The sequence below is a fragment of the Acidovorax sp. GW835-FHT14G06 genome (genome assembly GCF_058793595.1).
Map to the genome: position 1 here is coordinate 167,921 of NZ_JBXAGA010000006.1, position 113,379 is coordinate 281,299.

At 65.7% G+C, this 113,379-nt stretch carries 103 protein-coding genes (2 of these 103 only partly in view); 47 read left to right on the forward strand and 56 right to left on the reverse strand.

The window, feature by feature from the left end; genetic code table 11:
* Both AC1Q64_RS12335 and AC1Q64_RS12340 read right to left on the reverse strand, forming a co-directional pair.
* Window positions 1-106, reverse strand: the 5' end (the start) of a protein-coding gene (locus tag AC1Q64_RS12335; RefSeq protein ID WP_492251520.1) for a hemerythrin domain-containing protein. 323 nt of this gene lie to the left of the window's left edge; the window shows 106 of its 429 coding nt (coding positions 1-106); its start codon is at window positions 104-106; the stop codon falls past the left edge of the window.
* A 72-nt stretch (window positions 107-178) separates the two neighbouring features.
* Window positions 179-2,476, reverse strand: coding sequence for a nitric-oxide reductase large subunit (locus AC1Q64_RS12340; protein WP_492251521.1), 2,298 nt, complete (start codon window positions 2,474-2,476; stop codon window positions 179-181).
* A 238-nt stretch (window positions 2,477-2,714) separates the two neighbouring features.
* Between AC1Q64_RS12340 and norR the strand changes: the two genes are divergently transcribed.
* The 5 genes from norR (at window position 2,715) to AC1Q64_RS12365 (ending at window position 8,791) form a co-directional block, all read left to right on the forward strand.
* Entirely contained in the window at window positions 2,715-4,280 is a 1,566-nt protein-coding gene (gene norR / locus AC1Q64_RS12345) for a nitric oxide reductase transcriptional regulator NorR (RefSeq protein WP_492251522.1), read from the forward strand.
* Window positions 4,281-4,401: 121 nt separating this feature from the next.
* The gene (locus tag AC1Q64_RS12350) at window positions 4,402-5,601 is read left to right on the forward strand and encodes a threonine ammonia-lyase (RefSeq protein ID WP_291433271.1); all 1,200 of its coding nucleotides are present in this window, start codon (window positions 4,402-4,404) and stop codon (window positions 5,599-5,601) included.
* Between the two features lie 76 nt (window positions 5,602-5,677).
* Window positions 5,678-5,824 (forward strand): hypothetical protein, encoded by a 147-nt coding sequence (locus tag AC1Q64_RS12355; protein ID WP_492251523.1) that lies wholly within the window; start codon window positions 5,678-5,680, stop codon window positions 5,822-5,824.
* Between the two features lie 90 nt (window positions 5,825-5,914).
* A complete protein-coding gene (queC, locus tag AC1Q64_RS12360) occupies window positions 5,915-6,625 on the forward strand; it encodes a 7-cyano-7-deazaguanine synthase QueC (RefSeq protein WP_291433267.1) in 711 nt (236 codons plus the stop codon).
* Window positions 6,626-6,919: 294 nt separating this feature from the next.
* Window positions 6,920-8,791: a phosphoenolpyruvate carboxykinase (GTP) gene (locus AC1Q64_RS12365; protein ID WP_492251524.1), complete on the forward strand. Its 1,872-nt coding sequence runs from the start codon at window positions 6,920-6,922 to the stop codon at window positions 8,789-8,791.
* Between the two features lie 188 nt (window positions 8,792-8,979).
* Here the strand turns inward: AC1Q64_RS12365 and AC1Q64_RS12370 are convergent, their stop codons facing one another.
* A complete protein-coding gene (locus AC1Q64_RS12370; RefSeq protein ID WP_056057089.1) occupies window positions 8,980-9,420 on the reverse strand; it encodes a hypothetical protein in 441 nt (146 codons plus the stop codon).
* Window positions 9,421-9,557: 137 nt separating this feature from the next.
* Here AC1Q64_RS12370 and AC1Q64_RS12375 point away from each other — a divergent pair, with 137 nt between their 5' ends.
* From AC1Q64_RS12375 to AC1Q64_RS12395, 5 genes are all read left to right on the forward strand, one after another.
* Complete coding sequence (locus AC1Q64_RS12375; protein WP_015012001.1) at window positions 9,558-10,535, forward strand: LysR family transcriptional regulator; 978 nt, start codon at window positions 9,558-9,560, stop codon at window positions 10,533-10,535.
* A gap of 12 nt (window positions 10,536-10,547) precedes the next feature.
* The gene (locus tag AC1Q64_RS12380; RefSeq protein ID WP_291433260.1) at window positions 10,548-11,393 is read left to right on the forward strand and encodes a metallophosphoesterase; all 846 of its coding nucleotides are present in this window, start codon (window positions 10,548-10,550) and stop codon (window positions 11,391-11,393) included.
* 113 nt (window positions 11,394-11,506) lie between these two features.
* Window positions 11,507-11,929, forward strand: a complete 423-nt coding sequence (locus AC1Q64_RS12385) for a universal stress protein (protein WP_015011999.1) — start codon at window positions 11,507-11,509, stop codon at window positions 11,927-11,929.
* A 191-nt stretch (window positions 11,930-12,120) separates the two neighbouring features.
* Entirely contained in the window at window positions 12,121-12,576 is a 456-nt protein-coding gene (locus AC1Q64_RS12390) for a fasciclin domain-containing protein (protein ID WP_291433257.1), read from the forward strand.
* Window positions 12,577-12,631: 55 nt separating this feature from the next.
* Entirely contained in the window at window positions 12,632-13,570 is a 939-nt protein-coding gene (locus AC1Q64_RS12395) for a fasciclin domain-containing protein (protein ID WP_492251525.1), read from the forward strand.
* 101 nt (window positions 13,571-13,671) lie between these two features.
* Here AC1Q64_RS12395 and AC1Q64_RS12400 read toward each other — a convergent pair whose 3' ends face one another.
* The gene (locus AC1Q64_RS12400) at window positions 13,672-14,295 is read right to left on the reverse strand and encodes a TetR/AcrR family transcriptional regulator (RefSeq protein WP_291433255.1); all 624 of its coding nucleotides are present in this window, start codon (window positions 14,293-14,295) and stop codon (window positions 13,672-13,674) included.
* Between the two features lie 115 nt (window positions 14,296-14,410).
* Window positions 14,411-15,322 carry a LysR family transcriptional regulator ArgP gene (locus tag AC1Q64_RS12405; RefSeq protein WP_291433254.1) on the reverse strand — a complete coding sequence of 304 codons (912 nt, stop codon included), beginning with the start codon at window positions 15,320-15,322 and terminating at the stop codon, window positions 14,411-14,413.
* A 176-nt stretch (window positions 15,323-15,498) separates the two neighbouring features.
* Between AC1Q64_RS12405 and AC1Q64_RS12410 the strand changes: the two genes are divergently transcribed.
* Window positions 15,499-16,836 (forward strand): D-amino acid dehydrogenase, encoded by a 1,338-nt coding sequence (locus AC1Q64_RS12410; protein WP_291433252.1) that lies wholly within the window; start codon window positions 15,499-15,501, stop codon window positions 16,834-16,836.
* A 48-nt stretch (window positions 16,837-16,884) separates the two neighbouring features.
* Window positions 16,885-17,460 carry a flavodoxin family protein gene (locus AC1Q64_RS12415; protein WP_108497655.1) on the forward strand — a complete coding sequence of 192 codons (576 nt, stop codon included), beginning with the start codon at window positions 16,885-16,887 and terminating at the stop codon, window positions 17,458-17,460.
* Window positions 17,461-17,504: 44 nt separating this feature from the next.
* Here AC1Q64_RS12415 and AC1Q64_RS12420 read toward each other — a convergent pair whose 3' ends face one another.
* Window positions 17,505-18,281 carry a YdcF family protein gene (locus AC1Q64_RS12420; RefSeq protein WP_492251526.1) on the reverse strand — a complete coding sequence of 259 codons (777 nt, stop codon included), beginning with the start codon at window positions 18,279-18,281 and terminating at the stop codon, window positions 17,505-17,507.
* 39 nt (window positions 18,282-18,320) lie between these two features.
* Window positions 18,321-19,112 (reverse strand): alpha/beta fold hydrolase, encoded by a 792-nt coding sequence (locus AC1Q64_RS12425; protein ID WP_291433246.1) that lies wholly within the window; start codon window positions 19,110-19,112, stop codon window positions 18,321-18,323.
* Between the two features lie 104 nt (window positions 19,113-19,216).
* Between AC1Q64_RS12425 and AC1Q64_RS12430 the strand changes: the two genes are divergently transcribed.
* Both AC1Q64_RS12430 and AC1Q64_RS12435 read left to right on the forward strand, forming a co-directional pair.
* Window positions 19,217-19,738 (forward strand): flavin reductase family protein, encoded by a 522-nt coding sequence (locus AC1Q64_RS12430; RefSeq protein WP_015011990.1) that lies wholly within the window; start codon window positions 19,217-19,219, stop codon window positions 19,736-19,738.
* Complete coding sequence (locus AC1Q64_RS12435) at window positions 19,735-20,325, forward strand: MOSC domain-containing protein (protein WP_291433245.1); 591 nt, start codon at window positions 19,735-19,737, stop codon at window positions 20,323-20,325. The genes AC1Q64_RS12430 and AC1Q64_RS12435 overlap by 4 nt, the downstream gene beginning before the upstream one ends.
* A 36-nt stretch (window positions 20,326-20,361) precedes the next feature.
* Here the strand turns inward: AC1Q64_RS12435 and yccS are convergent, their stop codons facing one another.
* From yccS to minC, 4 genes are all read right to left on the reverse strand, one after another.
* Window positions 20,362-22,560, reverse strand: a complete 2,199-nt coding sequence (gene yccS, locus AC1Q64_RS12440; protein WP_492251527.1) for a YccS family putative transporter — start codon at window positions 22,558-22,560, stop codon at window positions 20,362-20,364.
* 170 nt (window positions 22,561-22,730) lie between these two features.
* Entirely contained in the window at window positions 22,731-22,997 is a 267-nt protein-coding gene (minE, locus tag AC1Q64_RS12445) for a cell division topological specificity factor MinE (protein ID WP_015011987.1), read from the reverse strand.
* 3 nt (window positions 22,998-23,000) lie between these two features.
* Entirely contained in the window at window positions 23,001-23,819 is an 819-nt protein-coding gene (gene minD, locus AC1Q64_RS12450) for a septum site-determining protein MinD (protein ID WP_055397265.1), read from the reverse strand.
* A 44-nt stretch (window positions 23,820-23,863) separates the two neighbouring features.
* On the reverse strand, window positions 23,864-24,628 hold the full coding sequence (minC, locus tag AC1Q64_RS12455) for a septum site-determining protein MinC (RefSeq protein WP_492251528.1): 765 nt from the start codon (window positions 24,626-24,628) through the stop codon (window positions 23,864-23,866).
* 171 nt (window positions 24,629-24,799) lie between these two features.
* Here minC and AC1Q64_RS12460 point away from each other — a divergent pair, with 171 nt between their 5' ends.
* Window positions 24,800-25,732 carry a DMT family transporter gene (locus AC1Q64_RS12460; protein ID WP_492251529.1) on the forward strand — a complete coding sequence of 311 codons (933 nt, stop codon included), beginning with the start codon at window positions 24,800-24,802 and terminating at the stop codon, window positions 25,730-25,732.
* Window positions 25,733-25,745: 13 nt separating this feature from the next.
* On the forward strand, window positions 25,746-26,627 hold the full coding sequence (locus tag AC1Q64_RS12465; RefSeq protein WP_492251530.1) for a LysR substrate-binding domain-containing protein: 882 nt from the start codon (window positions 25,746-25,748) through the stop codon (window positions 26,625-26,627).
* Between the two features lie 124 nt (window positions 26,628-26,751).
* Here AC1Q64_RS12465 and AC1Q64_RS12470 read toward each other — a convergent pair whose 3' ends face one another.
* Both AC1Q64_RS12470 and pssA read right to left on the reverse strand, forming a co-directional pair.
* Complete coding sequence (locus AC1Q64_RS12470; protein ID WP_492251531.1) at window positions 26,752-27,594, reverse strand: PhzF family phenazine biosynthesis protein; 843 nt, start codon at window positions 27,592-27,594, stop codon at window positions 26,752-26,754.
* A gap of 52 nt (window positions 27,595-27,646) precedes the next feature.
* Complete coding sequence (gene pssA, locus AC1Q64_RS12475; protein WP_291434916.1) at window positions 27,647-28,273, reverse strand: CDP-diacylglycerol--serine O-phosphatidyltransferase; 627 nt, start codon at window positions 28,271-28,273, stop codon at window positions 27,647-27,649.
* A gap of 257 nt (window positions 28,274-28,530) precedes the next feature.
* Between pssA and AC1Q64_RS12480 the strand changes: the two genes are divergently transcribed.
* Complete coding sequence (locus tag AC1Q64_RS12480) at window positions 28,531-30,483, forward strand: AMP-binding protein (RefSeq protein WP_492251532.1); 1,953 nt, start codon at window positions 28,531-28,533, stop codon at window positions 30,481-30,483.
* Between the two features lie 89 nt (window positions 30,484-30,572).
* On the forward strand, window positions 30,573-31,577 hold the full coding sequence (locus AC1Q64_RS12485; RefSeq protein ID WP_492251533.1) for a Bug family tripartite tricarboxylate transporter substrate binding protein: 1,005 nt from the start codon (window positions 30,573-30,575) through the stop codon (window positions 31,575-31,577).
* Window positions 31,578-31,907: 330 nt separating this feature from the next.
* On the opposite strand, the gene AC1Q64_RS12490 is transcribed toward AC1Q64_RS12485, so the two are convergent.
* The gene (locus AC1Q64_RS12490) at window positions 31,908-34,427 is read right to left on the reverse strand and encodes a two-component system response regulator (protein ID WP_492251534.1); all 2,520 of its coding nucleotides are present in this window, start codon (window positions 34,425-34,427) and stop codon (window positions 31,908-31,910) included.
* A gap of 368 nt (window positions 34,428-34,795) precedes the next feature.
* On the opposite strand from AC1Q64_RS12490, the gene AC1Q64_RS12495 reads away from it, so the two are divergent.
* Window positions 34,796-39,670: a CHASE domain-containing hybrid sensor histidine kinase/response regulator gene (locus AC1Q64_RS12495; RefSeq protein ID WP_492251535.1), complete on the forward strand. Its 4,875-nt coding sequence runs from the start codon at window positions 34,796-34,798 to the stop codon at window positions 39,668-39,670.
* A 99-nt stretch (window positions 39,671-39,769) separates the two neighbouring features.
* The gene (locus AC1Q64_RS12500; RefSeq protein ID WP_492251536.1) at window positions 39,770-40,759 is read left to right on the forward strand and encodes a GGDEF domain-containing protein; all 990 of its coding nucleotides are present in this window, start codon (window positions 39,770-39,772) and stop codon (window positions 40,757-40,759) included.
* 81 nt (window positions 40,760-40,840) lie between these two features.
* Here AC1Q64_RS12500 and AC1Q64_RS12505 read toward each other — a convergent pair whose 3' ends face one another.
* The gene (locus AC1Q64_RS12505) at window positions 40,841-42,904 is read right to left on the reverse strand and encodes an acetoacetate--CoA ligase (RefSeq protein WP_492251537.1); all 2,064 of its coding nucleotides are present in this window, start codon (window positions 42,902-42,904) and stop codon (window positions 40,841-40,843) included.
* A gap of 230 nt (window positions 42,905-43,134) precedes the next feature.
* Between AC1Q64_RS12505 and AC1Q64_RS12510 the strand changes: the two genes are divergently transcribed.
* Window positions 43,135-43,566, forward strand: a complete 432-nt coding sequence (locus tag AC1Q64_RS12510) for a hypothetical protein (RefSeq protein ID WP_291434929.1) — start codon at window positions 43,135-43,137, stop codon at window positions 43,564-43,566.
* Window positions 43,567-43,745: 179 nt separating this feature from the next.
* A complete protein-coding gene (gene ubiM, locus AC1Q64_RS12515) occupies window positions 43,746-45,020 on the forward strand; it encodes a 5-demethoxyubiquinol-8 5-hydroxylase UbiM (RefSeq protein ID WP_492251538.1) in 1,275 nt (424 codons plus the stop codon).
* Between the two features lie 100 nt (window positions 45,021-45,120).
* Here ubiM and AC1Q64_RS12520 read toward each other — a convergent pair whose 3' ends face one another.
* Both AC1Q64_RS12520 and AC1Q64_RS12525 read right to left on the reverse strand, forming a co-directional pair.
* Window positions 45,121-46,035: a class I SAM-dependent methyltransferase gene (locus tag AC1Q64_RS12520; RefSeq protein ID WP_492251539.1), complete on the reverse strand. Its 915-nt coding sequence runs from the start codon at window positions 46,033-46,035 to the stop codon at window positions 45,121-45,123.
* Window positions 46,036-46,239: 204 nt separating this feature from the next.
* Window positions 46,240-46,986, reverse strand: a complete 747-nt coding sequence (locus tag AC1Q64_RS12525; RefSeq protein ID WP_056742379.1) for a zf-TFIIB domain-containing protein — start codon at window positions 46,984-46,986, stop codon at window positions 46,240-46,242.
* A gap of 131 nt (window positions 46,987-47,117) precedes the next feature.
* On the opposite strand from AC1Q64_RS12525, the gene AC1Q64_RS12530 reads away from it, so the two are divergent.
* From AC1Q64_RS12530 to AC1Q64_RS12545, 4 genes are all read left to right on the forward strand, one after another.
* Window positions 47,118-48,407 carry a solute carrier family 23 protein gene (locus tag AC1Q64_RS12530; RefSeq protein WP_056742381.1) on the forward strand — a complete coding sequence of 430 codons (1,290 nt, stop codon included), beginning with the start codon at window positions 47,118-47,120 and terminating at the stop codon, window positions 48,405-48,407.
* A 142-nt stretch (window positions 48,408-48,549) separates the two neighbouring features.
* Window positions 48,550-50,091 (forward strand): succinyl-CoA:acetate CoA-transferase ScpC, encoded by a 1,542-nt coding sequence (scpC, locus tag AC1Q64_RS12535; protein WP_492251540.1) that lies wholly within the window; start codon window positions 48,550-48,552, stop codon window positions 50,089-50,091.
* 189 nt (window positions 50,092-50,280) lie between these two features.
* Window positions 50,281-51,432, forward strand: a complete 1,152-nt coding sequence (locus tag AC1Q64_RS12540) for an ABC transporter substrate-binding protein (protein ID WP_492251541.1) — start codon at window positions 50,281-50,283, stop codon at window positions 51,430-51,432.
* Between the two features lie 251 nt (window positions 51,433-51,683).
* Entirely contained in the window at window positions 51,684-52,106 is a 423-nt protein-coding gene (locus AC1Q64_RS12545) for a hotdog fold thioesterase (RefSeq protein ID WP_492251656.1), read from the forward strand.
* 199 nt (window positions 52,107-52,305) lie between these two features.
* Here AC1Q64_RS12545 and AC1Q64_RS12550 read toward each other — a convergent pair whose 3' ends face one another.
* Both AC1Q64_RS12550 and AC1Q64_RS12555 read right to left on the reverse strand, forming a co-directional pair.
* Window positions 52,306-52,875, reverse strand: a complete 570-nt coding sequence (locus AC1Q64_RS12550; protein ID WP_108500130.1) for a cob(I)yrinic acid a,c-diamide adenosyltransferase — start codon at window positions 52,873-52,875, stop codon at window positions 52,306-52,308.
* A gap of 245 nt (window positions 52,876-53,120) precedes the next feature.
* Window positions 53,121-53,561, reverse strand: coding sequence for a hypothetical protein (locus AC1Q64_RS12555; RefSeq protein WP_492251542.1), 441 nt, complete (start codon window positions 53,559-53,561; stop codon window positions 53,121-53,123).
* Between the two features lie 316 nt (window positions 53,562-53,877).
* Here AC1Q64_RS12555 and AC1Q64_RS12560 point away from each other — a divergent pair, with 316 nt between their 5' ends.
* Window positions 53,878-54,198, forward strand: coding sequence for an EF-hand domain-containing protein (locus AC1Q64_RS12560; RefSeq protein ID WP_492251543.1), 321 nt, complete (start codon window positions 53,878-53,880; stop codon window positions 54,196-54,198).
* A 69-nt stretch (window positions 54,199-54,267) separates the two neighbouring features.
* On the opposite strand, the gene AC1Q64_RS12565 is transcribed toward AC1Q64_RS12560, so the two are convergent.
* From AC1Q64_RS12565 to AC1Q64_RS12610, 10 genes are all read right to left on the reverse strand, one after another.
* Complete coding sequence (locus AC1Q64_RS12565; protein ID WP_492251544.1) at window positions 54,268-55,071, reverse strand: amino acid ABC transporter ATP-binding protein; 804 nt, start codon at window positions 55,069-55,071, stop codon at window positions 54,268-54,270.
* The gene (locus tag AC1Q64_RS12570) at window positions 55,055-55,708 is read right to left on the reverse strand and encodes an amino acid ABC transporter permease (RefSeq protein WP_492251545.1); all 654 of its coding nucleotides are present in this window, start codon (window positions 55,706-55,708) and stop codon (window positions 55,055-55,057) included. The genes AC1Q64_RS12565 and AC1Q64_RS12570 overlap by 17 nt, the downstream gene beginning before the upstream one ends.
* A 3-nt stretch (window positions 55,709-55,711) precedes the next feature.
* On the reverse strand, window positions 55,712-56,386 hold the full coding sequence (locus AC1Q64_RS12575; RefSeq protein ID WP_492251546.1) for an amino acid ABC transporter permease: 675 nt from the start codon (window positions 56,384-56,386) through the stop codon (window positions 55,712-55,714).
* 73 nt (window positions 56,387-56,459) lie between these two features.
* A complete protein-coding gene (locus AC1Q64_RS12580) occupies window positions 56,460-57,281 on the reverse strand; it encodes a transporter substrate-binding domain-containing protein (protein WP_492251547.1) in 822 nt (273 codons plus the stop codon).
* Window positions 57,278-58,075 (reverse strand): GntR family transcriptional regulator, encoded by a 798-nt coding sequence (locus AC1Q64_RS12585; protein WP_291434957.1) that lies wholly within the window; start codon window positions 58,073-58,075, stop codon window positions 57,278-57,280. The genes AC1Q64_RS12580 and AC1Q64_RS12585 overlap by 4 nt, the downstream gene beginning before the upstream one ends.
* Window positions 58,076-58,351: 276 nt before the next feature.
* Entirely contained in the window at window positions 58,352-58,816 is a 465-nt protein-coding gene (locus AC1Q64_RS12590; RefSeq protein ID WP_492251548.1) for a DUF2752 domain-containing protein, read from the reverse strand.
* Window positions 58,788-59,360 carry a hypothetical protein gene (locus tag AC1Q64_RS12595; protein WP_492251549.1) on the reverse strand — a complete coding sequence of 191 codons (573 nt, stop codon included), beginning with the start codon at window positions 59,358-59,360 and terminating at the stop codon, window positions 58,788-58,790. Before AC1Q64_RS12595 ends, AC1Q64_RS12590 begins: the two co-directional genes overlap by 29 nt.
* A gap of 108 nt (window positions 59,361-59,468) precedes the next feature.
* Window positions 59,469-60,977 (reverse strand): carboxylesterase/lipase family protein, encoded by a 1,509-nt coding sequence (locus AC1Q64_RS12600; protein WP_492251550.1) that lies wholly within the window; start codon window positions 60,975-60,977, stop codon window positions 59,469-59,471.
* Window positions 60,974-61,981 (reverse strand): Bug family tripartite tricarboxylate transporter substrate binding protein, encoded by a 1,008-nt coding sequence (locus AC1Q64_RS12605; protein ID WP_492251551.1) that lies wholly within the window; start codon window positions 61,979-61,981, stop codon window positions 60,974-60,976. Before AC1Q64_RS12605 ends, AC1Q64_RS12600 begins: the two co-directional genes overlap by 4 nt.
* A gap of 91 nt (window positions 61,982-62,072) precedes the next feature.
* Window positions 62,073-62,771 (reverse strand): TetR/AcrR family transcriptional regulator, encoded by a 699-nt coding sequence (locus tag AC1Q64_RS12610; protein WP_492251552.1) that lies wholly within the window; start codon window positions 62,769-62,771, stop codon window positions 62,073-62,075.
* A 170-nt stretch (window positions 62,772-62,941) separates the two neighbouring features.
* Here AC1Q64_RS12610 and AC1Q64_RS12615 point away from each other — a divergent pair, with 170 nt between their 5' ends.
* Both AC1Q64_RS12615 and AC1Q64_RS12620 read left to right on the forward strand, forming a co-directional pair.
* Window positions 62,942-64,366, forward strand: a complete 1,425-nt coding sequence (locus AC1Q64_RS12615; protein ID WP_492251553.1) for an FAD-binding oxidoreductase — start codon at window positions 62,942-62,944, stop codon at window positions 64,364-64,366.
* Between the two features lie 119 nt (window positions 64,367-64,485).
* Window positions 64,486-65,277, forward strand: coding sequence for a hypothetical protein (locus AC1Q64_RS12620; protein ID WP_492251554.1), 792 nt, complete (start codon window positions 64,486-64,488; stop codon window positions 65,275-65,277).
* Window positions 65,278-65,469: 192 nt separating this feature from the next.
* Here AC1Q64_RS12620 and AC1Q64_RS12625 read toward each other — a convergent pair whose 3' ends face one another.
* Together AC1Q64_RS12625 and AC1Q64_RS12630 are read right to left on the reverse strand one after the other, a co-directional pair.
* Window positions 65,470-65,826 (reverse strand): antibiotic biosynthesis monooxygenase family protein, encoded by a 357-nt coding sequence (locus tag AC1Q64_RS12625; RefSeq protein WP_492251555.1) that lies wholly within the window; start codon window positions 65,824-65,826, stop codon window positions 65,470-65,472.
* Entirely contained in the window at window positions 65,823-66,167 is a 345-nt protein-coding gene (locus AC1Q64_RS12630; RefSeq protein ID WP_291434974.1) for an NIPSNAP family protein, read from the reverse strand. Before AC1Q64_RS12630 ends, AC1Q64_RS12625 begins: the two co-directional genes overlap by 4 nt.
* Before the next feature lie 79 nt (window positions 66,168-66,246).
* On the opposite strand from AC1Q64_RS12630, the gene AC1Q64_RS12635 reads away from it, so the two are divergent.
* Window positions 66,247-66,975: an ArsR/SmtB family transcription factor gene (locus AC1Q64_RS12635; RefSeq protein WP_492251556.1), complete on the forward strand. Its 729-nt coding sequence runs from the start codon at window positions 66,247-66,249 to the stop codon at window positions 66,973-66,975.
* Window positions 66,969-67,295: a YnfA family protein gene (locus AC1Q64_RS12640; RefSeq protein WP_492251557.1), complete on the forward strand. Its 327-nt coding sequence runs from the start codon at window positions 66,969-66,971 to the stop codon at window positions 67,293-67,295. The genes AC1Q64_RS12635 and AC1Q64_RS12640 overlap by 7 nt, the downstream gene beginning before the upstream one ends.
* Before the next feature lie 120 nt (window positions 67,296-67,415).
* Here AC1Q64_RS12640 and AC1Q64_RS12645 read toward each other — a convergent pair whose 3' ends face one another.
* Both AC1Q64_RS12645 and AC1Q64_RS12650 read right to left on the reverse strand, forming a co-directional pair.
* Window positions 67,416-69,005 (reverse strand): ABC transporter substrate-binding protein, encoded by a 1,590-nt coding sequence (locus AC1Q64_RS12645; RefSeq protein WP_492251558.1) that lies wholly within the window; start codon window positions 69,003-69,005, stop codon window positions 67,416-67,418.
* A gap of 166 nt (window positions 69,006-69,171) precedes the next feature.
* Window positions 69,172-69,711, reverse strand: coding sequence for a BON domain-containing protein (locus tag AC1Q64_RS12650; RefSeq protein ID WP_492251559.1), 540 nt, complete (start codon window positions 69,709-69,711; stop codon window positions 69,172-69,174).
* Window positions 69,712-70,028: 317 nt separating this feature from the next.
* Here AC1Q64_RS12650 and AC1Q64_RS12655 point away from each other — a divergent pair, with 317 nt between their 5' ends.
* From AC1Q64_RS12655 to AC1Q64_RS12675, 5 genes are all read left to right on the forward strand, one after another.
* A complete protein-coding gene (locus AC1Q64_RS12655) occupies window positions 70,029-71,090 on the forward strand; it encodes a ligase-associated DNA damage response exonuclease (RefSeq protein ID WP_492251560.1) in 1,062 nt (353 codons plus the stop codon).
* Complete coding sequence (locus tag AC1Q64_RS12660) at window positions 71,087-72,784, forward strand: ATP-dependent DNA ligase (RefSeq protein ID WP_492251561.1); 1,698 nt, start codon at window positions 71,087-71,089, stop codon at window positions 72,782-72,784. The genes AC1Q64_RS12655 and AC1Q64_RS12660 overlap by 4 nt, the downstream gene beginning before the upstream one ends.
* Window positions 72,781-75,513, forward strand: a complete 2,733-nt coding sequence (locus AC1Q64_RS12665) for a ligase-associated DNA damage response DEXH box helicase (protein ID WP_492251562.1) — start codon at window positions 72,781-72,783, stop codon at window positions 75,511-75,513. Before AC1Q64_RS12660 ends, AC1Q64_RS12665 begins: the two co-directional genes overlap by 4 nt.
* A gap of 5 nt (window positions 75,514-75,518) precedes the next feature.
* The gene (gene pdeM, locus AC1Q64_RS12670) at window positions 75,519-76,235 is read left to right on the forward strand and encodes a ligase-associated DNA damage response endonuclease PdeM (protein WP_492251563.1); all 717 of its coding nucleotides are present in this window, start codon (window positions 75,519-75,521) and stop codon (window positions 76,233-76,235) included.
* Window positions 76,236-76,477: 242 nt separating this feature from the next.
* Entirely contained in the window at window positions 76,478-78,715 is a 2,238-nt protein-coding gene (locus AC1Q64_RS12675) for an NADP-dependent isocitrate dehydrogenase (RefSeq protein WP_291440033.1), read from the forward strand.
* Between the two features lie 106 nt (window positions 78,716-78,821).
* Here the strand turns inward: AC1Q64_RS12675 and AC1Q64_RS12680 are convergent, their stop codons facing one another.
* The 3 genes from AC1Q64_RS12680 to AC1Q64_RS12690 form a co-directional block, all read right to left on the reverse strand.
* Entirely contained in the window at window positions 78,822-80,225 is a 1,404-nt protein-coding gene (locus AC1Q64_RS12680) for an alpha/beta hydrolase (RefSeq protein ID WP_492251564.1), read from the reverse strand.
* A 134-nt stretch (window positions 80,226-80,359) separates the two neighbouring features.
* Window positions 80,360-80,872 carry a DUF1993 domain-containing protein gene (locus AC1Q64_RS12685; protein ID WP_291433497.1) on the reverse strand — a complete coding sequence of 171 codons (513 nt, stop codon included), beginning with the start codon at window positions 80,870-80,872 and terminating at the stop codon, window positions 80,360-80,362.
* Window positions 80,873-81,016: 144 nt separating this feature from the next.
* Window positions 81,017-82,294 carry an MFS transporter gene (locus AC1Q64_RS12690; protein WP_492251565.1) on the reverse strand — a complete coding sequence of 426 codons (1,278 nt, stop codon included), beginning with the start codon at window positions 82,292-82,294 and terminating at the stop codon, window positions 81,017-81,019.
* A gap of 65 nt (window positions 82,295-82,359) precedes the next feature.
* Between AC1Q64_RS12690 and AC1Q64_RS12695 the strand changes: the two genes are divergently transcribed.
* From AC1Q64_RS12695 to AC1Q64_RS12705, 3 genes are all read left to right on the forward strand, one after another.
* Complete coding sequence (locus AC1Q64_RS12695; protein WP_492251566.1) at window positions 82,360-83,301, forward strand: AraC family transcriptional regulator; 942 nt, start codon at window positions 82,360-82,362, stop codon at window positions 83,299-83,301.
* Window positions 83,302-83,339: 38 nt separating this feature from the next.
* Window positions 83,340-84,914: a PilN domain-containing protein gene (locus AC1Q64_RS12700; protein ID WP_492251567.1), complete on the forward strand. Its 1,575-nt coding sequence runs from the start codon at window positions 83,340-83,342 to the stop codon at window positions 84,912-84,914.
* A gap of 158 nt (window positions 84,915-85,072) precedes the next feature.
* On the forward strand, window positions 85,073-85,708 hold the full coding sequence (locus tag AC1Q64_RS12705; protein WP_492251568.1) for a flavin reductase family protein: 636 nt from the start codon (window positions 85,073-85,075) through the stop codon (window positions 85,706-85,708).
* On the opposite strand, the gene AC1Q64_RS12710 is transcribed toward AC1Q64_RS12705, so the two are convergent.
* From AC1Q64_RS12710 to mnmG, 15 genes are all read right to left on the reverse strand, one after another.
* Window positions 85,686-86,726 (reverse strand): alpha/beta hydrolase, encoded by a 1,041-nt coding sequence (locus AC1Q64_RS12710; RefSeq protein ID WP_492251569.1) that lies wholly within the window; start codon window positions 86,724-86,726, stop codon window positions 85,686-85,688. The two genes, AC1Q64_RS12705 and AC1Q64_RS12710, sit on opposite strands and share 23 nt — an antisense overlap.
* 106 nt (window positions 86,727-86,832) lie before the next feature.
* Window positions 86,833-87,795, reverse strand: a complete 963-nt coding sequence (locus AC1Q64_RS12715) for a hypothetical protein (RefSeq protein ID WP_291433509.1) — start codon at window positions 87,793-87,795, stop codon at window positions 86,833-86,835.
* Window positions 87,796-87,815: 20 nt separating this feature from the next.
* Window positions 87,816-88,433: a penicillin-binding protein activator LpoB gene (lpoB, locus tag AC1Q64_RS12720; RefSeq protein WP_056742439.1), complete on the reverse strand. Its 618-nt coding sequence runs from the start codon at window positions 88,431-88,433 to the stop codon at window positions 87,816-87,818.
* A gap of 42 nt (window positions 88,434-88,475) precedes the next feature.
* Window positions 88,476-88,883, reverse strand: coding sequence for a YcfL family putative periplasmic lipoprotein (locus AC1Q64_RS12725; protein ID WP_056056988.1), 408 nt, complete (start codon window positions 88,881-88,883; stop codon window positions 88,476-88,478).
* Between the two features lie 35 nt (window positions 88,884-88,918).
* The gene (locus tag AC1Q64_RS12730) at window positions 88,919-90,457 is read right to left on the reverse strand and encodes a COG3014 family protein (protein ID WP_492251570.1); all 1,539 of its coding nucleotides are present in this window, start codon (window positions 90,455-90,457) and stop codon (window positions 88,919-88,921) included.
* Between the two features lie 332 nt (window positions 90,458-90,789).
* Entirely contained in the window at window positions 90,790-91,533 is a 744-nt protein-coding gene (locus AC1Q64_RS12735; RefSeq protein WP_492251571.1) for a class I SAM-dependent methyltransferase, read from the reverse strand.
* 10 nt (window positions 91,534-91,543) lie between these two features.
* The gene (locus tag AC1Q64_RS12740; protein ID WP_492251572.1) at window positions 91,544-92,902 is read right to left on the reverse strand and encodes a hypothetical protein; all 1,359 of its coding nucleotides are present in this window, start codon (window positions 92,900-92,902) and stop codon (window positions 91,544-91,546) included.
* A 237-nt stretch (window positions 92,903-93,139) separates the two neighbouring features.
* Window positions 93,140-94,123 (reverse strand): ParB/RepB/Spo0J family partition protein, encoded by a 984-nt coding sequence (locus tag AC1Q64_RS12745; protein ID WP_492251573.1) that lies wholly within the window; start codon window positions 94,121-94,123, stop codon window positions 93,140-93,142.
* Between the two features lie 42 nt (window positions 94,124-94,165).
* On the reverse strand, window positions 94,166-94,462 hold the full coding sequence (locus AC1Q64_RS12750; RefSeq protein ID WP_056056978.1) for a cupin domain-containing protein: 297 nt from the start codon (window positions 94,460-94,462) through the stop codon (window positions 94,166-94,168).
* A gap of 25 nt (window positions 94,463-94,487) precedes the next feature.
* Entirely contained in the window at window positions 94,488-94,694 is a 207-nt protein-coding gene (locus AC1Q64_RS12755; RefSeq protein WP_291433520.1) for a hypothetical protein, read from the reverse strand.
* Window positions 94,695-94,759: 65 nt separating this feature from the next.
* Window positions 94,760-95,302, reverse strand: coding sequence for an RBBP9/YdeN family alpha/beta hydrolase (locus AC1Q64_RS12760; RefSeq protein ID WP_291433522.1), 543 nt, complete (start codon window positions 95,300-95,302; stop codon window positions 94,760-94,762).
* Window positions 95,303-95,336: 34 nt separating this feature from the next.
* Window positions 95,337-96,149: a ParA family protein gene (locus AC1Q64_RS12765; RefSeq protein WP_291433523.1), complete on the reverse strand. Its 813-nt coding sequence runs from the start codon at window positions 96,147-96,149 to the stop codon at window positions 95,337-95,339.
* A gap of 36 nt (window positions 96,150-96,185) precedes the next feature.
* Window positions 96,186-96,800 (reverse strand): LysE family transporter, encoded by a 615-nt coding sequence (locus tag AC1Q64_RS12770; protein ID WP_492251574.1) that lies wholly within the window; start codon window positions 96,798-96,800, stop codon window positions 96,186-96,188.
* Between the two features lie 108 nt (window positions 96,801-96,908).
* Window positions 96,909-97,583, reverse strand: coding sequence for a 16S rRNA (guanine(527)-N(7))-methyltransferase RsmG (gene rsmG / locus AC1Q64_RS12775; RefSeq protein WP_492251657.1), 675 nt, complete (start codon window positions 97,581-97,583; stop codon window positions 96,909-96,911).
* Window positions 97,583-99,568, reverse strand: a complete 1,986-nt coding sequence (gene mnmG / locus AC1Q64_RS12780; RefSeq protein WP_492251575.1) for a tRNA uridine-5-carboxymethylaminomethyl(34) synthesis enzyme MnmG — start codon at window positions 99,566-99,568, stop codon at window positions 97,583-97,585. The genes rsmG and mnmG overlap by 1 nt, the downstream gene beginning before the upstream one ends.
* Window positions 99,569-99,788: 220 nt before the next feature.
* Here mnmG and AC1Q64_RS12785 point away from each other — a divergent pair, with 220 nt between their 5' ends.
* On the forward strand, window positions 99,789-100,139 hold the full coding sequence (locus AC1Q64_RS12785) for a hypothetical protein (RefSeq protein WP_492251576.1): 351 nt from the start codon (window positions 99,789-99,791) through the stop codon (window positions 100,137-100,139).
* 303 nt (window positions 100,140-100,442) lie between these two features.
* Here the strand turns inward: AC1Q64_RS12785 and AC1Q64_RS12790 are convergent, their stop codons facing one another.
* Window positions 100,443-101,732 carry a GDSL-type esterase/lipase family protein gene (locus AC1Q64_RS12790; RefSeq protein ID WP_492251577.1) on the reverse strand — a complete coding sequence of 430 codons (1,290 nt, stop codon included), beginning with the start codon at window positions 101,730-101,732 and terminating at the stop codon, window positions 100,443-100,445.
* A 130-nt stretch (window positions 101,733-101,862) separates the two neighbouring features.
* Between AC1Q64_RS12790 and AC1Q64_RS12795 the strand changes: the two genes are divergently transcribed.
* From AC1Q64_RS12795 to gstA, 6 genes are all read left to right on the forward strand, one after another.
* Window positions 101,863-102,471 (forward strand): NADPH-dependent FMN reductase, encoded by a 609-nt coding sequence (locus tag AC1Q64_RS12795; protein WP_492251578.1) that lies wholly within the window; start codon window positions 101,863-101,865, stop codon window positions 102,469-102,471.
* A 12-nt stretch (window positions 102,472-102,483) separates the two neighbouring features.
* Complete coding sequence (locus AC1Q64_RS12800) at window positions 102,484-102,750, forward strand: YkgJ family cysteine cluster protein (RefSeq protein ID WP_291433535.1); 267 nt, start codon at window positions 102,484-102,486, stop codon at window positions 102,748-102,750.
* A 174-nt stretch (window positions 102,751-102,924) separates the two neighbouring features.
* Window positions 102,925-103,800, forward strand: coding sequence for an RNA polymerase sigma-70 factor (locus AC1Q64_RS12805; RefSeq protein WP_492251579.1), 876 nt, complete (start codon window positions 102,925-102,927; stop codon window positions 103,798-103,800).
* Between the two features lie 186 nt (window positions 103,801-103,986).
* Window positions 103,987-104,442 (forward strand): carboxymuconolactone decarboxylase family protein, encoded by a 456-nt coding sequence (locus AC1Q64_RS12810; RefSeq protein ID WP_492251580.1) that lies wholly within the window; start codon window positions 103,987-103,989, stop codon window positions 104,440-104,442.
* A gap of 249 nt (window positions 104,443-104,691) precedes the next feature.
* Window positions 104,692-105,462: a class II aldolase/adducin family protein gene (locus AC1Q64_RS12815; protein WP_492251581.1), complete on the forward strand. Its 771-nt coding sequence runs from the start codon at window positions 104,692-104,694 to the stop codon at window positions 105,460-105,462.
* Between the two features lie 197 nt (window positions 105,463-105,659).
* Window positions 105,660-106,268 (forward strand): glutathione transferase GstA, encoded by a 609-nt coding sequence (gene gstA / locus AC1Q64_RS12820; RefSeq protein ID WP_015011911.1) that lies wholly within the window; start codon window positions 105,660-105,662, stop codon window positions 106,266-106,268.
* A gap of 165 nt (window positions 106,269-106,433) precedes the next feature.
* Here the strand turns inward: gstA and AC1Q64_RS12825 are convergent, their stop codons facing one another.
* The gene (locus tag AC1Q64_RS12825; RefSeq protein WP_492251582.1) at window positions 106,434-107,660 is read right to left on the reverse strand and encodes a YbfB/YjiJ family MFS transporter; all 1,227 of its coding nucleotides are present in this window, start codon (window positions 107,658-107,660) and stop codon (window positions 106,434-106,436) included.
* Between the two features lie 170 nt (window positions 107,661-107,830).
* Between AC1Q64_RS12825 and AC1Q64_RS12830 the strand changes: the two genes are divergently transcribed.
* Window positions 107,831-108,934 carry an alkene reductase gene (locus AC1Q64_RS12830; RefSeq protein ID WP_056056946.1) on the forward strand — a complete coding sequence of 368 codons (1,104 nt, stop codon included), beginning with the start codon at window positions 107,831-107,833 and terminating at the stop codon, window positions 108,932-108,934.
* Between the two features lie 187 nt (window positions 108,935-109,121).
* Here the strand turns inward: AC1Q64_RS12830 and AC1Q64_RS12835 are convergent, their stop codons facing one another.
* The 3 genes from AC1Q64_RS12835 to AC1Q64_RS12845 form a co-directional block, all read right to left on the reverse strand.
* Complete coding sequence (locus tag AC1Q64_RS12835; RefSeq protein ID WP_291433549.1) at window positions 109,122-109,709, reverse strand: hemerythrin domain-containing protein; 588 nt, start codon at window positions 109,707-109,709, stop codon at window positions 109,122-109,124.
* Between the two features lie 314 nt (window positions 109,710-110,023).
* Complete coding sequence (locus AC1Q64_RS12840) at window positions 110,024-111,691, reverse strand: methyl-accepting chemotaxis protein (protein ID WP_291433551.1); 1,668 nt, start codon at window positions 111,689-111,691, stop codon at window positions 110,024-110,026.
* Between the two features lie 119 nt (window positions 111,692-111,810).
* Window positions 111,811-113,379 carry the 3' portion of a heavy metal translocating P-type ATPase gene (locus AC1Q64_RS12845; protein ID WP_492251583.1) on the reverse strand. It continues 693 nt past the right edge of the window, so the window shows 1,569 of its 2,262 coding nt (coding positions 694-2,262); its start codon lies beyond the right edge, outside the window; its stop codon occupies window positions 111,811-111,813.

Consider the following 113,379-nt stretch of genomic DNA (forward strand, 5'->3'; position numbering starts at 1 on the left):
CGATGGCGCTGGCATTGGCCTCCACGCCCGCCTGGGCCAGGGTGCGCAAGGTGGCGATGCTGCGCAGGATGTCGGTGTGCTGGTGCTTGAATTTGTCGAGGTTCATGGTCAGTCCTTGTGGGATGAATGAAGGGCCTGCGCTGCCGCCGAGGGTGGTGGCAGCAGCGCGTGGCACGGATCAGCGGCGGGCCTCCGCCAGGTAGGTCCCTGCGGTGGCTGCCGGTGCCCGCGAGCCAAACACGCCGCTCACAACCTGCCAGGCCATGGCCAGCGCACCCACGATGAAGACCACGTCGCCGAAGGTGCGCACCCAGCGCAGCGTCTGGATGAAGGGCTGCTGCATGAAGGCCTCGCCCCGGGCGTACCACAGGCCTTCACTCACGCTGGCGTGGAACTGGAACAAGCCGATGGGCAGCAGGCTGGTGGCGATCATCAGCACCAGGCCCGCGTTGAGCCACCAGAATCCCGTCTTCATGAGCCGTTCGCTGAACACCAATTGCGGGCGGATGTAGCGCAGCACCAGCAGCGTGAAGCCCAGCGCCAGGAAGCCGTAGACACCGAACAGCGCAGCGTGGGCATGCACCGGCGTGGTGTTCAGGCCCTGCACGTAGTACAGCGAGATGGGCGGGTTGATCATGAATCCGAAGACGCCCGCGCCCAGCATGTTCCAGAAGGCCACGGCCACAAAACACATCAGAGGCCAACGCAGGCGGGCCATCCAGGGCGTGCGGTGCTGCAGGCGCCAGTGTTCCCAGGCCTCGTGGCCGAGCACGACCAGGGGCACCACTTCGAGCGCGCTGAAGGCTGCGCCTACCGCCATCACCGGTGTGGTGGTGCCCGCAAAGTACAGGTGGTGGAAGGTGCCGGGCACGCCGCCCAGCATGAACAGCGAGGCCGAGGCCAGGCTGGCCGTGGTGGCCATGCGCACCGACACGAGCCCCAGCGTGGAGAAGATGAAGGCCAGCGCCGTGGTGGCGAAGACTTCGAAGAAGCCCTCGACCCACAGGTGCACCACCCACCAGCGCCAGTACTCCATCACCGACAGGTGCGTGCGTTCGCCGTAGAAGAAGCCCGCGCCGTAGAACAGGCCGATGGCTACCACCGATGCCGTCAGCAGCGCCAGCAGGTTCTTGTCGCCGCCGGGGGTGCGCAGCGCCGGCACGATGCCACGCAGCATGAGCACCAGCCAGAAGGCGATGCCGGTGAACTTTCCGATCTGCCACAGGCGGCCCAGGTCCACGTATTCATAGCCCTGGTGGCCCAGCCAGAAGTTCCACTCGGGCGGCATGATCTGCGCGATGGCCAGGTAGTTGCCCGTGAACGAGCCCACGACCACCACTACCAGCGCCCAGAACAGGATGTCCACGCCCAGCTTCTGGTAAGCCGGGTCCTTGCCTCCATTGATGAGCGGCGCGAGGAACAGGCCGGCAGCCAGGAAGCCCGTGGCGATCCAGAACAGCGCGCTCTGGATGTGCCAGGTGCGCACCAGCGAATACGGGAACCACTGCGACACGTTGATACCGTAGAACTGCTGGCCTTCCACGGTGTAGTGGGCCGTGAAGCCGCCCAGCAGCACCTGGAAGCTGAACAGCGCGACGATGAGGAACAAATACTTGCCCAGCCCGTGCTGCGACTGCGTGAGCGGCACGCGCGAGAGCGGGTCGTGCTGGGGTGGCGTGGGCTCCACCTCGTCGTGTTTGCGCAGGAAGGACCAGCCCCACACAAGGAAGCCCACGCCCGCCATCATCACGACCACGCTCATCACCGACCAGACCATGTTCTCGGCCGTGGGTTGGTTGCCGATCAGCGGCTCGTGGGGCCAGTTGTTGGTGTACGTTGCACCTGATCCCCCATCCTTGCCAGGCCGCTCGGTGGCGGCGGCCCAGGCCGTCCAGAAGAAGAAGCCCATCATCTGCGCGCGCCGCTCGGCGCTGGGCAGGGTGTTCTCCTTCATCGCGAAATGTTCGCGCGTCTTGTGCAGTGCGGGGGCATCGCTGAAGAGCTGGTCGTAGTACAGCGCCGTCATCGCGATCGCGTCGGCCCGCACCGAAGACACGGTGGCCACTCCCGTCTCCGGGTTGTAGGTGTTCGTGCGGTACTCGGTCTTCATGCGGTCGCGCAGCACGGCCTGGGCGGCGGCGTCGATGTCGGCAAACGGCTTGCCGTGCGCGCGCTCGGCCGCGACGTCAAGCCAGTTGAGCAGCTCGCGGTGCAGCCAGTCGGCCGTCCAGTCGGGTGCCTGGTACGCGCCGTGGCCCCAGATGGAACCCAGTTGCATACCGCCCACCGACTGCCAGGCGGTCTGACCGTCGAGGATGCTGTCGTGGGTGTAGAGCACTTCGCCCCCGGCCGTGGCGATCTTGGCGGGGATGGGCGGCGCGGTGCGGTAGACCTCGGCGCCGTAGTAGCCCAGCAGGCTGAAGGTGACGATGAGCACGCCAATCAGCGTGAACCAGAGCTTGCGGTAGTTACCCATGGCGGGCCTCCTGCTTCAAGAGAACAACAACGAAAGGGCGGCGCCAGCGTGCGCTGACGGCATGGGGTCGGGGTTTTGTGGTCATGACTTTTCTGAACGAGTGAATCGGTGTCACTGCCCACATCGCAAGCGCCGGGCCAGGGTCGCAGGCCTATCAAATCAACCACTTACACCAGTCATGGTTTTTTTGACCATCCCTTAATGGGGTTTAATTCACCCATTAAAGGTAAATATCACCATGGACGATAGCCCCCTGCTGGCCGACCTGGCCACCGACCTGCCCCAGGCCGTGCGCCTGCAGCGGCTGGCCGACCACCTGCGCACGCGCTTTCAATGCGGCGCCGTGGCCCTGCTGCAGCTGGAAGAAGACCACCTGCGCCCCGTGGCCGTGGAGGGCCTGGTGCGCGAGGCGCTGGGCCGGCGTTTTGCGGTCGGCCAGCACCCCCGGCTCGCGGCCATCCTGGCACGGCGCGAGGTGACCTGCTTCGACCACGACAGCACCCTGCCCGACCCCTACGACGGCCTGCTCGACACCCTGGTGGGCGAGCCCCTGCCCGTGCACGACTGCATGGGCGTGAGCCTGTGGGTGGACGGCCAGCCCTGGGGTGTGCTGACGCTCGACGCACTGCAGACCGGCACCTTTGGCGCGGCCGCACGTGCCGCGCTGGCCGACTGCAAGGTGCTGGTGGAGGCGGCCGTGCGCATCTCGCGGCTGGAGCGAGAGGTGCAGGCGCTGCGCAGCGCCCCCCACACCCGCAGCGCCGACGACGAGCGCACCACCCGCGCGGGCGATGGCGACATGGAGATCGTTGGCCAGAGCGAACCCTTGCTGCGTCTGCTGCACGAGCTCACGGTGGTGGCGGGCTCGGACCTGCCGGTGCTGTTGCTGGGCGAAACCGGTGTGGGCAAGGAGCTGTTTGCACGCCTGCTGCACCGCCAATCCACGCGCCGAACCAAACCGCTGGTGCACGTGAACTGCGCGGCGCTGCCCGAGTCGCTGGCCGAGAGCGAACTCTTTGGCCACGTGCGCGGTGCGTTCTCCGGTGCGGTAGCCGACCGGCCCGGACGCTTCGAGGCGGCCGATGGCGGCACGCTGTTCCTTGATGAGGTGGGCGAGCTGCCGCTGGCCGTGCAAGCCAAGCTGCTGCGAACGCTGCAGAACGGCGAGATCCAGCGCCTGGGCGCCGACCGCCCGCGCCGCGTGGATGTGCGCGTGATCGCCGCCACCAACCGCAATCTGCGCGAGCAGGTGCGCGACGGTGCATTCCGCGCCGACCTGTACCACCGGCTGTCGGTGTACCCCGTGCCTATCCCGCCGCTGCGCGAACGCGGCAACGATGTGCTGCTGCTCGCGGGCCGGTTTCTCGAGCTGAACCGTGCGCGCCTGGGCCTGCGCAGCCTGCGCTTGTCTGCCAGCGCACAGGACGCACTGCGCCGCTACCCTTGGCCGGGCAACATCCGCGAGCTGGAGCATGTGGTCAGCCGCGCCGCCCTCAAGGCCCTGAGCCGCGGCGTGAACCGGGCCGACATCGTGACGCTGGAGTCTGCGCTGCTCGACCTGGATGCCGACGCCGCCAGCGTGGCCCATAACCCTCTGGACGCCGGCACTCCCGCAGTGGCCACCACTTCGCCCACCCCCGCCACCGCCGAGGGCCCGCTGCGCGACGCCGTAGATGCCTGCCAGCGGCACACCATCACGCAGGCCCTCGCCCGCCACCATGGCAACTGGGCCCAGGCCGCGCGTGCGCTGGAGGTGGACGCGAGCAACCTGCACAAACTGGCGCGCAGGCTGGGCCTCAAATAGGCAATCAAAATTGATAGCAATCAGCCCATGAATTTCTAGCGCTTGCGGCACTTTTCATTCATTTTCTTGCCCGGCACCCGCTACGGTGCTCCACCGGCCCGCGTTGCGCCACAATCGGCCCATGCTGACCCTCCAAGATATCCGCGACGCCGCCACCCGCCTGCAAGGCCAGGTGCTGGACACTCCCTGTGTGGAATCCAAGACGCTTTCGCAAATCGTGGGCGCGCAGGTGTTCCTCAAGTTCGAGAACCTGCAGTTCACCGCCTCCTTCAAGGAACGGGGCGCCTGCAACCGGCTCACGCTGCTGACGGACGAGGAGCGCGCAAGGGGTGTGGTGGCCATGAGCGCCGGCAACCACGCGCAGGGCGTGGCGTACCACGCGCAGCGCCTGGGCCTGCGCGCCGTGATCGTGATGCCGCGCTTCACGCCCGGCGTGAAGGTGGAGCGCACGCGCGGTTTTGGCGCCGACGTGGTACTGCATGGCGACACGCTGGAGGAAGCCCGCGCCCACGCCTATGCACTGGCCGATGCGCAGGGGTTGACCTTTGTGCACCCGTATGACGACGAAGGCGTGGCCGCCGGCCAGGGCACGCTGGGCCTGGAGATGCTGCAGGCCGTGCCCGACCTGGACACGTTGGTGATCGCGGTGGGCGGCGGCGGTCTGATCTCGGGCGTGGCCACGGCGGCCAAGGCGATCAAGCCTGGCATCGAGGTCATCGGTGTGCAGACCATGCGCTTCCCGGCCATGGTGAATGCGGTGAAGGGCACGCACCACCCGCAGGGCACCTCCACCATTGCCGAGGGCATTGCGGTGGGCACGCCGGGCAAGATCACGCAGGAGATCGTCAAGCGCCTGGTCGACGATCTGGTGCTGGTGGACGAAGGCGACATCGAACAGGCCGTGCTGATGCTGCTGGAGATCGAAAAGACCCTGGTCGAAGGCGCAGGCGCCGCAGGCCTGGCGGCACTGGTGCGCTACCCCGAGCGCTTCAAGGGCAAGCGCGTGGGGCTGGTGCTGTGTGGCGGCAACATCGACCCGCTGCTGCTGGCGGCCATCATCGAGCGCGGCATGGTGCGCTCGGGGCGCCTGGCGCGCATCAAGGTCAGCGCACGCGATGTGCCCGGCGTGCTTGCGCGCATCACCGCCACCGTGGCCGACGCGGGCGCCAACATCGAGGAAGTGCACCACCAGCGCGCCTTCACCATGCTGGCCGCGCAGAACGTGGAGATCGAACTGGTGCTGCAAACCCGCGGCAAGACCCATGTGGATGAGGTGCTGACGCAGTTGCGCACGGCGGGCATGCAGGCCGATCTGATCTGAGGGACAGCAGGGTTTTGCGCCCTGAAGGGACAGTCGCAGCTAGAATTGCGCAAGTTTTAAGCATCTGGAGCCCACCATGTCTGACCACAACACCTCGCACACCCCCGCCACGCCATCCAACGACCCCGTGGAAAACGTCGTTTCCGTGATGCCCGTGGTGCTGCCAGTGGTGGGCGGCATCATGATGTTCCTGCTGGCGTTCATCGCCGTGATGATGGCCTGACCGCTTCGGCGGCCATCGCACCAGCCCCGCAGAGCGGGGCTTTTTTTCGTCCCGCACCACCCCTATCCCCGTCTGACCTGGAGAACCCCCATGAGACCCGGACATGCACTCGTCCTTTTTTCTGGAGGCCAGGACTCCACCACCTGCTTGGCCTGGGCGCTGGAACACTTTGCCCATGTCGAAACCATCGGGTTTGACTACGGCCAGCGCCACCACATCGAGCTGCAGGCGCGGCAGACGGTGCTGTCATCGCTGCGTGCACAGTTCCCGCACTGGGCGGCCAAGCTGGGGGATGACCACATGCTCGACCTGTCAGTGCTGGGCCACATCAGCGACACGGCGCTGACCAGCGACACCGAGATCCAGATGACCGCCGCCGGCCTGCCCAACACGTTTGTGCCCGGGCGCAACCTGCTGTTCTTCCAGCTGGCTGCTGCCGTCGGTTACCGGCGTGGCCTGCACACCCTGGTGGGCGGCATGTGCGAGACCGATTTTTCGGGCTACCCCGACTGCCGTGACGACACGCTCAAGGCGCTGCAGGTGGCGGTGTCGCTGGGCATGGGGCAGCGTTTCACCTTCGACACCCCACTCATGTGGCTGGACAAGGCCGAGACCTGGGAACTGGCCCGAACCCTGGGTGGGCAGGCGTTGGTCGATCTGATCGTGAACGACTCGCACACCTGCTACCACGGCGTGCGCGACACGCTGCACGCCTGGGGCTATGGCTGTGGCACCTGCCCGGCGTGCGCGCTGCGCAGGAGCGGCTACGAGCGGTGGAAGGGCAATTCGGCCAGCCTTTGATGGAACGGAGTGGACAAAGTCATGCATAACCTCATGTTTTTTTTGCATGGTTTTGACCCCTGTCTGACAGACAAACCGGCGGCAGATTCATAAAATTGACATCCCAGCCGACCCGCGGAATCCGTGGAACTAGCCTCCACCCGTGGGGCTGACACACGCTCCCGCCCGCCGACTGAGCACGAAAGCCGTTTTTTCAAAGGCAGCGCTCAGCACCGCAACTGCGCCAGGCCTCGCCGTGACCCGCCGGGTCCGCTTCCTTTGAAAAAACGTTTTTTCAACTTAGGAAGCTCCCCGATGAACGCACCCACGATGCAGGGCCTGAATCTCAACGCCCCCGCTTACGTCAAAAACGCCCGGCTGCTCGCCTGGGTGGCCGACATGGCCGCCCTGTGCAAACCCGACAGCATCTACTGGTGCGATGGCTCCACGGAAGAGTACGACCGCCTGTGCCAGCAGCTGGTCGACGCTGGCACCTTCAAGAAGCTCAACCCCGCCAAGCGCCCTGGCAGCTTTCTGGCCTGGTCCGACCCGTCGGACGTGGCCCGTGTGGAAGACCGCACCTACATCTGCTCGGCCGCCAAGGAAGACGCCGGCCCCACCAACAACTGGATGGCTCCCGCCGAAATGCGCGCCACGCTGCAGCCGCTGTTTGACGGCTGCATGAAGGGCCGCACCATGTACGTGGTGCCCTTCAGCATGGGCCCGCTGGGCAGCCACATCGCCCACATCGGCGTAGAACTGACCGACAGCGCCTACGTGGCCGTGAACCAGCGCCTGATGACCCGCATGGGCAAGGCCGTGTACGACGTGCTGGGCGTGGAAGGCGAATTTGTGCCCTGCATGCACACCGTGGGTGCCCCCCTGGCCGAAGGCGAAAAGGACACGACGAGCTGGCCCTGCAACCCCAAGGTCAAGTACATCGTCCACTACCCAGAAACGCGCGAGATCTGGTCGTACGGCTCGGGCTATGGCGGCAATGCGCTGCTGGGCAAGAAGTGCCTGGCACTGCGCATCGCCTCCACCATGGGCCGCGACCAAGGCTGGCTGGCCGAACACATGCTCATTCTGGGCGTGACCAACCCCCAAGGCAAGAAGTACCACGTGGCAGCGGCCTTCCCCAGCGCCTGTGGCAAGACCAACTTCTCGATGCTGGTGCCGCCCGAAGCCGGTTTTGCCGGCTGGAAAGTCACCACCATCGGTGACGACATCGCCTGGATCAAGCCCCATGCCGACGGCAAGATGTACGCCATCAACCCCGAAGCCGGCTACTTTGGTGTGGCCCCCGGCACCAACATGCACACCAACCCCAACTGCATGCGCAGCCTGGACAAGGACGTGATCTTCACCAACGTGGCCCTGACGGACGACGGCGACGTGTGGTGGGAAGGCATGGAAAAGGACACCGGCAAGCTGCCCGATCACCTGATCGACTGGCAAGGCAAGGACTGGACGCCCCAGATCGCCAAGGAAACCGGCGCCAAGGCTGCCCACCCCAACTCGCGCTTTACCGTGGCCGCCACCAACAACCCCGCACTGGACGCCCAGTGGGACGACGCCAGTGGCGTGGCCATTGACGCCTTCATCTTCGGCGGCCGCCGCTCGACCACGGTGCCATTGGTGACGGAAGCCCGCACCTGGACCGAAGGCGTGTACATGGCTGCGACCATGGGCTCCGAAACCACCGCCGCCGCCTTTGGCGCGCAAGGCGTGGTGCGCCGCGATCCGTTCGCCATGCTGCCGTTCTGTGGCTACAACATGAGCGACTACTTCCAGCACTGGCTGAACATGGAAGGCAAGATTGCCGCCACCGGCAAGGCGCTGCCCAAGGTGTTCTGCGTGAACTGGTTCCGCAAGGACGAAGCCGGCAAGTTCGTCTGGCCCGGTTATGGCGACAACATGCGCGTGCTCAAGTGGATGATTGACCGCATCGAAGGCCAGGCCCCAGGCCAGGAAACCATGTTCGGTGTGGCCCCGCAGTACGCCGAGATCAACTGGGCGGGCCTGGACTTCAGCGCCCAGAAGTTTGACGCCGTGACCAGCATCGACAAGGCGGCCTGGGCCGAAGAGTTCAAGCTGCACGATGCGCACTTCGAACAGCTGGCTTACCACCTGCCAAAGGCGCTGCTCGATACCAAAGCGCAGCTGGAAAAGCGTTTGGCCGCCTGACACTGCAGCGTTCAATCAAGGAAGCTGACCATTCAAAGCCGTCCCGCTCTTGCGGGGCGGCTTTTTTTTGCTCCTGGGGGCACTGCAAGAACACCACCGAACGGGACACAACGGGGCATAAAAAAAGCCGTGGCATTTGCCACGGCTTCGAATCGGCTTAGCTGCGCAGCGTGCGCTGCGCGGATGCTTCAGTAGTACTTGCGAATGCTGTTCACCGTGGGGATGCCCATGGCATGGTTCAGTTCAGCCATGATCCGGGGATCCTTCAAGGCGACTTGCCAGGTGCGCTGATCTTCGGCAGCGCGGCGGCGGCTTTCAGCCCATGCCAGCGCAGTACCGCGCAGCGCAACACCGGCGCGGCGGGCGGGGCTGGTCAACAGGGCCAGGGCCGCAAAGGCCACGAGCCACAGCACCATCCAGGCAGCCAGCAGGTGGCCTTCGGTCCAGGTGTCGATGACCTGGTTGGCCACCACCAGCAGCGCGGAGACCACGGCGGCCAGCAGCAAGGAGGCTGCGCCACGCGCGCCGTCAAAGTGGGCGGCAGCGCTCTTCAGGGCGGCGGCTGCGTTTTCGGCGCGGACAACGCCGGGGTGTTCGGTGGGGTACTCAACGTGTGCAAAGGCGGTCATTTCGGTTTCCCTTTTCTAACGCTTGTGGCGAGATTGCCGGGCGATGTGGTGATATTAGGGTTTACCCTTTGCATGTTCAAGTTTATATTTTGAATCATTGATATTCATGCCAGTGATGAATATGCTCTTGGGTCACCATGACTCCCTTGAACTTCCGCTCCCTGGACCTGAACCTGCTGCGCGTCTTTGACGAGGTGATGGCCGAGCGCAGCCTTACCCGGGCGGCACACAAGCTGTCCATCACCCAGCCGGCCGTCAGCAACGCCATGCGGCGACTGCGCGACGTAGTGGGCGACGAACTGGTGGTGCGCAGTGGCCAGGGCGTGGAGCCGACGCCGCGTGCACTGGCACTGTGGCCGCCCGTGCGCGAGGCCCTGGCCCATTTGCAGGAGTCCCTGGCGCCAGGGCACTTTGATCCGGCAACGGCCGAGTCCACCTTTGTACTGGCCATGGCCGATGCCACGGCGGCGACGCTGGTGCCCGCCCTGGTGGAGATCATCGAACGAGAAGCCCCCGGCATCTCCATCCGCGTGCTGCCTCTCACTACGCGCGACCCCCGGCGCCTGCTGGAAGAAGAGGCGGCCGACATGGCCGTGGGCTACTTTCCCGCTGCGCTGGCCGACCTCACGGCGCGGGCGCAATCGGGCGGCGTGGTGGCCTTTGAAAGCCGCCGGCTGTACGACGGCGAGTACGTGTGCGTGATGCGCCAGGGCCACCCTTTGGCCGACGCCCCCCTGACGCTGGACACCTACTGCGCAGCGCGGCACATGCTGGTGAGTTTTTCGGGGCGCCCTTTCGGCTTCATCGACGAAGCCCTGGCGTCGCTGGGCCGCGAACGCAAGGTGGTGATCACGGTCAACCAATTCTTCACGGCCGGGCGGGTGGTGTCGGGCTCGGACCTGCTGACCGTGCTGCCGCGCCACTTTGTCCCGGTGACCGGCATTGCCGACGCCCTGGTGCAAAGGGCACTGCCGCTGGACGTACCCGCTGTGCACGTGGACGCCCTGTGGCGCCGGCGTGGCCCGCAGCAGGCCGCGATGACCTGGCTGCTGCAAGCTCTGGCGCGCTCGGCGCGACGCACCTTCCCGGGGCAGGATCTGCACGGTACGCCGTAGACTGCACGACTGATGAACATCCAGCTTTTGTCCGACCTCCATCTGGAGGCGCACCCGCACTTTGTGCCTGAACCCGCCCCTGGCGCCGACGTGCTGGTGCTGGCGGGGGACGTTGGCTCCTACCAGCAAGGCTCGCAACTGGGCGACGACGACTTCGGCCTGGCCCGGTTTTCGCCCCTGCCCCAACATGCTGCCTGGCCGACACCCGTGCTGTTTGTGCCGGGCAACCACGAGTACGACGCCCAGGACTTCGATGCCGCTCATGTGCGGCTGCGCCAGACCTGCGACCGCCTGGGCATTGCGTGGCTGGAGCGTGAAACCCTGGTGCTGCAGGGCACGCGTTTTGTGGGCACCACGCTCTGGAGCGACTTTGATGCACTGGCCGACCATGAGGGCGCCACCGACCTCACGCGCAGGCTCAAGCTGCGCGACAAGGCTTTTCGCGCGGCCAATTTTTACCTGCGCAAGACAGGCGGCACGCGCGATGCAGAGCCATTTCTGGCCGAACCCATGCGCGAGCAGGCGCTGGCCTGCCAGCAATGGCTGCGCGATGTGTTGCAGCAGCCTTTTGACGGCACCACCGTGGTCGTGACCCACTTTGCACCCAGCCTGCGCAGCGCTGATCCCCGCTATGGCTTGGTGCCAGGCACAGCGGGGTTTTGCAATGCGCTGGATGACCTGCTGATGTACACCCCGCTGTGGCTGCATGGCCACCTGCATGCGCCCAGCGACTACACCGCCCAGGGCAAGCGCAGCGACGGATCCGCCTGGCAGTGCCGGGTGGTGGCCAACCCGCTGGGTTATGCGCGCAAGGGAGAGCAGGTGGCTTTTCAGCCGCGCTGCGTGGTCACCGTATGATGGCTATGCAGTTCGTACGAATTCGCCACGCGCCGGACAAAACAACATGACCCAGGTCAAGACAACAGGCGCCAGCGCAGAGTAGTCTGCCTCATCCCTTTTCGGAGAACACCATGAACATCCTGCTTGCTGTCGATGGCAGCGCTTACACCAAGAAGATGCTGGCCTATCTGGCCACCCACGAAGAGCTGCTGGGCGGCACCCACACCTACACCGTGCTGACGGTGCAGGCCCCTCTGCCCCCGCGCGCGCGCGCTGCGCTGGGCAAGGAAGTGGTGGACAACTACCACGCCGAAGAAGCCGAAAAAATCCTCGCCCCCGTGTGCAAATTCCTGGGTCGCCACGGCGTGGATGCCAAGCGCAGCGTCAAGGTGGGCGCGGTGGGCGAGACCATTGCCAAGGTGGCAGACACCGGCAAGTTCGACCTGCTGGTCATGGGCTCGCACGGTCACGGCGCCATCGCTACGCTGGTGATGGGCTCGGTGACCACCCAGGTGCTCGCCCACAGCAAGGTGCCGCTGCTGATCGTTCGCTGAACGCACGGGTCCACGGCGCACAACTGCGCAACACCCACCAAAAAGCCCTGCCTTGCAGGGCTTTTTTTCATTTCGTTACGACCAATCAGTTATTGAATAACCAAACGGTTTACTTTCGTACCAAATGGTTATACATTCGCGCCACGCCCATCTTGGCGTGTCAATTCCATCGAAACCGAGAGGAACGACCCATGAAGAAGACCCTGATTGCACTCGCTCTGACCGCTGGCGCCACCTTCAGCGCCATGGCGCAAGACATCGTTGACACCGCCGTGAAGGCGGGCAACTTCAAGACCCTGGTGGCCGCCGTGCAGGCTGCCGGTCTGGTGGACACCCTCAAGGGCCCCGGCCCGTTCACGGTGTTTGCGCCCACTGACGAAGCCTTCGCCAAGATCCCCAAGGCCACGCTGGATGGCCTGCTGGCCGACAAGGTAGCACTCACCAAGGTGCTGACATACCACGTGGTGCCCGGCAAGGTCATGGCCAAGGACGTGAAGGCCGGCAAGGTCAAGACCGTGCAGGGCCAAGAGATCACCGTGTCCACCAGCATGGGCGTGATGGTGGACCAGTCCAAGGTGATAGCAACCGATGTGGCCGCCAGCAACGGCGTGATCCATGCGATCGACACCGTGCTGATGCCCAAGTAAGCGCACCGCACCACAGCTCTTTTCATCCACCATCCATTCACGAGGAGAAGCCGCCATGAACACCATATTCAATCGCCGTACCGTCCTGATGGCAGCCGCCCTGGGCGCCAGCACCACCCTGCTGCAAGCCTGCGGGGGCAGCGACGACGAGCCCCAGCGCAACATCGTTGAGCTCGCACAAAACACCCCGGAGCTGAGCATCCTGGTCGAGGCTGTGGTCGCCGCTGGCCTCGCGCCTACGCTGAGCACGGGTACGCTCACCGTGTTCGCGCCCACCAACGCAGCGTTTGCTGCATTGCTGACCGAACTGGGCGTGACCAAGGAAGCGCTGCTGGCCAACAAGCCCCTGCTGACCGCTGTGCTGACCTACCACGTACTGGGCAGCAAGGTGATGCGGGCCGACGTGCCGCTGGGCAAGGCGATCACCCCGGTGTCGGGTGGCTTCTTCAAGATCGAATCGAACAACGGCCTCAAAATCACCGATGGCCGAAACCGCGTGAGCACCATCACCAGCACCGACATCCAGGCCAGCAATGGCGTGGTGCATCTGGTGGACAAGGTACTGTTGCCCGCCGACAAAGACATCGTTGCCACAGCGTCTGCCCTGCCTGACTTCAGCATCCTCGTGGAGGCCGTCGTGGCTGCTGGCCTGGTAAGCACGCTGCAGGGCGCAGGCCCATTCACCGTGTTTGCGCCCACCAACGCGGCTTTTGCAGCCCTGTTGACCGAGCTGGGTGTCACCAAGGAAGCGCTGCTGGCCAACAAGGCCCTGCTGACCCAGGTGCTGACCTACCACGTGGTGCCCGCGCGCGTGCTCAAGGCCGAAGTGCCCGTCAATACCGCCATCACCACCGTGCAGGGCCAAACGTTCACCATCAACTCCAGCCTCGTGATCACCGACCAGAACATGCGCACCAGCAAGATCGTGGCGGCCGACGTGTTCACCAAGAATGGCGTGATCCACGTGGTGGATAAGGTGATCTTGCCCAAGTGACAGGACCGCAGGTGCTGCCCGGCTACCGGCGCAGCACCCACACAGCAAAAAGCCCGGCATGCCGGGCTTTTTTATGGGTGCGGCTTATCGGGCCACCAGGCTCAACGCGCCGCCAGGCCGTCAAAACAGGTGCGCACCACCAAGTCCACGATTTCGGCGTCTGAATACTGGCCGCCTTCCTTGAGGAAACTCACCACCGGGTCGCAGGCACGCGCATACAGGGTGTACAGCACCACCAGAGGTGGCAGCGTGGGGCTGATCACGCCCTGGGCCTGGGCCTGGGTGATCCATTCGCCGATCTGGTCGCTCACGGCCACCAGTCCGTTCAGGTAGTCTTTGTTGGCCATCAGCACGGCACGCAGCGTGGAATTGCGGCTGGGCAGCAGGGGCATCTCGTTGGTCAGCAGGCGCTCCAGCGACCAACGCACCAGCGCATGCAGCTTCTCCAGCGGAGGCATGTCGGCCGGCAAGCCCGCCAGATAGGCCTGGACGCGCCCGAGGATCTGCACCATCGCGGCGCTGCACAGCTCTTCCTTGCTGCAGAAATGCTTGTACAGGCTGGCCTTGGCAATACCCACGGCGTTGGCCACGTCGTCCATGGTCATGGCGTCGAAGGCCTTTTCACCCAGCAGGCGGCAGGCGGACTGGAGGATGGCATCCTCGCGGGCCTGGTGCATCTGCTCCTTGAATGAGACTTTGGGTTGCGGCGTTTGCATGGAGTCCATTTTATACATTACGGTAAAAAAATAAATGACTAAGTTGCAATGCAACTACGTCGTTCACGTTTTTGCCAGCACAAACCGTGCCTTGCACCCCGCCGCCGGGAAACAGGAGCCCGTGTCAGGACACCAGGGCCTGGGCGGCCGCGCCCGTCAACGCTGCCGACAACGCATCCAGCAGCTCGGACTCCAGGTTCCAGCAATGCCAGTAGAGCTGGATCGGGAGCGAACGCCCGGGGGCCAAGTCCACCATGCTGCCGTCAGCCAGCGCCTGCCGCGCCATCAGCTCGGGCATCACCCCAACGGCCCAGCCCGCCGCCACCGCACGCATCTGTGCCTCGGAGCCTGGCACAAACAGATGGTTGAGCGCCACGCGCTTGAGCCCGAACGCACGCGCGACAAACTCCGCCGCCATGTCGTCTTTGCGGTTGAACGACAAAAACGACACCTCGCGAAAGTTGTGCGGCGTGAGCCCTTGCGGCAGGTACTGCTGCGCGTAACTGGCCGACGCTACCGCCACATAAGGCATGGCACCCAGCGGCACCATCTTGCAGCCACGCAATGCCTGCTTGAGCGTGGTCACGCAGCCCAGCACCTGGCCCGAGCGCAGCCATTCCTGGGTGAAGTCCTGGTCGTCTACGATGATTTCGAGCGGCAGGCGCTGGCGCACCAGATCGTGCAGCGCGCCCATGGCCCAGGTGGCGATGCTGTCGGCGTTGATGGCGATCGAAATGCGCTCGTCCTCGCGCGAGCCCCCTGGCGCACTGGGCGCCAGCTCCTGCAGGTCGCGCTCCAGGTCGGCGCGCAGCAGGCGCATCTGCTTGGTGTGCTTGAGCAGCAGCTGCCCGGCCGACGTGGGCCGCAGCGGGCGGCTGCGCACGATGAGCACCGAACCCACCTGCGCCTCCAGCGCACGCAGGCGCTGCGAGACGGCCGACTGCGTGACGTTCAGGCGCTGCGCAGCGCGCTCAAAGCCGCCCTCTTCAACGATGGCGGCAAGGCATTCCAGGGCGGCGGGATCGTAGGTGCTCATGGTCTCGGACTCGAACAAAAGAAGGTTGTCTCCGCAGCGCTATTTATTAGGTGCGCTGATGTTTTTGGAGTAAGTTTAATTTTGCTTTTAGTTGAATGCAATGTCGCGCACACTGCGCCCCATCGTGTCCCGCACTGGGGCGTGTGGCACGCAAAGGCTCACAAGGCATTACGCATATGAAAACCATTGTTCTCGGCGCCGGCATCATCGGCATCAGCACAGCGTGGCACCTGCTGGAACGCGGTCACGAAGTCATCGTGATCGACCGCCAGCCCGATGCAGCACTCGAAACCAGTTTTGCCAACGCGGCGCAGATCTCGGTGAGCTACTGCGAGCCCTGGGCCAACCGCGAGGCGCCGCTCAAGGCGCTCAAGTGGATGTTCGACAAGGAAGCGCCGCTGCTGTTTCGCCCGCAGATGGACTGGCAGCAATGGCGCTGGGGCCTGCAGTTCCTGGCGCAGTGCAACGATGCGGCCTTCGAGCGCAATGTGCAGCAGATTGTGGCGCTGGGCGCCTACAGCCATGCCGCACTGAAGGACCTGGTGAAAACCACCGGCATCGAATACAACCGGCTCGAACGCGGCATTGCCCACTTCTACACCGACCAGAAATCGTTTGACGCCGCAGGCCATGCGGTGGAGCTGATGCGCAAGCACGGTGTGCAGCGCCGTCTGGTGAGCCGCGACGAGCTGCTGCAGATCGAACCGGCCTTCAAGGCCTACGGCGACAAGATCACCGGCGGCACCTACACCAACACTGACGAGAGCGGCGATGCGCGTGTGTTCACGCAGGAACTGGCCCGCCGCTGTGCGGCACGCGGCGTGCAGTTCCTGTACGGCCACGATGTGCTGCGGCTGAACAAGATTGGCAATGCTATTGATTCTGTAGCTGTCATGCCAAATTCCACTAGCGCAAGCGGCAAAAAAGACTTCATATTGAAGGCGGACGCCATTGTGGTGGCCTGTGGCTCGTACAGCGCACCGCTGCTGCGCAGCGTGGGCGTGGACCTGCCCATCTACCCGGGCAAGGGCTACAGCGCGACCTTCCCGCTGCTCAGGCCCGAGGGCGCGCCCATGGTCTCCACCATCGACGACGGCAAGAAGATCGCCATGAGCCGCCTGGGCAACCACCTGCGCGTGGCGGGCACCATCGAGCTCAACGGCTGGGACCTGACACTCGACAGCTCCCTGGCCCGCGCGCGCTGCCACATGCTCTCGCGCCGCATCGAGGCCATCCTGCCCGGTGTGTGCGACACCCGCACGCCCGAGGAAGGCGGCAACCCGCAGTACTGGACCGGCCTGCGCCCCGCCACGCCCACCAACATCCCGTTCATCGGCCGCACCCGCGTGGGCAAGCTCTGGGTCAACGCGGGCCACGGCACGCTGGGCTGGACACACGGTGCAGGCTCGGGCAAGGCCCTGGCCGAACTGATCAGCGGCGAGCAGCCTGCGATGAACTTTGGTTTTCTGGGTGCCGAAGCCGTGCGCGCGCCGCGCGGTGTGGTCCCGGCCTGAGGGACGGCGCCCACCCAGCGCCTGCAGACACGGGCCGGTGCCGCTACGATGCCGGCCATGTCTGCGCCCCACTACCTCTTCCTCACCACCTCCACCCGCGAACCCGGCCACCTCGGCAACACCGAATGGCTGGCGCGGCAGGCCGCAGCGGCCCTGCCTGCGGGCACGGAGCAAACGTGGCACCACCTCGCACGCATGCAGTTGCCGCCCTTTGTGGACCAGCGCCACACCACCGGCACCTACGCACCGCCCGAGGGGGACATGAAAACCCTGCTGGACGCCACGCTGGCGGCCAGCCACATCGTTTGGGTGGCGCCGGTGTACTGGTACAGCATTCCCTCGCCGCTCAAGACGTACCTTGACCACTGGAGCGCCTGGATGCGTGTGCCAGGCCTGGACTTCAAGGACGCCATGGGCCGCAAGACGCTGTCGCTCATCACCACCAGCGGCGACCGCACCAAGGCCCAGCCCATGATCGATTCGGTGGCGCTGTGCGCGCAGTTCCTGTCCATGACGTGGGGCGGCGCACTGTGGGGCAAGGGCGGCCCCCCGGGCGCCGTGCAGGCCGATGCGCAGGCGGTGGAGGCAGCCAGCCGCTTCCTGGTCACACCCGCTGCAGGCTGATCTCAGAGCCTGTGGACGATCCGCAGAGGATCGTCAACGAGCTCTCAGCGGTCCAGCGAAGCACGCTGGGCCACTATGCCGAGCCACTCGTGCAGCGCCAGGCTGCTGTCGGACAGGGCCGAGGCGCGGGGCAGCACGCGATAGAGCTTGCGTGACGGCCCCCCTTTGAAGCCCATGGGCGCAGGCAGCACCTGCAGCCCGGCGTGTTCAAAGTCCTTCGCCGCCCGAACCATGTGCCAGCCGTGGGTGACGAGCGCAATGCGCTCGATGCCCGAGGCCTTGAGCAGGACAGCCGATTTTTCGGCGTTGTTGCGGGTGTCGAGGGATTCCACTTCGGTCCAGCGCACGCGGCCCTTGAACTCCCGCTCCACCACGTCCTTCATCACCAGGGCCTCGGCCCGTGTGCCGCCCGTGGAGCCCCCCGTGGCCAGGATGGGCAGGCCGGTCTGCTGCTGCAGGTAGGCGGCATAGCGAACCCGCTCGCGCGCGCCCCGGCTGAGCACGTCCACCCCGTATTCGGGCGCCACGGTGTCGGCGCCGCCACCCAGCACCACGATGGCCTGCACCTTCGCCTCGGGCAACTGGCGCGGCGTGACCGCGGGGTAGCGCTCCAGGCTGCGCACCAGAGCGTCCGACACCGGCGGCCAAGACAGTACCAGCACCGACAGCAGCGACAGCACCACCAGCGTGTTGCCGGTGCGGCGGTGGTAGCGCGCCAACCACAGGCCAAACAGCCCCAGCACGATGCTGGATACCGGCGGCAACAGCAGCGCAGACAGAATTTTCTTGAGGGCAAACAACATGGAGAAGGCAGCGTTCATGCCCGGGCGCGGCGGCCGGGCGAGCCAAGATCAAAAGGGTCAGTGCAGCGTGCGCCGCTGGGCCAGAAAATCGAGCAGCGCAGCGTCAAACCCCTCGGGGTCTTCCAGCTGGGGCCAATGCCCCACATGAGGCAGCAGCACCGTCTGCGCATCCGGCAGCACCTGGGCCAGGGCCTGCAAGGCCGCAGGTGGTGTGCAGCGGTCCTGCTCGCCCCCCACCAGCAACACGGGCATGGCCAGGTGCGCGAGCGCGGCGGCGTCCCGGTCAAACGTGGGCAGGGCCTCCAGCGCACGGCGATAAGCGCCCGGAAACACCTGGCCCAGCGCGTGGCCCGCCAACCGCACGCCTTCGGGCAGGGCCCCGGTGCCGATGCACTGTGGCACCAGGGTCTGGGCAAGTTGCTCCATGCTGCCGCCCGCGTCCAGGGCCTTGAGGGCCTGCTCGCGCGGTGCCACCCAGTCTTGCACGGCCTGGGCGTCCAGCGCCGGGCCGCCCGCGCACAGCACCATACGGCGTACCCGCGAGGCATCACGCACGGCGGCTTCCAGCGCCACCATGGCGCCCATGCCATGACCCACCAGGGTGACGGGGCCGCAGCGCAGCGCATCGATCAGCGCCAGGCAGCTTTGCGCCAGCGCCTTGAAGGTGTAGGGCTCCACCGGTGCGCTGCGGCCATATCCGGGCATATCCCAGGCCACGGCACGGTAGCCGGCCATTGCCAAGGTCTCCACCTGGGGCGCAAAGGTGAGGTGGTCGCCATCGGCATCGTGCAGCATGAGCACGGTGGGGCCAGAGCCCAGGGTGGTGAAGGTCGGGAACAGTGCAGCCATGCGGTGAAAAGCAGATGTAAACCCCGCAACAGCGCGGCGGAGGGTGGCGCCTGATAATAGGTCCTGTCGCTTGCCCCCACGCCGCCACCGCTGGCGCCGCTTTTGTGAACCCTTCGCTCCCCCGCCCCGCCCTCGCCCTGCCGCCGAGCTTTTCGACCCGCGAATTCCGCAATGCGCTGGGCATGTTCGCCACGGGCGTGACCATCGTCACCGCCCGCAATGCCGCGGGCGAACTGGTGGGGCTTACGGCCAGCTCGTTCAATTCGGTGTCACTGGAGCCCCCGCTGGTGCTGTGGAGCCTGTCGCACGGCGCCAGCACCATGCCGGCCTTTGCCAACGGCTCGCACTACGCCATCCATGTGCTGGCAGCGGACCAGAAAGACCTGGCCGAACGGTTCGCCACCCGCGGTATTGACCGCTGGGCCGGCCTGGAGCACCGCCCCGGTATCAGCGGTGCGCCGCTGCTGGCCGGTGCCGCCGCCACGTTCGAGTGCTTCAACCGCAGCCAGTACAAGGAGGGTGACCACACCATCTTTGTGGGCGAGGTGGAGCGCTGCGAGCACCGCGAGGGCGCGTCGCCCCTGCTGTACCACGGCGGCAAGTTCTACACCGAGCACCCGCTGTGACGGCGCCCGTCATCGTCGTACGCCACGTGAACGTCGGCTCCGCCCGGCGGCTGAAGGTGGGCGAACGGTCCGTGCTCACCGCCATCGGCAAAACATCCTCCACCGGCCCCGTGGCCGTGGGCCCGCTGGGGCTGGCGGGCGACGAGCAGGCCGACCTGAGCGTGCATGGCGGCCTGGCCAAGGCGGTGTATGCCTACCCCGCCGCCCACTATGCGTTCTGGCAAGCGCAGCGCCGCGACCGGGGCGTGAGCCTTTTCGACGAGGCGCTGCCACCAGGCTTCATGGGCGAGAACCTCACCATCGACGGCCCGCTGGAACACGAAGTGTTTGTGGGCGACGAGTGGCATTTCCCAGACTGCGTGCTGCGCGTCACGGCACCGCGCGAACCCTGCTTCAAGTTCAATGCCGTGATGGGTTTTGCCCAGGCTGGCCGCGCCATGGCAGTAGCGGGTTGCTGCGGCTACTACCTGGCGGTGGACCGGCCCGGCACGATTGCCGCCGGGCAGACCGCCACACTGGTCGCAGGGCAACGCGGGCTCAGCATTGCACAGGCTTTTGCGGGCAAGTTCGCCAAGCACGCGCGTTGAACCGCTGCGACAGCCCCCGGGCACTGCGCGCTTCCCCTATTCCGTAGTCACCAGCTGACGCGCCTGCGCCTGCAGCTGCGGGAACACCTTGCCCACCAGCTGCAGCTGCGCCGCCATAAGGCTGTGCGCGCTGGGCGCTGCCGGTACCGTGCCCCACTCGCGCAGCACCTGGGCCACCGCTGGAGCGCTGTGGGCCTTGCGCACCCGGCCTGACTGCTGCGCGCGTTCCAGCTCCAGCGCCAGCTGCTGCAGGGATGCCAGCAGGCTTTGCGCCAGCTCGCGTGTGGCCTCGTCCATGGGCTGGGCGGCCGCACCACCTCGCTGGGCACCCAGGGCCGACAGGTAGTTGAGCTGGGTGTGCGACAGGCACAGGAAATTTCCCACCACCTCAGCGTTGCCACGCACATGCAAGGGCTCCTTGAGCATGGCACTGTACGAATTGGACAGCGCGGCATCGGCGTTGTGGGCATTGCGCCGGGCCAGGCGGTAGGCCAGGTGATCGCATTTGCCCCCCTGGTACTGCGCCAGGATCTCCCGCAGGTACAACGCCTGGGTCTGCAGCACCTGGGCCGCCAGCCGGGGCCAGTGGCGCGACTGCCACGACGGCAGCACCAGCCACGAGGCCACGGCCGCGATCAGGCAGCCCACCACGGTATCGAGCAGGCGCGCGGAGATCACGCCGCTGGCCGCGCCCATCTGGTGAAAGCTGAGCAGCAACAAGGTGGTGACCGCCGCCGTAGCCAGGGTATAGCGGGTGTGCCGCGCCCCAAAAAACACCGCGCCCCCTAGCACCAGCAAGGCCGCCTGCACCAGCTCGCCCGGAAACAGCTGGATCACCGCCCACCCCAGCGCAAGCCCCATGGCGGTGCCCTTGGCGCGCTCCATCAGCCGCGTCTGCGTGGCCGCGTACTGCGGCTGGCTCACGAACACGATGGTCAGCAAGATCCAGTATCCATGCGGGTCGGCCGTGGCCTGCATGAGGGCAAAACCCGTCATGAGGGACAGGCTCAGCCGCAGGCTGTGGCGCAGCCAGGGAGACTGCAGCTGCCAGTGTGATCGCAGACGTGTCCAGGCATCGCGCAGGCTGCGGGGCTCCCGGTCAAACAGTGCGTGGTCCACCGCCACTTCGGCGTTGCCGGCTGGCAGCGCCAGCGCACTGGCAAACACACCGGCCAGCGCCGTCAGGTTGTCGCCCAGCGCATGCAGCGACCGCAACGCCCGGGCCTCAGCGGGTGCGGACACGACACCGCAGGACTGCGCCTGGGACTCCAGGTGCGCCACAGCGGCCTGCATGTCCTCGATGGCGCGGGCCGTCACGCCCCAATGCTGGGGCACGGACTGCGCCTCGATCGCCACCGACAGCTTGAGCGCCTGTTCGCCCAGCAGCGTGAGCACGCGCTGGCAGCGGTACAGCACGTCGCTGTGAAAGAACGACTGGGCCAGCAGGTCGTAATGCTCGTGGGACGAACTCACGCGCTCGTGCACATCCTGCGCCGCCAGGTACTGGTGCAGGGCCGTTTGCAGCCACAGCGGGGGCGCGCCGGCACCCATGCGGCTGATCAGGCTCTCCTTGGTGGCGTTGAGGGCGTCCACCACGCGGCCGTTATGCAGTGCCAGCGCCATGCGGCGGCGCTCCAGGTCCACATCCCGCACCGGCTCCAGCAACAGCGCCTTCAGGCGCAGGTATTCGCCCAGCATGGCGTAGAGCTTGGCGAGGCGGTAACGCACCGGCGCACGCGGCAGCACGGCATGCCACAGCACCGACACCACCCCGTACCAGGCCGCACCCGCCAGCATGCGGGGGATGGCGTCACCCGCGCCCGCACGGCTGCTGTGGGCGGCCAGCCCCGCATAGATGAACAGGATGAGCGAGCCAAAGGCAATGGCGCGGTAGCGCTCGCTCAGTGCCCCCAGCATGGTGATGCCGAAGGCCAGCAGCGCCATCACGCCCATCAGCACCCAGGGCCAGGACACCGCCGCCCAGACTGCACCGGCCATGAGGCCAAAACACGCCAGTGCCAGGCACTGCGCCCGCATGCGTCCGCGCCAGCTGTCATCGGTTTCGGTGAGCGCGCTGGCGATCACCCCCAGCAGCACCGGCATCAGCTCGGCCTGCCAGTCGGCCCACCAGCCATAAGCCAGCACGGCGGCCAAGGCCACCAGGGCACGCGCGCCGCGCGTGACGCCTTCATGGTTGCGTGCGCGCTGCCAGCTGAGTTTCCAGGTTGTGTCCACAGGAGCCTTATTGCCGAAATATCAGGGATTACCCTAGTACGATTAGCAATTGTCAGGCCAAATCAGACGGAGCCGGCCCAAAAAGAAACCCTGCCGCGCAGGGTTGCGGGGCAGGGTCTGGGGCGATGCCGGGGCACGATGGGAGTGCGTGGCCCGGCGGCAGTGGCGGCCTATCGCACGGTATCGGGCAGCTCGATCTTGACTTCCAGCACTTCCAGGTTGTCCTGGCGTTCCAGGTGCACCTTGAGGTCGTCGGGGTTGATCTTGACGTACTTGGAGATCACTGCCACCAGCTCGCGCTGCAGCGCGGGCAGGTAGTCGGGCTCGGACGCATTGCGCCCATTGCGCTCGTGCGCCAGGATGATCTGCAGCCGCTCCTTGGCAACGCTGGCGGTTTTTTTCTTCTCGCCGAGCAGGAAGGACAGGAAAGAAGCCATGGCTTATTTGCTCCCGAACAGGCGTTTGAAGAAGCCTGGCTTTTCCGCATCAATGAAACGCAGCGGCTTGTCGGTAGCGCCCAGGAAGCGGTCGATCACGTCCTTGTACGCCTCGCTCACATCGGTGCCCTGGGCATGGATGGCTGGGGTGCCCTGGTTGGACGACTGCAGCACCACTTCCGACTCGGGGATCACGCCGATCAGCTTGATGCGCAGGATGTCCTGGATGTCTTCCAGGCTCAGCATCTGGCCGTCCTGCACACGGCTGGGGTTGTAGCGGGTGATGAGCAGGTGCTCCTTGATGGGCTCGCCGCCTTCGATGGCGCGCTTGGTCTTGCTGCCCAGCATGCCCAGGATGCGGTCGGAGTCGCGCACGCTGGAGACTTCGGGGTTGGTCACCAGCAGCGCCTCGTCGGCAAAGTGCATGGCCATGAGCGCGCCGCTCTCGATGCCGGCGGGCGAGTCGCAGACGATGTACTCGAAACCCATCTCGGCCAGATCCTTGAGCACCTTTTCGACGCCGTCTTGCGTGAGCGCGTCCTTGTCACGCGTCTGGCTGGCGGCCAGCACGAACAGGTTGTCGCACTGCTTGTCCTTGATGAGCGCCTGGTTCAGGTTGGCCTCGCCGTGGATCACGTTGATCAGGTCATACACCACGCGGCGTTCGCAGCCCATGATGAGGTCCAAGTTGCGCAAGCCGACGTCAAAGTCGATCACGGCGGTCTTGTGGCCGCGCAGGGCGAGGCCGGTGGCAAAGCTGGCGCTGGTGGTGGTCTTGCCCACGCCACCCTTGCCGGAGGTCACGACGACGATTTTGGCCATGTGTTGCTGATTCTCTGTGGGGTTGGTACGAATAGGGGAAAAGGTCAGGCCAGCGGCTCGATGATGAGCTTCTCGCCTTCGAGCCGCACCTGGGCCGGCTTGCCACGCACATCGGCGGGCAACTCGGTCTCGGTGGTGCGGTAGATGCCTGCGATGGAGACCAGTTGTGGCTCCAGGCAGGTCGAAAAGATGCGGGCTTCGGTGTTGCCCCGCGCACCGGCAATCGCGCGGCCACGCAGCGGCGCATAGACGTGGATGTTGCCGTCGGCAATCACCTCGGCGCCAAAGCTCACCACGGCCATCACCACCAGATCGGCGCCGCGCGCATACACCTGCTGACCCGAGCGCAGGGGCTTGTCCACCACCACGGTGCCGGGGCCGGGCATGGGTACTTCGCGCACCACTTCCACCTCGACTTCGCGGATCACCTCACGCACCACTTCCTGCACCGGCGCTGGCGCCTCGGTGCGCGCAGGGGGGGCATCGGGCGCTGCGGCCAGGCCTGCGGCGCGCGCAGCCTCCATCTGGGCAGTGCTGCCGCCGCGCACGGCCACAGGCAGAGTGTTGTGCTCGCGCAGCGCGGCTGCGATGGCCGCAAAGTCGATGGGTGCTTCGGCCTCACGCACAGGCGCCAGGTCGATCAATACGGGGTCGTTGTCAAAAAAGCCCGGGGCATCGGCCACACGCTCGGCCAGATCGGCTGCGAACTGGGCTGCGTCGGTGGTCTTGAGCAGCACCGCCACCACCGGCAGCGAGGCGCTCTTGAGGTCAAAGCTGGAGCGGGACTGCGCCGCCGTCGTAAGGGCCATGAGGGAGGTAGTGAAAGGAGCGCGGGAACCTGTTTCAGAAGGCGCAAAGTGTACCGTGGGCCTGTGTAAGCGTCCGTATGCGCATTTTCGGCATTCACAGCGGACTGCAAGGAGGTCAGCGGATGCACCCAGGCGACCGGCAGACCCAGCGCGCCCTTTGATAATGCGCCGATGCCTTCCACCCGCAAAACACACATCGACGCCCTCGCCATCTCCCTGCTGCTCGCCTGCTGCATGTTCTGGGGCTTCCAGCAGGTGCTGGTCAAGGCCACGGTGGCCGAAGTGGCGCCTGTGTTCCAGGCGTTTGTGCGCTTTGCGCTGGCCACGGTGGCCGTAGCGGCCTGGTGCCTGTGGCGTGGCGTCAGTCTTGCCAGCACGGGCGAGCCCGCCGGGGCCACACGCGCCGGGTTGCTGGCGGGGGCGCTGTTTGCAGGCGAGTTCGCGTGTATCTACCTGGGCCTGCAGTACACCACCGCCTCGCGGCTCACGGTGTTCTTGTATGCGTCGCCCTTCTGGGTGGCACTGCTGCTGCCGCGTTTCATCCCCGGGGAGCGCTTGCAGGGCTGGCAGTGGCTGGGCCTGGCAGCGGCATTTGTGGGCGTGGGGCTGGCGCTGGGCGACGGGCTGCTGGGCCATGCCAGCACGGCGCTGCCACAAGGATGGCTGGGGGACCTGCTGGGGCTGGCGGCAGGCCTGATGTGGGCCCTGACCACGGTGGTCATCCGCACCACGCCGCTGGCGCGTGTGGCGCCTGCCAAGCAGCTGCTGTACCAGGTGGGCGTGAGCACAGCAGTGCTGCCGCTGCTGTCTCTGGGCCTGGGCGAGGCGTGGGTCTGGCAGTTCAGCGGCTTTGCCTGGGGCTCGCTGCTGGTGCAGGCGCTGGTGGGGGCGTTTGTGAGCTACCTGGCCTGGATGTGGATGCTCGCGCATTACCCGGCGACCAAGATCTCGGTGTTTGTGTTCCTCACGCCGGTGTTTGCGCTGCTATTTGGCGCGCTGTGGCTGGGTGAGCCCGTGACGCCCGGGCTGGTGGCAGCGCTGGTACTGGTGGCGACGGGGATTGTGCTGGTGAACCGGCGGCCTGCTACGGCGCAGCACGTGTGAAAAAATTTCTCATATGCCACCCCGCCTGCCCCCGCTGAACGCCGTCCGCGCCTTTGCGGCGGCAGCGCGGCACCAGAGCTTTACGCACGCCGCACTGGAGCTGCACGTCACCCACAGCGCCATCAGTCGCCAGATCAAGGCGCTGGAGGCCCACCTGGGCGTGGACCTGTTCGAGCGCAAGACCCGGCAGGTGCTGCTCACCGCGGCAGGCCACCAGTTCCATGCGCAGGTCGGCCCTGCGCTCGCGCAGATCGGCGCCGCCGCAAAGGCGCTGCGGGGCGATGCCGGGCTGCGCAGCGTGAAGATCAATGTGCGGCCCAGCTTTGCGGTGCGGTGGCTGATCCCCCGGCTGCCGGGTTTTGTGGCCCAGCACCCGGACATCGAGCCCCAGGTCATCACCAGCACGCTGGCGCCCGACCACGCGGCCGAGGCTTTCGACCTGGCCCTGCGGCGCGGCCCGCGCGGGTGGCCGCCAGGCATGCAGGTCCACCCGTTCCTGGAGGACGAGGCGCTGGTGGTGGGGTCGCCTTCCCTGTTCGCCCAGCGCCCGGTGACGCAGCCCGAGGCGCTGTCGGCCCACGTACTGCTGCTGTCCAAGTCGCGCAGCAAAGACTGGGAAAGCTGGAAGAAACAGGTGAATGCACCAACGCTCCAGCCCGCCAGTTGCCTGCAGTTTGACCATCTGCACTTTGTGCTGCAGGCGGCCCTGGACGGGCTGGGTTTTGCGGTGGCGCCGGTGTCGTTGATCACCCACGACCTGGCCTCGGGGCGGCTGGTGTCGCCGCTGCCCAGCTTGCGGCTGCCGCTGACGCGGCACTACCTGGGCATGGCGCCGGACCCGTCACCGGAGACGCTGGTTTTTGTGCAGTGGCTGCAGGACGAGATCAGCGCCTGAGCCGAGCGGGGGGCCGGGCCGGGCGTACAAGGCCCCCACGTGCTCGGTTTGCCAGATTTCTGCACCAATCGGGCGGTAGCGCTAGTGAATCATGTGTTAGCAGCTATATTTTCAATAGCAAAACTCATTCGCCATCGCCCATCCACCGTGCAGTGCCCGACACCCGGATGGAGCTGCCTGCCACCGGCCCGATCTCGGCCCGCAGGCGCGAGCGCATGCCCATGTCTTCGCCCTGCACCACGTCAATGGCACCGCCGTGCGGCCAGCCCAGGTCGCGCAGGTAGCCCGCCAGCGCGGCCGTGGCGGCACCCGTGGCCGGGTCTTCCAGCACGCCGCCCGACGCAAAGGCATTGCGGGTGTGCAGCTGGCGGTCTGACTCCACCCACACCAGCACGATGGTGACCAGCTTGGCGTTCACCATCAGCGTGCGGCCAACGTCCAGCGCGTAGTGCATGGCCGCCAGCGCGGCGCGGCTGTGCAGGGCCAGCACCAGGTGGTCGGCACCGCCATGAATGAGCGCGGGCGGAATCCGCGGGTCCAGATCGGCCGCGCTGAGGCCGAACAAAGCCAGCGCATCGGCCAGCAGCCCAGCAGGCACAGGCCCGCTGCGCGTGGGGGGCGACTGCAACGCCGCCTGCACCAGATCGCCCGCGCGGCGGCCTTCAACCGTGATATCGGCCTGGCTCAGCGACAGCGCAAACACGCCGTCGCCCTCGCGCTGCGCGAGCGCGGCGCCCAGGGCAATCGTGGCGTGGCCACAAAACGGCACCTCGCTCTCGGGCGCAAAGTAGCGCACCCGCCAGCGGCCATCGCCCAGCGGGGCGGCAAACGCGGTTTCAGAAAAGCCGACTTCAGCGGCGATGCGCTGCATATCAGCGGGGGCGGGCAGCTCGTCACCGATCCACACACCGGCGGGGTTGCCGCCCTGTGTGCCGTCAGAAAACGCTGCGATTTTTTGCAGTGCCATGGTGTTCAACATCCAGAACGACAGGACAGGAGATGACAGGGCAGCCAGTGGCTCAGAGCTTGGGAATGCGAATCCGGCTGATCATCAGCGAGCCCGACACCGCAAACAGCAGCACCAGCGGGTGCAGCGTGAAGCCGCCGATCAGCAACTTGCCGAACCACAGGTTCTCGCGCACCGCGCCCAGCCAGGCGGCCAGGGCCATCAACGCCACCAGCACGATCGAGGTGGGGATGGGCGTGCCCTCGAAGTATTTGACCTTGCCATCGTCTCCCGACAGCGTTTCGGCCGTGACGTTGTAGCGCGCCAGGCGCGACACGCCGCAGGCCACAAAGTAGGCCAGCACGATGCGGTCATACAGGCCCTGCATGCCGCAGCCGTAGGCAATGATGGCCGGGGCCACACCGAACGAGATCACGTCGGCCAGCGAGTCCAGCTCGCGGCCCATGGCCGAGCTTTTCTGGCGCCAGCGGGCGATGCGGCCGTCAAGCACGTCAAAGATCAGCGCGGCCAGCACCAGGGCACATGCAAAGTACACATGCACCACATTGCTGGTCTCCAGGTACGACATGACCGAGAACAGCGCACCCACGCCGCAGACCGCATTGCCCAGCGTGAACCAGTCGGCGAGGTGGAACTCACGAATCATCGAAAAACGTTTGGGCTGCTGCGGAGTGTTCATGGAGTGATGGCGCGCGGAGGGGCGCGCAGTGGCAATCAACAAGGTCCATTATGGGTGTGCCGCAGCGCCGCCTGGCGCTGAGAGCCTGTGGACGGCATCGCAGGGGATCGTTAACCCTCTCTGACATCTGCGTGACTGCTTTTGCGCTGGCACACAGACAGACTGTGGCCACGCGGCGGGCGCGGCCGGGTAGGACGAGGCCGCATCCGCCCCCCATCAGTGACCGATCCGCATTCCGACAAGACCCGAGACACTCCATGCGCCTCCCTCAGATGCCCCCGCTCCACAGACCTTTTGCTCCCGGTGCCCCGGTGCGCAGCCTGCAGGACGTGCAGCGGCTCGAAGCCCATCCCCTGGCTGAGGCACTGCCGGTGCAAAGCACGTACGAAATCTTCGTGAACTCGGCCCATGCGTTTGGCGACAAGACGGCGCTGGCCTTTTTGCCCACGGCCGACCCTGCCGCCGAGCCCATCCGCTGGTCGTACACCCAGCTGCTCACCGGCATCCACCAGACGGCCAACCTGCTGCACCACCTGGGCGTGGGCCCGCAGGACGCGGTGGCCGTGCTGCTGCCCGGCTGCCTGGAGTACCACCTGGCCCTGTGGGGCGGTGAGGCGGCGGGCATCGTGCAGCCGCTCAACCCCATGCTCACCGACGAGAAAATCGCGGCCATGATGACCCTGGCGCGTGCCAAGGTGCTGATTGCTTATGGCGCCGAAGGCGATGTGGGCTACTGGAGCAAGGCCCTGCGCCTGCGCGCCCTGGTGCCCACGCTGACCACGGTACTACGCGTGGCCCCGCACGACGAAGCCCCGGGCACGGCAGGCCCGTTGCCCGAGGGGGCGATGGACCTGGCCACGCGCCACCAGCACCCCGACGACCACCTGGTCAGTGGCCGCCACATTGCGGCCACTGACATCGCCGCGTACTTCCACACCGGTGGCACCACCGGCGCGCCCAAGCTGGCGCGCCACAGTCACGGCGCGCAGGTGTTCACCGCCTGGGGCTGCGTGCAGATGCAAGGCATCCGCCCAGAGGATGTGGGCATCAACGGCTACCCGCTGTTCCACGTGGCGGGCGTGCTGCCGGGCTCGCTGGCGGCGCTGTCTGCGGGGGTGGAAACCATCATCCCCACCACCGGCCTGTTCCGCAACCGCGAGGTGATTGCCAACTACTGGCGGCTGGTGGAGCGCTATCGCTGCACCTACCTGTCGGCCGTGCCCACCGTGCTGGCGGCGCTGGCCAACGTGCCGCTGGGCAGCGCCAATATCTCCACGCTGCGCTACTGCCGCACGGGCGCGGCCATGCTGGCGCCCGAGCTGGCTGCCCGGTTTGAGCGCCTGTTTGGCCTGCACATCCACGAAAGCCTGGGCATGACCGAGATGGCGGGTATCTCCACCATCACGCCCCCCGGCGTCAATGCACCGGCGGGCTGCGTGGGCTGGCGGCTGCCCTACACGCAGCTGCGTGTGGTGGCGCTTGATGCGCAGGGCAATGCGTCCGACCAGGACCTGCCGCACGGCCAGCCGGGCATGGTGCTTTTTCAATCGCCCAACCTGTTCTCCGGTTTCCTCGACGCAGCCGATACCGCAAAGGCCTTCACGCACGATGGCTGGCTGGCCACAGGCGACCTGGGTTTTGTGGACGACCTGGGCCGCCTGCACCTGAGCGGCCGCTCCAAGGACCTCATCATCCGCAGCGGCCACAACATCGACCCCAAGGTGATCGAAGACGCGCTGGGCGCCCACCCCGCCGTGCAGCTGTGCGCGGCCGTGGGTGCGCCCGACGCCTATGCCGGCGAGCTGCCCGTGGTCTACGCCACGCTGGTGCCCGGTGCACAGGCCGTGACCGAGGCCGAACTGCTGGCCTTCACCGCCGAACGCGTGGACGAGGCCGTGGCCCGCCCGCGCTGGGTGCAGGTGATCGAGACCATGCCTGTGACCAACGTGGGCAAGATCTACAAGCCCGACCTGCGCCAGCGCGCGGCCAGCCACACGGTGCAGGCGCTGGTCGATGGGGTGTGCGGCGACACCCCTGTCCAACCCCGCCCCCAGGTGCAGCCCGACGGCGACAACGCGGTGCGCGTGACCGTGGCGCCAGGCCCTGATGCCGACACGCTGGCAGTACGACTGCGCGAAGTGACAGCGCCCCTCCCCATCACCGTCCGCACCACCATTGGCCCCGCTGCAGAGAGCCCCCAAACCACATAAGCCCATGGCGTGACAGCCAGGCCCCGGCCCGCCACCATGCAAGGCGTAGCCCGCTCATGAATTTTGATAACCAAAACAGGAGACAACCCATGCCCTTCCACCCCCTGACAACCCGCCGCACCTGGCTCGGCGCAGCCGCGCTGGCCGCCGCCACCGCCTGCACCGGCACCGCCGCCTGGGCGCAGGCCGCCTACCCCAACAAGCCGATCAAGGTGGTCGTGCCCTTTGCACCCGGCGGCGCCACGGATGTGCTGGCGCGCGTGCTGGCCGAGAAGATGGCGGTGGGCCTGGGCCAGCCCATGGTCATCGACAACAAGCCCGGCGCGGCCGGCATCATCGGCACCGACGCGGTGGCCAAGGCCGCGCCCGATGGCTACACGCTGCTGCTGGGGCTGAGCAACTCCATGCTCACCAACCAGTTCCTATACACCAAGCTGCCCTACAGCCCTGAGCGCGACATCGCGCCCATCTACCAGATCGCCATCGCCCCCCTGGTGCTGGTGGCCCACCCCAGCGTGCCCGTGGCTACCGGCCCCGAGCTGCTGAAATACATCGCCGCCAACAAGAGCAAGGTGGCCTATGGCTCGTATGGCACGGGCGCCTACCCACACCTGGCCGGGGCCTACATGAGCCAGTCGCAAAACGCCGACATGAGCCACGTGGCCTATCGGGGCGAGGCCCCCATGGTGCAGGACCTGCTGGGCGGGCAGATCCAGATTGCTTTTGCCAGCGCACTGCAGGTCAAGGCACACATCGACGCCGGCAAACTCAAGGCCATTGGCGTGAGCGGCGAGCGCCGCATGGGCACCCTGCCCAACGTGCCCAGCCTGGCCGAACAGGGCCTGAACGACGAAGCCTACCGCGTGGCCGGGTGGCTGGCGTTTGGCGCGCCCGCCGGCACGCCCCCTGCCATCCTGGAGCGCATTGCCGCCGAAGTACGCAAGGCCACCGAGCAGCCCGATGTAGCGCAGCGCATTGTGGCCATGGGCTTTGATGTGCAGAACAGCTCACCCGCGCTGTTTGCGGCGGCGATTGCGAAGGAACGGCCGGTGTGGGAGCGGTTGATCAAGGCATCTGGCGCCAAACTGGATTAGTGCGTTGATGGGGGGGGGGCCACCGCGGTGGCATCAGCCACAGAGCCCCAAACAAACTCTGTCCCCGCAAATAACGGAGGCAGACCGGAATACTGCTGGCTCATAAGGGCGCACTTCAATGCACGAAATAGGTCCTACCGCTTATCTCGAAAGCACATAAGGCCCTGCACAACCAGCTTGAGCTATTCAACCATCGCAGTTCGCCAACTGCTGCACAGGCCATCAAGTGCGGTATCAGCCAGAACTCGGAAATCAGGGTCAGAACTACAAGCTGCCCTGTCTCCCTCCTCTCGAGGCAACACAGCCTACGGACCTTGGCGACAAAATGGCTTACACGCTGGGTTGTGTCTGTTTTCTCTGCTCCAGCCAGACCAGCAATGCGTCTGCAGCCATGGGCTTGCTGTAAAAGTATCCCTGCATGGTGTTGCAACCCATACCCAACAGCTGGTCTACTTGTCCTTGGGTTTCTACTCCTTCAGCAATCAACCCCATCTGCAGGCTCTTGCCCAACTGAATGATCGCCGACGCTATGGAGACGCTCTGGTGTGATGTCGCAAGCTGCGACACGAATGATTTGTCAATTTTGAGTACATCCACCGGAAGCTGGCTAAGGTAGGCCAAACTGGAGTAACCCGTACCGAAATCATCCAGGGCGACCCGGAAACCATGCTGCCGGAGTCGGTCAAGAAGGTGCTTCATATTATCGGCATCCCGCATCAATTGCCCTTCGGTAATCTCCAGCTCAATGCACTCTGGATTGACGCCATGCGCAGCACATAGCTCGCACAGCGATTCCAAATAATCGGGTTGCGCAAATTGCACGATGGAGACATTGATAGCCACATGAAGGTTGTGACCCAGAGCGCGCGCATTTTTGATCTGCTTGCATGCATCCAGGAGCACTGCGCGGCCCAAGGCAACAATCAGCCCGGTCTCCTCGGCATATGCGATGAACTCTGATGGTGCGATCAATTCACCGGATTCATCTCGAAGCCGAACAAGAGCCTCTACGGTATCCACTCTCAGGCTGGGCACTTCAACTTGTGGCTGGTAATGAACCTCCACCCTGCCATTGTCTATTGCTGCGCGCAGGGTTTTTCCTGTGCGGCTGCGTTGCATGAGCATGTGCTCTATGGATGCCGAGTGAAAGCTGTAGCGATTGCGTCCGTCGGATTTGGCCCGGTACAGCGCTGAATCTGCATGTCGCATGAGATCCTCTCGCGTCAACGCATCGTCAGGATAGACGCTGATACCCACGCTGCAGCCCACATGGAAATCAGTGCCTTCGATCATGATCGTCGAGGACACCACATCAATCGCTGCCTGCGCCAGAAGCCGCGCTTGTTCAGGCGATTGAATTTCGGGGAGCAGGATCATGAATTCATCACCCCCTTGCCTGCTGACCGTGGCGTCGCTGGAAAAAGTAGCGGTCAACCGATCAGCCACAGTGCGCAGGATCAGATCCCCAATGTGGTGGCCATGTGAGTCGTTGACGAATTTGAAGTGATCCAGGTCCAGAATCATTAACGCCAAGGAACTATGCCCAGCCATGGCGGAGCGCATTGCCTGGGATATCCGGTCGGCCAGAAGTAACTGATTCGGCAAGTCGGTGAGTTGGTCATGCTGGACCAGATGGGTCATCTTGATGGCCATCGCCCGCGCCTCACTCACATCGTGGAAAACGACAACTGCGCCCGAAATGTTGCCATCAGCATCCCGAATAGGGGAGGCGGAATCTTCCACATTCACTCTGCTGCCGTTGCGTGTCACAAGCACTGTGTCCAGCGCCATGCCCACCGTTCTTTGTTGCCTCAGCGCTATGCGAACAGGGTTCTGAAGAGGAACCTCCTCGCCGTGGGTCACGAGGGGCATGACGCATTCAATCGATTGCCCGACTGCATCTGCCATCCCCCACTCGGTCATGGTCTCCGCAACGGGGTTGATGTAAGTGATACGGCCCACCGCATCTGTCGCAATCACACTGTCGCCGATGGAGCGGAGAATGACCTGGGCACGGGCCCTCTCCTCACTCAGCGCAGCCTCTGCCGCATTGACAGCAGTTACATCCGTCAACAGGAGCAAGGCACCCCAACGGTTCTGCGCATCCATGCGCAAGGCCATCGATGCATGGATATCGCGTTTGTGGCCATCAGCGGCAAGGCAGGCCAGCGCAACACTATCTTCTACTGACGGGATGCCGCTACCGGCCCGCTGCAGCAACCGGATCAACAGGGGCTGAACGCATTCAGCCACTGGATCTCCGAGCACATCGCGAATCGGTTTTCCCTTGAAACCACCTGTGGGGACACGGAACCATCGCCCCTCATGATCGCTGCAAAGTTGGCATATGAGGTCGCTATTCCAGAAAGTGATGTGCCCTGGCACATTTCTGATGACGTGGTCCAGATCCCGCTGCGTGCTCAAAAGCCTTCGCTGCTCCCGACGCAGTGCCAATTGAACCTGCACTCTGGCCCTCACAAGCTGGGGGTTGAAAGGCTTGGGCACGAAATCCGAGGCGCCCACCTCAAACGCTTTCAGTTCTTCATCCAAACCGTCATTGCTGGTAATGAAGATGACGGCAGCATCTCGTGTTTCTGCACAGGCCTTCAAATCCTCGCAAAGCTGATACCCGTTCCGTTCGGGCATGGAGACATCAAGAAGCACAACGCTCGGCAGCACATGTTTTGCCAAACCGATGGCATTACCTGCCTGCGTTGTGAAAGCGACGTCGCCCAGGTCAGCCACCACGGCATGCAACAGGCGCACACAGCCCACATCATCGTCAACGATGAGTATTTGCTCCCGCTGCTCGTCATAATGATTGCGCAATGCCGCTGCTGCAATGGACATGGCTGTACACCCTTTGGCTCTCGTTAGACTCAATATCCACTCTCTGTCTTTATAGTGTGCACGAGACACGGAAAAATCGCTGCATGCTATGTGCGCACAGAGAGAGCACAGGCGACGGCAATACACGTATTGGCAAACTGTGCAACGCTGGCAGGCTGGCTGGCCAATGGGGATTGGGGGGGCGCTGAGTCAACTCATCACCGGGTGAATGGCCCCACCTTGTGCACATGCCACTGCTCAGCGACAGCCATCATTTGGAGGATGTTCGATCCATGCGTACGAATAAGTTGTGGTCGTCTCCCCTGGCTTGGATGGTTGCTACTTTCCTCATTGGAGCGGTAGCGAGCGGACTTTTCGCTGGCTACCAAATGGCCGCCAACACCCACTCCGCCCAAACTACGTTTGAAGCCCTGGCAGACGATGTTGTTGAGCGCCTTCAGCAGCGCGTGCAACTGTATGAATACGGCCTGCGAGGGGCCAGGGCTGTGGTGGTAACGGCTGGCGAGGGTGGTATCAACCAACGTCTGTTCCGCCAATACTACGAAACGCGGAACTTCGATCAAGAGTTTCCTGGCGCGCGGGGTTTTGGCTTCATTCGAAAAGTACCCAGGCCACAGACAGAACCGTATCTGCAAGCGAGGCGGGCCGGTGGACTCACCGGGTTCTCGATCAAAACACTGAACGAGCACAGCGACGACCGCTTTGTCATCGAATACATAGAGCCTTATGAGCGCAACCGCATGGCTCAAGGACTGGATATTGGGTCTGAGGCCAACCGCCGCCAGGCAGCCATTTCTGCCATGCAAACGGGCAAAGCCACAATTACCGGCCCCATCACCCTGATCCAGGCATCAGGGGACCCCCAGCGCTCAGTGCTATTCCTCCTTCCGATTTACCGCGGCGGGACAACCCCAGAGGGTATTGACAACCGCGAGTCCATGGGCTTTGGATGGGCCTACGCACCCCTCGCATTGAGCGAAGTGCTCGCCGACTTCAACATCACACAGCTGCAGTACGACCTGTCAATCACCGATGTCTCCAACCCCTCGCAGCCAGACCCTGTATTCAACAGTCAGCGCCAACGAACCCCTGTAAAAACCACCTTGCAGCAGACATTGGAGCGCGAAATCTACGGCCGGTTATGGCGCTTCGAGCTATCCGCAAGGCCCGAGTTCACCAAAGGCCTCGATCAGTTGTCGTGGCGTACGGTACTTGCCGTCGGGATGGTGACCAGCCTTTTGATGTCGCTACTGGTGGGGGCTGTGCGGTCGGGCCTCGAACGCAAGCGAAAGATCCTGCAGCAGCAGGCTCAGCTGGCGACGATTATGGAAAGCTCTGCGGATGCCATTGTGGGGGAATCAACGCAAGGCAAGGTCATCATCTGGAACCCTGCGGCAGAGCGCCTGTTCGGCTACACCAGGGATGAGGCCATGGGACAACCCATGATCGAGCGCATGACGGCTGTTGATGAAAAGGGCAAGGAAGAGCAGCTGGTAATGAAGGTCATGTCCAAAGGCGACGCAGACCCTGTGGACATGACACTGTTGGCAAAGGACGGCGTGCTCGCACCGGTTTCTGTCACGGCCAGTGCAATACGCAGTGAACGGGGCCAAATCATCGGCATCGCCCGCTTCATGCGAGATATTCGAGACCGTCAGCGTGCAGAAAAAGCGATGGCAGACCTGGCCTCCAGTCTCGAAAAACAGGTTGCAAGCCGCACTGCGGACTTGGAAAGCGCGCGCCATGACCTGCAAACAGTGCTCGATTCCGTGCCATCCATGATCGGCTACTGGGACAAGGACCTCCGTAACCGCGTTGCCAACAAGGCCTACAGCGATTGGTTTGGTGTTGAGCCCTCCAGCTTGCTTGGCATACCCATGGTCCAGCTGCTAGGGGCCGATATGTTCGAGCGCAACCGCCCTTACATAGAGGGGGCCTTGCGCGGCGAAAGGCAAAAATTCGAGCGCTCCATCCCTCGTCCTGATGGCATGGGAAGCCGCCACTCACTGGCCAACTACCTGCCTGACATCGTGAACGGGGAGGTCCGAGGTTTTTACGTGATCGTGCACGACATCACGGACATTGTGGCAAGCCGCCAGGCCTTTGCCAGGGAGCGTGAACGACTGGCGCACATCATCGAGGGCACGAATGTCGGCACCTGGGAGTGGAACGTCCAGACAGGCGAGATCACCGTCAACGAGCGCTGGGCAGACATCATTGGTTATACCCTTGCGGAGCTGCAGCCCACCAGTATCGATACCTGGAAAACCCGTTGCCACCCGGACGACCTTCCCGTAGCGCAGGGTCTGCTGGATACCCATTTCCGTGGAGAACTGCCGCACTACCAGAGCGTCGTGCGAATGCGCCACAAAACGGGTCATTGGGTCTGGGTTCAATCCCGCGGACAGGTTATTACGCGCACCCCAGAGGGTGCGCCGCAATGGATGTCTGGCACACACCAAGACATCTCTGCCACGAAGAAGGCTGAGGAACACCTGCAGCAAGTGGTCGCCACCCTCGAGGGTGTTCTGGGCGCTGCTACCCAACAGTCCATCATTGCCACCGACCTTGAGGGGACCATTACCCTCTTCAATACCGGTGCCGAGAAAATGCTGGGGTACAAGGCACAAGAAATGGTGGGGATCAGCTCTCCAGCGCCCCTGCACTTGGCAGAAGAGGTCAACACCTACGGGCAAGAGCTTTCGTTAAGGTATGGATACCCGGTTCAGGGTTTCCGAGTCTTTGTGCACGAGGCTGAACGGCTAGGTTTTGAAAGCCGTGAATGGACCTACGTACACAAGGACGGGCACCATCTGCCTGTTCAACTGTCAGTCAACACGGTCCGGGACACGCAGGGTGGAATTATTGGGTATCTCGGTATCGCGCAGGACATGACGGAGCACCACCTGCAAGAGCAAAGTTTGCGCCACGCGAAGGCCGAAGCAGAAGCGGCGAGTGCCGCCAAGAGCATATTTCTGGCCAACATGAGCCATGAAATCCGGACTCCCATGAACGCCGTGCTCGGCGTGTCCCACTTGCTGGCAGACACCCCTTTGAACGATGACCAGCGCCAACTCCTGGCCAAGATGCAAATTGCCAGCAGATCCTTGATGGGCATCATCAATGATGTGCTGGATATATCGAAGATTGAAGCTGGGGAAATGACCACAGAGTCAGTCGTATTCAGCCCTGCCGAATTGCTGACGGAATTGTTTCAGCTTTACTCGCCCCAAGCTTCTAACAAGGGTGTGAGCATCGAACTGAAAGGCGTGAATGTATTGCCCGCAGCTTTGCTGGGAGATCCAACGCGTCTGCGGCAAGTGCTGTCCAATCTTCTGAGCAATGCCATCAAATTCACCTCCCAAGGCAGCGTGTCGCTGCGGGTCGCACGGGAACAGAATCCGGGCAATGCCGACCCGCATGTCTGGCTGGAATTTTCGGTGGTGGATACCGGTGAAGGTATTTCTGAAACGGCACTGAAGGGCCTCTTCACCCCGTTTGCGCAGGCCGATGCGTCCACCACACGGCGGTTTGGTGGAACGGGGCTGGGGCTGTCCATCGTCAAACGCTTGTGCGAACTCATGGGGGGAAAAGTCGGTGCGCACAGCACGGTGGGCGCCGGCAGTACGTTCCGGGTGCGGCTGCCGTTCGCCGTCGCCGATGAAGAGGACCTGTCCGGGCAATCAGTATCCAGCCAAAGACGCTTGAGCATATTCATCGTTGACGACAACGAGCTCGACAGAGTGAATCTGGTGCAAATGGGTGAGGCTTTTGGCTGGCGTACTACAGCGCTGAACTCTGGTACCGAATTGGTTCACCGAATGCAGGAACTGGCGGACGCGCACCAACCGCTGCCGGATGCGTTGGTCGTGGACTGGAAGATGCCGGGTTTGGACGGTATACAGGCATTGATCATGCTCACGGAGCGCATAGGCAACAAGGACTTGCCGGCCACGCTGGTCGTATCTGCCCAAGAAAGAGATCATGTTGCCAGCCACGACCCCACGGGGGTGGTAAACCGCATCCTGACTAAGCCAGTGAATCCATCTTCCCTGTTCAATGCCATCAACGCCAGTGTGGCGGAACGCACGGGGCGGCAAGATCATGTCGTGCAGTTCACCCGACTGGAGGCCATACAAGGCCAATGGCTGCAAGGCATGCGCATTCTGCTGGTGGACGACAGCGACATCAATCTGGAAGTGGCCAGCCAGATGCTCAAGAAAGAAGGCGCAACCGTGGAAGTCTGCGTCAACGGCCATGATGCCTTACTGGCTCTCACTGCCATGAAGGGCAGCGGCACCAGTTTTGATGCCGTTCTGATGGACATCCAAATGCCTGTCATGGATGGCTACGAAGCAACGAGACGTGCGCGCCACCAACTCGGCTTGATCAAGCTGCCCATCATTGCGTTGACAGCCGGGGCACTGACCGAGGAACGGCGCCGCGCAGAGGCTGCTGGCATGGACGCGTTTCTGACCAAGCCACTGGACCCCGCGCTGTTGGTGCGCACTGTGCACGCGCAGGTAACCAGAGCGCGCGGGACTACTGCAGCCGTTGCACTCGCCGAACCGGCGGGCTACCAGTCCACATCGGTCCACTGGCCCGACATTGAGGGCATTCGCGCCGAGGATGCAAAACGCTTGATGCAAGGCGACGTTGGGCTGTTCACCAACTTGCTTCAACGCTTTTTGCGCGACTACAGCGACGGTTTTCCTCCAACGACCGACAGCGCCAACACGCAGGAACATGACGCTTTGGTCTCTCGTGTGCACAAGCTGCGAGGCTCCTCTGGCATGTTGGGTGCCACCAGGCTGCATGCAATTGCGTCCCAGCTGGAAACTTTGCTGCGCGAGGGAGACGGACATCAAGCCGCTGACGCTGACGAGACCACGGACGCTGCGGCCTTGCTCGCTTCGCTGAACGATGCGCTCAGACAACTGAGCGCTGCGGCTGAAGTAGCACTTGCGAGTGATGCAAGGCCTCCCACAGCACCGGGCAATGTCAGCGGCGCGGAACGCACTGCGAACCATGTGTCGGAATCCACGCTGCAAGCGGTACAAGATCTGAGACGGCTTCTTGACCGGCAGGACTTGGCGGCGATCAAAAACTTTGAGAATCTCGCCCCAGACTTGCTTTCTCTCATGGGTCCGCAAGCCATGGAGTCTCTGAGCCATGCCGTTCACTCGCTGGACTTTGCAGCTGCCGCCTGCACGCTATCGAACGTATTGACCGACGAGGCCTAGTGCTTTTGTGCCTGAGACACAATCTGCGCCACGGGCTTGCTGCGCTCGACACCACACGATGTCGGCAAGACATGCGCTCTGCGAAAGAGACTACCAACCATGCCCAATTTGATTGACCCGACCAGCGCCAATATTTTGATCGTCGATGACGACATTACGGTGATCCAGGTGCTGGCCAAGACACTGACTGCCATCGGCCGTGTGCGCTACGCACTCAATGGTGCTGACGCTCTTCGGCTGGCCCTGCAGGAGCCGCCAGATGTCATCTTGCTGGACGCCGACATGCCGGGCATGTCGGGCTTTGAAGTGCTGAGTGCTATGCGCTTACAACCGTCGCTTGAACAAGTGCCCACCATTTTCATCACCAGCCACAATAGCGAAGAGATGGAAGAAAAAGGGCTGGCCAGCGGAGCGGCGGATTTCATCGGAAAGCCATTTCGGCCCGCCATAGTGGCTGCGCGGGTAAAAACCCAGTTGCGGCTGAAGCTGGCAGTAGACCGTCTGCGCACACTCTCTGCCATCGACGCGCTAACTGGGATTGCCAACCGTCGCACGCTGGATGAAGCGCTGATGATGGAATGCAAGCGCACCCAGCGCAGCCATACACCGCTGTCCGTGCTGATGCTGGACGTGGACCATTTCAAATGTTTTAACGACACCTACGGGCACGGTGCAGGAGACGATGCGCTGATTGGCATCGCTCGTGCCATGCGTGCCTGTACAAATCGCCCTGCAGACCTTCCTGCCCGTTACGGTGGAGAAGAGTTTGCGTTGATTCTGCCGGATACCGATGGCGCCGGGGCAATGACCGTCGCGAGTTCACTGATGGCGAATGTGGCACGGCTCAAAATCCCGCACACGGCTTCGGGGACAGGATTTCTTACCGTCTCTATCGGTGTCGGTTGCTTTGACAAGGAGTCAGCCCGCTGGGCAGACTGCCGTGAAGGCTTGCGGGACGTTTCCGCAAGCAGCCCCTCTGCATGTGCAAGCGCTCTATTGACCACCGCCGATCAGGCACTGTATGCCGCCAAGTCAAACGGCCGCGCCAACGCCGTGCTCAAACGGTTTGACGGGTTCATGCCCGAATAGCCCCACCGCTGACGGCCCGCCCAGCGTTGGCGCTGCAGGCATTCTGCGCTCCGGTTGCAAGGGGCCACCGGTTCGGCGTGGCTATGCAACCTTGCGCTCTGCAGCAAACGCCACATACCAGTCCAGGCACCCCGGGTTCGCCATGGCGTCCTTGTTGACCACCTTGTCGATGGGCTGGCCCAGCAGCAGTTTCTTGATGGGCAGCTCCTGCTTCTTGCCGCTCAGGGTGCGTGGCACCTCCGCCACCACAAAGATGTCGTCGGGCACAAAACGCGGGCTCAGGGCCGTGCGCACCGCGCCGTTGATGCGCGCGCGCAGGGCCTCGTCCAGCACGTTGCCGGGGCGCAGCACCACAAACAGCGGCATGTAGCTTTCGCGGCCCAGGTACTCCAGGTCCACCACCAGACTGTCGAGCACTTCGGGCAAGGATTCGACAGCGCTGTAGATCTCGCTCGTGCCCATGCGCAGGCCGTGACGGTTGATGGTGGCGTCGCTGCGGCCGTAGATCACGCAGCCGCCGTTGGCGCCGATCTTGAGCCAGTCACCATGGCGCCACACCGCGCCCATGCCCGCGGGGCCATCGCCACCGCCGGGCTGGCGGCCATGGCCTGCGGGATACATGTCGAAGTAGCTCGACAGGTAGCGGCTGCCGTCCTTGTCACCCCACAGGTAGAGCGGCATCGATGGAATCGGCTGCGCGCAGACCAGCTCGCCCACCGCGTCCTGCACAGGGCGGCCCTCGGCATCCCATGACTCCACGGCCGCGCCCAGCATGCGGCACTGCATCTCGCCCGGCACCTGGGGCATCTCGCGGTGGCCGCCGATGAAGGCACCGCAAAAGTCGGTGCCGCCCGAGATGTTGTTCCACCAGATATCGGATGTGCCCAGCGCTTCGAACTGCGCCGTACCCCACTGCTGCACCTCGGGCGACAGCGGTGAGCCGGTGGTGCCCAGCGCGCGGATGCGCGTGAGGTCGCCATAGTCGGCCAGCGTGATACCCGCCTTCATGCAGTTGGCAAAAAACGCCGCGCCCGCGCCGAAGAAGGTCACGCCCGTCTCGGCGGCAAAGCGCCACAGCACGCCCCAGTCGGGGTGGTCCTTGCTGCCGCCGGGGTTGCCGTCGTAGATCACGCAGGTGGTGCCCGACAGCAGGCCCGAGAGCTGCGCGTTCCACATCACCCAGCCCGTGGAGCTGTACCAGTGGTAGCGCTCGCCAAAGCTGTTGGGCTCGTAGCTGCAGCCGATGTCGTTGTGCAGCACTTTGAGCTGCAGCGCCACCAGCACCGTGCCGCCGTGGCCGTGCACGATGGGCTTGGGCAAACCGGTGGTGCCGCTGGAATAGACGATCCACAGGGGGTGGTCAAACGGCAGCCACATCGGCTCGAAGGCAGCCGTTTCTGCATCGTTTTGGGCGGTAGCGCTAGTCCAATCTGTCCAGTCTGCTATAGAAATAGAAGCATCCAGATTGCCCAGCAGCACGGCATGCTGCACGCTGGGCAGGGCCTCGCGCAGCTCGGCGAGCACGGGGCGGCGGTCGTGGTCGCGGCCGCCGTAGCTCACGCCATCCACGCCGATCAGCACCTTGGGTTCGATCTGGCGGAAGCGGTCGAGCACCGCATGCGTACCCATGTCGGGCGCGCAGATGCTCCACACGCCGCCGATGCTCACCGTGGCCAGGAAGGCGATCATGGCCTCGGGCACGTTGGGCAGGTAGGCGGCCACGCGGTCGCCGGGCTGGACGCCCTGGGCCTTGAGGTGCAGCGCGAGCGACGCGACCTGGCGCCGCAACTCGGGCCAGCTCAGCTCGCGGTGGTGACCTTTTTCATTGCGGCTGATGATGGCGGGCAGGCCTGCGGCGTGGGCCGCATCCACATGCCTCAGCGCCTGGCGCGCGTAGTTGACCTGGGCGCCGGGAAACCATTGCGCGCCGGGCATGGTGTTCTTGGCCAGCACGGCCGTGTGGGGGGTGGGCGACTCCAGTTGGAAGTAGTCCCACACGCTTTGCCAGAAGGCATCGAGCTCGGTGGTGGACCAGCGCCACAGTGCGTCGTAGCTGTCGAACTGCAGGCCACGGGCGTCGCGCAGCCAGTTCTGGTACAGGCGGATCTGGGGAATGAAAGGCGGGGTGTTTTGTTTTGTCTCCATGGCGACGCAGCGTACCAGCGCGCTGCGGCATTGACCATGCTGCGCGGTCTCCGAATTGACATGCCAAAACCGGGCCTGCGGGTGCTGCGCGGCCGGGAGCGGCGACCCCACCAGCGGGATACCTATACTTTGCGCATGGTTTGGCGGGCACATGCCCCTGGGCCGTTTCTGGGCGCCTGTGCGCCAGTTGTTGCCGAAATTTCCCCCGGGGGCCCTGGCCCGTCGCTCTGATGCAAATGCTCCTTTCCGCCTGGCCCGCCGTGGCCCTGTTGTTGCCCGTGCTGTGGCTGGTGTCGGTCATCGTGTTCCTGGCCAAGGGCAACCGGCGGGCGTTTGCACAGCTGATGGCCCTGCTGGCCTGCTTTCTGATCGGCGCGCTGCTGATGGAGTTCTTCACCTTCATGGGCGCCCTCATGGCCCGCTCGGGCAGCCAGCACGCCACGCCTACGCTGGGTACCGGCACGCGCCAGTTGCTGGAGACCATTGCCAACCCGCGCTCCGTCACCGCGCCGCCGCTGTCGCTGGCGGCCTTTGCGGCGTACAGCATCGCTGCAGGCTACCTGTGGCTGCTGGTCACCTGGGTACTGCACCTGCGCGGTAAAAAGGCGGGCCCGGCCAGGAAGAAGTCCACCAAAACCCCGCGCAAGGCGGCCAAGGACTGACATATGGGTGTTTTAGCCACCAAGCGCTAGAACCATATGCACAAGCAGCTATCGATTGGATAGCATCGCCACACCATGGCTTGACGCAGGGCAAAGCCCGCCAAAGCCCGCCCGCCCACAATGGCGCGCTGCCTCCCCACGCCGGGGCGGGCGCCTTGTCACCTTGCATCCCTCCCGCCATGACCACCCACCACAGCGACGTGCTCATCGTCGGCGCAGGCCCGGCGGGCCTGTCGCTGGCCATCTCCCTGGCGCAGGCCGGGTTCACCACCACCGTGGTGGAACAGCAGAGCGACAGCGTGCTGGCCGCGCCTGCGCCCGACGGCCGCGAGATCGCGCTGACGCACCCCAGCCGGTCCACGCTGCAACGCCTTGGCTCCTGGGCCCGGCTGGCCGATCATGAGGTGGGCACCATCAGCGAAGCCCAGGTACACGACGGTCCGCTGGGTCAGCACAGCGCGCTGCAGCTGAACACTCCGCAGACCCCGGGGGGTGCAGCGCCCGGCGCCCTGGGCTTTATCGTGCCCAACCATGCGCTGCGGCGCACCGCCTATGCCGTGGCGGCCCGCACGCCGGGGGTTCACCTTGTCACCAGCACCCAGGTCACCCGCGTGGCCACGCTGCCCGGCCATGCCGAGCTGGACTGCGTGCCCACCGCACCCGGCAACAACGCCACGCCCCAGCGCCTGACCGCCCCGCTGCTGGTGGCCGCCGACAGCCGCTTTTCGGCCACGCGCCGCCAGCTGGGCATGGGCGCGCAGATGACCGACTTTGGCCGCACCGTCATCGTCTGCCGCATGCGCCACACATTGCCCCACGGCAACGTGGCCCACGAGTGTTTTGGCTACGACCGCACACTGGCCGTGCTGCCCCTGCCGGACGACCCCCAAGAGGGGCATGCGCTGTGCTCGGTGGTGGTCACCGCGGGTGCGGCCGATGCGGCGGCGCTGATAGCCAAAGGCCCCGAGGCCTTTGCCGCCCAGGTGCAGGCCCAGTTCAACGACCGGCTGGGCCCCATGGCGCTGGTGGGCGAACGCCACGCCTACCCGCTGGTGGCCGTGTATGCGCAGCGTTTTGCGGGCCACCGCTGCGCGCTGCTGGGCGACGCTGCCGTGGGCATGCACCCGGTCACGGCCCATGGCTACAACCTGGGCCTGGCCGGCGTGGAGCGGCTCACCGCCGCGCTGGTCAGCGCACGCCAGCGAGGGCTGGACATTGGCAGCGCCGACGCACTCACCCCCTACGCCCAGGGCCACCACCGCCACGCCTGGCCCATCTACCAGGGCACCAACGCCATCGTGCGCCTGTACACCGACGCCCGCCCGGTACCCCGCCTGCTGCGGCAACTGGTGCTGCAGGGCGCGCGGCGCCTGCCACCGCTGCAGGCGGCCATCGTGGGGCAGCTGACGGGCAAGGCACCCCAATGGATGCGCGCACTGACGCTCAGGCCGTAGCCAACCTCTGCAACGGGCGCGCCCCACGCCAGCGCCACCGTGGAGCTGGCTTTGCCAGGCCACCGGTGGCGTCCCCCTCAGGGGGAAGACGCGAAGCGGCTCAGGGGGGGCCGTCCCTTACCCCCAGCGTGGCCAGGCCATACAGCGGCGCACCGATCCAGGGGCGCCACCACATGTCCATGGCAATACCGGCCCAGCCATAGCCCTCCGCCACGCTTTGCTCGCGCAGCAGTTGCAGGCGCGGGTGCACGGCTGCCAGCTCTGCCATGCGGCCCACACCCCAGCGAAACTCTGCGCCCGTAGGCCCCACGCTGGCGTGGCGGGCCGCGCAACCCACGGCCTGGCGCGTCATCACATCCAGCACCATGCGCGAGCCCGGCGGCGCGTGCTGCGCAAACTCGGCCAGCACGGCGTGCACCTGCGCGGGTGGCAGGTACATCAACACGCCCTCACACACCAGCAGCACCGGGGGGGCGGTGCGCTGCGCGGGCAGCCCGAGCCGCTGCCACCAGCCGGGTTGCGACAGGTCCAGATCGGCATGGCGGATGCGCGGGCACTGCGGCGGCAACAGGGGCTTGCGCAGCGCCATCACTGCAGGCAGGTCCGCATCAAGCCAATGGTTGGCCCCCGTGTCCAGCCACTGGAAGTGGTGCGTGAGGCCACACCCCAGGTTGACGCCCAGGGCCTGCGGGTGCTCGGCAAAAAAGGCGTGCCCCGCCTCCTTGATGGCGCGGGTGCGCCACAGCACATGCAGCACCGTGGGCAGGTCGTCCAGGGTGCTGTTCACATCGGCACCCAGCTGGGTCAGCAAGGCCTGGGCCACCGCATCGTGGCAGTCGAGCCAGGGGAAATAGCGGCCGCCGTGGGCACGCGCGGCCAAAGGGATGAGCAGGGTGCTGGGCACGGGCGGCAGCTGTGCGCGCTGCAGCAGGCTGCCGGTGGGGCGGGGCACACGCGCCGGTGGCGCAGGGCTGCGCGGCGGTCGGGCTGGACGTCGGGTGGGGGACTGCGGCACGGGGCGCTCCTCCAGTGGCAGCGGGCGCCACGGTTGCGTGGGTGGCCCAGGGCAAGGGCCTCAGGGCCTCGGGGCCTCGGGGCCTCAGAACAGGTTCTTGGACCATTCTGAACGGTCTGCCCCAGTCTGTCGTGAATGACCGCAGCGCATGCTGCGGTATGTCAATGCACTGGCGGGGCTTGCCGCCAGCGCGACGCTGAATCCCTAGTCCTTCACCAGCGCCCACACCAGCGCCACCCCGGCGGCCAGAAGATCTCCGGTGAACGAGCTGTCATTGGCGTCGCTGCTGGCCGTGGTGAACGCCCGCTTCTGGCGCTCCCGCTCGGCCCGGGTGCGGTCGCGCTCCAGGGCCACCAGGGCGTCGCCAATGTCCACGGGCGATGCCGGCGCCGCCGGTGCCTTGGCGCTCGCGGCGGCATAGCCCTCCATGGCGCGCACCACGGCCTGGGGGTCGATGAGGGAGAAAGCGGCACGGCAATAGGGGCAGGCGTGGTCCTTGCGGATGTCCACGGGCGCGCCGCAGCTGGTGCAGTAGATGGCGCCCACGCGCTTGGCGAGGTCGTCAATCTCGGGGCGCGTCATGTGGCGCACAAAGCCTTTTTCGACCATGAAGGACGAGAAGGTGCTGAAGCGCCCATGCTGTCGCCCGCAGCGGTACACCATGTAGCGGCCGCTGCGCACCACGTCGTAACCCTTGGCCAGGCTGGTGTTGCAGCGCGGGCAGGCCATGCTCTCGGCCAGGGCCTGGTGCTGGTCCACACGGTGCTCGTGCAGCAGCCGAAACAGCTCGACCACGGACTGGGGCGTGAGCTTCAGGTTCTCGTGCCGGTCAAACCACAGGCCCTGGCAGGCAAAGCAGATGTCCAGCTCCAGCGAATCGCCCAGGTTGCTGGCAAAGCGGTGTGCCTGCATGGGTTGGCGGCACGAGGGGCAAGTGGGTGCAGGAAACATGGCAGTGAGGGTCTGGGCAGCGGTGCGGGGCGCCTCGCGGGGGCGGGGGCATCGTAACCCGCCCGGGATGCTCGTCCCCCACCCTGGCCGCATCCACTAGCATTCGCGCCTCAACCACAAGGAACAACCACATGGGATTCATGAACTGGCGTGTGAAAAGCGCTGATGTGTTGCAACAAGGCGGCGTGATCGCGCCGGACGAGCGGCTGCCCTGGCCGCAGACGGCGGTGATGGGCGTGCAGCACGTGATTGCGATGTTTGGCGCCACGGTGCTGGCGCCCATCCTGATGGGCTTTGACCCGAACGTGGCCATCCTGATGAGCGGCATCGGCACGCTGATCTTCTTCCTCGTCACCGGCGGCAAGGTGCCCAGCTACCTGGGCTCGAGCTTTGCGTTCATTGGCGTGGTGATTGCGGCCACGGGCTATGCGGGCCAAGGGGCCAATGCCAACATCGGCGTGGCGCTGGGCGGCATCATTGCGTGTGGCCTGGTCTACACGCTCATCGGAGCGCTGGTGCAGGCGATTGGCACGGGCTGGATCGAGCGCTTCATGCCGCCCGTGGTCACGGGCTCGGTGGTGGCGGTGATCGGGCTGAACCTCGCGGGCATTCCCATCAAGAACATGGCGGCCAGCAACTTTGACAGCTGGATGCAGGTGGTGACCTTTGTGAGCGTGGGCCTGGTGGCCGTGCTCACGCGCGGCATGGTGCAGCGCCTGTTGATCCTGGTCGGGCTGATCGTGGCCAGCATCATCTATGCAGTACTGACCAACGGCCTGGGCCTGGGCAAGCCCATGGACCTGACTGCACTGGCCAACGCTGCGTGGTTTGGCCTGCCGAACTTTGCAGCCCCGCAGTTCAGCGGCAATGCCATGCTGCTGATTGCGCCCGTGGCCATCATCCTGGTGGCCGAGAACCTGGGCCACGTGAAGGCCGTGACGGCCATGACCGGCCAGAACCTGGACCGCTACATGGGCCGCGCGTTCATCGGCGACGGCATTGCCACCATGGTCAGTGGCAGCGCCGGTGGCACGGGCGTGACCACCTATGCCGAAAACATCGGCGTGATGGCGGCGACCAAGATCTATTCCACCGCCGTGTTCCTGCTGGCGGGTGTGTTTGCGCTGGTGCTGGGCTTTTCCCCCAAATTCGGCGCACTGATCCAGACCATTCCGCTGCCGGTGATGGGCGGCGTGTCCATCGTGGTGTTTGGCCTGATAGCGGTGGCCGGGGCCAAGATCTGGGTGGACAACAAGGTGGACTTTTCGCAGAACAAGAACCTCATCGTGGCGGCCATCACGCTCATCCTGGGCACGGGCGACTTCACGCTCAAGTTCGGCCAGTTCGCGCTGGGCGGCATCGGCACCGCCACGTTCGGGGCAATCCTGCTGTACGCGCTGCTCAACCGCAAAGCGGCGTGATCTGTGGACATCAGCGGACAGACTGGATGCGTAAGGGTTAACCCTTAATTTGTAAGGAACGCAGGCTAGCATCCTGGGTTTTGTCCACAGGGCCATCCGCTCACCGGGCGGGTGGCTTTTTTTCTTTTTGCGGAGTTTGTTCATGTCCCTGGCCGATCGGGTTCTGTACCCCGACTTTCTCTCCCGCACCATGTCCGCCGACGAGGCGGCCGCCCTGATCCCCGCCGGTGCCCATGTGGGCATGAGCGGCTTTACCGGCGCAGGCTACCCCAAGGCCGTGCCGGGTGCGCTGGCGCGCCGCATCGAGAGCCTGAACGCACAAGGTCATGGTTTCAAGATCGGGCTGTGGACAGGGGCCTCCACCGCCCCCGAGCTGGACGGAGCCCTGGCCAAGGTCGATGGCATCGAGATGCGCCTGCCCTACCAGTCCGACCCGACGGTGCGCCGCCAGATCAATGCGGGGCAGATGCAGTACGTGGACATCCACCTGTCGCACGTGGCGCAGTTCGTGTGGTTCGGCTTTCTGGGCAAGCTCGATGTAGCCGTGGTGGAGGTGGCGGGCGTGCTGCCCGACGGGCGGCTGATCCCGTCGTCATCCGTGGGCAACAACAAGACCTGGCTGGACCAGGCCGACAAGGTCATCCTGGAGGTGAATGCCTGGCACAACCCGCAGCTCGAAGGCATGCACGACATCTACTACGGCACCGACCGGCCGCCGCACCGCAAGCCCATCCCCATGACGCGGCCCGACGAACGCATTGGCGAGCCCTACCTGCGCTGCGACCCGAGCAAGGTCATCGCCGTGGTGATGACCAACCAGCCCGACCGCAACAGCGTGTACGCAGCACCGGACGACACGTCCAACCGCATCGCGGGCCACATCATCGAGTTTTTGCAGCACGAAGTGAAAAAGGGCCGCCTGCCCCAAGACCTGCTGCCGCTGCAGTCGGGCGTGGGCAACATCGCCAACGCGGTGCTCGCGGGCCTGAACAACGGGCCTTTCGAGAACCTCACGGCCTACACAGAGGTGCTGCAGGACGGCATGCTGGACATGCTGCGCTCGGGCAAGCTGGCCAGCGCCTCGGCCACAGCCCTGTCGCTGAGCCCGGCGGCGATGCAGGACTTCAACGACCGCATCGACTACTACAAGCAGCGCATCGTGCTGCGCCCGCAGGAGATCAGCAACCACCCCGAGCTGATCCGCCGCATGGGCCTGATTGCGATGAACGGCATGATCGAAGCCGACATCTACGGCAACGTGAACAGCACGCACATCATGGGCTCGGCCATCATGAACGGCATTGGCGGTTCGGGCGACTTTGCGCGCAATGCCTACCTGTCGATCTTCATGACGCCGTCGCTGGCCAAGAACGGCAGCATCTCGTGCATCGTGCCCATGGCCTCGCACGTGGACCACACCGAGCACGATGTGCAGATCCTCGTCACCGAACAGGGCCTGGCCGACCTGCGCGGCCACTCGCCCACGCAGCGCGCCGAGATCATCATCGACCGCTGCGCGCATCCGGACTTCCGACCTGCCCTGCACGACTACGTGGCACGAGCCAAAAAGAGCGCTGTGGGCCAGCACACGCCGCACCTGCTGAACGAGGCGCTGTCGTGGCACCAGCGGTATGTGGAGACGGGCAACATGCGCGCGCCAGCGGACCCTGCCAGCGCGGCATAAGGCGCGAAGGGGAGAGAAAGGGCATAGGGGGCGCTGCTCGCCCCCTGGGTCCCCATGCCTTTGACAGCCAATTGCCAGCCCGGGCAGATAAAATCAGGGTTAACCCTAGGTCTATCGACCTCCCCTCTCCCACCCTCACCAGCCCCACTCCGGGGCTGGTGGTTTTTTTGCCTGCGAGTTTTTTTGACCATGCAACGCCGTCAGTTCACCCAATCCCTCGTGGCCGCCAGCACCGGCCTGCTGCTTGCCCCCTCGTCGCGCGCCGTGGGCGTGCAAGACCCGATGGACGCCAAAAGCGTGACCATTGGCTGCTCGCTGGGCACCAGCGGCGCACTGGCCAGCCTGGGCAAGGAACTCAAGCAGGGGCTGGACGCCGGTGTTGCCCAGGCCAACGCCAAGGGCATTCACGGCCGCGAGATCAAGCTGCTGGCACTGGACGACGGCTATGACGCTGCACGCTCCGAAGACAACGTGCGCAAGCTGATTGCCGATGCCAACGTGGTGTCGCTGATCTCCTGCATGGGCACGGCCAACAACCAGCGCATCCTGCCGCTGGTGGACGAGGCGCAGATCCCGTATGTGGCCCCGCAAAGCGGCGCCACCTCGCTGCGCAAGGCCGAGTACCGCTCGGTGTTCCACGTGCGCGCCAGCTACACCGATGAGGCCCAGCGCCTGGCGCAGAAGCTGGTGTCCATGGGCATCACCGAGCTGGCTGTCGTGTACCAGGACACCGCCTTTGGCCGCGAGTTTCTGGCCGATGTGACCAAGGCCATGGCCGCCGCCAAACAGCCCGCGCCCAAGGCATTCAAGCTGGATGCACAAGGTGCGCAGGTGGCCGACGTGGTGAGCAAGGCCGTGGCCGCCAAGCCCAACGCCGTGCTGCTGGGCACGGCGGGCGACATCACCGCCACGCTGGTCAACGAGTTCAAGAAGGTCTCTCCCAGCACGCCGCTGGCCGCCACCAGCGTGGCGCTGTCGGGCGACAACCTGCGCCAGCTGGGGGGCAAGGCCTCGGGCATTGCACTGTCGATGGTGTTGCCCGACGCCGCCCGCACCAGCTACGCCGTGGTGCGCGACTACCAGAAAGCCATGCGCGCGCTGGGCTACCAGGAGTTTTCGGCCCGCAGCTTTGAAGGCTACGTGAACGCCCGTGTGCTGGCCGAGGGCCTGGAGCGCGCTGGCCGCGACCTGACCCGCGCCAAGCTGCGCAACGCCCTCGCAGGCATCCGCAGCAACGACCTGGGTGGCCTGTCCATCGACTACGCCAGCGGCGCGCCGTATGTGGGCTCGCGCTTTCTGGACCTGGGGGTGATGGGCGCCAACGGAAAGTTTGTGGGCTGAGGCTAGGAGCCTGTCGGACTTGGAGCGTCGATAGCGAGAATCGGCCCCAGCGAGGACAGTTTTTGCCGGATTTGCAGACCCATAGCCCGGCTATGGGGCAAAAAGACGGTAAAAAATGGACCGCTGCGGCCGATTTGCAGCCGACGACTTCCAAGTCCGACAGGCTCCTAGGCACCTGCGGCACAGGGCGGGACCACAGGCATTGGCACAATCAGCGGCTTGCACTGACTTGGCCCTGACCCGTGAACACCATGCCCATCTGGAAAAAACCCATCGACCTGGCCCTGCTGAAGGCCGCCAACCGCAATACCGCCGTAGAGTACCTGGGCATTGAGTTTGTCGAGGTGGGTGACGACTTTCTGCGCGCCCGCGTGCCGGTAGACCACCGCACCATCCAGCCCTTTGGCCTGCTGCACGGCGGTGTCAGCGTGGTGCTGGCCGAGTCCATGGGCTCCACCGGCGCCTACTACGCCCTGCCGGAGGGCTACCGCGCCGTGGGCCTGGATATCAACGCCAACCACCTGCGCTCTGCCACCAGCGGCTGGGTGACCGGGACGGCGAAGCCCGTGCACATTGGCCGCACCACGCATGTGTGGCACATCGATCTGCACAACGAAGCGGGTGAGCTGACCTGCGTGTCGCGGCTGACGATGGCGATCCTCGCACCGAGATAAGGTGCATCCCCCTGAGCGGCTTCGCTGCTTCCCCCTTCTCTCGAATCGCTAGCGCGATCCGGGAAGAGGGACACCGCCAGCGCGGCGGGGCGGCCCTTGCGCGGCGGTCCTGGTCTGGGGCTCGCCCCTCGCAAAGGCTGGGGGGCGATTTTTAATGAAAACATCCCCAAGCGCTAGATGAATATGCGCCGGATGCTATTTATTCAGTAGCATTCTGCTGTGCCAGGCGCTCACTTTTCCAGTACACGTCATCACCGCCATCCATACGGTTGAGCACGCGGGCGAGCACGAACATCAGGTCGGAGAGGCGGTTGAGGTACTGGCGCGGCGCGTCGTTCAGGGCCTCTTCATTGCCCAGGGCGACTACCGCGCGTTCGGCGCGGCGGGCCACGGTGCGGCACACGTGGGCCTGTGAAGCGGCGCGGGTGCCTGCGGGCAAGATGAACTCCTGCAGGCGCGGCAGCGCGGCGTTGTGGTGAGCCAGGGCTTCGTCCAATGCCAAGACAGCGTCGGCCTTGAGCAGCTCGAAGCCCGGGATCGACAGCTCGCCTCCCAGGTTGAACAACTGGTGCTGCACCTCGACCAGCAGGGTGCGGACTTCATCGGGCAGTGGCTCGCACAGCAACAGGCCGATGTGCGAGTTGAGTTCATCCACATCGCCCATGGCATGGATGCGCAGGCTGTTTTTGGAGACGCGCTGGTTGTTGCCCAGGCCGGTGGTGCCTGCGTCGCCGGTGCGCGTGGCGATTTCTGTGAGTCGGTTGCCCATGGGGGTGCCTTGAAGAGGTAACGGGAAGATGGACGGCAGCTTCTGCACAGCACATGCCACCGCAGTGAATCTGCCCCGGATTCTCCGCCACCGCCATACGGGTGCAAACGTCTCACCCCCAATTCCCCTACCCGCGGCGCACCACGCACTTCATGCGCGGCACGCGAACCAACGCCCTGTGGCACACAGGATGGTGCACCACGGGGCGCAAGCACAGCGCTGTCAATGCGCTGCTTGAGGATAGATCAATGCGTAGCGGGGGTGCGGTTGAGCTTGTCGATGTCTGCCGTGGATACGCCAGCGTTGGTGGGCTTCATGGTGTCCCATGCATGTGCGTGGTAGGCGTCCCATTCCTGGCGCGACACCATGCCGTCGCCGTTGGTGTCCATCAAACGCGCATTGACCCGTGCATCGGCCTTGGCTGCGGCCTTGCCGCCTGAAGCGCTGGGGTTGATCTCGGCTACCGGCGCTGCGCGTCCGTCGCCCGCTGCGGGGTTGGCAGGCATGGCGCTGCTGTTGGCGCTGCGCGTGTCCACCTTGTTCTGTGCCTTGGACGCCGCCGGGCCACCGGATGCAGAAGGGTTCACTTCGGACGGAGGGCGCACATTGCTGTTGGCGGGGGCCTGGGCCAGTGCAGCGGTGCATGCCAGGGCGGCCAGGGCGGCGAAGACGGTTTGCTTTTGCATGGAGAACTCCTTCAGGAAAACGTGCGATCAAGCGAAATGCTTGGATGCATTGTTTTGCCGCAACCGGCCCCTGCCTGTAGGACGGCCACGGGCCTGCGAGTCAGGCCATACGCCTGAGAAGGTGAGGTGTGAACGCACATCCAGGGATGTTTGCGTCTGGCTACAAGCTGCGCGGACATCTACACACAACAGGCGTGCCGCGTTACACCACGCTGGCAAATGTTGAGTGAGGCAACAGCAGGCAAGAGTGCTGGCGCGGCACGCCATGCTGCGGTGCAATGCAAGCCTGTTCAACTTCCAAGGAGCCAGGCTCACCATGAAAGCACAGCAACGACGCAAGTACTCGTTCGACACACGCAGCGTGATGCTCTTCGCCGCACTCTCTCTGGGTGGTGTGGGTACCTTGCAGGCACAGACCCCAAGCCAGGACAAGGCGTACTCATACGGACCAGGAACCGGCAATCCGTCCAAGGCGGCGACAACGGCATTCAATCGCGCAGACACGGACAAGGACGGTAAGTTGACCGAGAAGGAGGCTGCACTCTTGCCAGCCATCAGCCAACGCTTCAAAGAGCTTGACGCCAACAACAACGGCACTCTTTCTGCGGTGGAATTTGAGAAAGGCATGCACTTTTAAGTGACAGTGACCATGGAGAAGGCCCGGGCACGCGCCGAGAAGGGCTTTCTCCTGACAGAATTGCTATGACTAATCGTGCAGCGAGGACAAAAACTGCTGCAGCTCAGGCGTCTGCGGGCTGCCGAACAGCTGGGCAGGCGTGCCCTGCTCATGCACCCGCCCCTGGTGCATGAAGATCACCCGGTCGCTTACCTTGCGGGCAAACGCCATTTCGTGCGTGACCATCATCAGCGTCATGCCTTCTTGCGCCAAGGACTCCACCACGCGCAGCACCTCGCCCACCAGTTCGGGGTCTAGCGCCGAGGTGATCTCATCGCACAGCAGCACCTGCGGCTCCATGGCCAGCGCACGCGCAATGGCTACACGCTGCTGTTGGCCGCCCGAGAGCTGGTCGGGCATGGCATCAAACTTTTCGGCGAGGCCCACACGGGCCAGCAACTGGCGCGCCTGCGCATCTGCAGCCCTGCCATCACGCGCCTTGACCAGGGTGGGCGCCAGCATGATGTTGCGGCCCACAGAGAGGTGCGGAAACAGGTTGAAGCTCTGGAAGATCATGCCCACCTGCTGGCGCAGCGCGCGCATGGCGGCGGGGCTGTCGTGCAACAGCCTCTGGCCGTTGACGCTGAGCGCGCCTTCCTGGAACTCCTCCAGTCCATTCACGCAGCGCAGCAACGTGCTCTTGCCCGAACCACTCTTGCCGATGATGGCGATGACCTCACCACGCTGCACTTTCAGGTCAATGCCCTTGAGCACTTCGTTACTGCCGTAGGACTTGCGCAGCGCGGTGATGTCCACGATGGGGGGCTCGCCCACCACGATGCCGTCGTGAGCAGTGGTGGGGTTGGTCTTGGGGGCTTCAGCGGCGATGGCCATGGAGTTTCCTTTCAAGGGACTGCGCCACCAGGCTCACCGGGAAGCACAAAACAAAATACAGCAACGCCACGCAGGCGTAGACGAGGAAGGGCTGGTAGGTGGCATTGGAGATCATGCTGCCAGCCTTGGTCAGCTCGACAAAACCAATCACCGAAGCCAGCGCCGTGCCCTTGATCACCTGCACCAGAAAACCCACCGTGGGCGGCACCGCAATGCGCAGTGCCTGCGGCAGCACCACATGGCGCAGCTGCTCGGCAAAGTTGAGTGCCAGGCTCTGCGCAGCCTCCCACTGGCCCTTGGGGATGGAGGCCACGCAGCCACGCCAGATCTCGGTGAGGTAGGCGCTGGTGTAGAGCGTCAGCGCCACGGCCGCCGCCGTCCACGGCGAGGTCTTGATGCCAAACAGCGCAATGCCGAAGTACGCCAGGAACAGCTGCATGAGCAGCGGCGTGCCCTGGAACACCTGCACATAGGCACCGATCAAACGCTCGGTGCCACGCACCTTGGACAAGCGCAGCACCAGCAGCAGCAGGCCTACCAGGCCGCCACCGATGAAGGCGATGAGGGACAACGAGACGGTCCAACGCGCCGCCAGCAAAAGGTTACGCAGGATGTCCCACAGAGAAAATTCCACCATGGCTTATCTCCCCACCAAAAATCGGGCGCCCACCCACATGAGCAGGCGGCGGGTCAACATCGACAGAGCCAGGTACACCAGCGTGGCGAGGATGAAGGCCTCGAACGCGCGGAAGGTGTTGCTGGAGATCAGGTTGGCGGCATAGCTCAGCTCAGGCGTGGATATCTGCCCGCACACGGCCGAGCCCAGCATCACGATGATGATCTGGCTGACCATGGCGGGCCACACCTTTTGCAGCGCGGGCGGCAGCACCACGCGGCGGAAGGTCTGGCCTGGCGTGAGGGCAAGACTGTGCGCCGCCTCGATCTGACCGCGCGGGGTGGCCTCGATGCCAGCGCGGATGATCTCAGCCGAATACGCGCCCAGGTTGATCACCATGGCCAGCACGGAGGCGAACTCGGGCGAGAGCTTGAGCCCCAGCGCAGGCAGCCCAAAGAACAGGAAGAACAGCTGCACGATGAAGGGCGTGTTGCGCACCAGCTCCACATAGCTGGCCACCGCCCAGCGCAGTGGCAGCGCACGCGGCCCCAGGTTGCGGGCGCGTGCCCAGGCACAGGCCGTGCCCAGCAGCAGGCCCAGCACGGTGCCCACGATGGTCAGGCCGATGGTCCAGAGCACGCCGCGCACCAGCAGCGGCCACGAGGAGAGCACGGCAGAAAAATCAAGCGCAATCAGCATGGTGCGGATGCCGCGTGGCGCTTGTCACGCCACGGTCCTGTTCGGTTCTTTCAGCGGGGGGCGAAAACTGCGATCACAGGGGCAGGTCGCCCGCGGGGCGGCCCAGCCACTTGCTGGACATCTTGTCGATGTCGCCCGACTTCTTAGCCTCGGCAATGATCTCGTTCACGCGCAGGCGCAGCTTGTCTTCACCCTTGGCCACGCCGATGAAGTTGGGGCTGTCTTTCAGCAGCAGCTTGTATTCGGTCTGCAGGTTGGGGTTCTTGACCATGATGGTGCCCGCCGTGGAGGCGCTGGTGGCAATCGCCTGCGTCTGGCCCGACACGAAGGCCGAGATGCTGGCGGCATGGTCTTCAAAGCGCTTCACGTCCACGCCGGGGGGCGCGACCTTGGCCAGCTCCTGGTCTTCCATGGCGCCGCGCGTCACGGCCACCGACTTGCCGGTCAGGTCGGCAAAACTCTTGATGCTCAGGCTCTTGCTCGCGAACACGGCCTGGAAGAACGGTGCGTAGGCCGCCGTGAAGTCAATCACCTTCTCGCGCTCGGGGTTCTTGCCCAGCGTGGAGATGACGAGGTCGGCCTTCTGCGTCTGCAGATACGGGATGCGGTTGGCACTGGTCACGGGGATCAGCTCGACCTTCACGCCCAGCTTGGTGCCGATGTAGTTGGCCATCTCCACGTCCAGGCCCTGGGGCTTGAGGTCCGTGCCGACGAAACCGTACGGCGGGTAGTCGGTGGGGATGGCGATCTTGATTTCCTTGGCCTTGAGGATGTTGTCCAGTGCGTTCTGCGCATGGGCGGCGGGCGCCATCAATGCCGCTGCGAGGCCGGTGGCGGCAAGCACGCCCAGGGTCAGGCGGCGGGTGGACGAGGTGACGGTGCGGACGGTGGTCATAGCAGGGCTCCTAGGTAGGTGGATGCGTCGGCAGGTGCGTCTGGGTCAGACGCTGGGGGGATGGAACTCTGGGTAGCGGCCCGGGGCTTGCGCGCGCGGGCCGGTGGGGTGGTTGGTGCGGGGCTCTTGCGCACGGGCGCCAGCGCGTCGCGCAGCCCCGCCAGCGGGTCGCTGCTGGCCTGCAGGCGCAGGGCCGACTGCACGGTGCCGATGTGTTCCGACATGAGCGACTCGGCGCGCGCAATGTCACCTGCCTCCAGCGCCTCGACGATGCGCACATGATCGGCACACGACTGTGCGGCGTCGTGCGACGATTGGTAAAGCATGGCGATCAACGTGGTGCGCGCCGTGAAGTCGCGCAGCGTATCGGCCAGCAGGCTGTTGCCCAGGCACTCAGCCAGGCACACATGGAAGTCGCCGAGCAGAAAGCTGCGCACGCCCACATCGGAGCCTGCCAGCGCCGCCTTTTCGCGCTGCAGGTGGCTCTTGAGCTGGCGCAGAGCGGCCTTGTCCACCACCTTGAGCTGGTGCAGCAAGCCCAATTCGATCACGCGGCGCGCCTCGAAGGCCTCGCGCGCTTCGTCCTGCGATGGCTCGATCACATACCAGCCGCGCCGGGCACTGACGGTGACGATGCCCCGCGTGGACAAGCGCGTAAGTGCCTCGCGCACGATGGTGCGGCTGCAGTCGAACAGCATGGCCAGCTGCTGCTCGCCCAGGCGGGAGCCAGGCGCGAGCTTTTGCGCCATCACGGCTTCGATGATGCGGTTGCTGATCTCGGTGGCGGTGGTCATTGCCTGCGGTGTCGCAGGTTCCGTGCCAACTGGTATACAAGCTCAATGCACCAGCCTGGCGCACGGACACAGTGCACCACCGGGTCTGCTTGCCCTGCAACGATGCACACCGCTGCGGGGCACCCGCCGAAGTCGGCCGATGTGCATGCATGTGGTGCACGCACAAGCCCTGGCAGGTCATCCGCTGTTTGGGTCAGCCGGATGGCCGTAAAAAACCATCACCCAACAAAAGCGGGAGATACAAAGGCACCAAGGCCCCGAGGGCCCGGCAAGCCGTTACACCAGCCCGGCCAGGCGCGATAGCCAGGACACCACCACAACGCCGCCCACGGCAGTCAACACCGCCGGGTGCCACCACGGCCATCGTGCGAAGCGGCGGCGACCCAAGGCGCCTTCGACCACCGCCTGGCCCGCCAGCAGCGCCAGCCACAGCAGCAGCACCAGCGCGCCCGGATTGGCCGCCCAGGCGGCAGCCAGATCGCCCTGGACCAGGGCCGCACACGCATGGGTGCCACCGCACAGCGGGCAGGGCATGCCCGTCAGCGCCCGAAACCCGCAGCCCAGGCCCAGCCCGCCCTGCCCCAGCCACCAGGGTGTGGCGGCCATGGCCAGCGGCCAGCCCAGGCCAAGCACCAGCCGCAACCGCCGCGCCCCTCCATCGAGCGGTTGCCAAGCAGGCGTTGTGCCTGCAGGCGCCACCGCAGGGCCGGGCTCAGAGCGGAGGGAGGGCCAACGGCTCATCGCCCACCAGCTGGCGTGCCATGTAGTAGGAGCCGATGGTGGACAGCGGCAGCGTCACCAGCGCGCCCACCCAGCACAGCAGGAAGCCCAGCGAGCCCACGATGCCCAGCACCAGCGAACAGAAAAACGCCGATCCCAGGTTCTTGGTCACGATGCTCCAGGCCTGGCTGAAGGCGGCCACACCATCGCGCTCGCCGCGCGCCACGAGGAACAGCGCGACCGGGGGCAGCGCCATGACCAGCAGGCCGGGAATGAAGCACAGCATGAAGCCCAGCGACACCACCAGCGAGCTGATGAGCCCCGCCACAAAGGCGGGCACAAAGTCGTCAAAGCCCCGAAAGACGTCGCCGATCTGCACCGCTTCTCCGCGTGTCTCACGCTCGATCATGCGCATGTAGCCCACCACCATGGGGCCGGCCAGCAGGCCGGCGCTGATGCCGGCGACCACCATCACCAGCAAGGTGCACACCACGTGGGTGATGGCATTTTTCTTGAAGGTGCCCCAGGCACCGGACAGGCAATCTCCCACACTGGCTGAAGCCATGGCAATCCCTCTCTCTGTAGTTGGTTGGTCGCGCGCAAGCGCTGGCTCAGTGTAGCGAGCCAACGGCCGCTGTGGTACCCCTGACGGGTGAGCCCTGAGAGAGGGTCGCTACAGAACTCCCTCCCAGAGCGCAAACCGCTCAGGCTGCGGGTGGGGTGCACAAAACAGAGTCTCACCCAAGTGCTGGACCGGCGCCTGTGCACCGATGTACGGTGCCCATCCGGGGTTGCCATCCCGCGCAAACGCCACCCAGCGCTGCTGAAGTGCCTCGGCCAGCACAATGGGCGGCGTGGGCCCTGCAAGTTCCTGCGCCGTGGGCGTGTGGAGATTGCCAAATACAAACGGCAGCTCCACCCCATGCGCTGCGCCCAGGCGCCCACGCCACTGCGGCGAGGGCCAGGTGAACTCATAACCATGGGCGCTGCGGGCAAAGCGGCTGGCCAGCGCGGCAATGCGCTGCGCGGGCACACGATAGTAGTAATCGGACTGCAGCGCACACAGCCACTCCCCAGGCGTTTGCTGCGCGGACGGCAGCATGTTGCGCAGGGCCTCGGCGCTACTAGTGCTCAAGCCCACATCCTGCGCAAAGGCATGGACCTGCGCCTCCGTCACCCGGTCAATGGCACCGCCAGGCACGTGGTACAGGCGCATCTCCTGCGCGTTGCTGCCCACCAGCACCTGCAGGTCCGGCGGCTGGTCGGCCCACTGCTGCGCAAGCGCCTCCAACGGCGGTGCGGTGAGCACCCGTCCATCGACCACGGGCCGCAAGGGAAAGAAGTTGCGTCCGCCCAGCCCGTGCTGGTGCCGCAGGGCAGGCTCGGAGGCCAGCCGGTGTACGGCGTGCAGCACAGCTGCCTGCTGCGCCGCGCCCAGTGCAGCCAGGGTGGGCTCCACACCCGCAAGCACGGCCACGGCATGGCGCGCCGCAGCGGCCTCCTGCAAGGTCTGGCAGGCGACGCTGGGGCTTTGCAAAATGGCGCGCTGAAACAACCCACGCGACGCGGGCATGCCCATCAGACAGGCCAAGGCCCCGGCACCGGCCGACTGGCCGAACACCGTGGTGCGCGCCGCATCCCCGCCCCAGGCGTGGATATGGTCGCGCACCCACTGCAATGCCAGCAGCAAGTCCAGCAGGCCGCGATTGGCGGGTGCAGCATGCTCCTCGCCTTCGAAGTGCAAAAACCCGTCAATGCCCAAACGGTACTGCACCGACACCAGCACCACGCCCCGTCGCGCCAGCGACGCGCCGTCGTACAGCGGCTCGCTGGCCGCGCCGCGAAAGAATCCGCCGCCATGCACCCAGACCATGACGGGCAGGCGGGCGCCGGGCTCGGCGGTTGGCGCCCACACATTGACCGCCAGGCAGTCGTCGCCCCCCAGCATGGGCGCATCGGCACGCGCGGTGCGGGCCAGTTGCGGTGCCATGGGCGCAAACGCGGTGGCATCGCGCACACCAGACCACGGCACTGTGGGCAACGGCGCCGCAAACCGCAGCGCGCCACGTGGCGCTTGCGCGTACGGCATGCCACGGAACACACGCACGCCCTCCTCCCGCAGGCCGCGCAGTTGCCCACCGTGGGCCAGCGTGACCTGAGGCTCTGCAGTGCCCGCCGTCATTCCGTGGCCAGGCCCAGCTTGTCGATCAGCGGGCGCCACACGGCCGCATCACGCGCCGCCCAGGTGCGCGCATCGGCAGGTGCGGTGGCAGTGAGCGTGACGTTCATGGCTTCAAGGCGGGCCTTGTACTGCGAATCGCCACCCCGACACTTCTCGGTGACCGCATTGAGCCGGTTCAGCAACTCGGGGGGCGTGCCGGCCTTGGCCACCACGGCGATCCACGCGGGCCGCGCCAGGTCGCTGGCAGCGGGCAAGGCTTCAGCGATGGTGGGCACTTCGGGCAGCAACGGCGAGCGCTGCGCACCAAACAGCGCCAGCGGCACCAGCTTGCCCGCCTTGACCTGTGCTGCTGCCGTGCCAATCACCAGCGTCATCGCGTGGATCTGCTGGCCCATGAGCGCGGTGAGGCCCGCGCCCTCACCCACAAAAGGCACATGGGTGCCGGGCACGCCCAGCTTGTCCACCAGTGCCGATGTCAACAGGTGCGCTGGGCTGCCCTTGCCCGGCGAGCCGAAGTTGACCCCGCCGGGCGTGGACCGCGCCAGCTTTTGCAGATCAGCCAGGCTGGAAATGCCCTGCCCTGCCGGCACTGCCAGCACCAGCGGTGATGTTCCGAGCACAGCCACACCGTCAAAGTCGCGCAGCGGGTCGTAGGGCTGCTGTTTGTAGACATACGGTGTGATCGTCATCTGCGACATGCCAATGCTCAGAAGGTTGTAGCCATCCGCTGGCTGTGATTTCAAGTAGTTGACCGCCAGGATGCCGTTGGCCCCGGGCTTGTTCTGCACCACCACCGCCTGTCCAAGTTCACGCGCGGCGCAGTCGGCCCACACCCGGGTCATGGCGTCCGAACCGCTACCAGGCGGCTGCTGGGCGATGAGCTGAATGGGCTTGGTGGGGTAGGCTGCGGGCTGCTGCGCCAGCGCGCTGCCGGCCATGCAGGCAAGTGCCGCCAACCTGCCAAGCGCGACCATGCGCCGGGCGCGCGAAAAAGCAGAGGTCATGGTGTTGTCTCCTGGTGAATGGTTTGAATGAGGGATAGCGGCTGCGAGCACCGCGTGAAGCTTGGGGGCGCGCCTTACCGCCAGCCAAACGTCAACCTGCGCTTTTGGGGCGGCGGCGCCGGGGCGTCTTGGCCGGCACAGCCGCCCCCGTTGCCACAGCAGCTTCACAACGGCTGGCAATCCAGTCCGCCAGGCAGGCCAGCTGGGCCTGCTGTGCAGCATCCGGCGCCTGCGCAGGCGCAAACAGCTGCAGCAGCCCCAGCCCGCGCAGCGACGACAGCACCAGGCCCAGCAGTCCATCGCGGTCGGGTTCTGCTGCCAGCTCTGGGAAGGCCGTGAAGAAGCCTTCGTGCATGCGCATCTGCACACTCTGGCGCAGCTCGGCAATGTGGCCCAGCACCTCGGGCTGGTTGCGGCAGCCCAGGTAGATGTTCCAGGCCACGATGAAACGCGGCTGCGCGTAGACCAGGCGCCACACCGCCTGCACAAACTTCGCCGCCCGTTCACGTGCTGGCAGTGCCGCCCTGGGCCAGAGTTCGCCCGAGCGCACGGTGGACTCGATCAGCTCGCTGAGCACGTTCATCATCAGCACCGCCTTGGATTCGAAGTGGTGCTGCACCGCGCCCGAGGTCATGCCCGCCGACTTGGCCAGCTCGTGGATGGACATGTCCTCCAGGCTGCGGTGCTGGATCACGTCGATGGCCGTGGCAATCAGGTGCTGGCGCGTGGCGGCGCTGCGCTCGGCATGGGTGCGGCGCACCCCGGCCTTCGGGGAAACACGGTGGTTCATGGCGTTTTCACAATATACATTTCGAACGTAATGTATTTATCCCCCAGCCGACCAGCAAGCCCGTGAATACCCGCATCCCCACCCGGGCCCAAGGTCGATCACCCAGCACCCGGCCACAGGGCCGAACCTAGAATGCTTCTCACTGACCGCACCCACCGGAGACACACACCATGAACGCCCCCACCGCTGCTGCCCACCTGCTGCCCGAAATCCAACTGCGCGACGTGCCCCAGGCCCTCATCGATGCGCTGCAGGCCCGCTTCGGCGCGCAGTGCTCGCTGGCCCAGGCTGTGCGCGAGCAGCATGGGCGCGACGAAGGCTCGCTACAGGCCCCACCGCCCAGCGCCGTGGTGTTTGCCGAAAGCACGCAGGACGTGGCCGACGCGGTGAAGCTGGCCAGCCAGTACGAAGTGCCCGTGATCCCCTACGGCGCGGGCTCGTCGCTCGAAGGCCACCTGCTGGCCGTGCAGGGCGGCATCAGCATCGACGTGAGCCGCATGAACCAGGTGCTCAGCATCAACGCCGAAGACCTCACGGTGACGGTGCAGCCTGGCATCACGCGCAAGGCTTTGAACGAAGCCATCAAGGACACCGGCCTGTTCTTCCCCATCGACCCCGGTGCCGACGCCAGCATCGGCGGCATGAGCGCCACGCGCGCCAGCGGCACCAACGCCGTGCGCTACGGCACCATGCGCGAGAACGTGCTGGCACTGGAGGTGGTGACCGCCAGCGGCGAGGTCATACACACCGGCACCCGCGCCAAAAAGAGCAGCGCGGGCTACGACCTGACGCGCCTGATGGTGGGCAGCGAAGGCACGCTGGGCATCATGACCGAGATCACCGTGCGCCTGTACCCGCTGCCCGAGGCTGTGAGCGCCGCCATCTGCTCCTTCCCCAGCATCGAAGCCGCCGTGCGCACCACCATTCAGATCATCCAGATCGGCGTGCCGATTGCGCGCGTGGAACTGATCGACCACCACACCGTGCGCATGGTCAACGCGCACAGCAAGCTGACCCTGCGCGAGGAACCCATGCTGCTGATGGAGTTCCACGGCTCGCCCGCCAGCGTGAAGGAACAGGCCGAGATGGTGCAGGACATTGCCAGCGAATTCGGCGGCCAGGCCTTTGAATGGGCCAGCACCCCCGAGGAACGCACCCGCCTGTGGACCGCACGGCACAACGCCTACTTTGCTGCGGTGCAAAGCCGCCCCGGCTGCCGCGCCATCAGCACCGACACCTGCGTACCCATCAGCCGCCTGGCCGACTGCCTGCTCGAATCGGTGGACGAGGTGGAGGCCAGCGGCATCCCCTACTTTCTCGTCGGCCACGTGGGCGACGGCAACTTCCACTTCGGCTATCTCATCGACCCGAACAGCGCGGAAGAACGCACCCAAGCCGAAGCCATGAACCACACCCTGGTCGCCCGCGCCCTCTCCATGGGCGGCACCTGCACGGGTGAACACGGGGTAGGCATCCACAAAATCGGCTTCTTGTTGGACGAAACCGGCACCGGCGCGGTGGACATGATGCGTGCCATCAAGCGCGCGCTGGACCCGAAGAACATCCTGAACCCCGGCAAGATTTTTGCGATGTGAGGGCATGGGGCCGCACCCCAGGACGGGGGAGACCGACGGCCGATTGGGCCGAAAAGCCATGGCGGGACGGAAAACGTGTGTGTCTCCATCCACGCCAATGAAGAGCAAGAGAGGTCAACGTGAGTGCTTGGGGAACAGGTCTCTTTTCCAACGACACAAGCTGTGATGTTCGCGACGACTATGTCCAGAACTTAAAGCACGGACTCTCTGCCGAGGAGGCTTGCCAGAAGGTCCTCGCCCGCTACGGCGACCTGCTCGCACACACGGAAATCGCCTGCCTCGTGTACCTTGCCCTGGCCGACACCGCGTGGCGCTATGGGCGACTGGATCAGGCACTGAAAGACAAGGCCCTTTCGCTGCTGCAGTCGGGTGGGGATGTCGATGTGTGGGAGCGGGATGCACCCGACCACGTCGCATCGCGCCGCAAAGCCCTTCAGGCACTGGAGGCCCGCCTCCACACCCCCCAAACGCCTGAAAAACCTGTCCAGGTTTCACGACCCAAACCCCAAAAGATCCGGACCACGGCGCCTGTGGGAACTGTTTTGTCCTTGGACCTGCCCCAGGGAGGCTCGGCCTTGCTGGTGCTGGTGGGGTTTGCGGAGCTGGAAAAGAGTGTTGACCCCGTCTTTTCGGTCCTTGGCCAGCGCTTCGCTTCGCCGCCGGATATGCCCGTGCAGATCACTGAGACCGATACAACGCTGGTGCTTTCAAAGACGTCTTTTCGACCCTATCAGCACGTCGCCATTCTTCCCAAGGATGAAAGAAGAAACATTCTCTCCGGGCTGGCGCAAACCAATATCCCGGTGGCTGGTGCGATGCCTTACCAACGCGACAGCACGGTGTGGCTTGCTCAGGGACGCATTGCCAAAGAAATCGACTCGCACCTGGATACTTGGTCTGCACATCCATAGCCTCGTAGCCCATCAGATACGGCCTCTGGCTCCAGCACGAGCGGATTCTCTCGGTGCACCATACACCCGTGCCACTTGAGTTGAACGCCAACGGCATGCAAGAAGCCATCCCACACCAAGACAATTCCATCTTTGCACGGGGCGCCTGAAGATCACAAGGCAAAGCATGTACTTTCGGCCCACTGCAAAGACTTATGACATACCGGTTTCCAGCATGGCGCGCGAATCCGGCGGCGCTCCTTCTCGGTCGCGCATGCCGTAGTCCCGCACCACCGCCGCCACACGCAAACGGTAGTCATAGAAAATGCTGGCGCGGCCCAGCCGCTGAGTGGGGCGGTGGGCTTCCATCTGCCGCCAACGGGCAACAGCCTCTTCGTCGCGCCAAAAGGACAGCGACAGCAAACGGCCTGGCTCGGTCAAGCTCTGAAAGCGCTCAATGGAAATGAAGCCATCCACTTGCTCCAGCAGCGGACGCAGCGCTGCAGCAGCTTGAAGGTAGGCGTCCTGCTGACCGGGCGCTGGTTGAACTTCAAAGATCACGGCCATCATGCGGAAGGCTCCTGGCGATTGGCGGGCAAGCCCAACGTGCCTTCCACACCGTGGGTAAATGTGCGCTCCTCGCGCAGGATGAACCGGTTCTCCTGTGCCATCGCAAAGTTGGCGCGGCCTTCCGGGTCGGCGCGCAGGCGCGCGCGGTAGGCCTCGTAGGCGGCCAGGGAGTCAAAGCCGATCAAGCCCCAGGCCTCGTAGTTGCTGCCCTCATGCGGCAAAAAGTAGCCCAGCAGATGGCCGCCGCAGCGAGGAATGATCTGGCCCCAGCGGCGCGCGTATTCGGCAAACAGCTCGCGCTGAAAGGGATCGATTTCGTAGCGAATGAAGCAGGTGATCATGGAGTTCAGGAGTGGTTGGTGGACAAGGGCTTCACGATAGGCGGTTGACGGACCTCGATGGTTCGCCCAAGATCGAACCATGAAAGATGGACCCCATATTGCGCGCATTGCCGCGCTCATCGGAGACAGCGCACGCGCCGAAGTCCTCACGGCCTTGATGACCGACCGTGCACTGACCGCCACCGAGCTCGCCGACATTGCGGGCGTGACCAAGCAGACCATCAGCGCCCATCTGGCCAAGCTGCTGGATGCCGGTCTGGTCTCCGTGGAAAGCCAGGGCCGGCACCGCTACTTCCGGCTGGCGGACCGCGATGTGGCGCACGTGCTGGAGTCACTGATGAACGTGGCGTTTCGCGCAGGTGCCGTGCGGCTGCGCGCCAGCCCCCGGGAGCCTGCGCTACGCCGCGCGCGCATGTGCTACGACCACCTGGCCGGCGAAGTGGGCGTGCAGTTCTACGAGGCGCTGGTACACCAGGGATTGCTGCAGGCCACGCCCCAAGGTGCGGCCGTAACACCCGCCGGTGCGCACTGGTTTACCCAGGTGGGGATCGACACGTCCACGCTGGCACAGCAGCGGCGCATGCTGTGCCGCCCTTGCCTGGACTGGAGCGAACGCCGGCATCATCTGGGCGGCGCACTGGGCGCTGCGCTGCTGCAACGCCTCTTCGAAGGGGGATGGGCACATCGCGCGCAAGGCTCGCGCGTGGTGCACTTCACGCCCAAGGGTGAGCTTGCACTGCGCCAGTGGCTGGCCACCCAGCCGGACGCCTCCCGGGCGGCAACCACACACGACGCCACGCCATGCTGAAGACCGTGCTGCTCTTCATCGTCACCGCCCTCGCCGAAGTCGTGGGCTGCTACCTGCCCTGGCTATGGATCAAGCAGGGCAAACCGGTGTGGCTGCTTCTGCCTGCCGCCGCAAGCCTGGCGCTGTTTGCCTGGCTGTTGACGCTGCACGACACGGCCGGCGCGGGCCGCGTGTACGCAGCCTACGGCGGGGTCTACGTCGGGGTGGCACTGGTCTGGCTGTGGGCGGTGGATGGCATCCGCCCCACACCGTGGGATGTGGCGGGCGTGCTGGTGGCGCTGGCGGGCATGGCGATCATCATGCTGCAGCCCGAGCATTGAGAGCTGCTTAAGTCGCCTTCGGCGCCGTCCCCCAGGGGGGCCCGGAGGCCCGGCAAAGCCGGTTCCACGGGTGCACTGGCATGGGCTGCGCCCGCCTCAAAGGCTGCGGAGCCCAAGGCCTCAGTTCACTTTGATCAACCGCCAGTCAATCCGGTTGTCCGGCCGCTGCACCAGGTCCACGTTTTTCTTCATGGCCCAGGCCAGCATCTGGTTGTGCAGCGGGATGTGCGCCACGGTGTCGTTCTGCAGTTGCAAACCCTCCGTCAGCAGACGGTTGCGCACGGGCAGGTCGATCTCGGTCTTCACACGGTCCACGATGTAGTCCATGCGTTCATTGCTGTAGCGGCCGAGGTTGTAGTTGCCGTCGCCCCCCGTGGTCTTGGTGCGGGTGAGCGACTGCAGCGTGTACAGCGCATCAAACGTAGGCACACCCCAGCTCAGCATGGCAATGCTGGCCTCGTGCCGCTGCGCCATGGGGTAGTAGCTGACGGCTGGCTGCGTGCGCAGTTTGGCCCTGACGCCGATGCGCGACCACATGGCGGTAATGGCCTGGCACAGTTGTTCGTCCTGCACGATGGCGTTGTTGCTGCAGGCGAAGTCCACCTCAAAGCCATCGCTGTACCCCGCTTGCGCCAGCAGGTCTTTGGCAATGTTGACGTCATATGGCAAGCGCTTGTCCACCGCCTCGGTCCAGCCGTTGACCAGGGGCGACACGATGGCGCCCGTGGGCTTGGACATGCCGCGCATGGTCACACGCTGCAGGGTGGCGCCATCGATGGCCTGGTACAGCGCCTTGCGCACACGCAGGTCCTTGAGCGGATTCCTGCCCTTGATGTTGCTACCCGGCAGTTCGTCACGGAACTGGTCCATGGCAAGGTACACGGTGCGGTTCTCCACCATCTCCAGCACCTTGAGGTTCGGATTGGCCTTGACGCGGGCCAGGTCCTGGATGCTGGTGTCGCGCACCATGTCCACCTCGCCCGACAGCAGCGCGGCAATGCGCGTGGCCTCGGACTTGATGGGCAGGTAGCTGATCTCGGTCACGTTGCCCTCCACCTTACCCGCATTCCACCAGTTGGGGTTGGCGGCAAAAACAATCTTCTGGTCGGGCACCCACTCCTTGAGCACGAACGGGCCAGTGCCCATGGCATTGCGGTGGGAGAAGGTCTCGTCCTTGGCCTTGATGTCCTTGGGCTCCACTGAATTGTTCTTTTCGGCCCAGGCCTTGCTCATCACGCGCAGCTCGGTCAGCTGGTTGAGCAGCACGGGATTGGGGTTCTTCAAGAAGATGTCAATGGTCTCGCCATCCACCTTGGCGATGCGGTCCATGCCCTGGGTATAGATGGCATAGGTGGAGGTCTTGCTCATGGCGCGCTGCAGCGAATACACCACGTCGTCCGCCGTCATGGCAGAACCATCGCTGAACTTCACGCCCTGGCGCAGCTTGAAGCGCATCTGCGTGGGGCTGACCTGCTGCCACGACGTTGCCAGCAAAGGCTCCACCCTGAGGGTGCGGCTGTTGAACATCACCAGCGACTCGTACACCGCCGCGTGGATACCGTTACCCAGGGCGCTGTTTTGCGAATGGATATCCATGGTCTGAATGTCGCTGGAGCCGGACCACTTGAACGGTTTGGCCGACACGGTGGGTGATGCAACAACTGCCAGGGTCAGAGTGGCAGCCACCAGCAAGGAAAACTTGAATGGCATGAAGAAGTCCTTCGTGAATGAAGAATGACGAACCAGCAATATGCAGCAGGACACGCGCTAGCCCAAGCACTCCAACCGCAGTGTGGTGCCAGTGAGTCATCGCTGCCGCAAAGACCACTGCGCAATCACTGTGCCCGCGATCTGCGCAGCCATCTGGCCCCGCACATCAGGGCTTGTGCGGCAGGGCCAGCAGGTACCGCGTAGCCGCCGCATCCGTCCCGAGCTGCAACAAATTGATCACCCCCATCACATCGTCCACCAGCCACACAGCCTTCTCCAGCGCGTCGGACTGCGCTTGCGACTGCACGCAGCCCTTGAGCGTCACCAGCCGCCGCTCGCCCAGCACCCACACGCTGGTGTCGCCAAAGCGGCCGTCCTGCTGGATGTAGCGCTGCACGCGCGGGATGATCTCGGCGTCGTACAGGTAGGAGTTGGGCAGGCGACAGCGCCCCACGCGGTGGCAGCTGCCGCCATGCTGAGAGCGCACATGCGCCAGTTCGCGCACCTCTGCCTCGGTGTACAGAGGCCCTTCGGGCACGGGGCATTGCGGGATGGCGCGGGTGACTTGGACGAAGGGGTCGTTGAAGGCGTTGGTGCGCGGCGCGGCGCCGGGAGGGACCTGGGCGCCGGCTGATGCGGCCACGAGGCCCAAAACCGGGCCGTAGAGCAAGGCAAAAAGCGACCGATACGACGGATACAAGCGCATGGATGAGTCCCTGGCTGCGGGTCTGGGCCGCAGGCGACCGCCATCGTACGGGCATGGTTTTCTGCCGTAAAGGCAGCCGCCCGTGCGCAGAACGCGGCGCAGTCCTGCAGACGGCGCAATCGATGGCGGGATGATGGAGAGGGACGCGCCTTCAGCGGCACGGCCCAGCAGGCCAATACGCTTCACTATTGATAGCAATCGAGGCATACAATATCGGCGCTTGCGGCAGATTGGACGTCAAAAGCGCCTGCAACCCCCTACCGGGCAAACCCGGGCAACCCCACCGGCTTTGCCTTGCCGCCTACGATGCCACACGCATGTCCAGCAACGAACTGATCGTCCACCGCCCCGAAGGCCTGTACTGCCCGCCCGGCGACTTCTACATCGACCCCTGGCGGCCCGTGGAGCGGGCCGTGATCACGCACGCACATTCGGATCATGCACGCATGGGTTCGGCCCACTATCTGGCGCACCACGACAGCGCGGGCACGCTGCGCAACAGGCTGGGGGCGGACATCGCGCTGCAGACGCTGGCCTATGGCGAGGTCATCGACCACCATGGCGTGCGCGTGTCGCTGCACCCGGCCGGGCATGTGCTGGGCTCGGCCCAGGTGCGCATCGAAAACGGTGGCCAAGTGTGGGTGGCCTCGGGCGACTACAAGCTGGAGGACGATGGCACCTGCCTGCCCTTCGAGCCGGTGCGCTGCCACACCTTCATCACCGAATCCACCTTTGGCCTGCCCATCTACCGCTGGCCTTCGCAGCCCGTGCTGTTCGCCGACATCAACGCCTGGTGGGCCGCGAATGTTGCTGCGGGCAAGGCCAGCGTGTTGTATGCCTACGCCTTCGGCAAGGCGCAGCGGCTGCTGCACGGGGTGGATGCCAGCATCGGGCCCATCGTGGTGCATGGCGCGGTGGAGCCGCTCAACGCCGTGTACCGCGCGGCCGGTGTAGACCTGCCGCCCACGCTGCGTGTGACGGACCCGGGCCTGACCCAGGCGGACCTGAAACGCGCGCTGGTGCTGGCCCCGCCCTCGGCAGCGGGCACACCCTGGCTCAAGCGGTTTGGAGAACACTCCGACGCATTTGCCAGCGGCTGGATGCTGGTGCGCGGCGCACGCCGCCGCCGGGGCGTGGACCGGGGCTTTGTGATGAGCGACCACGCTGACTGGCCGAGCCTGCAGAAAGCCATTGGTGCCACGGGCGCGGAGCGCGTCATCGTGACGCACGGCAGCACGGCGGTAATGGTGCGCTGGCTGTGCGAGCAGGGGCTGGACGCCCAGGTGTTCGCCACAGAATACGGCGCCGATGACAACGAGGACGATGCAGGCGCTGTGCCCGAACCAAGCAGCCAACCCGCACCCGAGCGGACGGCATGAAGGCCTTTGCCCAGCTGTTCCAGGCGCTCGACGCGACTACAGCGCAGTCGGCCAAACTCGCGGCACTGGTGGCTTACCTGCGCGTGGCACCGCCCGCCGATGCAGCCTGGGCCACGTACTTTCTCGCAGGCGGCAAACCCCGCCAGATGGTGCCCACCAAGCGCCTGAAAGCGCTGGCGCAAGAGGCTGCGGGCCTGCCCGAGTGGCTGTTTGAAGAAAGCTACCAGGCCGTGGGCGACCTGGCCGAAACGCTGGCGCTGCTGCTGCCGCTGCCCACCCAGCCCACCGAGCTGACACTGGCCGAATGGATGGCTCAGCTGCTGCCCCTGCGCGCCCTGCCGCAGGGTGACGCCGATACCCGTCTGCGCACGCAATGGAACATGCTGGCGCCGGAGCAGCGCTTTGTGTACTTCAAGCTCATCACCGGCAACTTCCGCGTGGGGGTGTCGCGCCTGCAGGTGACGCAGGCGCTGGCCACGGTGAGCGCGCTGGACCCCAAGCGCATCGCACACCGGCTGATGGGCTACACACAGATCGGCCGGCAACCGCAGGCCAGCGATTACCAGGCGCTGATCGCGCCGGTGGACGACGATGCCAGTACGCAGGATGCTGCCGATGCAGGCCAGCCCTACCCGTTCTTCCTGGCCCACCCGTTCAACCAGCCCGTGGCCGAGATGCCTGCACTTCTGGGCACGCCCGGTGACTGGCTGGTGGAATGGAAGTGGGACGGCATCCGCGCGCAGATCGTGCGGCGTGCGGGCGCGGTGTGGGTCTGGTCGCGCGGGGAGGAGCTGGTGACCGACCGCTTTCCCGAACTGGCCGAGGCCGCACTGGCGGCTCTGCCCGACGGCACGGTGGTCGATGGCGAGATTCTGGTGTGGCTGCCCAATGAGCCCCAGCCCCGCCCCTTTGCCGACCTGCAAAAGCGCCTGGGCCGCAAGACGCTGACCCCCAAGCTGCTGCGCGATCTGCCCGTGGTGCTGGTGGCCTACGACCTGCTGGAGCACGCAGGGCAGGACCTGCGCCAGCAGCCCCAACAGGCACGCCGCGCGCTGCTGGAGACCACGCTGCAACGGCCTGATGACGCAGCCATCGCTCCCCCACCCCACAAAGCCCTGCGCCTGAGCGCGCTGCTACATGGCAGCGACTGGCAAGACCTCGCACGCCAGCGCGAGGCCGCGCGCAGCATGGGCACCGAGGGTTTCATGCTCAAGCACCGCAGCGCGCAGTACGGCGTGGGCCGCACCAAGGATGTGGGCGTGTGGTGGAAGTGGAAGATCGACCCCATGAGCGTGGACGCCGTGCTCATCTACGCCCAGCGCGGCCATGGCCGCCGCGCCAGCCTCTACACCGACTACACCTTTGCCGTGTGGACCGGGCCGCAGGACGCCCCAGAGCGGCAACTGGTGCCCTTTGCCAAGGCGTATTCCGGCCTGACCGACGCCGAGATTGCGCAGGTGGACGCCATCATCCGCAAGACCACGCGCGAGAGCTTTGGACCCGTGCGCAGCGTGGACGCGACGCTGGTGTTTGAGCTGGGCTTTGAGGGCATTGCGCGCAGCCCACGCCACAAGAGCGGCATTGCGGTGCGCTTTCCGCGCATGCTGCGCTGGCGCCAGGACAAACCCGTGGCCGAGGCCGATACCTTGCAAACGCTGATGGCGCTGCTGCCAGGGCAGGACGCGGCCGCATGAGCACGACACGCCGACCGCGCAAGCCCCTGCCCCCGGTGGCACCGAGTGCCGCTGCCGCCTGGATGGCGGCGCGCGGGTGGCAGCCGTTCGGCTTCCAGCAAGACGTGTGGCGCGCGATGGGTGAGGGCCGCTCGGGCCTGCTGCACGCCACCACGGGCGCGGGCAAGACCTATGCGGTATGGCTGGGCGCGCTGCAGCACTTGGCGCGGGCCGATGCTGCACCGGCGCCAGAAGAAGCCCACAAAGTCCCCAACGCCCGTACCGCCCTGCGCACGCGCCGCGCTGCGGCACCGCCCCTCACCGTGCTGTGGATCACGCCCATGCGCGCACTCGCCGCCGATTCGCTGCGCGCCCTGCAAGAGCCGCTGCCCGATCTGGCGCCCGCGTGGACCAGCGGCCTGCGCACCGGCGACACCGCCAGCGGCGAACGCGCCGCGCAAGACCGCCGCCTGCCCACGCTGTTGGTGACCACGCCCGAGAGCGTGTCGCTGCTGCTGGCCCGCGCCGATGCGCGTGAGCGCCTGGCCAGCGTGCGCCTGGTGGTGGTGGACGAATGGCACGAGCTGGTGGGCAACAAGCGCGGCGTGCAGGTGCAACTGGCGCTGGCGCGCATGTCGGGCTGGAACCCCGCGCTGCAGGTGTGGGGCATGTCGGCCACGCTGGGCAACCTGGAGGAGGCCCTGCACACCTTGCTGCCGCAGCCCGTGTCCAGCACGGCAAAAGCGCCACAGCCGCCTCCCGCCGTGCTGGTGCAGGGCCGTATCGACAAGCGGCTGGAGGTGCAGGTGATGCTGCCCGCGCGGGCCGACCGCTTTGCGTGGGCGGGCCACATGGGGCTGAGCCTGCTGCCGCAGGTGGTGCAGTCGATCGAAGCGGCGGCGTCCACCTTGGTGTTCACCAACACGCGCTCACAAGCAGAGCGCTGGTACCAGGCGCTGCTGGAGGCACGGCCCGACTGGGCGGGCACCATCGCACTGCACCACGGGTCGCTGGGGCATGAGGTGCGCGACTGGGTGGAACAAGGCCTGAAGGCCGGGCAGCTCAAGGCCGTGGTGTGCACATCGAGCCTGGACCTGGGCGTGGACTTTTTGCCGGTAGAGCAGGTGCTGCAGATCGGCTCGGCCAAGGGCGTGGCGCGGCTGGTGCAGCGCGCGGGCCGCTCGGGCCATGCGCCCGGGCGCAGCTCCAGCATCACGCTGGTGCCCACGCACAGCCTGGAGCTGGTGGAGGCCGCCGCTGCGCGCCGTGCCCTGGCGCAGGGCAGCATCGAAGAACGGTACACGCCGCGTGCGCCGCTCGATGTGCTGGTGCAGCACCTGGTCACCATCGCGCTGGGCGGCGGCTTTGTGCCCGATGCGCTGCTGGCCGAGGTGCGCCGCGCACCCGCCTATGCCCAGCTGGCCGATACCGACTGGCAATGGGCACTGCAGTTCGTGCGCCAGGGCGGCGCGTCGCTGGCCACCTACCCGGACTTTCACCGCGTAGTGCCCGACGACGAAGGTATCTGGCGCGTGCCCGATGCCCGCCTGGCGCGCCGCCACCGCAGCAACATCGGCACCATCGTGAGCGACGCCAGCATGCAGGTGCAGTTTGTGAGCGGTGGGCGCCTGGGGTCGGTGGAAGAGAGCTTTATCGCCCGGCTGCGCAAGGGCGATGTGTTCATGTTTGCGGGCCGCCTGCTGGAGCTGGTGCGCACGCAGCAGATGACGGCCTATGTGCGCATCGCCCCCAAGGGCAGCGCTGCACTGCCGCGCTGGAGCGGCGGGCGCATGCCGCTGTCGAACACGCTGGCCGATGCGATGCTGGAACAGCTGGCGCAGGCCGAGCACGGCCAGTTCGCCACGCCCGAGATGCGCTGCGCCCGGCCACTGCTGGAGCTGCAGCAGGCGTGGTCGGCCCTTCCCACCCCGGGTCGCCTGGTGGCCGAGACCCTGCACACGCGCGAGGGCTGGCACCTGTACCTGTACCCGCTGGCAGGCCGCCTGGTGCACCTGGGCCTGGCCGGGCTGCTGGGCTGGCGCGCGTCGCAGCAGGTGCCCAACACCTTCTCCATCGCGGTCAATGACTACGGGCTGGAGCTGCTGTCGGCCAAGCCAGTGGACTGGCCCGCGCTGCTGCCGCGCCTGATCGGCGAAGGCACGCACACCACCATCGGTAGCGGGCTCGAAGAGGAAGTGCTGGCCAGCCTGAACGCCACCGAAATGGCGCGCAGGCGCTTTCGCGAGATCGCGCGCATTGCGGGTCTGATCTTCCAGAGCCACCCCGGCGAACAGCGCAGCAGCCGCCAGCTGCAGGCCTCGTCGTCGCTCTATTACGACGTGTTTGCCCAGTACGACCCCGACAACCTGTTGCTGGCCCAGGCCCGTGCCGAGCTGCTGACGAACGAGCTGGACATGGACCGGCTGGCACGCACGCTGCGCGGCATGCAGGCGCAGACCCTGTCCATACACGCCTTGGATCGCCCCACCCCGTTTGCGCTGCCGCTGATGGTGGAGCGCTTTCGCGAACGCCTGAGTACCGAGACCCTGGCCGACCGGCTGGCGCGCATGGTGCAGGCGCTGGAGCTGGCGGCCGACGCCACCACGGGCACCCACCTTGCGCAGCACCCAGTCCATTCCACGGACATGGCGTGGGACATCCCTGAAGGCTCTGCCACTTCGGCACGGCGCACGCGCAGAGACCCGGCCGGAGAGGCACCCCGCAGCGCCCGCAGACGCCACGGATTCTGAGCACGATGCACTCCTCCCTGCCCTTCAATGCCGCCACGCCCCCCACAGGTGCGCACGCCATCACCCTGCCCTGCGGCACCGCACTGCAGCTGCTGCCTCAGCGCGCGCTGTGGTGGCCCGCCGCGCGCATGGTGCTGGTGGCGGATGTGCATTTCGGCAAGGCGGCCACCTTCCGCCGCGCGGGCCAGCCCGTGCCGCACGGCACCACGGCCGACAACCTTGAACGGCTGGATGCGGTGCTGGCCGCCACGGAGGCCGACCACCTGGTGTTTCTGGGCGACTTTCTGCATGCGCGCAGCGGCGCAGCCGATGCGCTGTGGCAGCAGCTGCTGCCCTGGCGCCAGCGCCATGCGCATGTGGCGATGACGCTGGTGCGCGGCAACCATGACCAACACGCGGGCGACCCGCCGGCCGCGCTGGCACTGGCGCTGGTCAACGAGCCCTGGTTGCCTTGCGCCGGTGTGCCAGTGCTGGCCTGCCACCACCCGCAGACGGTTGAAGGCCACACGGTGCTCGCGGGGCATCTGCACCCCACGTTGCGGCTGAGAGGCCCGGCGCGGGATGCGCTGCGGACGCCCTGTTTTGGCTGGGGCAACGGGCAACTGGTCCTGCCTGCCTTTGGGGCTTTCACCGGCACCGCGCCCCACACGCTGCCCTATCACTGGACACGGTTCGTGGTCACCCCAGGCCGGGTGGTGGCAGTTCCGGCAGGCTTTGCGTAGCGCCCGCCAGGGGGTGCCGTGCACGCGTCCGAGCCGTCAAACTGCGGGAGGCAGCAGGGTGATTACCACTTTTTTGGTGAAAAAAAGTGCCCTGACCTTATGATAATTTTGCATTGTGAGATTCGATTGCAAAAACAGCGGGCGCAGACAGCCCCGAGCAAGGAGAATGAGAGAGCATCCGCGTTTAGCCCCGCTGCGACGCAGCCGGGGGCATCTACCTACTCTGTTTCGTGAGACAAGCCATGACGACCCAGCAACCTTCCATCATCTACACCCTGACCGACGAAGCACCCCGTCTGGCCACGGCTTCCTTCCTGCCCATCATTCGCACGTTTGCGGCACCGGCAGGCATCAACGTGCTGGAGAGCGACATCTCGGTGGCAGCGCGCATCCTGGGTGAGTTCCCCGATTACCTGACCGAAGAACAGCGCGTGCCCAACAACTTGGCCGAGCTGGGCAAGAAGACGCTTCAGCCCGATGCCAACATCATCAAGCTGCCCAACATCAGCGCATCCGTGTCGCAGCTGAAAGCTGCCATCGCCGAGCTGCAGGCCAAGGGCTACGCCCTGCCCGACTACCCGGACCAGCCCAAGGACGACAAGGAAAAGGAAATCAAGGCCCGCTACAACAAGTGCACCGGCTCGGCCGTGAACCCCGTGCTGCGCGAAGGCAACTCCGACCGCCGCGCGCCCAAGGCCGTGAAGGAATACGCCCGCAAGAACCCGCACAGCATGGCCGAGTGGAGCCAGGCCTCGCGCTCGCACGTTTCGCACATGCACGCTGGCGACTTCTATCACGGCGAAAAGTCCATGACGCTGGACCGCGCCCGTGACGTGAAGATGGAGCTGATCACCAAGAGCGGCAAGACCATCATCTTGAAGCCCAAGGTCAGCCTTCTCGACCGCGAAGTGATCGACAGCATGTTCATGAGCAAGAAAGCCCTGCTGGCCTTCTATGAAAAGGAAATCGAAGACGCACGCAAGACCGGCGTGATGTTCTCGCTGCACGTGAAGGCTACGATGATGAAGGTGTCGCACCCCATCGTGTTCGGCCACTGCGTGAAGATCTTCTACAAAGACGCGTTCGAGAAACACGCCAAGACCTTTGAAGAGCTGGGCGTGAACGTGAACAACGGCATGGTGGACCTGTACACAAAGATCGAGACCCTGCCACAAAGCCAGCGTGACGAGATCAAGCGCGACCTGCACGCCTGCCACGAGCACCGCCCCGAGCTGGCCATGGTGGATTCGGCCAAGGGCATCACCAACTTCCACTCGCCCAACGACATCATCGTGGACGCGTCCATGCCCGCCATGATCCGCAACGGCGGCAAGATGTGGGACGCCAACGGCCGCCTGAAGGACGTGAAGGCCGTGATGCCCGAGTCGACCTTCGCCCGCATCTACCAGGAGATCATCAACTTCTGCAAATGGCACGGCGCGTTCGACCCCAAGACCATGGGCACGGTGCCCAACGTGGGCCTGATGGCCCAGCAGGCCGAGGAATACGGCAGCCACGACAAGACCTTCGAGATCGCCGAAGACGGCGTGGCCAACATCACCGACCTGGCGACCGGCGAAGTGCTGCTGAGCCAGGACGTGGAAGCCGGCGACATCTGGCGCATGTGCCAGGTCAAGGACGCTGCGATCCGTGACTGGGTGAAGCTGGCCGTGAACCGCGCCCGCAACTCTGGCATGCCCGTGGTGTTCTGGCTGGACTCGTACCGCCCGCACGAGGCGCAGCTGATCACCAAGGTCAAGATGTACCTGCACGAGCACAACACCACCGGCCTGGACATCCAGATCATGAGCCAGGTGCGTGCCATGCGCTACACGTTGGAGCGCGTGATCCGTGGCCTGGACACCATCAGCGCCACCGGCAACATCCTGCGCGACTACCTGACCGACCTGTTCCCCATCATGGAACTGGGCACCTCTGCCAAGATGCTGTCGATCGTGCCGCTGATGGCTGGTGGCGGCATGTACGAGACGGGTGCCGGCGGCTCGGCCCCCAAGCATGTGCAGCAGCTGGTGGAAGAAAACCACCTGCGCTGGGATTCGCTGGGCGAGTTCCTGGCGCTGGCCGTGTCGCTGGAAGACCTGGGCCTGAAGACCGGCAACGGCAAGGCCAAGATCCTGGCCCAGACGCTGGACGCCGCCACAGGCAAGCTGCTGGACAACAACAAGAACCCCTCGCCCAAGACCGGCCAGCTCGATAACCGTGGCAGCCAGTTCTACCTGGCCCTGTACTGGGCGCAAGAGCTGGCCACGCAAACGGCCGATGCCGAACTGGCCCAACTGTTCGCCCCGCTGGCCAAGCAGCTGGCCGACAACGAGCAGGCCATCGTGGCCGAACTGGCTGCCGTGCAGGGTGCACCCGCCGACATCGGTGGCTACTACCTGCCCGACGTGGCCAAGCTGGACGCCGTGATGCGCCCCAGCAAGACGCTGAACGAAGCCCTCAAGGCTGTGGCTGCCTGATACCGGCCCCCGATGCTGCGGCCCTGCGCTGCAGCAGCACAAAACAAAGGCCCCGCAGAGCGGGGCCTTTTTTCATGGCGCGGCGGGAACCGCAATAGAAAACAACCTACGGCCGCTGGCGGTCGGCCACGCGGGTGTTCAACGACGCCGGCACATAGCCGGGCAAGAAGGCGCAGCCCTTGCCGAACGTGGCCTCCATGCCTGCGCACTGCTGCGCAATGCCTTCGGGCGTTGGCTTGTCACCCTGGCCCACCCAGCGCAGCAGCGCGGTCATGAGCGTGGGATAGGTCGGGTCGCTCAGGTAGCTGTGGGTGTTGTGCTGGGTGAAGGTCTGCACCAGGCGCGCCGCGCTGCCGCCTTGCACCATGGTGGCCCGGAAGGCCGCGTCCAGCTCGACAAAGGCCGTGGGGTCGTCCACGCCTTTCACGGTGAGCACGGGCACGGGGATGCGGCCGGTCAGGTCGGTGTCCTGCGCAAAGCGGGCAACGGCGGCAGGGTCTGCACGGTAGCGCAGCACGGCGGCGTTCAGCGCGGCATCGTCGGGCGAACCTCGGTATTGCACACCCCGGTTGCCAAACGGACTGGCGCCGCCCGTGCGGTGCTGCACCACGTCGCGGAAATGGAAGGTGGCCCAGTTCATGTGGCCCTGGATGGAGCTGGCGGGGATGCGGACCACATCCACGATGGTTTTGACTTTGCGCTGCTGCTCGGGCGTGCGCTCGGCCACCGGCTTGTTCAGCGCCAGGCATTCGTTCACGCGTGCGGCCAGGTCGGCCTGCGTCATCGCCGCATCAGCAGGCAGGCCGATGTTCAGCGGATACTGCACCTCGGTGGGCCGGGGGTGGTTGTTGCACAGGTACTGGTAGACCACGCGCAAGTCGGTGCGAAAGTCGTAAGAGCGCGTTCCGCCCGCCAGCACGCCGCTGGTGAGCAGCACGGCGTCGTAGGGGCGCTTTCCGTCCGCCGTGGTCTGGAACATCTCGGCCCCCTTGGCCGCCACGCTGGCGCCCCAGGACTGGCCGTGCAGGATGGTGCGCTGCGGCTGGGCCACGTGGCGTACAAAAATCTGCCGCAGGCGCTCGGTGTCCTCGGCCGCTGCACGCACCTCCACACCGCCCTGGCGGAAGGTGCTGCCCGCCCAGGCATACCCCGCGCGGACCATGATGGCCCAGCGCTCCAGGTCCTCCACCGACCGTTCCATCTTGGGCGCGCCCAATGCCGGCCCCCCGTGGGCGTGCAGCACCAGGTGGCCGTTCCACTGCTGCGGCAGGGCCATCAGGTAATACGCGCCGGCCAAATCCTGGCCCGACAGGCAGCGGGCAATGGGTGCCAGGTCCTTGGGACATGGGGTGGCTGTGGGCGCAGCCTCTGCCGCCGCACTGGCCTGCGCAGAGGCCTGCACAGAGGCCACAGGCTGCGTGGGCACCGGGGCACAAGCCGCTACCAGGCAGGCCACCCCGGCCAGCACCAGGCACGGCAGGGTGCGTTGTGTTGCACAAAGGGTCTTCATGGGTCAGGTCTCCGTTGGAATTTTCTGGTGCCCCCGGCACTGTTCGCCGACACTATAAATTTAATAGCTATTCAGGCATGTTTCACTAGCGCTACCAGCCCTTTGGGCCACTATTTGCGGGGCAGGGCACCCGGTCAGTACTTGCCCATGTAGTCGCGCTTGCCCAGCTCCACGCCGTTGTGGCGCGCGATGGCGTAGGTCGCGTTCACATGGAAGAAAAACTGGGGCAGGCCGTAGTGCAGCAGGTAGTGCTCGCCCACAAACTGCTTTTCGCGCGGCGTGCCGGGCTGGATGGTGATCTGGCGCGTGGCAGCCTCGGCAAACGCGGCCTGCGGCAGGCCTTCGATGAACGCCAGCACGGTGGTGATGCGCTCGTTCAGGTCAGCAAAACCGGGGCGCTCGGCGTCGGGCAGCGAAGGCACCTCCACACCGGCCAGGCGCGCGGCCACGCCCTTGGCAAAGTCGCAGGCGATCAGCACCTGGCGGGCCATGGGGAACATGTCGGGAAACAGGCGGGCCTGCAGCAGGGCGTCCGGCTCGATCTTGCGGGCCGTGGCATGGGCCTCTGTCTTGGCCAGAATGTCCTGGAGCGAGCCCAGCATCTGGCGAAAAACGGGGACGCTGGCGTTGTACATGGGGTTCGTCATGGGCGATGTCCTGGAATTGCGTTGAAAACAAAGGGCGCCGTTGCGAACCCTGCCAACCAGGGTCCCGGCGCCACCGACCGCGATTGCAACACAGGCCCGCGCGGAGTGCTGGGCGCCGTGTGGATCCCCTGCCCCGTGGGCCCTTCAGGCCGCTGCAGGCACAGGCCGCGCAGCCCGCGCCGCCACGCCCACCCCCACGAGTGCCGCCGACACCACGCTCAGGCCCAGGGTCACGGCCGAGCCGTAGAAGATGCCCGCCGTCATGCCGTGGTCCAGCATGGCGCCGAACACAGGCGCCGCCAGGCAAAAGCCCAGGTCCAGCCCCGAGTACACCGTGCCATACACGCGGCCCGTGGCACCAGGGGGCGCGGCGCGCTTGATCAGCATGTCGCGCGAGGGGCCAGCCAGGCCAGTGCCCAGCCCCGCCACCGAAGCCGCCACCAGCGCCGCCATGCCCGGCAGCAGCCCCGATGCGACCACCACCAGCAGAGCGGCCGAGCCCAGCAGGCACACGGAGATGATCTTCTCCAGCCGCTGCACACGCCCCACCAGGAAGCCGCCCACCAGCATGCCGGCCGCACCGCACAGCATGTATCCCGTGACCACCATGGCCGTCACTCTCAGCGGCAGGCCGTACATGGACTGCAGCGCCGGGCTGGCAAAACTCTGGATGGCGCTCAGCGCGCAGGTGCTCCAGAAGAAAAACGAGAAACACAGCCACACCGACGGCAGCTTGAGGAAGGCCATGGGGTGCTCGGGCTTGGCGGCCGCTGCACCGCCCTTGGCCTGGTGCGCCCAGCTACCTTTGCGGTCATCGATGGCATCACGGTTCCAGACCATGATGGCCAGCACCGTGAGGGCCAGCAAACCGCCGCACAGGCAGGCCGTTCGCCACGAGCCCGTGGCCGTGGCAATGCCCGCCATGAACACGGGCGCGGTGGCCCAGCCCAGGTTGCCGCTGATGCCGTGCACCGAAAACCCATGCCCCAGGCGCTGCGGCGATACGCGCTTGTTGAGAATGGTGAAGTCCACCGGGTGGAACGGCGCATTGCCCAGCCCGGCCAGCGCTGCCGCCAGCAGCAGGCCTGTGTAGCCCTGCGCCGTGCCCGCCGCCAGGCCTGCGGCGGCAAAACTGGACAACGCAAAAAACATCACCGGCCGCGCGCCCACGCGGTCCACCAGAAAGCCCGACAGCGCCTGGCCCACGCCCGAAATCACAAAAAACACCGACACCAGCAGGCCCAACTCGGAATAGCTGAAGCCAAACTCGCCGATCAGCCACGGAAACAGCGGCGGCAGCAGCATGTGAAAAAAGTGCGAGCTGCCGTGGGCCAAACCGATGAGGCCGATGGTGCGGGCGTCCTGCCGCAGCGGGACAGGGTTGGCAGTGGGGGCGGTAGCGCCAGAGGTGGAAGCAGTCATGGGCTTGATCTTAGGCAGCATGACCTCGGCAGGTTTACGATAGGCAGACAACTTCTATCGCAAACATGCCAAACCCGCCCACCGAACCCGCAGCGCCCGCCGAACCGGGGGTGGAACACTTTGCGGCCCAGCTCGTTCCCCGTGCGCCCGCCGGCAAGCCGCGCGGCATGTCATACGTGGACTCACTCACGCCCGAGCTGTTTGTGCCCACCGCCGCCCGCCCGGTGCGCGCCAAGCTGCGCTGGCTGGCCGCCGACACGCAGGTGATGCCCCACAGCCACCCCTGGGCGCAGGTGGCGATATCGACCACGGGCGTGATCCGGCTCACGGTGAACCACGGCACCTACATCGTGCCGCCCTCGCGCGCGCTGTGGATTCCGCCCGGCGTGGAACATGCCGTGACCATGGTGGAAGACGCCGACCTGCGCACGCTGTACTTTCACCAGCCCCGCGGCCGCTGCGGGCCCGGCGTGCCGCGCGACCACGAAGACGCCTGGCGCCAGTGCCGCGTGCTGGAGGTGTCCGACCTGCTGCGCGCCCTGGTGCGCGAGATGCCCACCACGCCCGATGGCGGCGCCGCGATCAGCCCCGCCGACCTGCGGCGCGAGCAGCATTTGAGCGCCCTGGTGCGCGACGAACTGGCCCGCGCCGCCGCCGTGAAGCTGGGCGTGGACCTGCCGCAGGACAAGCGCCTGCGGCACCTGTGCGAAGCCGTGCTGGCCGACCCCACGCGCCACGACACCCTGGCCGACTGGGCCCAGGACACCGGCGCCAGCCCCCGCACCGTGGCGCGCCTGTTCCGCTCCGAACTGGGCAGCACCTTCACGCAGTGGCGGCAGCAGGTGATCCTGGCCAAGGCCGTATCGCTGGCCGCCGGGCGCATGCCGATGGGGCAGATCGCCGCCGAGCTGGGCTACAGCCCCAGTGCCTTCAGCGCCATGGTGCGCAAGTCGGTGGGGCAGCCGCCGGGGCGTTTTCTGGGGCAGCAGCAGCCGGTACCGGCGTGATGGAGGTGAGCGCGGGGTGTCAGTACCATGCGGACTCCATGACCCTCTTTCGCGCTCCGCGCATTCTTCCTTCCCTGATGTGGGCAGCGCTGGCGTGCGCCACCATGGTGGTGGCCCACGCCGCGCCGCTGGACGTCACACCCGACACGCTGATCGAGCGCGCCAACCTGTTGCGTGACGCCCGCGAGCGCCCCTGGAACCCGGGCACAGGTCGGCTGGGGAATCTGCGGCATGTGCACATCATCGCTAACGACTGCACGGTGCGCGTGGTGTCGGGCGCGGAGAACCGGCTGTTCCTTGGGCGGGGGACGTTCCAGGTGGCCGACACCACCTACGGCGCGGACCGCCAGGGCGGCAACCGGCCCAGGCTGTACGACGTGACGATCAGCGCTGCACAAGGCGCTTCAACCATCCCGCGCGTGGGCGCTGACAACGCTGCTGTGTGCTTCACGCTGCAGCTGGCCACAGCCCACGAACTGCTGCTGCGCGGCGACCACCTGAAGGTGCTGTTCGACCAGGTGGACCTGCCGGCGTTGCGAATCAGCCTGAACCCCAGCCACGGCATGAAGCTGTGGTTCCATGGGGTGCGCCTGGGCCTGCTGAGCGTGAGCTCGAACGCATCGGTCGTGGCGGGCGGCACGGGCCAGGTTCAGTGGCTGCAACTAGCCAGCGCGCAAAGCAGCACAGCGCTGCTGTTCCAAGACATGGATGCGCGCCACGCGCGCGTGTCAACCACTACCACCCGGGCACGGTTCTCCATTCGCATTGGCGCAGACACAGATGCCGGCTACTACCAGCCGGCAAGCGCGCCGGGCCAGATCGCATTGGAGTACCCGATCTGGATCGATGGCCCCGTCAGCGCGCTGAAAGTGCCTGCGGGCCGCGTGAACCCCATGCCCCTGACCAGCGCCCTGCGCGATGAAACCCGCGCCCTGCAACTGGACGTGATGGGCCCAGCGGGCCCCCGGCCGGCGCTGCCAGCGCCGGACCCTGGCTCTCCACCGCCCCCGGGCGCGCAGGCTGCAAGCGGTGAGCCCGTCTCACCGCGCCAGCGGGTCAGCGATGTGCTGCAACCGCTGCTGCCCAGCGGCGTGACCCTGGGCAAGATCGACCTGTGGAAGGACGGCGCTGCGCTGGAAGGCCGCGCCCCCGATGACGCGACCGTGCGCCAGTGGGTGCAGGCGCTGCAGCGCTCGGGCGAAGTCCGCAACCCGCAGGTGGCCTGGGTCCGCCGCGAGGCCGATCAGGTGGCCTACCGCGTGCTCGTCACCTTTCTGTGCGCGGCGCCGGGGGACCGCAGCGTATGCCTTGCAGCGCCGGGCAGCGCCTACACAGCACAGCAGGTGGAAGACGCACTGCGCCCGGTGCTGGGCAACGACGTGACGCTGACGCGGCTGGCCCTGCATGACGGCAAGCTGGTCGAGCTGGAGGGGCGTGGCAGCGAGGCAGAGGCCCGCGCGGCGCTGGAGCGCGTGCGCCAGCAAGTGCCGTGGCTGGAAGCGTCGAGCTCCGGCATCGGCCAGGGCACGTTCTCTGCCCGGCTGCGCATGGTCTGTGCCGCGCCGCCACGCGCAACCCCCGGCATCTGCGCCGCCCCTGACCAGCGCCGCTGAGCTACGGATTAAAGCTCCAGTGCTCCAATCTCCCCTGAGCGTTAGAACAATATGCCTGAGCAGCTATCAAATAGTGAGCATGCAGATATCCTGATGACTGCAGCGCGCCGCGTCTGCCGCTAAGGTAAGGGCTTGTTCGCCCTACGATGCCGAGCCCCATGACCACTCCACAGCCCCCACGCACCTTCCACAGCTACGAACCCCGCCTGGGCCATGGCCTGCCGCACGACCCGTTCAACGCCATCGTCGGGCCACGCCCCATCGGCTGGATCTCGACCCAGAGCGCCACAGGCGCGACCAACCTGGCGCCCTACAGCTTTTTCAACGCCTTCAACTACGTGCCACCCATCGTGGGATTTGCCAGCATTGGCTACAAGGACACGGTACGCAACGTAGAGGCCACGGGCGAATTCGTGTGGAACCTGGCCACGCGCGACCTGGCCGAAGTGATGAACCAGAGCTGCGCCGCCGTACCGCCCGATGTGAGCGAGTTCGCCCTGACGGGCCTCACCCCCCTGCCCTCCACCCGCGTAAGCCCGCCGCGCGTGGCCGAAAGCCCGGTCACCTTTGAATGCCGCAGCACGCAGATCCTGCAGCTGCACGGCGTGGACGGTGCCCAGGTGGACACCTGGCTGGTGCTGGGCGAAGTGGTGGCCGTGCACATCGACCAGGCGTTGCTGAAGGACGGCGTGTACGACACCGCGAACGCGGGGCACATCCTGCGGGGCGGTGGCCCGGCGGACTATTTCACAGTGGGGCCAGAGCAATTGTTCAAGATGTACCGGCCGCGCTAGGAGCCTGCTGCTGCTCTCGCAGCAGTTGCAGCGGCGCACACAGTCCGGCGGCTGGTTGACGAGCCCATTGTTCGGTCCAGGCCCACACTTGCTGCACGCCGTCCACCCGTGCGGCGGCACGCTGCAGACCGTGATCAGCACCCTCGATGCGTTGTGCACAGTAGGGCGCGGTGCGCAAGGCCGCCAATTCCGCAAAACGCGTGTAGGCAACGGCGGGCACCAGCGCATCGTCGGCGCCCCACACCTGCAACAGGGGCCAGGGGCCTCGCAGCAGTGGCAAGGTCAACGGCCAGTTCCACAAGTCGCGCCAGTAGCCGAGGCTGCGCCCCTGCACCACCACGGTGTCGGGTGGCGCGCCCGCCACGATCCGCGACAGCGCGGTCCAGTCGGCCTCCGCGCCCAGGCGGTGTGCCTGCAGCGCGCCGGACTCTTGCGGGTCCAGGCCGCTGGCGCCGATGAGCACCAGGCCCGCCAGGTGCGGCACTTCAGCGGCGAGCTCCGGCAACAGCTCTGCCCCCTCCGAGATGCCCACGAGCAGCTGCGGCACCACGGGTTGCCCCTGGCGCAAGGCCGCGTCGGCGCGCAAGGCCACACGCGCGTGTGCCAGCCAGGTGGAATGCCTGTCCCGCCACACAAAAAGGTGCGGGCAATCGGCGGGGGCTGTACGCGCCTGAGGGTCCACCCCAGGCTTGTGCAGCACCAGCACCTGGGCGTGCAGCAGGCCCGCAAAGTAGCGGTCCGCGATCGGCCCCATGCCTGCGCAGCCCGAGCCGGGGACAACGATCACGCGGTAGCGCAGCGGCGCCGCACGTTCCTCGCGCCGCAGGGCCTGGAGCACGGAGTCGCCGACTCCGGGCAGGCTCCGCAGCGCAAACCCTGCGCCCTCCACAGGCGCTGGCTCGTTCGCGCCCAGTGGTGACGCTGATGCAGCATCGGTCGCGCCATTCGCAACCGGGCGCGCAACCACACAACCGCCCAGCACCAAGGCCACAGCGGCGGACGCAAAAAAGGCCAGCACAGAGCTGGCCTTGGGACACCACACGGCAGCAGCTGGAGCTGTCGCCGGGGAGCGGTGCGTTGTCTGCAATGGCCTACCTCGCACGGTGGGTGGCATGCACTGCGGCTTACTTGAGGATCAGCACCTGCTCAGGCTGCTGGGGTTGCGGCACGGGCATGGACTGGCCGCCCTGCTGGTACACCACGGGCGGGCGCACGCCGCGCGCCAGGTTGGCGTCGGTGTAGCCCAGTTGAATGGCGAGCTGCTGGTACACGTCCTGCGCCAGCGACAGCGAGGTTTCACGCATCACCTTGGCCCGGTTGGGAGGCGCGATGTCGCCACGGATCGACAGGATCTTGGTGTCGTTGCCCTCGCCCTGGGCGGAGAACGCAGCCTTGATCTCGTACGTCTTGGTGTTGATGAGCGAGAAGTCGGCCAGCAGCTGCAGGCCGTACTGGCGCGTGGCGCTGGTGGTGCCCTGCAGGGGCGAGAGCGCATCGGTGAACTCGATGCTGGAGACCACGCCGAACAGCACATAGTCGGCGCCGTTGAACTCGCCCTTCTTGATGCGGGTGATCACGTCGTTGACCTGGGGCTGTGCCTGGGGCGTGGCCATCTTGCCGCCCTGCACCTGGTTGAGCACCTGCTCGGCCTTGCTGGGCTGGGGCTTGCCAGCGTCAAAGCCCTTGCCCTGCACGAGGCGGAAGTACGTGCCCTGCAGGATGGCGCCCTTGATGTCGTTGGTGTAGCCGCCCAGCTCGCGCTGCTCGATGTAGCTGTAGCGCCCGGCCACGTAGGTGCCGCTGGCCTGCTCGGACGCCTGCATGGACTGCTGGCCCGAGTACGAGCCCCCGCCGCCGTACATGCCGTGGCTGTGGCTACCGCCCTGGCTGCCTTGGGCGCTCATCTGGCTGCTGCGCTGGTAGGTGCCGGCCATGAAGTATTCGGACACGCGCTGGGCATAGGCCAGGTCGGTCACGGCGATCTTGGGCGCGGCGCCGGGCTGCTGCGCCTGCGCGCCCGTGCCCCAGGCCAGCGTGGTGGCCGCGATCACGGCCAGGGCCGTGTGGAGGGTGATTCTGCGTTGCATGGTGTGCTCCTTGGGGCAGATCAGCGCTTGCTGGTCTTTCTGATTTCCTTTTCGTCCTGCCATTCGATCGTGCCTTCCTGCACATCAAACAGCTTCAGCGTGAACTTGTAGTACACGTCCTTGGTGCTGTTGTTCTGCTTGACGATGCTGGTCAGCTCACCTTCCATGCTGTACTTGGCGGCGGTCATCTGACCGACCTTGGCGGTGGTGCCCTGCTTGTACAGGCCGCTCTGGTTCTGGCGCTGCAGCTCGTCCACACCGGCCTGCATCTCGTTGATGGAGCGCACAAAACGCACCTTGCCGGACTTGACCAACGCGGTCTGGATGGAGTTCATCACGTTGGTGGTGTCGATGTACTCGCTGGTCTTGTTCTTCACGGTGGAGATCGTCACCGTGGGGCGGCCCTGGAAGATGCCGGTTTCGAGCAAACCGCCGGTCATCTTCTCGGCAATCATCTGCAGGTCGGTGGAACCGAACTCGTTGGTCACCAGCTCGACGGCCTTGGCGTCGCCGTAGTTGACCTGGCGGTCAAAACGCACGGTGGGGGACGACAGGTTCTGGCAGGCCGACAGGGCCAGGGTGCTGGCCGCAAAGGCCAGGATCAGCGCGCTGCGCTGGATGCGGTTCTTGGTGTTCATGTTGGTTTACTCCTCACTCAAACAGGGATTGGCGCGGCGCGATCAGCGCGGCTCCACATTCATTTCCAGGCGCAGGTCCACGGCAGCGCTGGTGGGCGCCACGCTCTTGACGGTCTGCTGGCCCAGGCCCAGCACGCTCATCTGCTTCCAGGACTCGCCATCGCCCACCTGGTTGCCCACGTTGTCCAGCCACTTGAAGCGGTAGAACACAGTGCGGTCGGTGCGGCCCATGTTGGCCATGTCGGCCTGCACCACCAGGATGTCGTTCTTGCGCACGATGCGCATCTCGCGCACGGCGATGCTGTTGGCCTCGCCGCGCAGCGCCACCTTGGCCGCCACGGCCAGCGGCGTGGCGGGGTCATGCAACTGGGCGCTGGCGTTGCCAGCCAGGGTCATCAGGGCCGCGCACAGCACTGCAGGGATCGCGGCGGGGACAAAACGGGTTCTCATGCCAGAGGCTCCTTGAATGGGGTCAGAAACAGGGGTCAGTTCTTGGCAGCCGCTGCAGGCTGGGCGGCCGTGGGCTTGACGGTGGACGAGGGCACGGTGCGGGCGCGGTTGTTGTTGGTGGTGCGCACCGGGGCTGCGGGGGCCGCTGCTGCGGCAGGAGCCGGCTGGGGTGCGGCCGCTACCGTGGGCAGCTGGCCCAGCATGGCCACGTCGCCGATCAGCACGCTGTTGTCGTACATGCGCAGGGGCACCAGAGCGTACTGGCCGTCGATCTTGATCGGCTGAGGCAACTGGCGGCCATTGATGGTGACGGTGTGCTCGCCAGGGGGCAGGTAGCCACGGGCCACATACACGCGGCCGGGCAGCATGCGCCACAGGCGGTCGTCGGCCTGCTCGGTGGCCACCGAGGCTGCGGCACCGATGATGCCGCCGATCAGACCGCCACGCTTTTGCAGCTCGTTCTGCAGCACGCCCTTGGCCACGGCGCGGGTGAAACCACGCAGCACCATGCCCGGCATTTCGTCCTTGAGGGCACGGCGGGCCATCACGTTCACGTCGACCACTTTTTCGAGCTTGAGGTCGGTGCCAGCGGCCGAGACCACCGTCAGGGGCGCGTCCTTGGAGGGTTCGATCACGGGGTACGAAATGCTGGCGGTGACCAGGCCACGGCCGGTGGGCACAGGGATGGTGAAGGCCTTGGGCTTGCGTGCAGGCGCGTCACCGGCTTCGACGATGAAGAGCACGTCGGTCATGCGCTGGCGGCGCTTCCAGGTGAAGCCGGTGCGGTTGTCCAGGCCGCGCAGGCCTTCTTCGAGCACGGGGGTGTCGGGCTTGAGCTCGATGGCCTTGCGGTAGCCGGGCGCTGCCAGGCCGGGCTCGTTGAGCATTTCGTACAGGAAGCCTGCCAGATAGTGGCTCAGGGCGTTGGAGTAGCCGTTCTTGAGCGCCAGCACCTCGGGGTCGTTGAGGGTCTCGACAGGGTAGCCATTCAGCTCCTTGCCACCCGATGTGGCGCCCTTGGACTTGGCTTCTTCTTCGGCGGCCAGGGTTTCCTTGGCGCGGAACTCGGCAATGATGGCTTCGCGCTCGTGCGTGCGCTTGATGTCCACGCGGGCGTTTTCAAAATCGCCCACGGCCATGCGGTTGAGCGCCAGGCGCGTGGTCACCCACACTTTTTCGTAGTCCTGGCCTTCGTAGACCTTCAGGCGTTCGCTGATCAGCGCAGCGCCCACGGTGCCCATCAGCTTGGAGGGGTTGGTCTTGGCGGTTTCTTCCCATTCCTTGACCTTGTTGTCGGCCAGCAGGAAGGCGTTGGTGCTGTCGGGGTAACGGCGGTCCATGCGCAGCAGCTCGCCGCGTTCCATGTTGTAGAGCAGCGCCGTTTTTTCTTCTTCGGTCTTGGCCGTGCTCTCCAGGCTGGCCAGCGCGGCGGGGATGCCGCCACCGCGCCCGGCGGTCTGCATGTCGGTGGCCACCTTGTCGTGGCTTTGCATCGTGGCACAGCCGGTAAGGGCAGCACTCAGCGCCAGTGCCCACAGCAGGCGCGGGCGGAAACGGGATGGGTGGGCGGTCATGGATGCTCCTTGCAGATCGGTCAGTTGCTCACCAGAAACACCCCGCGCTTACCACGCGCAGCCGTACAACACCCCGCCAGAGGGAGGGTGCTGTGAATACGGCATGCGTGGTGGAAGTCCGGTCAAGGCGGGTGCTGGCAGCCCGTGCGCCCCCTCCCGGCGCGGATACTTGCTGTGTGCGGCCCCCTCTGGCTGTGAGTTTCTTGGTTGTTATGTATGGGGTTGTAGCCAGCCGCGCAATGTAGCAAAAGCTTGTATCTTTTCTGTAACCGTGTGGGGCCCGCGACACAGACGGACACAAACACTGGCGCATGGAGTGCATGGCATGCATGTCATCCCTCCTGCTGCTGGCGCGGCATGCGGTACAGCCACACCACCCGCCCGCCGGGCGCACGCAGCTGGGCGCTGGGCAGCCAGCCAGGCACCGCAAACTCCAGGCTCACCAGCCATGCACCGGGGGCCAGCTCGGCCTGGGCCTTGGCGGCTGCGCGGGCCATGCTCTCGGGCCGCTGGAACAGGTACACCATCTGGTAAGCGCTCCAGTCGGCCTTCCACATGTCGGCACGCCGCACTTGGGCCCAGGGGCAGCGCAAGGCACACAGCAGGCGCAGCGGCCAGCTCCACTCCAGCCCGTCGAGCTGGGCTGCGGGGTAGGCATGGCGCAGGGCCTTGAGCCCATCGCCCAAGCCACAGCCCGCATCGAGCACGCGCGCACCCAAAGGCAGCGGTGCCTGCACGGCCAGAGACTGCAGCGCATGGCGCGGGGTGGGAAACAGGGGCGCATCGCGCCACGCATTGAGCGGGTAGACCAGCAACAACAACGACAGCGGCACCAGCCACGCCCAGGTGGGCAGGCTGGCCGCCCCCAGCAGCGCCAGCGACAACGGGAACCCGGCGGCAATCAGCCCGCGCCGCCACCAGCTGTCGCCCAGCACGCTGGCGGCTGTGCCGAGCAGGCAAGCGACCAGCAAGGCGGCCACTGGAGAAACCGCACGCTGCAGCGCCACAAAGATCAGCCACGCGCACGCCCACGCCGCCAGCGCGGGCAGGGGCCAGGGCATGCGAAGAGCCAGCATGGTTCAGTTCTCAGCGGCCAAAAATACCGCGCAGCAGATTGACGGGGTTGACCACGTTGCCAGCATCCGTGCCACCGTCATCACCAGCAGGCGGCTGGCCTGCGGGTGCACCGCCCATGCCGCTGGAGTAAGCGCCTGTACCACCCGACGGTGCGCCGGGTGCCGCGCCCATGCCACCACGGCGTCCCTGCATCTCTTCGCCCAGCATGGCCATGGTATGCGACTTCACACGCACGCGCACCGCCCATTCAGGCTCCCACGCGGCCTTGGGGTCGGTCGGGCGGGGTGGGTACACGATGTGGCTCTCGCCACCGTAGGCCATCATGCGCAACATGGGCGTGGCATCGCGCCCGCCGCCTGCAAAGATGCCTTGGGGGATCGCGCATTGCGTGGTCTCGGGCTGCAGCAGCACGCGCTCCTTGAGCCAGCGGTCAATGGTGGCAGGGGAGAGGTAGTCGAACAGGCCCATGCCCGTGTCTGGCGTCTCGGCGCTGGACCACATGATGAGGTCGTCCCCGCTTTGCGACATGGCGTGCAGGTAATAGGCGCGCGCATTGCGCACGGGCTGCCAGCTGGTTCCCATGCTGTCCTGCGGCTTGCCTGTGGTGCGCAGGTCGATGGCGGGCATCAGGTCCTGCGCCGCGCCCAACGTGAATTTCATGGAGGCAGGCACGCCGTCGCCACGCACCTGGTGCTCGCCCACCACCGAGCTGTCCCGCGACAGGCTCACCTGGTTGCGTTCGTTGGGGTACAGCGCATAGGCCGGGCCCACGCGCGGCCCCCGGTCGGGCACGGCACGGCCCGCGAAGGCCTGGGCGTAGTCGGAGGGCTTGGCACGCGCCAGGTCGATGACACGGGGCTGGCCCGCGCGCACCGTGGCGCCACAGCCCCAGTACAGCAGGATGCGGCCCTTGGGCTGCTGTTGCTGGTACTCACGCGGCACCTCGCCCGGCTCGGTCTGGGTGGGCTGGGCGCGCGGGGGAATCAGCGGCAGGGACTCGCCCATGCGCATGCCGGGCGGGATGGACTGGCTGGCTTCGACGCCGGGGCGCAGCGTGTTGTGCAAGGCGATATCGATGACACGCGGCGGCATGATGGACATGGCGCGGGCGTTGCCATACGACGTGTTGCTGCCGCCCCCCATGCCCGGCGCAGCGCCGCCGCCCATGCCCCCCATGAGGCCGCCCAGCATGCCGCCGCCACCGGGCAGGCTGTCCATCTCGGGCATGCCGGCCATGGTGCCGGTGGACAGGTCCATCCACAGCTGCACCTTGGGGGCCTTGGTGTTTTGGGCCTGGGCGCCCAGGCTGGCAATGCACAGGCCGGCGGCCAGGCAGGCGGGGGTCAGATAGCGCAAAGGGGTCGTCATGAGGTCTGCTCCAGGAGATACGTGGATCACCCGGCAAACCATCATGGGCCGCAAAGCAGCGTCGTCGCCGCCCTGTGAAGAGGCCTTGCGGTCAACCCGGGTGTGTTGAACGCAGCGCAGTGTAGGCCCCGCAAGGACGCATTTTGCCCCTGCAAGTTACTTGTGGAAACCGTTTGTGTGCGCTATTTCACGCCATCTTGCGCGGCAACAACGCCGCGCCCCGGAGCGATGAGAGGGTCAGCCGCGCAGGCGGTCGATCAGGCCGTTCAAAGCCTCCAGCGACCCGAACTGGATCGCCAGCTCGCCCATGTCCTCCACCCGGCCGTTGCGCTTGACGCGTTTCTTGACGCGCACTTCGACCTCGGCCATGAGCAGGTCCGACAGTTCTTCTTCCACACGCTTGAGGTCGCGCGACTTTTCCTTCTGGGGCTTTTGCGGCACCAGGCTGAACTCGGCGCCGATCTTTTTGACCAGGGCCTCGGCCTCGCGCACCGACAGCTTCTTGGCCGCGATCTGGTTACCCGCCGTGATCTGCGCGGCGCGGTCCAGCGACAGCAGTGCACGCGCATGGCCCATGTCGATGTCGCCCGCCATCAGCATGGTCTGCACAGGCTCGGCCAGATTCAACAGGCGCAGCAGGTTGCTGGCGGCGCTGCGCGAGCGGCCCACGGCCTGGGCAGCCAGCTCGTGCGTCAGGCCAAACTCCTTGACCAGGCGCTGCAGGCCCTGGGCTTCTTCCAGCGGGTTGAGGTCTTCGCGCTGGATGTTTTCGATGAGCGCCATGGCGGCGGCCGACTCGTCCGGTACATCGCGCACCAGCACCGGCACCTCGGCCAGGCCCGCCAGGCGGGAGGCCCGAAAACGCCGCTCGCCCGCAATGATTTCGTACAACGCACCCTCTTTGCTGAGGGCGCCCATCGCAGGGGAGGGCCCCTGCGATGCTCGTTCCTGCCGGCGCAGCCGAGCTTGTTCGTCGCTCAGGCGACGAACAAGAATCGGCTGCATGACGCCCTGGACCTTGATGGACTCGGCCAGCTCGTACAGCGCGCCCTCGTCCATGCGCGTGCGCGGCTGGTACACACCCGGCACCAGCTCGGAGAGCGGCAGGCTGCTGGGCAGGCCCGCTTCGGCGGCCTGGGCCTGCTCCACTTTGTCTTCGACCTTGGGGCCCAGCAGGGCTTCCAGGCCTCGGCCGAGGCCCTTGGGTTTTTTGGTGACCATGAAATGCGTCTCGCGAAAGGAAAAAGGGAAAGGGGGGAAGAATCAGCGGTCGATGATGACCAGCGTGCCGTGGCTGCCGGGCGCCACGGCGTGGGGCACGCCAGCGGGCACGATGAACACCTCGCCCGCGTTCACCTCGGTGACCTGCCCTTGCAGGGCGAGGCGCATGCAGCCGTCCAGCACCAACAGCGCTTCGTCAAAGTCGTGCGATTCGTCGGGATAGGCCGCGTCGTCCATGCGCAGCACCTTGACGTTGGCGCCCGCAGCCTGGCCCACCACCGTGGAGTTCCAGGCGCGGGGCAGTTGGTCGGCAATGGCGGGCAGGCTGATCTTGGTCATGGGTCGGCAACAAGGGTTCAAAACATCAACGCGCAGAGCGGCTCGCCACGCGGCGTCGCTTGCGACTGCGCCACAGGCGCAGCCACACACCGAACCCGAGGGCCAGCAGCACCAGGGCCAGCATGAACTGCCCCAGCGCGCCCACCACCACCGCCCCGCTGGGCAGCAGCCAGGCCAACACCACTTGCAGCGCATCGAGCGGCCAGTAGAGCGCCACAGGACGCTGCGCCATCGTGGGTGATTGGCTCTGTGCAGCACCCGCCGTATCCGGGCGCTTGCGCCAAAAGGCCCATCGGTTCATACCGGGGTGGCGAGCTGCATCAGCCAGCCGCGCCCCTCGTCCCAGTCGCCCAGCCCGGATTCGGCATTGATGTGCCCGCGCTCGCCATAGTCCACAAACCGCGCACTCCAGGCCTGGGCCAGCCCTTCGGCGCGCTCGAAGCTGCAGTACGGGTCGTTGCGGCTGCCCACCAGCACGGCCGGAAACGGCAGCGGCTGGCGCGCAATGGGCGCCCAGCCGTGGATCTGCGCAGCCAGGTCGGGCCGCTCCACATCGCCCGGCGCCACCAGCAGCGCGCCGCGCACCTTGGCAGCGTGGCGGGTGTGCGCCGCCCACCAGGCGGTGAGGATGCAACCGAGGCTGTGCGCCGCCAGCAGCACGGGGCCCTCGGCATCGGCCACAGTTTCTTCCAGGCGGGCCGACCAGTCGCCGCGCAGCGGACGCATCCAGTCGTGCTGCTCCACACGCTGGTAGCCGTGCGCAGCCTCCCAGCGGCTTTGCCAGTGGTCGGGGCCAGAGTTCTGCCAGCCGGGCAGCAGAAGGATGTTGGATGCCTTCATTACTATTAATTTGGTAGCTACCAGCGCATATTCCTCATGCGCCTGCGGCCATTTTTGTCATGGAAGAGGCTGCTGCAGGCATGGTGTGCACCCGCTCGACCATCTCCTGCGCAAACTCCACAAAGGCCTGGCTGCCCTTGGCGGCCGGGTCAAACACCACACCGGGCAGCCCGTAGCTGGGCGCCTCAGCCAGGCGCACGTTGCGCGGGATCACGCTGTTGAACACCTTGTCGCCAAAGTGGCCCTTGAGCTGGTCGCTGACCTGCTGTTGCAGCGTGATGCGCGGGTCGAACATCACGCGCAGCAGGCCGATGATCTGCAGGTCGGTATTGAGGTTGGCGTGCACCTGCTTGATGGTGTTGACCAGGTCGGTCAGGCCTTCCAGCGCAAAGTATTCGCACTGCATGGGCACGATCACGCCGTGTGCGCTGCACAGGCCGTTGAGGGTGAGCATGGAGAGTGACGGCGGGCAGTCAATGAGCACAAAGTCGTAGTCGGAATCGGCCTCGGCCAGGGCGGCCTTCAGGCGCTTTTCGCGGTGCTCCAGCGCCACCAGCTCCACCTCGGCACCCGCCAGTTCGCGGTTGGCGCCCAGCACCCAGTAGCCACATTTTTCCGACAGCACGGCCGCCTCTTTGACCGAGGCGGATTCGAGCAGCACGTCGTACACCGTGAGGTCGAGGCTGCGCTTGTCCACGCCCGAGCCCATGGTGGCGTTGCCCTGCGGGTCCAGGTCCACCATCAGCACACGCTGGCCGATCTTGGCCAGCCCGGCGGCGAGGTTGACGGTGGTGGTGGTCTTGCCAACGCCACCCTTCTGGTTGGCAACGCAAAAGATTTTGGCCATGTGGGTGTTGCAGTCCGTGTTGTTGTCGTTGTTGTTTTATTTGGAGATGGCCAGCTTGATGCCAAAGCCGATCAGAAAGACGCCCGCCACTTTCTCCAGCACGCGGCCGATGCGCGGGTTGGCGCGCATGCGCTCGGCCAGGTGGTGCGTGAGCAGCACGGCGACCAGCCCGTAGACAAACGTCAGCACCGCGACCGTGGCCGCCATCACACCAAAAGTCAGCAGCCCCTGATGCCGGGCCGGGTCCACAAACAGCGGAAAAAACGCCATGTAGAACACGATGGCCTTGGGGTTGAGCAAGGTGATGAGCCCGGCCTGCTTGAAATAGTGGCGCGGCTGGATGTTGAGGATGGGTAGTGCGCCGGGTTTGGCCGTGACCATCTTGAAACCCAGCCACGCCAGGTAGGCGGCCCCCAGCCACTGCACCGCGTGGAAGGCCGTGGGGTAGGTGGCGAGCAACGCAGCCACACCAGCCACTGCCGCCCACATCAGCACCTGGTCGCCCGCAATCACGCCCATGGTGGCCGCTAGGCCGCCGCGAATACCGCCCTTGCTGGTGGAGGTGATGAGCGCCAGATTGCCAGGGCCCGGAATAAGCAGGAACAACACGATGGCGGCGACAAAGGCGCCGTAGTCTGCGATGCCGAACATGGTTTCTCCTGGTGCGCGGGGAGGGTGCGACCGAAAGATGCACCCGGGTGAGGAGCCGAGTTTACGCGAGCCCCCTGCCCCACCCGCCGAAAAGTCAGCGCCCCGAGATCAGGCGGGCTTCATCCAAATGATGCAGCGCTCCGCGTCCAGGCCCGGCACCGTGAGCTGTTCCACGTGAAACACCGCCACATCTCCAGGTAGCGCAGCGATTTCCTCATGGGGGTGTTTGCCCTTCATAGCCAGCCACGCGCCGTGGGGCACTGCCAGTGCGCTGCGCGACCATGTCACGAAGTCTGGCAACGAGGCAAACGCGCGGCAGCTGATGACATCGAACGGCGTGCTCAGCGTCTCGACCCGTGCATGCACGCCGTGCAGGTTGCGCAGCTTGAGCGCCACTGCTGCCTGCTGGATGAAGGCCGCCTTCTTGCCCACGGTGTCCACGCAGCTCACATCCACATCAGGGCAGCAGATGGCAAACACCACACCGGGCAGGCCGCCGCCCGATCCGACATCCAGCAGCTTCACCGCCGCCAGCCCACCCTGCTGCAGGCCCGCGACATGCCGCCGCAGCGGCGCCACGGCGGCCAGACTGTCCAGCAGGTGGTGCGTCATCATCTCCTGCGGGTCACGCACAGCAGTCAGGTTGTAGACCTTGTTCCACTTTTGCAGCAGCGCCAGGAAGTCCATCAACTGCGTGATCTGGGCATCGGTCAAACCCAAGGACAAAGCCTCTGCACCAGCCTGCAATTGCTGACGCAAGCTGTCATTGCTCACGGCCATCATCATGCTGCCACTTCGCCTTCTGCCTTGGATGGCATGGCGGGTGCCACGGAGAACTCCTTGAACCCACCCTTTTTCAAATGCACCATCAGCAGCGAGATCGACGCAGGCGTAATGCCCGTGATGCGGGAGGCATGGCCCAGCGTTTCGGGCCGGTGGCGACTGAGCACCTGACGTGCCTCGATGCTCAAGGCCGTGACCTGCATGTAGTCCAGATCGGGTGGAAGGCGCAGTTTTTCGAAATGCGCAGCGCGCTCCACCTCGCCCTTCTGGCGGTCAATGTAGCCTGCGTACTTGGCGGCAATCTCCACCTGCTCCACCACCGGGTCACTCAGGTCACCCAGGGTTTCACGTGAAACATCGGCAGATGCGTACTTGCCATCATCCATGGACATCAGGTTGGCGTAGCTCACATCCGGGCGGCGCAGCAGCTCGAACAGGTTGTATTCGTGCTCGATGCTCTTGCCCAACACCCGCTCCGATTCGGCGGCAGGCAGGTTGCGGGGGTTCACCCAGGTGGCCTTCAGGCGTTCTGTTTCACGTGAAACCGCATCGCGTTTGCGGCTGAACGCATCCCAGCGCGCGTCGTCCACCAAGCCCATCTTGCGGCCCGCTTCGGTCAGGCGCATGTCCGCGTTGTCCTCGCGCAGCTGCAGGCGGAACTCGGCCCGGCTGGTGAACATGCGGTAGGGCTCGGTCACTCCCTTGGTGATCAGGTCGTCTACCAGCACGCCCAGGTAGGCTTCATCGCGGCCGGGCAGCCAGGCGACTTCCCCCCGGCACTGCAGCGCAGCGTTGATGCCCGCAAACAAGCCCTGGGCTGCCGCCTCTTCGTAGCCCGTGGTGCCGTTGATCTGCCCAGCAAAGAACAAGCCCTGGATCTGGCGGGTCTCGAAGCTGCTCTTGAGCGAGCGCGGGTCGAAGTAGTCGTACTCAATGGCATAGCCGGGGCGCAGGATGTGCGCGTTCTCCAGCCCAGGCATGCTGCGCACCAGCGCATACTGGATGTCGAACGGCAGGCTGGTGCTGATGCCGTTGGGGTAGAACTCGTGCGTGGTCAGGCCTTCGGGCTCCAGGAAGATCTGGTGGCTGTCCTTGTCAGCAAAGCGGTTGATCTTGTCTTCCACACTCGGGCAGTAGCGCGGGCCCACGCCCTCGATCTTGCCGGTGAACATGGGGCTGCGGTCAAAGCCGCTGCGGATGATCTCGTGCGTGCGCTCGTTGGTGTGGGTGACCCAGCAGGGCACCTGCTTCGGGTGCATGGCGGCACTACCCATGAAACTGAAAACGGGCACCGTGCCCTCGTTCACGCCGCCGGGCATGCCGTCTCCAGGCTGCTCGGTGCACTTCGAGAAGTCGATGCTGCGCCCGTCGATGCGGGGCGGCGTGCCGGTCTTGAGGCGGCCCTGCGGCAGCTTCAGCTCCTTGAGGCGCGCCGACAGCGACACCGCCGGCGGGTCCCCTGCCCGGCCGGCCGCGTAGTTGTTCAGGCCCACATGGATCTTGCCGTCCAGAAAGGTGCCCGCCGTGAGCACCACGGTGCGGCTGCGGAAGCGGATGCCCACCTGCGTCACGGCGCCCACCACGCGGTCGCCCTCCACCATCAGGTCGTCCACCGCCTGCTGGAACAGCCACAGGTTGGGCTGGTTCTCCAGCATGCGGCGGATGGCGGCCTTGTACAGAATGCGGTCGGCCTGGGCGCGCGTGGCGCGCACCGCAGGGCCCTTGGAGCTGTTGAGAATGCGGAACTGAATACCGCCCTCGTCCGTGGCCAGGGCCATGGCGCCACCCAGCGCATCCACCTCTTTCACCAGGTGGCCCTTGCCGATGCCACCAATGCTGGGGTTGCAGCTCATCTGCCCCAGCGTCTCGATGTTGTGGGTCAGCAGCAGCGTTTTACTGCCCATGCGCGCGGCGGCCAGCGCGGCCTCGGTGCCTGCATGGCCACCGCCGACAACGATCACATCAAATTCCTGGGGGTACAACATGGGGACACTCCGGGGCTTGGCGGGCCCGACAATCAAAACACCCGGTGCGCTAGGGTGCCCTGTCAAAGGCGCCGCACACCGGCCTTGCTGGCGGCGGGCGCACCTGGCGCCCAGCAGGCAACCCGCGATTTTCCCACTTTGCGCAGACCGTGTCTGTTTCTACGCCCCTCACCCTCTTCCTGACCCAGGTGCTCGGCCCGCCACCGACAGCCGTAGAGACATGGTGGACCAGCGCTCAGTGCCTGCAGCTGCAACGCAGCCAGCCACTGCCTCGAGCCGGCGAACACTGGCGGCACCTGTGGAGCGCGGCGCGCGGCGACTGTACTACCTGGACCGCGACAGGGCGGAGTCCAACAAGAAATTCTTTCTGGACGGTGCCCTGTTCTGGCCCATCACCCCCACACTGCGCCAGCACCCGGCGATGTTTCACGTGGAACCCATGGAAGACGGTGTGGTGTGGGCTCTGCCCTTGCCCACTGATCAGGAAGTACCACGAACCTGCGCAGGCTGGACACCATGGATAGCACTGGACCACCGCGCGCAGTGCACCCTGCTCGACGGCAAAATGTAGCGCGTGCAAGAGTTTCTGCAGTTCCGCTGCCCGCCAGCGCTACACCAGTTTGCTGGACTAGACCACCGAAGCCTAGCCCCCAAGGCCCTGCCAACCGATTGGGCCCAGGTGCGCGATCAATGGAATGCTGCCAACCTGTGGCGGGCTCTGCTCAGTCTGGTTTTGTTCATCACGGCACTGTGCACTCTGGCAATTCGCTCGACGTCTCTAGCCCCCCGCCGACACCATCAGCCGTCGCTGCTGAATCGGTGCGGCGTACGCTATCCAGATCGGCAACCCAAGCCACGAAGGAGCATTCGTAGCTCAGCGGAATTTCTCGAGCGGTATGCTCTCCACCATTCGCGCATAGCCGAGATCATTCAGATGCAGGCTGTCTGCATCGCGGTATGTAGCGAGGATGCGCGAGGGCTCGGACGGGTCACGCACTGCAGCATCAAAATCAAACACACCTGCAACTTCGGTATTGGTCCGAATCCAGGTATTTACCGCCTGGCGCATTTCCTCCCCCGCGTCAGAGAAATACACGTGGCCCTTGAAAGGCGTCAACGTAGCAAGGTACACCTGAACTCCTGCAGCCTTCCCAGCGGCCACCGCCGCCGCAAGACTGGCGATAACCTCCGCCGCATTCGCCTTCTCATCCGGTGTCCAGGCCTGCTGAAAACCAATGTCGTTGATGCCCATCTGTACGATGGCATGCGTCACGCCCGACACCCCCAGCACATCGCGCCGAAAGCGCTCAACGCCCTTCAAGCCAAACCGGTCATGCAACCAGCGGTTACCTCCCAGCCCTGCGTTGACCACCGACACCGGAGCGCCTGTGCCAGCCTTGAGCAAGCGCGAAGACAACAGATCGGGATAACGTTGGTGTGCGCCCAAAGTGGAGCCATTGCCGTCGGTCAGCGAATCGCCGAAAGCCACCACCACGCGGGCGGGGCCCTTCTTGTACACATCAATCGCGCTCATCCAATGCCACGATGTGAGCAGGTTATCAGCGGCGGACGGCATGGTCGCCGCACTGCTCAAATCACCAGAGGCCAAGTGCTGGACTGCGTTCGCGTACCTGTGCGCCGTGGTGGAATCGGCCACCTCCCGCACATACACACTCACTGCCAAGTTGCCGCCGTCGGGCACGCGGATCGATACCCTGTCACTCCAGACCTCGCCACCGGCAGGGATCGAAACAGACTCTCTCCCCTGGAAAGTTAGTGCCACATCAGTCGCTACGTCCACCGATCCCTCCCCGGTGCTCAGGGCCACTCGCACACGCGCCAACGGCACAGACGCCTTGCCATGCAGGTTGCTAAACTTGATGCGCACCTGGTCACCGCCCAGCGACAGGTGTGCGGTCTGCCGCAACGTCTGATTCTGGAAAACCGTACTGGCGGGCGGCGGTATGTCAAGAAAGCGCACGTCTTCCTTCAGGTCGCTCACAACACCCAGCCATGTTCCTACAGGCTTAGCCTCTTCAGGCGGGGGCGCATCGCCACCGGAACCACCCCCGCCACAACCGGTCAGCCCGCCTGCGGCCAGGGCCCCGAGTGCCGACAGAACAAATCGCCGATTGGTACGCATCCAGTTTTTCACAGACTGCATTGCAAGTGGTCCTTTATATGATCACCGTGAATCGGTGTGCCCGAGTCTATGGCGTGTTGCGCACCATTTTCCTCGCCCCGTCCATCCCGCAGGATTCCTGCTGCGCGCCTGTGATTCAATCGCAGGCACCATGCCCCAGACCACCACCCCCTCCCTCCTCATCTTCGCGGGCAGCACCCGCCAGCAATCCTTCAACCGCAAACTGGCCCACGCCACCGCTGCCATTGCGCGCGATGCGGGTGCGCAGGTCACGCTGATGGAGCTGTCCGACTTCAATATCCCGCTGTACAACGCCGACCTCGAATCCCAGGGCACACCGGCCGATGTAATCCGGCTCAAGGAAATCCTCTGGCAACACCCGGCCTGGATCATCTGCTCGCCCGAGTACAACGGCAGCTACACCGCCCTGCTCAAGAACACCATCGACTGGGCCTCCAGCCCCGTCAAGGGCAACCCCGATTGGCAGGACGGTGGCAAGAGTTTTCGCGGCAAGGTCGTGGGCATGCTGAGTGCCTCGCCGGGCGCCCTGGGCGGCCTGCGCTCGCAAAGCCACCTGGCGCCCCTGCTGATCAACGCCGAATGTTGGCTCGCACCCAAGGCGTTTGCGCTGGGCTCGGCCGGCAGCGCGTTTGACGACAGCGGCGCCCTCATCCAGCCAGCCCACCGCGACCGCGTGCGCGCCGTGGTGGACCAAGTGCTGTGGGGCGCCAGCCGCCTGCAGCCCGCTGACGGCCAATAAGGCGGCCCGCCCGTGGACTGCCGCCCCGGTTGCGGCGCCTGCTGCACCGCCCCCTCCATCAGCTCGCCCATCCCCGGTATGCCACTGGGCAAGCCGGCCGGGGTGCGCTGCATTCAGCTGGGGGACGATGCGCGCTGCCGCATCTTTGGGCAGCCCGGGCGCCCGGCGGTGTGCGCGGGGCTGATGCCCTCTGCCGAGATGTGCGGCAGCAGCCAGGCGCACGCCATGCACTACCTGTCGAGGCTGGAATCGCTGACGCAGCCAGCCCCGCGCCCGTAGCCTGTCCCCCGGTGCCTCGGAGGGACACTGCAGGCGTTTCAAGCCCCAAAGAGAACTCAAGCGCTAGTGCCACATGCACTAGCAGCTATAAAAACGATAGTTCCAAGCCTGGCTGTCACAAACCGCAGGTGTGCGCCGTCTGTGCTTCACTGAAAGCACTCCACCGCCGTTGCCATGACCACCACCGACCCGTTCACCACCCTGCGCCCCCGCCTCTTCGGCATTGCCTACCGCATGCTGGGCGTGCGGGCCGATGCCGAGGATGTGCTGCAGGACGCCTGGCTGCGCTGGAGCCGCACCGACGCCAGCACCCTGCAATCGGCCGAGGCCTGGCTGGTGACCAGCGTCACTCGGCTGTCCATTGACCGGCTGCGCGCGCTCAAGGCCGAGCGCGAGGCCTATGTGGGCTGGTGGCTGCCTGAGCCGCTGGTGGAGCTGGACGCGCACACGCCCGAGTCGGCGGCGGAACTGGCGGGCGAGCTGTCGGTGGCCTTTATGTATGTGCTGGAGCGGCTGGGGCCGGAGGAGCGCGCGGCCTTTTTGCTGCGCCAGGTGTTCGACTACGACTACCCCGAGATCGCCGCCCAGCTGGGCAAGACCGAGGCCAGCTGCCGCCAGATGGTGCACCGCGCCAGCGAGCGCGTGCAGAAGGCGCGCACCCGCTTTGAGGTGCCGCAGGCGGTGCACCACCAGCTGCTGCAACGCTTCATGAATGCCGCCCAAAGCGGCGACCGCCACGCCATCGAGGCGCTGCTGAGCGAAGACGCCCAGCTCATCGGCGACGGCGGCGGCATCGTGCCCTCGTTCCCCAAGCCGCTGGTGGGGCCGTTTCGCATCACCAACCTGTACTGGGCGCTGTTCCGCCGCCTGGGCGCGCAAGTGGTGTACCGCATGGCACTCATCAACGGCGAGCCGGGCCTGCTGCGCTATGTGGACGGGCGCATCGAGTCGGCCCAGGCGTTCGTGACCGATGGCAAGCGCATCGTGGCCATCTACGCGGTGCGCAACCCGGAGAAGCTGGCGGGCATTCCGGCCACGCTGCCGCTGTAAAGGCACGCGCACACCACCATGCGGGCAACTCAGGCGAGTGCGCCAGGGCAGAAAAAACGCAGGCCCCCTGTCACAACCCGGCACGGCGCAGCGTCTTGAAGGGTATGGAAGACGGCATCAAGGCGACACGCCCGCGCCGTCTTTCACGCCCGTTTTCAACCCACTGCCATGACCCAGGAGTTATCCATGTCGCAACACAGCGCCCGCCTGCCCTACCACCAACTGTCGTCCAAGGCCTTCATGGGCCTTGTCAACGTCTCTGAAACCGTCAAGAAAGGCCCCCTGGGCACACGCCTGGCCGAGCTGGTCTTCTTGCGTGTTTCGCAGATCAACGGCTGCGCCTACTGCATGGACATGCACTGGAGCGCGCTGGTCAAGGACGGCGCCGACCCGCGCCACCTCAACGCCGTGGCCGGCTGGCGCGAGGCACCGTTCTTCAGCGAACGCGAACGCGCCGCCTTCCGCTGGGCCGAGATCATCACCGCCACGCCCCACAGCGACGCGAGTGATGACGAATACGCCAAGTTGAAGGCCCTGTTCTCCGACGCCGAGATTTCCGACCTGGGCTTTGCCATCGCCGTCATCAACGCCTGGAACCTGCTGAACGCGGGCATGCGCGCACCGATTCCGCAGGCCGCCTGACCGCTGGCCGATGAGGGATACGGGCCGATGAAGGACCCATCGGCCCGTGAGCCCAGCCGAGGTGATCTGAATCATAAAATTTGTGCCAAAACGGCCGATTGCGCTAGTGAAACAAGCTCATGCCGCTATTAATAGTGGAGCAAAGAGCCCTCTGTATCTGGTCCCTGGTGTAGCCTGCCTGACAGACCCGGCCGTCGCCCCGCCCTACAGTGGAGCCTTCTCACCCCACAACAACGGAGACTCCACACCATGCTCAATATCCCCTCGCTGCAGGACAGCGTCAGCCCCGAAGAATGGCAACTGCGCTGCGACCTGGCAGCGTGCTACCGGCTCGTCGCGCTGTACGGCTGGAGCGACCTGGTTTTCACCCACATCAGTGCCAAGCTGCCCGAGTCGGTGTCGGGGCCCGAGCACCACTTCCTCATCAACCCCTACGGCCTCATGTTTGATGAGATCACGGCATCGAGCCTGATCAAGGTGGACATGGCGTGCAACAAGCTGCACGACTCACCCTTCCCCGTCAACCCGGCAGGCTTCGTGATCCACAGCGCCGTGCACGAGGCCCGGCCCGAGGCCGGCTGCGTGCTGCACACCCACACACGCGCCGGCGTGGCTGTCAGCGCGCAAAAGGGCGGCGTGCTGCCCATCAGCCAGCAAAGCACCTTTGTGCTGGGCTCGCTGGCGTACCACGAGTACGAAGGCGTGGCCTTCCGCGACGAGGAGAAGCCGCGCCTTCAGGCCGACCTGGGCGAAGCCAACTTCCTCATGCTGCGCAACCACGGGCTGCTGACGGTGGGCAAGACGATTGCCGACGCATTTTTGTCGATGTACACCTTCGAGAACACCTGCCGCATCCAGATCGACGCGCAGGCAGGTGGCGAGCTGACGCAGGTGAACCCAAAGATCGTGACCGGCGTGGCCCAGGCCATGCGCGTGCAGACCGGTGGCCTGGGCGGTGCCTTTGCCTGGCCAGCGCTGCTGCGCAAGGTGCAGCGCGACCTGCCAGGCTACGACACCTAACCCCCTCTGTGTCGCCTTCGGCGCCCCCCCTCCCAGGGGGACGCCGTCCGTGCGGCGGGGCGGCCCTTGCACGTCGGCACTGGCTTGGGCCGTGCCAGTTTCCGACCCCAGGGCCTGTGCAACGTAGGCCGCCAGCAAAAAAGCTGCGCAGCGCATAGGATCGGCGGTTTCCGACCGTTGTTTTCAAGGACCGATCCATGAAGCTCTACTACTCCCCCGGCGCCTGCTCCCTGTCTCCCCACATCGCCCTGCAAGAGGCCGGCCTGGCCTACACCCCCGTGCTGGCCAGCACCAAGAGCCACAAGCTGCAGGACGGCACCGACTACTACACCATCAATGCGCTGGGCTACGTGCCCGTGCTGGAGCTGGACAACGGCGAGCGCCTGCGCGAAGGCCCGGCCATCGTGCAATACATTGCTGACCAGGTGCCCGACAAGCAACTGGCCCCCGCCAATGGCACCCTGGCGCGCTACCGCCTGCAGGAATGGCTGACCTTCATCGGTACCGAGCTGCACAAGGGCTTCAGCCCCCTGTTCAACCCCGCCACCCCCGAGGAGTACAAGCCCATGGTGCGCGAGCGCCTGCTGCAACGCCTGCAGTGGGTGGACAGCCAGCTCGCCGGAAAGCAATACCTGATGGGCGACCAGTTCACCGTGGCCGACGGTTATCTGTTCACCGTGACCAACTGGACCCAACCCACCAAGCTCGATATCTCCGGTTTGGCAAACCTGGCGGCCTACCGTGAACGCGTGGGTGCCCGCCCGGCAGTGCAGGCGGCCATGAAGGCCGAAGGGCTGCTGAAATAGGGACACCCCCCTGAGGCGCTGCACGCCCTCCCCCCGCTCTCGCTACGCGGGCAGGGGGACAACGCCCTCGCTGCGGGGCGGCCCTTGCTCGGCGTTCCTGGCCTAGGCCCCGCCAGTATCGATTGGGAGCGCGCAACTCGACGCGCGGCCAAAACTCCAGTTGCGCTACAGCGGCTTCTGCCGCCAAGCCACCAGCGCCCCCACCCACAACGCGCAGGCCGAGAACACCAGCCCGCGCGCCAGGCCCCCGGGCCCATCGGCAATCCAGCCCACCACCGTGGGCCCCACGATCTGCCCGGCCGCAAACACGATGGTGAACGCGCTGATTCCGCTGGCCCACAGCGCCTGCGGCAGGTTGTGCCGCACCAGCGCTGTGGTCGATGCCACCACCGACAAAAACACCCCGCCAAACAGCAGCCCTGAGGTCAGCACCACCGGCCACGCGCCCGTGATGGCGGGCAGGATGGTGGCCACGCCCAACAGCGCATTCAAGCGCGCCAGTGCCTCGCCGCCCCGGCTGCGGTCCAGCAGCCCGGCCCAGATGCGCGACGACAGCACCACGGCCAGCCCCAGCAGGGCATAGAACAGCGTCACCTCGCCCGCACCCCGACCCTGCTCGCGCAGCAGCGCCACCACAAAGGTCATGTAGCCGATATAGCCCACGCCAAACAGGCCATAGCCCAGCAGCGCAGGGGCCAGCGCCCGCCAGCGCACCCGCTCGGGCACTGCGGCCGCAGGTGTGGTCCCGGGTGCGGCCGCCACGGGTGCGGACAGCCCGTTCAACACCCGCGCAGGCCACAGCAGCGCCACCGTGGCCGCCACGCAGGCCAGCGCCAGCGCCCACCAGGCCCAGGTCCAGCCATGCGGCGCAGGGGCCACTGCCAGCACCGCAGGCACCAGCAAGGCCGACAGGCTGATGCCCCAGCCCGTGCCGCCGTAGTACAGGCCCAGCAGCAAACCGCTGCGCCCCGGCACCTGGGCGCCCAGCCGTGCCGCCAGCAAGCCACCCGCAATGAACACCAGTGCACTGGCACCACCGGCCAGCAGGCGCTGCACCAGCAAGGGCACCGCCTGCGTGAAAAATCCGCTGAGACCCATGAACACCGTGGCCATCACCGCACCTGCCACCAGCACCGCCCCCGGGGCCACACGCCGCAACAGCAAGGGTGTGGCCAGAGCGCCCAGCAGATAGCCCAGCGCGTTCACCGTGTTCATGCCGCCCGCCAGCGTGTACGACCAGCCCAGGTCTTCCCGCATGGGCGGCAACAACAAGGCATAGGCAAACCGCGTGATGCCCAGCGAGATGGCCGCACCCATCGACAAGGCCACAGCCAACCACAGGCTGCGCAACGGGGAGACGGGAAACGGTGCGGGGGGCGGTGGCAAGGGCATGGCGGTCCATTCTCGTTCAACGGCCCCAGCGCCGCTGGCGCGACAGACTGAGCGATCAGCTAACACAAAACCTGTGCCCTTGTTGACGCAAGTGCGCTGCACGTTTTGCGCTGCAGCATTAAGCTGTAAGGCTGCTTTTTTTGCACATCGTCTTTCTCAGGACTCTCACCATGACCTCTTTGTTTGAACCCACCCGCGCAGGCGACCTCCAGCTGGCCAACCGCATTGCCATGGCACCGCTCACGCGCAACCGCTCACCCGAGGCCATTCCCACCGACCTGGTAGCCACCTACTACGCACAGCGCGCCAGTGCCGGTCTCATCATCTCCGAAGCCACCGCGATCAGCCCGCAAGCCCAGGGCTATGCAGATGTACCGGGCCTCTATGGCACCGAGCAACTCGACGGCTGGAAGAAGGTGACCCGCGCCGTGCACGACGCTGGCGGCAAGATCGTGGTGCAGCTGTGGCATGTGGGCCGTGTCTCGCACACCGACCTGCAGCCGGGCAACGCCGCACCCGTCGCCCCCTCGGCCGTGCAGGCCAACACCAAGACCGTGCTCATCAAGGACGGCGTGCCCACTTTCACACCCACGTCCATGCCCCGCGCGCTTGATGCCGAAGAGATCCCCGGCATCGTGCAGGACTACCGCCATGCCGCACGCAACGCCATTGCCTCGGGCTTTGACGGTGTGGAGATCCACGCGGCCAACGGCTACCTGATCGACCAGTTCCTCAAGACCGGTGCCAACCAGCGCACCGACGACTACGGCGGCAGCATTGCCAACCGCGCCCGCCTGCTGCTCGAAGTGACCCGCGCCATCGTTGAGGAAATCGGCGGCGGCCGCACCGGCATCCGCCTGTCGCCCGTCACCCCTGCCAACGACATCGTGGACGCCGACCCACAGCCCCTGTTCGACCACGTGGTGCGCCATCTGGGCCCGCTGGGCCTGGCCTACATCCACATCATCGAAGGCGCCACCGGTGGCCCGCGCGAGGTGGAAGGCCGCCCGTTTGACTACGCCGCCCTCAAGGCCGCCTACCGTGCGGCGGGTGGCAAGGGTGCATGGATGGTCAACAACGCCTACACCCGCGAACTGGCCGATGCCGCCCTGGCCAACGGTGCCGACATCGTGGCCTTTGGCCGCCCCTTCATTGCCAACCCCGACCTGGTGGCGCGCCTGAAAGCCAACGCCCCACTCAACGAGGTGAACCGCGCCACGCTGTATGGCGGCGGTGCCGAGGGGTACACGGACTACCCGGCGCTCAGCGCCTGAGACTGCGGGATAAAGCCAAAGCTGCTGTGCTTGGCACACGCCGGGTGAAACTGGCGCTGCCCGGGCACGCGGCCACCGCGCAAGGGCCGCCAAGCGGCTTAGGCAGCGCTGCGCTTGCGTGCGCTGGCGGCGTCCCACTGCCCGCGCAGCGCAGCGTAGCGAGAACGGGGGGAAGCGGCGAAGCCGCTCAGGGGGGTGAACCCAATCCTATCGGGCTCGGCGCCCGCATCACGATGCGCGTGAACAACCGGTCGTACGCCGCGTCGCGCGACTTGCCCGGGGCCAGCGGGTTGGTGTTGCTGGCAAAGGCCGCGTCGATGGCGGCCCAGTCGCCCGGCTGCAGGGTCTCCTGGGCGGCGGGCAGCACCACGGTTTCTTCCAGGCGCATGTGTTCCAGGTAAAAGCGGATGTAGCGCTCCAGCGCCTGCGCAAACGCCTCGCGGCGCGCATCGCCCATCAGTTCCCAGCCCAGCAGCAGGTGCTGCAACTCGCGCACCGCCGCCTCACCGCCCGCGTGGTCGCGCTCCAGCTGCGCAATGGCCTCTGCCGCCTGAGGTGAGCGCTCCGCCACCCTGGGGAACAGCCACTGCGACTCCTTGGGGTGGTGCTGGCGCTCGGGAAACTCGTCGATGTAGAACAGCATGGCCCGCATCACGTCAAAGAACGCAGCAGGTTCGTCACCCGGGCCCTGGTCCAGCATCAGGCGCAGCGAATGCAGCACCGCCGCGAGCGACGCATGCTCCTCGCGAATGGTTCGCAGACTGATCGACGGCATGGCGCACTCCCCAGGTTCAACAAGACCACAAGGGTGCCACGCGCGCACGGGCGCGCCCATGACGCATGTCAATAAGAGTGGCTGACTAAACCCAGCGAAGCGGCCCTGGCGAGGCGTTCCGTCGCAGGCAGTGCAGGCGGTACGGCAAGACGGCACAACGACGCCAGGAGAGTTTTGCTAGCCACTCGCAACCGCCGGGCAGCGCCGCCCACAAAAAAGCCCCGCAGACCAGGCCTGCGGGGCTTGTGGGAGAGACGCTGAACAGGGCCCGCGCCAATCAACGGCGCACGGCCCGCAAGCAATCAATGACTCGGTCAGTGCGTCAGGCGCGCCTGCGCGGGGCCTGATGCCAGCGCCTGGGGTTGCTGCCCTGCATACGGTGCGGCCACTGCGCCGCTGTGGCCGTAGCCGGCCGCCGATTCGGCCAGACGGAACTGCTGCACCACGTGCGACAGGCGCGCCGCCTGCTCGCGCAGCGACTCGGCCGCAGCGGCAGACTCTTCCACCAGCGCGGCGTTCTGCTGCGTCATGCGGTCGATCTCGCCCACCGAGCTATTCACCTGGCCGATGCCGGCCGACTGCTCGGACGCTGCCGCCGTGATCTCGCCAATGATGTCGCCCACGCGCTGCACGCTGCTCACGATGTCCTTCATGGCCGTGCCGGCTTCTTCCACATGGCGCACGCCGCCGTCCACGGCCGTCACGCTGCTCTGGATCAGGCCCTTGATGTCGCTGGCCGCCGCTGCGCTGCGTTGCGCCAGGCTGCGCACCTCGCTGGCCACCACGGCAAAACCCCGGCCCTGCTCGCCCGCACGGGCGGCTTCCACCGCCGCGTTCAGCGCCAGGATGTTGGTCTGGAAAGCAATGGAGTCGATCAGGCCGATGATGTCGCCGATCTTGCGGCTCGATGTCGAGATCTCGTGCATGCTGGCCACGGCCTGCTGCACCACGCCACCGCCATGCGTGGCCATCTGCGAGGCCGAAGCCGCCAGCTGGTTGGCCATCTGCGAGGACGATGCCGTCTGCTGCACCGTGGACGTGAGCTGCGACAGCGAGGACACGGCCTCCTGCGCGTTGCTAGCCGTCTGCTCGGTGCGCTGCGACAGGTCCTGGTTGCCCGTCGCGATCTCCTGGCTGGCGGTGGCGATGTTCCCGCTGGCATCACGCACCTGCGCCACCAGCGCGCCCAGGCCCTGCTGCATGTCGCGCAGCGCGCGCTGCAGGTCAGCCACCTCGTCCTTGCCCTCGGCCGCAATGTGCTGCGACAGGTCGCCACCAGCAATGGCCTGCGCCATCTTGCGTGCGTCTTCCAGCGGACGGCAGATGGAGTTCATGTTCATCAGCGTGGTGGGCACCACCACCACCACCGTGATCAGCACGGCCAGCACAAACAGCCACTTGGTCTGGTTGGACACCTCACCTTGCTGCGCCACGGCCTTGCTGACCTCATTGCGCAGCACGGTGTCCAGCTCGGTCATCAACTTGTCGGCCTCGGCAAACTCGGCCACAGCCTTGCCGCTCATGCGGTTGGCAATGGTGGCCGTGTCGTAGCCACCGGCCTCCAGCTGGCGGGCAACATGCGCAAACAGCTCGCGATAGCTGTCGAGCTTGGTGATGATGTTGCGCACCACCACGTTGTCGGCATCGTCCGCGCCTTCCAGGAACGTCCCTGCGATCTTCTTGGCCTTCTCATGGCTCGCCAGCCACTTGGTGTGCGCAGCCTTCACCGCCTCGGGCTTTTCGTAGCCGATGATCATGTCCTTCTCGAACTGGCGGATGGCCCCCATCTCGCCACGCAGCTCGGCCATGGTGCTCACCTTGACGAACGCGTTGTCCATGAAGTTCTGGCTCATGTCATGGATGCGGAACATGCCCAGCATGCCCGCCCCCCCCAGCAGTCCCAGCAGGCCCAGCACCACGCCAATAGCACCCAGCATGCGCAAACGTATGGTGAACTGCCGCATGAGCGAGAAGAGATTCATGATCTGTCGTCCTTGATATAGCTATGCCAATGCGACTGCAGCCAACCCCCCCGGGGCCACAGATTCGCAACAAATCGTTGCAGTTTGCCAGACATCGATGACCGCGCTGTACGTATTTATCACATGCGCCACCGCTTGAGTAAGAGGGCATTCGCCATCACGCTCACCGAACTCAGCGCCATGGCCGCCCCTGCCACCACCGGGCTCAGAAAGCCCAGCGCCGCCAGCGGAATGCCCGCCACGTTGTACGCAAACGCCCAGAACAGGTTCTGGCGGATCTTCATCACCGTGCGGTGCGAAATATCGAGCGCTGCGGCCACCAGCATCGGGTCGCCCCGCATCAGCGTGATGCCCGCCGCGTGCATGGCCACGTCGGTGCCGTTGCCCATGGCCATGCCCACATCGGCAGCAGCGAGCGCCGGGGCATCGTTAACGCCGTCGCCCACCATCGCCACTTGATGGCGCTTGCCATCAGGCCCTTGTTGCAACGCCACCACCTTCGCGGCCTTGTCGCCCGGCAGCACCTCGGCCATCACCTCGCCCGCGTCGGGGTCCAGCCCCAGGCGCCGGGCCATCGCCTCGGCCGCGCCCCGGTTGTCGCCCGAGATCATCACGGTGCGGATGCCACGCGCCTTCAGCGCAGTCAGCGCCTCGCGTGCACCGGGCTTGGGTTCATCACCAAAGGCCATCAGTGCACGAAGCGCCAACCCTTCGGTCACGCGCTGGGCCACAGCCGACACGGTGGCGCCATCGTTCTGCAACTGCTGTGCCCGCGCTGACAGCGCCCCCATGTCCACCCCCAGCTCCTGCATCCAGCGCAGGCTGCCCACCAGATAGCTCTGGCCATCCACCTCACCCTCGGTGCCGCGCCCAGGCACGGCGCGCACGTCCTGCGCGGTGGCCACGCGGATCTTCCGCTCGCCCGCAGCCACCACCACGGCACGCGCCAGCGGGTGTTCGCTGCCGCTTTGCACCGCAGCCACCGCCGCCATCACGGCCGTAACGTCCAGGCCGGGCACCACCTCAAACGCCGTCAACCGGGGCTGCCCCACCGTCAGCGTGCCGGTCTTGTCAAAAGCCACCACATCCACCTTGTGGGCCAGCTCCAAGGCTTGCACATCCTTGATCAAAATGCCGTTCTTGGCTGCCACGCCCGTGCCCGCCATGATGGCCGCCGGTGTGGCCAGCCCCAGCGCACAAGGGCAGGCAATCACCATCACGGCCACAGCGTGGATCAGCGCGGCCTCCATGCCCACGCCCATCCACAGCCAGCCCAGCAACGTGGCCAGCGCCACCACCAGCACCACGGGCACGAAGATGGCCGACACCTGGTCCACCAGCCGCTGGATGGGCGCCTTGGCCGCCTGCGCGTCTTCCACCAGCCGGATGATCTGGGCCAGCACCGTCTCGGCGCCCACGGCCGTCACCGCCATCACGATGCGGCCATCGCCGTTGATCGAGCCACCCGTCAGCGCCGCGCCCACATCGCGCGCCACGGGCAAGGGCTCACCCGTCAACATGGATTCATCCACCTGCGTGTGGCCCTCGTGCACCGTGCCATCCACGGGGATGCGCTCGCCGGGCCGCACCACCAGCTGGTCGCCCACCAGCACCTCGGCCACCGGCACATCCACCTCGCCATCTTTGCCCAGCAGGTGCACTACATCCGGCCGCAGCGCATGCAGCGC

Coding starts and splice junctions, on each gene's coding strand:
- AC1Q64_RS12340 (WP_492251521.1), bottom strand. CDS start 2,476: ATGGGTAACTACCGCAAGCTCTGGTTCACGCTGATTGGCGTGCTCATC.
- norR (WP_492251522.1), top strand. CDS start 2,715: ATGGACGATAGCCCCCTGCTGGCCGACCTGGCCACCGACCTGCCCCAG.
- AC1Q64_RS12350 (WP_291433271.1), top strand. CDS start 4,402: ATGCTGACCCTCCAAGATATCCGCGACGCCGCCACCCGCCTGCAAGGC.
- AC1Q64_RS12355 (WP_492251523.1), top strand. CDS start 5,678: ATGTCTGACCACAACACCTCGCACACCCCCGCCACGCCATCCAACGAC.
- queC (WP_291433267.1), top strand. CDS start 5,915: ATGAGACCCGGACATGCACTCGTCCTTTTTTCTGGAGGCCAGGACTCC.
- AC1Q64_RS12365 (WP_492251524.1), top strand. CDS start 6,920: ATGAACGCACCCACGATGCAGGGCCTGAATCTCAACGCCCCCGCTTAC.
- AC1Q64_RS12370 (WP_056057089.1), bottom strand. CDS start 9,420: ATGACCGCCTTTGCACACGTTGAGTACCCCACCGAACACCCCGGCGTT.
- AC1Q64_RS12375 (WP_015012001.1), top strand. CDS start 9,558: ATGACTCCCTTGAACTTCCGCTCCCTGGACCTGAACCTGCTGCGCGTC.
- AC1Q64_RS12380 (WP_291433260.1), top strand. CDS start 10,548: ATGAACATCCAGCTTTTGTCCGACCTCCATCTGGAGGCGCACCCGCAC.
- AC1Q64_RS12385 (WP_015011999.1), top strand. CDS start 11,507: ATGAACATCCTGCTTGCTGTCGATGGCAGCGCTTACACCAAGAAGATG.
- AC1Q64_RS12390 (WP_291433257.1), top strand. CDS start 12,121: ATGAAGAAGACCCTGATTGCACTCGCTCTGACCGCTGGCGCCACCTTC.
- AC1Q64_RS12395 (WP_492251525.1), top strand. CDS start 12,632: ATGAACACCATATTCAATCGCCGTACCGTCCTGATGGCAGCCGCCCTG.
- AC1Q64_RS12400 (WP_291433255.1), bottom strand. CDS start 14,295: ATGGACTCCATGCAAACGCCGCAACCCAAAGTCTCATTCAAGGAGCAG.
- AC1Q64_RS12405 (WP_291433254.1), bottom strand. CDS start 15,322: ATGAGCACCTACGATCCCGCCGCCCTGGAATGCCTTGCCGCCATCGTT.
- AC1Q64_RS12410 (WP_291433252.1), top strand. CDS start 15,499: ATGAAAACCATTGTTCTCGGCGCCGGCATCATCGGCATCAGCACAGCG.
- AC1Q64_RS12415 (WP_108497655.1), top strand. CDS start 16,885: ATGCCGGCCATGTCTGCGCCCCACTACCTCTTCCTCACCACCTCCACC.
- AC1Q64_RS12420 (WP_492251526.1), bottom strand. CDS start 18,281: ATGAACGCTGCCTTCTCCATGTTGTTTGCCCTCAAGAAAATTCTGTCT.
- AC1Q64_RS12425 (WP_291433246.1), bottom strand. CDS start 19,112: ATGGCTGCACTGTTCCCGACCTTCACCACCCTGGGCTCTGGCCCCACC.
- minE (WP_015011987.1), bottom strand. CDS start 22,997: ATGGCTTCTTTCCTGTCCTTCCTGCTCGGCGAGAAGAAAAAAACCGCC.
- minD (WP_055397265.1), bottom strand. CDS start 23,819: ATGGCCAAAATCGTCGTCGTGACCTCCGGCAAGGGTGGCGTGGGCAAG.
- minC (WP_492251528.1), bottom strand. CDS start 24,628: ATGGCCCTTACGACGGCGGCGCAGTCCCGCTCCAGCTTTGACCTCAAG.
- AC1Q64_RS12460 (WP_492251529.1), top strand. CDS start 24,800: ATGCCTTCCACCCGCAAAACACACATCGACGCCCTCGCCATCTCCCTG.
- AC1Q64_RS12465 (WP_492251530.1), top strand. CDS start 25,746: ATGCCACCCCGCCTGCCCCCGCTGAACGCCGTCCGCGCCTTTGCGGCG.
- AC1Q64_RS12470 (WP_492251531.1), bottom strand. CDS start 27,594: ATGGCACTGCAAAAAATCGCAGCGTTTTCTGACGGCACACAGGGCGGC.
- pssA (WP_291434916.1), bottom strand. CDS start 28,273: ATGAACACTCCGCAGCAGCCCAAACGTTTTTCGATGATTCGTGAGTTC.
- AC1Q64_RS12480 (WP_492251532.1), top strand. CDS start 28,531: ATGCGCCTCCCTCAGATGCCCCCGCTCCACAGACCTTTTGCTCCCGGT.
- AC1Q64_RS12485 (WP_492251533.1), top strand. CDS start 30,573: ATGCCCTTCCACCCCCTGACAACCCGCCGCACCTGGCTCGGCGCAGCC.
- AC1Q64_RS12490 (WP_492251534.1), bottom strand. CDS start 34,427: ATGTCCATTGCAGCAGCGGCATTGCGCAATCATTATGACGAGCAGCGG.
- AC1Q64_RS12495 (WP_492251535.1), top strand. CDS start 34,796: ATGGCCGCCAACACCCACTCCGCCCAAACTACGTTTGAAGCCCTGGCA.
- AC1Q64_RS12500 (WP_492251536.1), top strand. CDS start 39,770: ATGCCCAATTTGATTGACCCGACCAGCGCCAATATTTTGATCGTCGAT.
- AC1Q64_RS12505 (WP_492251537.1), bottom strand. CDS start 42,904: ATGGAGACAAAACAAAACACCCCGCCTTTCATTCCCCAGATCCGCCTG.
- AC1Q64_RS12510 (WP_291434929.1), top strand. CDS start 43,135: ATGCAAATGCTCCTTTCCGCCTGGCCCGCCGTGGCCCTGTTGTTGCCC.
- ubiM (WP_492251538.1), top strand. CDS start 43,746: ATGACCACCCACCACAGCGACGTGCTCATCGTCGGCGCAGGCCCGGCG.
- AC1Q64_RS12525 (WP_056742379.1), bottom strand. CDS start 46,986: ATGTTTCCTGCACCCACTTGCCCCTCGTGCCGCCAACCCATGCAGGCA.
- AC1Q64_RS12530 (WP_056742381.1), top strand. CDS start 47,118: ATGGGATTCATGAACTGGCGTGTGAAAAGCGCTGATGTGTTGCAACAA.
- scpC (WP_492251540.1), top strand. CDS start 48,550: ATGTCCCTGGCCGATCGGGTTCTGTACCCCGACTTTCTCTCCCGCACC.
- AC1Q64_RS12540 (WP_492251541.1), top strand. CDS start 50,281: ATGCAACGCCGTCAGTTCACCCAATCCCTCGTGGCCGCCAGCACCGGC.
- AC1Q64_RS12545 (WP_492251656.1), top strand. CDS start 51,684: ATGCCCATCTGGAAAAAACCCATCGACCTGGCCCTGCTGAAGGCCGCC.
- AC1Q64_RS12550 (WP_108500130.1), bottom strand. CDS start 52,875: ATGGGCAACCGACTCACAGAAATCGCCACGCGCACCGGCGACGCAGGC.
- AC1Q64_RS12555 (WP_492251542.1), bottom strand. CDS start 53,561: ATGCAAAAGCAAACCGTCTTCGCCGCCCTGGCCGCCCTGGCATGCACC.
- AC1Q64_RS12560 (WP_492251543.1), top strand. CDS start 53,878: ATGAAAGCACAGCAACGACGCAAGTACTCGTTCGACACACGCAGCGTG.
- AC1Q64_RS12565 (WP_492251544.1), bottom strand. CDS start 55,071: ATGGCCATCGCCGCTGAAGCCCCCAAGACCAACCCCACCACTGCTCAC.
- AC1Q64_RS12570 (WP_492251545.1), bottom strand. CDS start 55,708: ATGGTGGAATTTTCTCTGTGGGACATCCTGCGTAACCTTTTGCTGGCG.
- AC1Q64_RS12575 (WP_492251546.1), bottom strand. CDS start 56,386: ATGCTGATTGCGCTTGATTTTTCTGCCGTGCTCTCCTCGTGGCCGCTG.
- AC1Q64_RS12580 (WP_492251547.1), bottom strand. CDS start 57,281: ATGACCACCGTCCGCACCGTCACCTCGTCCACCCGCCGCCTGACCCTG.
- AC1Q64_RS12585 (WP_291434957.1), bottom strand. CDS start 58,075: ATGACCACCGCCACCGAGATCAGCAACCGCATCATCGAAGCCGTGATG.
- AC1Q64_RS12590 (WP_492251548.1), bottom strand. CDS start 58,816: ATGAGCCGTTGGCCCTCCCTCCGCTCTGAGCCCGGCCCTGCGGTGGCG.
- AC1Q64_RS12595 (WP_492251549.1), bottom strand. CDS start 59,360: ATGGCTTCAGCCAGTGTGGGAGATTGCCTGTCCGGTGCCTGGGGCACC.
- AC1Q64_RS12600 (WP_492251550.1), bottom strand. CDS start 60,977: ATGACGGCGGGCACTGCAGAGCCTCAGGTCACGCTGGCCCACGGTGGG.
- AC1Q64_RS12605 (WP_492251551.1), bottom strand. CDS start 61,981: ATGACCTCTGCTTTTTCGCGCGCCCGGCGCATGGTCGCGCTTGGCAGG.
- AC1Q64_RS12610 (WP_492251552.1), bottom strand. CDS start 62,771: ATGAACCACCGTGTTTCCCCGAAGGCCGGGGTGCGCCGCACCCATGCC.
- AC1Q64_RS12615 (WP_492251553.1), top strand. CDS start 62,942: ATGAACGCCCCCACCGCTGCTGCCCACCTGCTGCCCGAAATCCAACTG.
- AC1Q64_RS12625 (WP_492251555.1), bottom strand. CDS start 65,826: ATGATGGCCGTGATCTTTGAAGTTCAACCAGCGCCCGGTCAGCAGGAC.
- AC1Q64_RS12630 (WP_291434974.1), bottom strand. CDS start 66,167: ATGATCACCTGCTTCATTCGCTACGAAATCGATCCCTTTCAGCGCGAG.
- AC1Q64_RS12635 (WP_492251556.1), top strand. CDS start 66,247: ATGAAAGATGGACCCCATATTGCGCGCATTGCCGCGCTCATCGGAGAC.
- AC1Q64_RS12640 (WP_492251557.1), top strand. CDS start 66,969: ATGCTGAAGACCGTGCTGCTCTTCATCGTCACCGCCCTCGCCGAAGTC.
- AC1Q64_RS12645 (WP_492251558.1), bottom strand. CDS start 69,005: ATGCCATTCAAGTTTTCCTTGCTGGTGGCTGCCACTCTGACCCTGGCA.
- AC1Q64_RS12650 (WP_492251559.1), bottom strand. CDS start 69,711: ATGCGCTTGTATCCGTCGTATCGGTCGCTTTTTGCCTTGCTCTACGGC.
- AC1Q64_RS12655 (WP_492251560.1), top strand. CDS start 70,029: ATGTCCAGCAACGAACTGATCGTCCACCGCCCCGAAGGCCTGTACTGC.
- AC1Q64_RS12660 (WP_492251561.1), top strand. CDS start 71,087: ATGAAGGCCTTTGCCCAGCTGTTCCAGGCGCTCGACGCGACTACAGCG.
- AC1Q64_RS12665 (WP_492251562.1), top strand. CDS start 72,781: ATGAGCACGACACGCCGACCGCGCAAGCCCCTGCCCCCGGTGGCACCG.
- pdeM (WP_492251563.1), top strand. CDS start 75,519: ATGCACTCCTCCCTGCCCTTCAATGCCGCCACGCCCCCCACAGGTGCG.
- AC1Q64_RS12675 (WP_291440033.1), top strand. CDS start 76,478: ATGACGACCCAGCAACCTTCCATCATCTACACCCTGACCGACGAAGCA.
- AC1Q64_RS12680 (WP_492251564.1), bottom strand. CDS start 80,225: ATGAAGACCCTTTGTGCAACACAACGCACCCTGCCGTGCCTGGTGCTG.
- AC1Q64_RS12685 (WP_291433497.1), bottom strand. CDS start 80,872: ATGACGAACCCCATGTACAACGCCAGCGTCCCCGTTTTTCGCCAGATG.
- AC1Q64_RS12690 (WP_492251565.1), bottom strand. CDS start 82,294: ATGACTGCTTCCACCTCTGGCGCTACCGCCCCCACTGCCAACCCTGTC.
- AC1Q64_RS12695 (WP_492251566.1), top strand. CDS start 82,360: ATGCCAAACCCGCCCACCGAACCCGCAGCGCCCGCCGAACCGGGGGTG.
- AC1Q64_RS12700 (WP_492251567.1), top strand. CDS start 83,340: ATGACCCTCTTTCGCGCTCCGCGCATTCTTCCTTCCCTGATGTGGGCA.
- AC1Q64_RS12705 (WP_492251568.1), top strand. CDS start 85,073: ATGACCACTCCACAGCCCCCACGCACCTTCCACAGCTACGAACCCCGC.
- AC1Q64_RS12715 (WP_291433509.1), bottom strand. CDS start 87,795: ATGCAACGCAGAATCACCCTCCACACGGCCCTGGCCGTGATCGCGGCC.
- lpoB (WP_056742439.1), bottom strand. CDS start 88,433: ATGAACACCAAGAACCGCATCCAGCGCAGCGCGCTGATCCTGGCCTTT.
- AC1Q64_RS12725 (WP_056056988.1), bottom strand. CDS start 88,883: ATGAGAACCCGTTTTGTCCCCGCCGCGATCCCTGCAGTGCTGTGCGCG.
- AC1Q64_RS12730 (WP_492251570.1), bottom strand. CDS start 90,457: ATGACCGCCCACCCATCCCGTTTCCGCCCGCGCCTGCTGTGGGCACTG.
- AC1Q64_RS12735 (WP_492251571.1), bottom strand. CDS start 91,533: ATGCTGGCTCTTCGCATGCCCTGGCCCCTGCCCGCGCTGGCGGCGTGG.
- AC1Q64_RS12740 (WP_492251572.1), bottom strand. CDS start 92,902: ATGACGACCCCTTTGCGCTATCTGACCCCCGCCTGCCTGGCCGCCGGC.
- AC1Q64_RS12745 (WP_492251573.1), bottom strand. CDS start 94,123: ATGGTCACCAAAAAACCCAAGGGCCTCGGCCGAGGCCTGGAAGCCCTG.
- AC1Q64_RS12750 (WP_056056978.1), bottom strand. CDS start 94,462: ATGACCAAGATCAGCCTGCCCGCCATTGCCGACCAACTGCCCCGCGCC.
- AC1Q64_RS12755 (WP_291433520.1), bottom strand. CDS start 94,694: ATGGCGCAGCGTCCTGTGGCGCTCTACTGGCCGCTCGATGCGCTGCAA.
- AC1Q64_RS12760 (WP_291433522.1), bottom strand. CDS start 95,302: ATGAAGGCATCCAACATCCTTCTGCTGCCCGGCTGGCAGAACTCTGGC.
- AC1Q64_RS12765 (WP_291433523.1), bottom strand. CDS start 96,149: ATGGCCAAAATCTTTTGCGTTGCCAACCAGAAGGGTGGCGTTGGCAAG.
- AC1Q64_RS12770 (WP_492251574.1), bottom strand. CDS start 96,800: ATGTTCGGCATCGCAGACTACGGCGCCTTTGTCGCCGCCATCGTGTTG.
- rsmG (WP_492251657.1), bottom strand. CDS start 97,583: ATGATGGCCGTGAGCAATGACAGCTTGCGTCAGCAATTGCAGGCTGGT.
- mnmG (WP_492251575.1), bottom strand. CDS start 99,568: ATGTTGTACCCCCAGGAATTTGATGTGATCGTTGTCGGCGGTGGCCAT.
- AC1Q64_RS12785 (WP_492251576.1), top strand. CDS start 99,789: ATGGTGGACCAGCGCTCAGTGCCTGCAGCTGCAACGCAGCCAGCCACT.
- AC1Q64_RS12790 (WP_492251577.1), bottom strand. CDS start 101,732: ATGCAGTCTGTGAAAAACTGGATGCGTACCAATCGGCGATTTGTTCTG.
- AC1Q64_RS12795 (WP_492251578.1), top strand. CDS start 101,863: ATGCCCCAGACCACCACCCCCTCCCTCCTCATCTTCGCGGGCAGCACC.
- AC1Q64_RS12805 (WP_492251579.1), top strand. CDS start 102,925: ATGACCACCACCGACCCGTTCACCACCCTGCGCCCCCGCCTCTTCGGC.
- AC1Q64_RS12810 (WP_492251580.1), top strand. CDS start 103,987: ATGTCGCAACACAGCGCCCGCCTGCCCTACCACCAACTGTCGTCCAAG.
- AC1Q64_RS12815 (WP_492251581.1), top strand. CDS start 104,692: ATGCTCAATATCCCCTCGCTGCAGGACAGCGTCAGCCCCGAAGAATGG.
- gstA (WP_015011911.1), top strand. CDS start 105,660: ATGAAGCTCTACTACTCCCCCGGCGCCTGCTCCCTGTCTCCCCACATC.
- AC1Q64_RS12825 (WP_492251582.1), bottom strand. CDS start 107,660: ATGCCCTTGCCACCGCCCCCCGCACCGTTTCCCGTCTCCCCGTTGCGC.
- AC1Q64_RS12830 (WP_056056946.1), top strand. CDS start 107,831: ATGACCTCTTTGTTTGAACCCACCCGCGCAGGCGACCTCCAGCTGGCC.
- AC1Q64_RS12835 (WP_291433549.1), bottom strand. CDS start 109,709: ATGCCGTCGATCAGTCTGCGAACCATTCGCGAGGAGCATGCGTCGCTC.
- AC1Q64_RS12840 (WP_291433551.1), bottom strand. CDS start 111,691: ATGAATCTCTTCTCGCTCATGCGGCAGTTCACCATACGTTTGCGCATG.